This window comes from Mucilaginibacter ginsenosidivorans (assembly GCF_007971025.1).
GTDB lineage: Bacteria > Bacteroidota > Bacteroidia > Sphingobacteriales > Sphingobacteriaceae > Mucilaginibacter > Mucilaginibacter ginsenosidivorans.
In genome coordinates this window covers 519,045-634,387 of the sequence record NZ_CP042436.1, presented here as the reverse complement: position 1 = coordinate 634,387, position 115,343 = coordinate 519,045, and the positions used below count along the sequence as shown (strand labels likewise).

The following is a 115,343-nucleotide window of genomic DNA, read 5'->3' as shown; positions in this document are numbered from 1 at the left end:
TCGACCGGGAATGCCGGCAGGGCACAGACAAGCATACCCAGCGTTTATTGATCAGCAATATTGAATTACTGCTCAATTACTGCGACCGCTTTTATGACCGGCAGTTCTATACCCGCGCCAAAATCAATGCCGATGTCGTGCAGCGTTTTGAGCAGTTGCTTAAAGATTATTTCGCCCAGGATACGCTGATCGATACCGGGCTGCCCGAGGTAGGTTATTTTGCCGAAAGACTTCATCTTTCCAGCAATTACCTCGCCGACCTGCTGCAAAAGTTCACCGGGAAAACCACCATCGAACATATCCACCTGGCCATGATCGATAGAGCCAAGGACCTGCTTTGGGGTAGCGACGCCACCGTCAGCGAGATCGCTTACCGGCTGGGATTTGAACACCCTTCGCACTTTGCCCGGGTGTTCCGCGCTAAAACCGGACATTCGCCGAGCAATTACCGTCAGCTGAATTAATTTGATTGTATCAAAAAGTCGCGATCTGTCTTCCACCCAAATGCTTAACCCATCGAAAGCAAAGCTATCCGGTTGCCCGCCGCGTCGGTAAACGGTGCCATAAAGTCATTCTGGCCAATGGAAGTTTTTTCCATCACGATTTAGCCGCACCAAAACGTTTAAGGGGAAATTTAAATAATGGTCGATAAGAAGTGAGTAAATGGACGGGACTCGAGCCTATTCCGATAATGTATTTATTTTCAATATCTTACAAATTTGCAAATGTGGCAATTCCCGAATTTTCCACAATGAATTTGCAACTTTTTGATTCCAAATGACTTATGTTAAAAATACAATTTATTCGGTAGAAATCCAAGAATCGTAATAGCATTTGCCGAATGAGGTGAAGGGTATTGGTTTCCCCGGGGTCACGACAGGCCTCCGTATTGACCCGGTCAAACACATGGCTTGCTTTACCGGGATCCCAAGAGACAGTTAATACATACGCCTGTATGATAATGAGTAGCACTATCATTCTTTTCATTTTAAATAATTCGGCTAATCTTCATAAAAATCACATCATTTTGCCTGAGTGAAATATTTTCTTCAAGCCGTCCAGTGTTGTTCACAACCACAACCCTCGTACTAATCGGCTTTTCCGAATTCTGCTTTTTAAGTTCGCCTACCTGCTCTCGTGTCAGTTGTGAAGGCGAGCCCATTTTATAATAGGCAGTATAAATGTCATTTACGCCATATCCTGTTTTGTAAATGTCGACAGTGTACTTTCCGGGTTTGAGGCCCTTAATTTTGAAATTTACAGGTGGCAGTTCCTTTGATGGGAGATTTCTTTTGTAAAAAACATCGTTATGCACACTATCGCCGGGATGGTCGATAGTAAAATTCCACAGTAACGCTTGTACTCCGTTTTTATCCTTACAAATAATCGCGCTTGAATCGGCAGTTTTAAGTTCTGTTTTGCCAAGCTGATTGAGGTATTTGAAAGCATAGTATGCAGGCTTTTTAAGATCCTCGTAATTGACCAACCCAAAGCCGCCATGAAAGGGAGTACTTCTCGGCCCGGCTTCTTCAAATATATCGGTAAATGTCCAGTAAGACATTGAATTTATATAGGGGGCGGCCTGCTTTACGGTGTTTAAAATATATGCAGCTTCGTGATAGCTGTCGTGAATCGGGTCGGCAGGCGAATAGGAGGCGCTCCATTCAGTGTAATGCAATTCCAAATTCGACAAAGCGGAAGATCGTATAGTCTGCCTGGTTCCTTTCATGTGATTGGAAATGACGTTCCTGTCCCGATCGATTACGGTGCCGCCCTGGCCGTTGGCATCCAGGAAACCTTGTTTTACCCCATAATCGTGTGTGCTGATAAAATCAATAGGAGCTGAATTCTGCTGGCAAAAATTGATCATCTCAGGAACCCAGGCATTTCCCGCGGTAGCAGGTCCGCCAACCCTGAATTTTTTTGAGACGCTTTTTATAGCAATGGCCGTTTCGCGGTAGAGTTTGAAATAGTCCTGCTGATCCCCGGTAAAGAAACCACCTTTCAGGTTCGGCTCGTTCCAGATCTCAAAGTACCAGTTGGCCACCTCATCTTCACCATACCGTTGCACCCAATGCTTTACCATCGCTTTGATAAGATCATCCCATTTTTGATAATTGTTGGGTGGCGTAACATTTCCCCTCCACCAAAATATAGTGTTGCTCCCGCTGGCCAGCCAGCCTGGCATAAAGCCTACTTCGACGAACGGCTTCATTTTTATTCGCAGCAGGAAATCAAATAACTCATCTATATACTGCCAATTGTAAACAGGCTTCCCCTTATCTTCAAAATAAACGCCCATATCGTCCGACAGCAGACCATGGAAGCGGATATATCTGAACCCGCATTCATCATGTACCATTTTCAATTGTCTTTGCCAGTCGGCGCGCAGCCCTTCATTGGCACGTCCGGCACCTACACACAAATTGGAGCTTTGCGGAAGCGGCCCCTTTACGTCGTTCAAATCAACAGAGATTACCCTTTGCCTGCCGACGGTTTGAGCGGTCACAACATTAGTGAATGCCAGATAAAGGCATCCTGTAAGTAATAATATAGTTTTCATGTACTTACAAAGCTATCGCGACGGGGAACCACTAAATGTTACAGATGATTATGTTTATACAAACAATGTTAACTTCCGCTTATGCATTAGCATATTAATCTACTGTGGTCGGCTCCGTGTACATTAATTTATAAGCTAAGATTAACATTCATACCATAATCAGAAACATTCAATAATATAGCTTTCATTACCGTAATGGTAGCTTTGCCCGTACCACCAATATAAACGCGGCCGCATTAACGCGGTGTACTTTTGATTATATCAACCATTAACTTGTTCAATTGCTATTAGGTCAAAATGAAATCCTTTTACAAATTTATTATTGCCATAATTCTCACTGTTGCTGTCGCAGACGCTAACACGGCCGGTGCTCAGAACGCTTCTCGTCGCTCAATATCTTTCGATACCGGCTGGCGGTTTACAAAGGACAGTGTCACAAGCGCAGAAAAGCCTGCCTTCGACGACTGCAAATGGCGTATGTTGGATTTGCCGCATGACTGGAGCATTGAAGGGGAAATAAGCCCTAAAAATCCAACCGGGGGTGAAGGAGGGTACTTTCCTGCAGGTATTGGCTGGTACAGGAAATCATTCAAGGTTCCAGATGAATGGAAAGGCAAAAAAGTTTCCATATATTTTGAAGGAGTTTATATGAACTCAGAAGTTTTTATCAATGGAAAATCGCTTGGAATTTATCCCTATGGTTATTCATCGTTTAGCTATGATCTTTCCTCTTATTTAGATTTTAATGGGGAAAATGTAATAACGGTAAGGGTGGACAATTCGCAACAGGTGAATAGCCGGTGGTACAGTGGTTCCGGTATCTATCGCCATGTTCGAATGATAGTTACCGACGCTGTCCACGTTGCTCAGTGGGGTGTTGCCATCAATAACCCGGACGTAACTTCGAGAAAAGCAACTGTTCAAATTAAAACATCGATAAAAAATGAAACCGGTTCGCCTCAAAGGATTGTTCTTAGCACCCGGCTACTGGATGCAAACGCTAAAGATGCAGGGAGTAGCCAAATAAACGTCGAAGTGGCTGCTAATAGCCAGAAGGAAATAGAGCAAACTATAGCGATAACAGACCCGCAGCTATGGTCGCCGGAAACACCCCGGTTATACCAGGCACAAATACAATTATCCCAAAATAAAAACATCATTGATGAGACTAAAACAAACTTTGGGGTGCGTTCGATAAAATTTACGGCTGAAAAGGGCTTCCAGCTTAATGGAAAACAAATAAAGATCAACGGTGGGTGCATGCACCACGATAATGGATGCCTGGGCGCCGCGGCTTTTGACCGTGCGGAAGAACGTAAGGTGGAGTTACTTAAAAAAGCAGGATTTAACGCGGTGAGAACTTCACATAACCCACCCTCGGAGGCTTTTTTAAATGCCTGCGATAGATTGGGGTTATTAGTTATGGATGAAGCATTTGATTGTTGGAGAGCAGGGAAAAAGAAATATGATTATGCGCAGTATTTCGAACATTGGTGGAGGCGAGATTTAGATGCGATGATTTTACGTGATCGTAATCATCCTTCAATTATTATATGGAGTATTGGCAATGAAATAGTAGAGCGGGGAAGTTCGCAGGCTGTTGAAACTGCCAAAATGCTTGTGAATGCTGTCAGGCAAATAGATACATCGCGCCCGGTTACATCTGCTATCGTGCAAACCAACGAAGACGACTGGGCTAACCTTGACCCCTTGATGGCTGCGCATGACATTGGCGGTTATAATTATCATTTGTCGAGCGCCCCTTCGGACCATCAAAGAGTTCCTTCGCGGGTGATCGTTCAAACGGAGTCCTATCCTAAGGACGCTTTTATCAATTGGGAATTGGTTCAGAATCACAATTATATCATCGGAGATTTTGTTTGGACAGCTGCGGATTATCTTGGAGAATCGGGCATAGGCCGTTGGTACTATTCGGGTGACACACCAGGGGAGCATTGGGAGCATGACTTGTTTCCATGGCATGGCGCGTACTGCGGCGATATTGATCTAATAGGATGGAGAAAACCAATCTCGCATTATCGCAATTTGCTGTATAACGACTCCGAAAAGCTTTATATGGCCGTTCGTGAACCTAAACCGGATTCTTTAGATATTAAGACAACGTGGTGGGCGGTGTGGCCAACATGGGAAAGTTGGACATGGCCGGCAAGCATCGGTAAGAACATGCAGGTAGAAATTTATTCAAAGTATCCCAGGGTTAGACTTTATCTCAACGACAAATTCATTGACGAGAAGCCAACAACTAATAAGCAGGGGTATAAAGCTGAATTTGCGGTGCCTTATTCGCCGGGGCAGCTCAAAGCCGTAGGGGTGGATAATAATAAGGAAATTGAATCCACTATTTTGAAAACCTCCGGCAATCCTGCAAAAATCCAGCTAACCGCTGATCGAAAAGAGATAACAGCGGACGGGCAGGATTTGTCTTATGTTACTATTGAGATAACAGACAAGGATGGTCTATTTCAACCCAATGCTGCAAATCGCCTGCATTTTGACATTGACGGACCCGGTACAATTGCAGGAGTAGCAAATGCTGACATGACAGACACCGACTCTTATACAGGAAATACGCGTAAAGCATGGCACGGACGAGCCCTGGTTGTAATAAAAAGCACTCACAGTGCGGGTGATATTAAATTGACGGTTAGTTCAGATAGGTTATCGGCTGGAACTCTAAATATCAAAGCAACAGAATAAAATATATGAAACATCTTTTGTTAGTGCTGGGCCTTTTTTTGGGTCTCATGGGTTATGCGCAAGAAATTTTATCCCCTAATAAAAAAATTAAGGTAGTTGTTGAAATGCAGCCGGCAGGCCAAAAAGGGTTGGGCCAGGCTTGTTTTAAAGTGCTGTATAAAAGTAATGGAACTTATGTTGAAGCGCTGCCAGCTTCGCCATTAGGCATTGTAAGGGCCGACCAGGAATTTGTATCAAATCTCAAACTTGTTGAAGAGGGCAAGCCTGTCGCGGTTCACGACAAATATGAAATGCTCATTGGAAAGCGGAGACTTTGTGAAGATTTTGGCACCGAAAAAACATTTAGCTATCAAAATTCCTCAAAACAACCACTTAATATCACTTTCAGGGTTTATAATGATGGGATTGCGTTCAGGTACGCTTTCCCCAATCACTCTGATTCCAGTTTGTCAATTACAGATGAAGCAACAGGTTATATAATACCTCAGGGTACATCGAGATGGATGCAATCCTATGATAAATCTTACGAAAAGTTTTATGTGCTTAATACCGGTTCAAGCGAAGAAAAAAAAGCAGGTGAATGGGCATTCCCTGCTTTGTATAAGGTTAATGACCATCCGATATGGGTGCTAATTTCAGAGGCAGATATAACCCGGCAAAATTGTGCGGCCAGGCTTAGTTACAAGCAAGGCACAAATCTGTATAAGGTTACTTATCCCTCTGCAACGAAAAACTGGAATGGAGGAGCAGTTTCCAGTCTGCCATGGAAATCGCCATGGCATGTGATGATGGTTGGCGCATTAGCTGACCTGGTAGAAAGTACACTGGTTACCGACGTAAGTGAGCCCGCTACTTTTACTGACACGAAATGGATTGAGCCTGGAAGCGTGGCCTGGGTGTACTGGGCAAATAACCACGGCTCAAAGGACTATCAGAAGGTGGTAGAATACATCGACCTGGCAGCGAAAATGAAATGGCCCTATGTACTTATAGACTGGGAATGGGATGTAATGTCAAATGGCGGAACTGTAAAGGATGCAGTAAATTATGCCAGGAAAAAAGGCATCAAAGCGCTCTTATGGTACAATTCGGGTACCGATTGGCTCGATCCGACTCCTGCAGACAGGCTGTTAACACATGAGAAAAGGGAAAAGGAGTTTTCATGGCTGAATGATATTGGCGTATCGGGCATCAAGGTCGATTTTTTCGGAGGAGACCAGCAGGAGATGATGAAATATTATATGGATATCCTGGAAGACGCAGCAAAACATAAGCTGCTGGTAAATTTTCACGGAGCTACTATACCCCGCGGCTGGGCGCGTACTTACCCCAATTTGATGAGTACCGAAGCTGTATACGGTGCGGAGTGGTATAATAACGCCGGCATCTTAACTGACATGGCTGCTTCACATAACACGACCTTGCCGTTTACGCGGAATATAGTGGGTCCTATGGACTATACACCGGTAACTTTTTCCAATTCGCAGCACGAACATAAAACGTCCTTTGCCCACGAGCTGGCTTTGGCTGTGGTATTTGAATCCGGATTACAGCATTTTGCAGACAGGCCCTCTGCCTATTACGGTTTAGCTGACGCACCGCGTAAGTTTCTAATGGCATTTCCTACAACATGGGATGAAACAAAACTGATAGACGGCTATCCTGGCCAAATGGTTGTTATTGCTCGAAGAAAAGGCAAACTATGGTATGTTGCCGGGCTTAATGGGAAAGATATATTGCAAACACTCAATCTTAGTCTTTCCTTTTTAGGCAACTCAGATTATTCTTTCCAAATATTTAAAGATGGAGAAGATGCAAAGTCTGTTACAAGTGAAACCACTATTGTGAAGAAAACAGATATACTTCACATTCAATGCCCGCCCAGGGGCGGCTTTGCAGGAGTAATAAGCGAAAAATAAGTAGCAGGGTATTTTAAACTTGATGTGCGTTCCGGAACGGTATCTGGAACGCTTTTTTTGGGGGTTATTATCAGGCGATTAAGCTTATAAGCAGGTTATTTAACATTCGTAACCCTAATCTTAAACATTTGATATATCCGATTAAACTGCACGGAGGTAGTTTAGCAGCAATCAATTATAACGCTTAAATTCTTAATGAAAATAAAAGGGAACCTGAATTTCGGGATTCATTTGCTGCTGTTTATTGCTTTCGCGTCTTGTCACAAAAGAACAGCGTTGGCGGTTCACAGGTCGTCTATCTCTGCAGGTAAAGGTTATCCAAACTATAACGTTTTGCCTGCAAAGCCTGATACTGTTGGAATGAATAGTACTGCTGCCCAACTTGCAGCAAGAATGACTATAGGCTGGAATATCGGAAATACGCTGGAAGCGACAGGCGGTGAGACAGCCTGGGGAAACCCAAAAGTTACAGACGCCCTTATTAAAGAAATAAAAAAAAGCGGCTTTAATGCAGTACGGATACCCTGCTCGTGGGACCAATATGCAAATCAGTCTACCGCGAAAATAAAAGCTGCCTGGTTAAACCGCGTGAAGGAGGTAGTTAAATATTGTATTGATAATGACATGTACGTTATTCTCAATATCCATTGGGATGGCGGCTGGCTCGAGAATAACTGCACGCCTGAAAAAAAAGCAGCAGTGAATGCAAAACAAAAAGCATACTGGGAACAAATAGCTACTTACCTGCGCGATTTTGATGAGCATTTAATTTTTGCAAGCGCCAATGAGCCGGCGGTAGCCAGTCCTGTTCAAATGGATGTCCTGCTTTCATACCATCAAACATTTATCGATGCTGTTCGTTCGACTGGGGGTAAGAACGCGTATCGGACGCTGGTGATCCAGGGTCCGTCGACTGATTTTGATAAGACCCTGCACCTGATGACGAAAATGCCGGAAGACCAGGCCAAAAACAGGTTAATGTTAGAGGTACATTCCTATACACCATACCAATTTGCACTGATGACCCAGGATGAGAAATGGGGAAATCAATTTTATTATTGGGGACTTGGGTATCACTCGTCGGCTGATATTGCCCACAATGCTACCTGGGGCGAAGAATCTGAAATAGACCGGGCAGCTAAAGACATAAAAGCCAAATTTATTGATGAAGGAGTCCCTGTTATTATTGGAGAATTTGGAGCGATCAGACGTTCATCGCTGGTTGGAGATGCTTTAAATCGTCATTTGAACGCACGCGCCCATTATCTTAAGTATTTTGTAAAACAGGCTAAAGCAGATGGCTTAGTACCTTTTTATTGGGACGAAGGCCGTCTTGGCAATAACTCCTTCGGTGTTTTTAACAGGCAGACAAACACAGTATTTGATAAACAGGCCCTGGATTCGCTTATTTGTGGAACAAATTGATAACCGGGCCGGCAATTGATGGCACACGTTCAAAAGTTGCCGGTGATATTATCTACATTTATGTTTAAATTAGTTAATCATTAGGTTTTGAATGATTTGAGGTTAGTGTGATGTTTAGAAAATTTTCCCTAATTGTTTTCTATTGCTTTCTGGCTGTCGGCGTATTGTATGCACAGAATATCCATTACCAGTTTTCACGACTAAATATAGCAGATGGGCTTTCTAACAACGGTATTAACTGCTTTTATAAAGACAGTAAAGGCTTTATGTGGATCGGGACTGGGTCGGGCCTAAACCGGTATGATGGCTATACATTTAAGGTATTCAAACGCTCGAACGATACCACAGGGCTCAGCGATGATGATATAACCGGGATATTCGAAGGGCCGTCAGGAAAGCTTTGGATCGCAACAATGGCGGGGTTTAATGTTTATAACCCTGCAGAAGACCGGTTTGAACACGATGCCGAGAAGCAGCTAAACGATATAGGTATCCCTGACAAAAATGTCTGGGATATAAAAAAGGATAGATGGGGAAACTTTTGGTTCGTAGATGATTCTTATGGTATTTATAAATACAGGCCAGGGGGTCAAAAGGCTATACACCTGAGGCACAACGCAAAAGACAATAAATCTTTGTATTCGGATAAAATAACGGGCGTTGCTGAAAGTCCCGGAGGTAGCCTGTGGGTGGCTTACCAAAATGGTGTGCTTGATAATATAGATGAGAATACCTGTGTGGTTACTAACCGCGTATATGCCCTTAACAAGTTGCGCCCGAGGGGTAACGCCAATTACCATGTGTTTGCTGACCATGACGGTGATTTGTGGGTGTTCGAAGAGGGGAGCCCAAACGGTGTGTTTTATTACGATGTAAAAAAAGGGACTATAAAAAATATCACCAGCGCCTCGGCCGGCGGGCACCTGTCCTCGGACATTGTGATGGGAGTGTTACAGGATAATAAAAACCTTATTTGGATCGGTACTGACCATGGCGGAATAAACATTATCGACAAAAATAATTTTAAAGTACAAAGTCTTTTAACCCGGGAAGGCGATTCCAAAAGCCTGGCCCAAAACAGTATAACATGCCTTTATAAAGCGAGCGACGGCATTGTTTGGATCGGCACTTATAAGAAGGGCATAAGTTATTATCATCCCGATATTATTAAATTTCCACTGATTAAACATTTTGCTTCGGATCCCCGCAGCCTTCCTTACGATGATGTTAACCGGTTTGTGGAAGACGATCTTGGTAATTTATGGATCGGGACAAATGGTAGCGGATTGATTTACTATGATCGCAAAGCCGGCACTTATAAAAGCTTCGTCAACAATCCTGCTGACCCTAACAGCTTGTCGAATAACGTCGTTGTCAGCCTTTGCATAGACCATAAAAAAAGATTGTGGATTGGCACCTACTTTGGTGGCATGGACTGCTTTGACGGACACACGTTCAGGCATTTCAAGCATAATAGTTCGCCGGAATCAGTTGCAGATAACCGCATATCCGACATCATAGAAGATTCTTCCCACCATTTGTGGATTGGAACTATAGGCGGCGGCCTCGATTCGTTCGATCCCGAATCAGGCAGGTTCAAACATTATACAGCAGGCGGCGGGCTGACCATAAACTATATTTCAAAACTTGCAGAAGATAAGGCAGGCAATATATGGATAGGAACTGCTTATGGGCTAAACATTTTAACTCGCCAATCTAAGTTTATTTCCTACGTCCGGCTGGGTAACCCAACGAACGGAGTTGTAAACAATAATATTTCCGGGCTCATTGAAGATTCGCGCCATTTATTCTGGATTACAACGCGCGACGGTGTCAGTATCTTCAATCCCAAAACAAAAAAGTTCAGAAATCTGCATAAGAGCGACGGGTTGCCGGACAACAATACGCAGGATGTGCTGGAGGATAATCATGGCAACATGTGGATTAGTACAGCTAATGGCTTGTGCAATATTATTGTCTCCGGTGATGGCGACAACCTTAACCTGCGCTTTAAAAATTTTGATGAAGGCGATGGCTTGCAAGGGCGTGAATTTAACAGGTATTCTTCGATGAAAACAAGGCAGGGTGAACTCATTTTCGGAGGGGCAAACGGATTCAATTTATTTAACCCGGTTGATATCCGGGCTGGCTCCGGGCCCCAAGCCATCGTTTTGACCAATTTTTTGGTTTTCAACAGTCCTGTTCAGCCTAAACAAAGCCTCGATGGCTATGTAGTTCTGGAAAAATCAATACTTGATACAAAGTCGATAACACTCCGGCACGCCGAGAATATGTTTACCATTGAATTTGCAGCCTTGAACTTTGTAAACCCGGAAAAGGTAAGTTACCAATATAAACTGCAGGGTTTCGATAAGCAATGGATTGCTGCAGACAACAATTCGCGCAGGGCGACCTATACCAATCTCGATGCGGGCGACTATACCTTTAAGGTGAGGGCGATCATGCCTTTGGGCGTTCGCCCGGTTTCGGAAGCTACCCTCAGCATCCGTGTACTGCCGCCGTTTTATAAGTCGCCCGTTGCTTACCTGGTATATGTGCTGGTTATTTTTGGCGTGCTATATTTCATCAGGCGCAAGGGGATTGAAAAACTGAAGATGCGGTTCGCAATTGAAGAGGAAAGGAAAGAGGCCAAGCGGATACAGGAACTGGATATGATGAAGATCAAGTTCCTTACTAACGTGAGCCATGAATTCCGTACGCCGTTATCGCTAATTATGGCGCCGGTGGATAAAATGATCAGCCAGGCTTCCGACAAAGATCAAAGAACGCAAGCCGAACTCATTAAACGTAACGCAAAACGCCTGCTAAATCTTGTCAATCAATTGTTGGATTTCCGGAAAATGGAAGTAAATGAGTTACAGCTTAGCCCGCAGCCGGGGGACATAATCCAATTCATTAAAGATGCTTCTTATTCGTTTGCCGATCTTGCCGAAAAAAAGAATATCAGCTTCCTGTTTGATACAGATATTGATAGCCTCGTTACCAATTTTGACTACGATAAGATTGAACGAATCATCTTTAACCTGCTGTCTAATGCTTTCAAATTTACACCGCCGGGCGGCCATGTCAGCATATGCCTTACGGTAACCGCCGATCATGATGACCCTGAAAATAATTGGCTTGAAATTCGGATTATTGACACCGGAATAGGGATAGAAAAGGAGAAACATAATAAGATATTTGACTGCTTCTTCCAAAATGAAGTTCCAGACTCGCTGATCAACCAGGGCAGTGGAATCGGGCTGTCGATAACAAAAGAATTTGTTAATCTCCACCATGGCGAGATAACCGTAGAAAGCGAACCCGGGAATGGTAGTTGTTTTATTGTGAGCATACCTGTAAAATCAGAGGATTTGAGCTTGTCGGAGTTGATCACTGCGCCTGCTCCGGCTATCGAAACAGTTTCGGCAATAAAACGTGACAGCGGCACGTATCTTGAAAAAAATAAAAAATCACTTGTGTTGCTGGTGGAAGACAACGAGGATTTCAGATTCTACCTGAAAGAGAATCTGAAAGAGCATTTCCAGATTGTTGAAGCGGCCAACGGAAAGGACGGATGGCAAAAAGCGTTGGCCATTCATCCGGCATTAATAGTTAGCGATATCAGCATGCCCGAAATGAATGGTATCGATTTATGCAAAAAGCTAAAAAATGATTCGAGGACATCGCATATACCAGTGATATTGCTTACGGCACTTAGTGGTGAGGAAGACCAGGTAAAAGGCCTGGGATTTGGTGCTACCGACTACATGACCAAACCCTTCAATTTTGAGATATTGCTTTCGAAAATCAAAAACCTTTTGATTTTGCAGGACACATTTAAGCGTACCTATAAAAAGCAATTGGATGTTCAATTGGAAAACGTTGAGGTCGCATCCGAAGATGAGAAGCTTTTGAGAAATGTGGTTGATTATATAGAAAAAAACATGTCGAACGACCGTTTATCGGTTGAAGAATTGAGCCGCGAAATGGCCATGAGCCGGGTGTCGCTATACAAAAAACTATTGACCCTGACCGGGAAATCTCCTTTAGAATTTATCAGGTCGGTTAAAATGAAGCGGGCTGCACAACTACTAGCCAGTGGTCAAATGACGATTGCTATGGTCTCTTATGAAGTCGGTTTTAACTCGCCCACCTATTTTACAAGAACTTTTAAAGAAGAATTCAAATTACTACCGTCGGAATACATTGCGGAGATCCGCAAAAATGCATCCCCCGTAAGTGACCTGACTCACTGACCTGTAATAACTTACCCCAAACCAAAGCGGCTGGCGTTGAAAATATGTCCCCTTTTTCTGCCATGTTATCATTTATGCTATCAACCTTCGCTCTTTTGTGCTTATATTATCTTGGTATTTTATTTTAAGTAATTGATATTCAGATTGTTAAGACTTGATTAACATTTGTACGATTATCATTATCAACTCTGCGATTTCTTCTCCATCAGCTACAATAGCTTCATCTTTTGGAAACTAGGTTTCAATAGCCTGATGTTCAGTTGGCTAGTATACTGAATCCTGTACCCCATATAAACCAATAATTTTTATCTGATTTTTTAAGGCTCAGTGCCCCTTTTCATCGGGCATAATTTCTCAGAATACGCACCAAGTATCCAACGAAATTATGGCGTGATCGTCAAGAGCAATAATAGAAACTAAGATTAAACCAATAATTATGAAACCAATTTTTACTACCACCCTAATTAATTAAAAGATGAGACGACAATCAGCGCGAAAGATCAGATCCGGGTTCTGTCTCATAATCTTGACAATGTTTATTTGTTCTTCAGGTTATGCACAGACTCAACGTATTACCGGTAAGATAACTGCAGCGGACGACGGCCGCCCGGTACCAGGAGCAACTGTAAAAGTAAAAGGAACCCGGGTAGCCACAGTAAGTGACGTTAACGGCGACTATGCTATTAACGCAAAACCCACTGATGTGCTGCTGTTCAGTTTTCTGAGTTATGCGACGCAGGAAATACCTGTTAAAAACAATAATAGTATTAATGTAAAACTAGTTTTCACAAATACCAGCTTAAATGAGGTGGTAGTTACAGGTTACGCCAAAACAAAAAGAAAAGATGTTACAGGATCTATAAGTTCGATAAAGGGAGACGATCTGCGCCAGACGCTACCAACTACTTTTGATCAGGCTCTGCAAGGAAAAGTTGCAGGTGTTGTGGTGCAGCAAATATCGGGTCAGCCGGGTGGTGGAGTATCTATTCAAATACGTGGTATATCATCAATAACAGGTTCTAACTCGCCATTATATGTAATAGACGGCGTTATTATCCCTCCTGTCAGCGACCCTGGCAATGGCGGTAACCCGTTAAATGCTATCAATCCTGCTGATATAGAATCGATAGATGTTTTGAAAGATGCATCGGCGACCGCGATATATGGTTCGCAGGCCACCAATGGAGTTGTTGTGATCACTACAAAAAGAGGCAAGGCCGGCGCGCCAACAGTAAGCTACGATTTCTATGCCGGTGACCAGGAAATACCAAAGAAACTCCCTACTATGAACCTGCAGCAGTATGCTACCTTCATGGATGCCCGGGCGGTGGTTTGGGGCTTTGGTGCAAGGCCTGAGTTTGCCAATCCGCAATATTTAGGTGCGGGCACCGATTGGCAAAGTGAATTATTTCGAAGAGCGCCGATGAATAGCCACACTGTAACCGTAAGCGGTGGTGATGACAAAACCCAATATTTACTCGCGGGCTCTTATTTCGATCAGCAAGGGATAGCGCTTGGGTCTGATTTCAAAAGATACTCTGTTCGGCTAAACCTGGACAATAAAACCACTAAATGGCTAAAAGTGGGAACCAGCCTTCAATTGGCACACATTAATCAAAACCAAAATACTTCCGCTGATGGTATAATAAGCTCGGCGCTAAGCCTGACGCCCGATGTTCCCGTACGGAACCCGGATGGCTCGTGGGGCGGGGTGACAACCACAGATGGTTGGGTGCCGGGCATTGTAAATCCAGTGGCCATCGCCCAACTTTCAACAAACGTTGCAACGAGAAACCAAGCGTTCGGCAACGCCTATGCCGAAATTCAATTTACCAAAGACTTGTCATTCCGGACCGAAGTATCGGGTAATTTCGACTTTGGCACAGCGGATAATTTTACGCCCACCTACACTTTTGGCAAAGTTATTAATGGTGTCAATAGTGGCAGCTCAAATAGTTCGCAAAACATTTATACGGTATTGCGCAACTTTTTAACCTACAATCATTCTTTCAAAAAATTTAATCTGAATGTTTTAGCAGGGCATGAATCGCAGTCGAGCTGGTCCGAAAATGTTGGCGCCGGCCGAACAAATTTCCCTTCGAACAATGTACAGGCGATTAGTGCCGGCGATCCGACCTCGGCTACAAACTCAGGTAGTTATGGACCTGGTAGTTCATTGGAATCCTATTTCGGCCGTGTCAATTTTTCCTGGGCTGATAAATACCTGATCACTGGTAACATACGCGACGATGGTTCTTCAAGCTTTCCGGCAAATAATCGCTGGAGTATCACTTATTCAGGCGCATTTGCCTGGAAGATCAATAACGAAGCACTTCTAAGAAATGTAAAAGCTATCAATGAATTGAAATTAAGAATCGGGTACGGGCTTACCAACAACCAAAACATACCAGGCAATACTTATGTGACGCAGCTTACAACAGAGGCTAATGGTTTGTCGGGGATAGCGCAGTTCCAAAGCAATTTGCCTAACCCTAATGTGACCTGGGAAAAAACAGATTATTACGATGCCGGGCTTGATGGTACGTTTTTTAATGGACGCCTAAGTTTTTCGTTAGATGTTTATGACCGCGAGACAAAGGGACTTTTGTTAGCGGAACCGCTTCCGATGTATTCAGGTTCGTCCACCGGTTTTTCTCCAGGGTCCATGGCGGCACCTTATGCCAATGTAGGTTCTATGCGTAATACTGGGTTTGACCTGCAGATCAGTTCTACAAATATTGCCAGTAAGAATTTCACCTGGAAAAGTGGATTTACCATATCCCGAAACGTTAATAAAGTGCTCAGTTTAGGCAACGGGGGGGCCGATGCCAGCTTAACCCAAAAATCTTATACCAACAACGAAATCGTTGAAAAAACAGTGGTAGGCCAGCCCATCGGTGAATTCTATGGTTATATTTTCGATGGCGTGTTTGCAAAACCGCAGGATTTTCAAACACACGCATTACCTGTTGATCAATCCGGTAAACCATATCCAATTTCTTCCGCAGGCGGGGGTATCTGGTACGGCGACCGCATGTTTAAAGACTTGAACGGCGATGGTATTATCGATTCAAGGGACCAAACGTTTTTAGGTTCGCCGATCCCGAAATTTCAATATGGTATCAGCAACTCATTTTTCTACAAAAATTTTGATCTGAATATTTTCTTTAGCGGCGATTACGGCAATAAGATATTCAATCAGATGTCTATCCAGCAAACCAACCCGATAGCCAGCACCGCCTATTTTTCATCCACCTTAGGTTACGCGCGTTTAGGTCTAGTCGACCCCAATGGCTCGGCATCTGATATAAACAATGTGTATGTCATTAACCCAAAGACAACAATCTTCAGCCTGAGAAATGATGTCACCAACGATAACACTCGTTCATCTAACCTGTATATACAGGATGGTTCATTCCTGAAATGTAAGAACATCACCCTAGGTTATCACCTGCCGGAAAATATCTTATCAAAAATATACGTGCATTCAATCCGGGTATATGCTACAGTTACCAATGTATTTACCATAACAAAATATGTGGGTATGGACCCTGAAATTGGTTCTTGGAACCCACTTCAGGCAGGTTGGGACGGCGGTTACTATCCGCAGCCCCGGGTATACACGATTGGTGCAAACATCACCTTTAACAAATAAAACGATCACTAATTCAAAAGGATATTTATGAAACCGATCAATAAAATTGTGATTATTTTAGCATTTGGCGCGGCCATTGCCGGGTGCAAAAAAAGTTTCCTCGACCGTCCGTCGACATCACAAATCAGCTCTAATAATTTTTATCAAGCGCCTGCCGATTTACGGCTGGCTACCGCTAACCTGTATGGTGGCGCCCCATGGTGGCAATTTCAACAGCCATGGTTACTATTTGGCGATGGCTTGCCGGGAACTGCCTTTTACACATATTATGGCGATTTAATGCAGCTTTATACACGCACGATCACGGGGCAGAATGGCCTCGTGTCAAGCGGTTGGACAGGCCTGTATAATGTCATAGGGCAATGCAATATGGTTATCAACGCCATCAATAAACAATCGTCCGCTGCTATACCGGCCGTCAATAAAAATCAGGCCCTTGCGGAAGCAAGGTTTATTCGCGCAGTAGCTTATTATCATTTGGCGGTTTACTGGGGCGCCGTTCCCATTGTTGAGGATAACACGAAGTTGGTAAATGACCCCTTGCTTAATCGTAACACGGTTGCGGACGTTTATAAATTCATAACCAAAGACCTGACTTTTGCAGCGCAGAATCTCCCGGCTACAGATCAGCCTGGCCGGGTAACCACTTGGTCGGCACAAGGGATGCTGGGCAAAGTATATTTAACAATGGCGGGCCTGGGACAAAATGGATCACGCGATCAGGCATTGCTTGACAGCGCAAAAAAGTATGCAGGCAATGTGTGTAAAAATAGCGGATTAGAGTTGTTCCACAGTTATTATGATCTTTTCAAGACACAAAATAACGATAACCCGGAATCATTATTTGCCCTTCAATGGGCACCGGGTGTGGGTTATGGATTTGGCAACGTTTTACCGACTTATTATTCGCCCTCTGCCACGATAAATGCTCAAAAGAGCGGCGGATGGCAGACCTTACAGCCCACCTATGATTTGTACCAGATGTACGCTGAGAAGGACACGGTACGTCGTAAGGCCACTATTATGCTGACCGGAGATCATTATTCAGAATTGGATGCTGCGGATGGTGGCTATACTGCAACCGGAATATGTATGAAAAAGCACATTGTGGGCAATGAAAAAGATAACAACTCGCCAACAATGACGATTTGGTCTTCGCCTGAGCACTTTTCTATGCTGAGGCTGGCCGATGTATACCTGGTATATGCCGAAGCTATCCTGGGCAATAGTGCGACGACAACTGATGGCGATGCCCTGACGTACTTTAACAAGGTACGCGCCAGGGCGGGCGTCGATCCCGCTCCGATGCTGAGTGCTGACACTATTCTTCGGGAAAGACGAGTTGAATTGGCTTTTGAAGGACAATACTGGATTGACCTGGTAAGGCTTTCTTATTATCAGGCCGACAAAGCTGTCAATCTTCTTAATACGCAGAAGCGGTACACCTTTACTTATGATCCTAAAACGCGCATAGCCAAACGGGATACTACTACTGCGGTACCAACACTCCCGGCCACCATCAGTTCATTTACACTGCCAATTCCGGCAGCCGAAGTAACTACCGATCCAAAGTTGGCTCAGCCACCAGTTCCTTATTATAAGTAAAATATTTAGCAGATGTTCATCATGAAAAAGAAATTATTTATCCGCTTGTGTTTATTGCCGTTCCTCCTTGCGATGGCGGCTTTGATCCCTGCTTGTAAAAAGAACGCCGGCAGCGGTCTTGCCCCGGTTATTACAAGCGTAAGAATGTATAATCCGTCACCTAAGGATAGTCTTCTAAGTACCGGTAATCCTCAAACTGATCCTGCTTTGTCCGGAGGAACAGGAAAATACGTGGTTATAATTGGGCAGAACTTGCAAAATGCAACGCATATAGAATTCGATGGTGTAACGGCAAGTTTTAACCCGGCTTTATTTGCACCGAACAGTGCAGTAGTGCAAATACCCGCCATTATGTTTTCCTCCATCGATACCACTAAGCTTTATACCCTGAGCTATAGAACAACAGGAGGATCAACATCATTCTCGTTTAAATTGGGCCCGGCCGCCCCAACTATTACCGCTATTTCCAATGTATTCGCTAACCCGGGTGATTCTGTTCATATTTATGGGAGTAACTTAGTTTTAGTTCACGGTTTTTCGTACGGGGGAACTCCGATAACATCGTTTAAACCAAGCGCTGACGGAACTTCTATTGGCTTCCTTATGCCCGCGCAAACGCCCACCGACCAGGTGGTAGTAACAACAAAGACTGGTACGGTTAATTTTAAAATAGTGGCAACGCCAACTATAATTAGTATTTCCAATGAAAATGCTAATCCTGGGGACTCGGTTTATGTGTATGGCACTTATCTCAAGAACATCCAGTCTTTTTCTTTTGCGGGTACCGCAGTTAACTCGTTCACCTCATCCAATGACGGAAGCTCTGTTGGTTTGGTTTTACCTGCGCTTACACAAGGGGGCCCCGTGTCGGTTACTACAAAATTCGGTACAGCAACAACTGTGTACAATGTGAATGATATAGCGACAGGCTCGATATCAAACTGGGAATGGAGTGGAAATTTCAACTGGCAGTGGTGGGGTGGGGCCAACATTACCAGCGGTGACCCAAGTTCGGGATGGCCACCTTACAGCCCTGATTTTCCGGGCAATTCAAGCCTGTATATGGTATTAAAAACCGGCAGCCTGGCGAGTGGCGAAGGAAACACCTATTCCAATTATGCTATACTGATGAATGCAGCGCAATGGGTGCCGGTTGCCAATCTTGGTGATTCGCCGGCCAACTGGGCATTTAAATTTGAGGTAAGTGTTCCTCAATCCTGGAATGGCGGTACTATCGACATACAAGGCGGGTTTGGCAGTTATATATGCCGATGGGAGCCATGGCAAGTAACCGCCACTAAGACTACGGCGTACACTACAAAACGCTGGGTAACAGTAACTATTCCTTTGTCAGCGTTTAAAGCCACTGATCCTACGCTCGGCGACGGTGAAGGTGCTGCCATATCCAAAATTGCTGATCTGACGGGACCGACGGGCAATACTTCATGTACGGTATATATTCATAACTACGGCAAAACGGCCACGACTACGGGCTTTTATGCTGCTTTTGATAATCTTAGAGTTGTAAAAATTAAATAATTAAAGGCCCTCAGCGTAATGCTGTGGGCTTTTTGACCAAAATAATATGAAAAAAATGATAAAAAACACCGGGACGATATATAAAATCGCTGCGATTTTTTTCGTGGGTTTGGTTGCTGCTTCATGTAAAAAAACTGAATCAGCAACCCCGCGGCTCGAACTTGCCAATTTAACAGACACTATCCCCGAAAGCGGCGGAACAGTAGCTTTGAAATTTACCACCAATGCCGCATGGAAGGTTGATACGACGGGTATCGGATGGCTGCATTTAAGCCAAATATCGGGTAACAGCGGGGCTGCAACTATTAATTTAACAGCAACAGGAAATTCGTCCGGTGTAAGCCGTTCTGTGCTTTTGAACCTGAACTCAACTAACGGTCAAAGCAGGCGGATCACAGTGTTACAGGATGCAAATATTTATCCGTCGTACAATACATCGGCTCCGGCGCCAGATGCAGCCGGCATGTCGAGCACCGCTACGCAGCTGACATCAAATATCACAATGGGATATAATATTTATAACACCATGGAAGCTCCGAACGGAGAGACCGGATGGGGAAACCCGGTAATTACCCAGCAACTGATCGATTTAATAAAACAAAGCGGGATGAACGCAGTTCGAATCCCAATTCAGTATGACAATTCACATTTGATCAACCGGGCTACAGCACAGATAGATCCGGCCTGGCTTGACCGGGTAAAACAGGTAGTGCAATATTGCTTTAATGATAACATGTATGTGATGGTTAATATCCACTACGATGATGGCTGGCTGGATTGCACCGCCACAGGCGCGAAGCAGGATACCATTAATGCCAAGCAAAAAGCATTTTGGGAACAAATAGCCACTACATTGCGCGATTTTGACGAGCATTTGACGTTTGCCAGCGCCAACGAACCTAATGCTACCGATGTGCCAACGACAAGAACTTTGATGCGTTATCATCAAACATTTATAAATGCTGTGCGTAGCACCGGCGGAAAGAACAGTTATCGTTCTTTGATTATTCAGGCACCCTCTACATCACTCGACCTGGCTAACCAATACCTTAAGCCAGGTAACGAGTACAAGGTGGCTCAATTGCCAACTGATAAGGCGGCGAATAAAATGATAATCGAGTTTCATTATTATACTCCTCCCAACTTTTGTATATTATCTGCTGACGCGAGCTGGGGAAAAGAAGCCTATTTCTGGGGGGCCAACTTTCATACGACCAACCCGCTCTTTCTTGACCGCAACTCGACTTATAATGAAGAGCGTTATGTAGATTCTATATTCAAAACTGCCAAAGCGAACTTTATCTCAAAGGGAATACCAATGATTATGGGCGAATACGGTACTTCGTATCACGCTGACAAATTAACAGGATATCCGGCGGACTCCCTATTGTCAGTTAATTCCCAGATGCATTTCTATAGTTATGTGACCAAACAAGCAAAGGCAAATGGTGTGCTGCCGTTTATATGGGGCAGCGATGCCTTCAATCGCCAAAATAACACGGTCGAAAACCAACGAACATTGGATTCGCTGAAAAAAGGTGCAGGGCTTTAAACTTGCAATGTTATATAGCGAAAATTGCGTATACGCAAGCACCAATTTTAAAACAGCAGTTGATAATATCCAAATAATAAAGATCACAAATTAGTTGATTTAATGTGCCCGCGACGAGGTGAGATTCGGAGCGGGCTTGTTTGTGCGACCAGAATCAGGCCATGGACAAATTAGTACGATATAAAAAAAGCGTCTGCACACTTAAATATGCAGACGCTTTTTGTGTCTAAATTGTGCTTTAAAATGCCTTATGAAAAAATCTTTATCACATTAGCATAGGTCAATTCATCAGCGCCCCTTTCAGGGAGGGAAACCACCAGCCCATTTTCAGTTCTCTCGAAACTCAAAGACTGCCTGGTTGGCAACCATTCTATTTTTTGAATCTCCCTTCGAAAGTGTTCGCTGGTCTTCGCCAAACTTTTTATAACCAGCTTTCCATCTTCAGGCCAGCCCATTGCCGTTGCATAAACCACATCGCTTTTCATTGCGAAGCGAATATCCTGGTAGGTAAACTCTTTTCCCTTTCCTTCATTGAAACCTTGCTCGCTCAGTTTTGCGGCTTCTTCCTGCGCAGGGCCCTCACCAAACGCTTTCCATGGCCTGGTAGCATAAATGCTTTCGCTGTTTGCTTTCATCCACCGGCCGATCTCTTCAATAATCTTTCGCTCTTTTTCATCAATGGTGCCATCGCCGCGGACCGGGATGTTGAGCATAAGGTTCCCATTTTTGCTTACGATATCAACCAAGGTTTGAACTATTGTTTTTGCCGATTTGTACCCATCGCGTTCATATAATGCGCGGTCATAATGCCAGCCACCAATACAAGTGTCGGTTTGCCATGGCAGGGGTTGAATTTCGTTAGCTTGTCCTCTTTCAATATCCCAAACCATCGCTTTGCGCTGACTTTCGTTTAACTTTTTCCCATTAAGGACTACCCGCAAGTCCCCATGTTCCTTAATGCTCTTATTATAAAAATGAGCAGCAATGCGCAAACCTGCGTCACTAACCGGCCAAAGCGGGAGTTGACTATCATCGAAATAAACCACATCAGGGTTGTATTTGTTGATGAGCTCAATAGTGCGGTTATAAAACTTTTCTATGTAGGCGTTAGTGGGTGGATATACGCCATTGCCCCAATCCCATTGGTCACTGTTAAAGTTATCGTCTAAACTGCCCTGACTCAGCGGATGGTTTTGTGCATAAAGTCCCTGCGGATCTAATCCATCCCACCATTTCCCTTTCCCGTCTGCTTTTGAAAGTTTTCCATCGTAAGGAATGCCCTCATAAGGACCGGATTTATCAGAACGCTGCGCCACTTCATACCAGCGCCATGCATGTGACGCATGAACACTTACACCAAATGGAAGCCCATTGTTTCTTGCTGCCTTTGCCCAGCCGCCAATTAGGTCTTTCTTAGGGCCAACCTTGGTAGCATTCCATTGATTTTGATATTTACTATCATACAAATCAAAATTGTCGTGATGATTGGCAAGCGCCATAAAGTATTGTGCACCGGCGCTTTTATATAAACTCACTAATTCTTCCGGATCCCACTTTTCGGCTTTCCATTCATTGATCACATCCTTAAATCCAAACTTCGAGGGATGACCATATTTCTGGAGATGAATTTTATATTGCCATGAACCTTCCTGGTACATTCCTCTTGCGTACCAGTCACCGGCTTCAGGCTGGCATTGTGGCCCCCAATGCGCCCAGATACCAAACTTAGCATTGCGGAACCACTCCGGTGTTTGATATTTCTGCAAGGATTCCCACGTAGGTTCAAATGGGCCGGAAGCGATCGGTTCATTGAGAAGTTGTTCCTCAAAAATGTTATTGCCCATCGCACGTGATAACCATAGCGTGGGCAATGCCGCAGCCATTCCTTTAATCAAGTTTCTTCGTTTCATTTTTTTTAATTTATAAGAGCCGACAGAATATGGTCGGCGTGTAATTACAATTGAAAAATTTTGTTCATCAAAACCCACTTTTCTCCCTCTCTTGCCCAGGGTAACTGTAGCTGAAATTTCCACATCAGTTGTTCCCATTCCTGAACTTTTTGATTGGAGCTGTCCATGGCCGCCTTGTCTTCGAAACTAAAGCTGTCGTCAGTTTCCATGATCATGAACAACCGGTTACCAGTTCGATGAATTTCCATATGTTTGATCCCTGAATCGGTTATACTTTTAGTGATCTCGGGCCACGCATTTTCCTTTTTGTGCCAGTGCTCATATTCTGCAATTAATTCGGCATCATCTTTTAGGTCAACCGCCAGGCAGTATTTTTTCATTTGGTGATTTTTTGTTTAGTTAAATTTTAATACAGAGGTTGCTCAAGTTGTTTCCACCATTGCTTTTATTACTCTGGCGGCCGGGTTTAACCACCCCCCGAACTCATCTTTCACCTGGTCAAATAGGACGCGATGCGTTATGTATGTGGTTGGATCGACCAGTTTTTTCTTCATTGCGGAAATAACATGCTCAAAATCTTCCCTTGCTGCATTCCGGCTGCTCATGAGTGCTGCTTCGCGTTTGTGAAACTCCGGATGACTGAAACAAATCTCTCCTTTCTGCAATCCAATCAAAACATATCTCGCTCCATGCGCCATATATTGAAATGCATTGTTAATGGCTTTTAAATTTCCAGTCGCGTCAATTACTACCGTTGGCATTTCACCGTTTGTAATGGATTCCAATTGTTCTGTAACATTACCATCCAACGCATTAATGATGTGAGCCACTTTCAACTTTTCCCTGCAAAACCTTAAGCGGTCGTTGTTGGTGTCAACAGCGATCACTTTTCCCCCGGCAATCCGGACAAATTCCATTGTTCCCAGCCCGATAGGTCCTGCTCCAATCACTAAAACAAATTCATTTTTGGTTACGCCGGCTCTTCTTACGCCGTGCGCGCCGATGGCCAAAGGTTCGATCAATGCCAGTGCGTCAAAGCTTAGCCCTTCGCCATGAATTAAAGCGTACGATGGAACGGAAATATATTCGACCATTCCGCCATCCTGATGCACACCACACACTTTTATCTCCACGCACGCATTGGGTTTCCCTTTGCGACAGGCAATGCATTTGCCACAATTAAAATAAGGAATAAACGTTACCGCTTCTCCAATCTCAAAACCCGGGGCATCGTCAAATGCAACTAATTCGCCTGAAAGCTCGTGGCCTAAAATGCGCGGATATTCAAAATACGGTTGCGTCCCGTCGTACGCGTGCAAATCGGTTCCGCAAATTCCAATTCGCTTAATTTTTATGATGGCTTGTCCCGGTTGCAGTTGAGGTTTTTCCCCGGTTACATATTTAAACTCACCAGGAGTTATACAAACTAAAGTTTTCATCGTTGTTAGGTTAATCTTGCGTAGTGGTTTCGTGACGAAGCCAGGACACAAAATCCACTTCGATCAAATCATTGATTTTTAATTCCTGCCAAAATTCCAAAGGAATATTTGCGTTAAGCATACCCAGGTTGGATTGAACCCGAGCCGCGTTAGTCGTGTTTAAGGCTATGCTTTTTACCCCCGGAACGTTTAGCGCAAATTGAACACACGCTTCCGATGGTTTTACATTGAACTTATTGCATTTTTCAAAAAAATGGTCGCGCCATTTATACAAAGCATCATTTTGTGAAGAACCTCTTTCGATCAGCCGGTAATCATAATAATTGCTGCCAACAAGGAACCCCGATTGGAATACCGCGGAGTTAATTACATAGACACCGCTGGCCTCCATTTCGACAATAAAATCCAGCAGTTCTTTCGGATGGCTTTTAATGGTCATACTGTTGGCTATCATGATCCAATCCAATTGAATGTCTCCGGCAATCCGCCTGATGATCTTCCAGTCTTTGGCACCAAGGCCAATAGATTGCACTTCCCCATGTGCCTTTAAATCGTGCAAAGCATCATATGCTTCGAGAACGTCATTGTACAGTTTCTCTGCATGATGATGATCTTTGGCGTTGTTAATGTATTCATCGGGATCGTGTACGGAAACCATTTGAGGTATATATCCGCCAAGTAATTCATTGCCTTGTTCGAAACAATCGATAATCCCGTCATAACTTATGTTTTGAATGGCGTCGTGTTTTAAATTTTTCCAGACGCCGGGCTCGAAAGTTGGCTCTGCTGTTTTTAGTTCGGTGCGAAGCCAGCCCAACTTATTGCTGATAACAACTTTTTCCTGCGGAATATTTAATTTCCTGAGACATTCCCCAAGCGACTTCAATGCCAGGCCGGCGCCATATTTTCCTGCCGAATCAAATATCACTTTGCCATTTGAAAGGCGAACACACTCACTTACAATATTTAACTTTTCGTCTTCATCCAAAGCAACGAACAGGTTTCCCAAACCGCTAGTCCCGAATATAACAGGCGGAAGATTTAGTGGCTCTTTCTCCAATCCCTTTGATCCTGGCTTTTGATATCCTTCCATTTTCACTCTTGATTTTTAAAATATCATAATGTTGCACCAATTGCCGGTCCTTCTTCAAAAACAACTTCAGGAACGGTCTTATGTCCCTTCCATCCAAAGTATGCCACGATTGAAAAACAAAATAGCGGAACCAGGTAGCCTATTTGAATATCGCCGGTTGAATCGCTGATGATGCCAAATACCCTTGGCAGAATAGCACCGCCAACAATGGACATGATTAATAAACTGCTGCCGTATTCCGTATCGCCCCCAAGATCAGCAATGCCGAGGGCGAAAATGGTTGGAAACATCACCGACATAAAGAAACAGATCAGGATCACTGCATAAATCGTTATCATTCCATTAGCTCCAATTGCCACCATACATAATAAGATATTGATTGATGCATAAATTGTAAGCAGTTTGTTAGGCTTAATGTATCGCATGAGAAAAGTTCCGAAGAAACGGCCAATCAAAAAGGCAATACCGCAGGCGCCTAAATAATCTGCAGCCTTCATTTCGCTTAAGCCTGCTGACTTGCCGGCATATAGTACAAATAAGCTGAAAACACAAACTTGAGCACCCACATAGAAAAACTGTGCTATTACCGACCAGGTGAGATGTTTGTGCTTAAATGCATGCAAAATATTTTGGCTTTTTTCCTTTCCTGTTTCTTTATGCTGGATCGCAGGCAATTTGGTTAGCGTAAATGCTATTGCTATAACTAATAAAACAGTGCCCAAAATAAAATAAGGGGTCTTAACAGAAGAGGCTTCTGATGCTAATGCAACCTGCCTTGCTGCGGATGACATCGCATTTAGCTGTTGTTCAGTGTATCCTTGACCAAGAATGACTCTTGCGCCAATTACGGGCGCAAGCGCGGCCGCCAATCCATTGAACGATTGGGCAAGATTTAATCTTTGCGTACGTGTTTCGTGTGGTCCTAATGCTGCTGCATATGGATTGGCGGCTGTTTCGAGAAACCCTAGACCGCAGGCGATCACGAACAATGCGAAAAGAAAATATAGATATGACTGGGTATTGGCTGCCGGGATAAATAAAAATGCACCGATTGAAAAAAATATTAGGCCCGTTATGATGCCAATTTTGTAGCCGAATCTTTTCATTACGTAACCGGCAGGCAAAGCCATGAGGAAATAGGCAATGTAGACTGCAGAATCAACAAGGGTTGATTGTGTAGTCGTCAACGTAAACGATTTTTTTAAGTGTGGAATCAGGATAGGGTTCAGATTATTTGAAAAGCCCCATAAAAAAACAATGAGGTTACCAGCATAAATGCGAATCCGGTTTTTGAAACTTTGCTAATTGCTACATCTTTTGGAAGTGACGTATTCATATCGCATTCATTTAGGAAAATTGGTTGATAACAAATTTATTCTCCAACCTTGTGTTAATCGTTGCATTAAATAGACTTTCTTTTATACAAATCCGACTTTTTACCGAACTTGCAGTTCCAAAATATGAGCAGAAGATTATTGGGGCATAATTTTTCGTTGCTGCACGTTGATTATGTCAAACTGAATAAAAAGTGGAACTATGCCAATGTGATCAGTCCTTATTTCAGGATTTATTATATTGATGAAGGGGAGGGGTTTGTTTCGACCAAGCAGGAAAAGATTAAGCTGGAGCAAGGTTATTTGTATATTATTCCAAGCTTTACCTTATGCCATCTTTCCTGCAATGAATACCTGAGCCAGTATTTCCTACACTTTTTCGAAGAGTCGGCAGAGGGCGTTTCAATTTTTGAGAATAACAGAAAAGTAATAAAGGTTGCCGCAACTGAAACAGATATTACAAACTTCAAAACCGTATTGAATATAAATCCAGGCAGGGGCATCAACCGGTCCGACAATCCGGCAGTATATGAAAAGAATGCCTATTACAAAAGCTACCAGGAATTGAACAATATCGTTATTGATCCTGTTTATTTTGAAACCCAGGGCATAATTCTCCAGTTAATTTCCCGCTTTTTAAATTCTTATGGATTTAAGCACAAAAACCCTGATCCGGTCCCTTCTAAAATTTTAGATGCGGCCAGGTACATTCAATTAAACCTTAAAGAAAATTTGACAGTGAATTATTTAGCTGGACGGGCAAACCTGCACCAGGATTATTTTTCCAGATTGTTTTTTAAGCATACCGGACAAAGGCCATTGAATTATTTGCACGAAAAAAGGATCGAACGGGCGCAATATTTAATTGCAACTACGACGTTATCCTATATCGAGATCGCAGAAAAAACCGGGTTTGAAAACCTGCCGCATTTCTCAAAAATTTTCAAAAAAGTTACCAGTCTTACCCCGGGCGAGTATAAAAAATTGAATGGATTGATATAGGTTGAATATTAAATTAAAGAATAAGAATTATTCAGGATTTAAACTTTATGGGAAGACATTTTGGTTTAAATGCACAGCAAGTACAGTTACATCCGGGTCGGTTCCTTTGACATTCTTTAGAATAGTGGTTCCATCTGCCTGACTTTTAAATTGCACAGCATTCCCCTCTGATAAAGAATAAATTCCGACCACTTTTTGTCCTTTATTTAACGCCGGAAGCACAAATTCTTTTTCTTTGAATCCATTAAGAAGATAAACGTAAATGTACTTTCCTTTATACGCATAACCATATTGACCGTCTTTAGGGTCCCAGGGGCCACCTCTTGTGCCATAAACTGCCTCGCCAACTTTCGTTAACCACTTTCCTGTTTCACGCAAAACATGCTGCTCCGCCATCGAAATTTGTCCGTGCCTGTCCGGACCAACGTTGAGCAGTAAGCTCATATTCCGGATCACACAATCTGACAGCATTCTTTTTATTTGGGCCAAATTCATCACCAGGCTTGAGTCTGCCTGGCCAGGCGTATAGCCCCAACCGGGGCCTATAGACATACATTTCTCCCAAATTTCCTCAGTCCTGACGGGACCGGTGATTGGGTTGCCGCCTTCCTCAGATTTAAAGTCGCCATACCATCCGCTCCGTGGATTCACGATCACATCCGGCTGGTATTTCCTTACCATTCCCATTAAACCAAGCGGTTTTTGGGTTTTCCCATCGAAGTCCCGGATGTAAGGGTCTACGGGCCACTTATTGTCACTACTCTGGTATTTGCCCGATTCCCAGAAGTTTGCAGCATCTGCGTCGCTGCCTTGCTGATTGATCCAGCCACCATCCCAGAAAATGATATCGATCTTGCCGTAATTAGTAACAAGTTCCTTAACCTGTTCATACAGGTCTGCTTTCAATCGGCGGGCATTTTCTTTATGAGCCGGATCAGTGGTGTATCCAAATTTGTTTGGCTTGCAGTCGGTGCCGTCAATATCATAATAACCGGGGTATCGCCAGTTAATTAAAGTTTTATAGAGACCGACCCTTAAATCATATTTCCTGCATGATTTTACATACTCGGCAACAAAGTCACGATTGTGGGTCTGTTTGCTGGAAAAGGCATCCCGCGCTTTTGTGTTAAAAAGGGCATAACCATCATGATGCATGGTCACCATCATCATATACTTCATTCCTGCATCCCTGGCCAAAGATGCCCAGTCGTCTGCGTTAAATTTATCAGCGGCAAAGTAAACATCACCGCTTTCCGGATAGGCAAATTTCCGATATTCTTCCGGTAACATGCCTTTTCCTGCATTCCAATCTCCACCATTTTCCATATACCACTCTCCTTTACCAGGGCCTGCATACAATCCCCAATGGATGAACATGCCAAATTTTGCATCGAGTAGCCAGTCCATGGTTTTATTGGGCTGTTGGGTGAGGCCCATGTCTGTTTTGGGGTTCCTAATTTTTGGAGGGGATATTCCAGCTATTTTTTTGGGAATATAGGTCCCCATAAATTCCAGTTGCAGCCCATCCGCCCATGCGCTGTTTTTTCCGGCATTTTCCGGATTCTCTATTTCAATTGTTGCATTTTGCCGGCCGGCCCCGGTAAAAACGTCAACATTCACTTGCGTCCAGGCCGCCATAGCGCTGGCAACACTGGCGTCATGCGGGCCCAATCCATGGACGTTAAGCCGTACATCGCCCGAACCGCTTGCTGTTTTAAGCCAGGCAGTCAGTCTATAATGCGACAGTGGCTTTAGAGAGACTTGCTGCCGAATTAATGTCCCCGAACGTAACTCTATTGATTGCTTCCCTTCATAAGGGATTATAGCAGATAGAACGGGGCTATTTCCCACGCTTGTCCAGGGTTTTATCGTGGAAGCTTCGAAATCCGGATTTTTAATTTGACCAGACATTTGTTGACATAATCCGCTGCTGTAAACTGCAACAAATGATATGCTTACAAATAATTGTATGAATACAATGCTCTTTTTTTGTAGTAGGGTCATTAATTTAAATTTGGGCCTATGTAGTCAAGTCAGTTTTTAAACCATAACGTGCTAACAAAATTACGCGGAAGAGTGAGTGTTGAATGACACTAACGTTCACGTTTATAATTATAATGTAAAGCGCGCCTTATTTTAAGTTTCGAACCACTAGTCTAGTTAAAATTGGTCAATACAAAAATATTCCCACCTCCTTTTAAAATCATTGTGTTAAATAGACTTTATTTTATCTAAATCCGACTTTTTCGATCCTCAATTCCGTCACAACAGCCACGACCATCGGGCACTAATTTTTTCGTCATAAAGGTGAGCGTTATTAAAGGTACGATATACCACAAGTGCTGAGCAATAATTGCCATTCGATTGAAAATTAACTATTGTTTATAGTAAATTTACCTGTGGTTAATATTTAAACTATTAATATTATCAATGTAGACACTGCCTTTTTTTAACCCGGTATACCTTTGTTCCCGGAAATACCGGGAAGGAGTGACCTCCATTTAGGCCAAGGTCTGAGAAACATTTTGCGATTGGATGGAGTGGCAGCAACGGCGGCAACGTTGATTGTGGGATTATAGTGGCGGTAATAATCAAAAATGGAAGATTCAGCTTCCAGACAATGGTTACCATAAAATCATCAATGTAAACAGCGGGAAGGCTTTGGATCTTTATCAACTTTCATTAAATAACGGGGGATCATTATCTCCTTTTCAACTTACAAATGATTGATTTTTGAACCGCTTTTCCTTGTGAAAACCCCATGAATAACCTATCTTTATATCTTAAGATTTGCATTTAATCTGTATCAAAAAAGCGGTGAGTAATTCGGTGAGTACGTAATTTAGCCCGCTACAAAATATTGAAAGTCAGCGATTTGGGAATACAGTTCGATTCTCGTCGGGACCACTGAAAAGGGAAAGCCTTTGGATGAATGTCTAAAGGCTTTTCGTATTAGTAGGCACGCTTAATGCCTAAGATCAGCCATCTCATGCGGCTCCAAATCACCTTCATCAAAACCTTTTACGAACAGAAGGATGAAGGCCATATACGTTCCTGCAGGTTATAACTTATTGCATGTCAATACATAAATGATTTTTTGGCTGTCGCAAACGCACCCCAAAATTGTCAGTTATGCCCCTTTCTAAACCCAATTAAACCTGGTAACTCACCTATTATAATTAAACCCTAAAATAGATGAATATGCGAACCTTTTCCCTCTTTGTCTCATTGTTTATTGCCGTACAAAGCTACGCGCAAAATGCGACCCCCAGGCTGGAGAAAATGCCCACAGACCTGGAAACCGACTATGCGCTAAGTGCGCTGCCTCCGCAACTACGTCCCGGCGCTACGGTTTATTTGCTGGACCCCGCGAAAGGTTATTATATGTCCCGTAAAGGATTTAACGGTTTTATTTGCTTTGTTACACGAACAGCGTGGGAGTGGGCCGAATTCAGAAATGATATTTATACTGCTATTAGTTACGATGCGGAAGGCGCCCGCGCGATTTTCCCCGTTTACGAGGCGGCGGCGGCTATGCGGGCGTCCGGTAGATTTACTGCCCTTGAAGTTCGAAACATTATAATCGACAGGATTAAAAAAGGAATGTATAAAGCACCGTCGCGCCCCGGCATTTCATACATGCTGGCGCCGGTAATGCGTGTTTACCCCGCCACCCCCTCGGAGCATAAGGTGGTTACGATGCAGATGCCGCACTACATGTTTTATGCCCCTTATTTAACAAATAAAGATATAGGTAACATACCGGACGGCCAACAAGACGGCCCGGTTTTGATTAACCCGGAGGCAATGTTCCTGGGAGAAAGAAAAGCGCCGTACGGGTACATCATTGTTCGCGCGGGCGAAAAGGAAAAGGCAAAAATAGTTGCAAATAATAAAATGTTGCTTAAACGCCTTGCTGACTACAAACCATTTTTAAAATAAAAACAGGTATGTAATAGAAGCGCAAATCATCCATAAAAGAGTTTAAGCCATAGTTTAAGGAGCACCGAAAAGTCAAAAGCCTTTAGATGAAAGTCTGAAGGCTTTTTCGATTAGCCGCCTGCTTCTTGTAACCCCGGCGGTAATTTAACTACCTTTGTGCTCATGATATTTTTAACAACCTGGTCATTTCACAAAATATGAAGAAAATTTACCTGCCTCTATTACTGAGTCTTTTCTTATTCGCGTCGTGTAGCCCCCATTTAGTTACACAGGGGATAAAAGATAAAACCTCGAATTACATTGTCACAAACGATGGGAAACGCATTAATACATCATCTGTAAGTATACGTACTGGCTCGGTAACGGCAGACACGGGAGGGGTCACGCTTACCAATATAAGTGCAATAAAACAGGGTCAGGCTTATTATGGCGTTAAAGATGGCAACCTTTACGATGGCGTATATTACGGTAAATTAATGCTGTTAAGGCGTTATGCGGGCAGATCATACAACATGCAAACACACGCGTCGCATGCGGTCTACAATTATTATCTCCAAAAAGCAGATCAGCCTGAGATCATTGACTTAAACGGCAGGAACCTTATCGAAAGCGTGCGGGACAACCCCTTGGCGCTGCGAAAAGCAAGGGCATCGCGAATTTATGCGAACATCTCAATTATTAGTGCGGCGACAGCTATAACAGGCCTTTCGTGCGTATTTCTTCCTTATAGCAGCCCAATAAGAAAAACGGCAGTTACCGTGGGACTTTTTTCAATGCCAACGTTCCTGATAACGCTGCCTATTGCCTCTCATAAAAGATATAAGACAATTATTGTTTATAACCGCTGATGCAATAAAGTTTATATCCTGGTCTTAGTCATTTTTGTGCAGTAATATGTATAATTTTAATGCCTGAGTTCAGGCATGCTATGCAATTCCAAATAAACTTTATAAAAACCTGCTGGGGGCAAAAAGACCCTAACCTTTCGTTTATTAATGAACTGGAAAGAGATGGGTATTCCGGCGCGGAAGTAAATGTATGCTCAACAGGCAGCAAGGCTGGAGAAATAGCGCGGGCGCTTAAAGATGAAGGGCTCGTTTTTGTAGCGCAGCAATGGCTGCCGCCAAAGCTGGAAACGACGGATCAATATATTGACCAATTAAGATCGAACCTGGATGATATTGAAGCGCTGCGTCCGGCGTTTGTTAACTCACATACAGGAAAAGATTTTTTCAGTTTTGAAGATAATTGCCGCGTTATCGGTATTATAAACGAATTTTCTGTTCAGTCTGGTATACCTGTTTACCACGAGACCCACCGGGGGCGTTTTGCATTTCATGCAGACAGTTTATTGCCATACCTTGAAGTTTTTAAGGACCTTAAGCTAACCGCAGACTTTTCTCATTGGTGCGTCGTTTCTGAAAGCCTGCTACAGGATCAGCAGGAGATACTGGAAAAGATCATACGCCATGTAAAATATATCCACGCCCGTATCGGCCACGCCCAGGGCGCGCAAGTGAATAACCCTTCGGCACCTGAATGGAAAGGTCATTTGGATCAATTTTTTAGCTGGTGGGATGCGATCATTGATAAAAATAAAAAAGCCGGTGAGCCGGGAATTTTTATTTGTCCCGAATTTGGCCCGGTGCCTTACATGCCCGCTGAGCCTTTTACCCTTACACCAGTTGCAAGCCAGGACAAGGTTAATGACTGGATGCTAAGGCAATTAAGATCGCGGTACCTGCAATGATGTTCTTTAGCAGGTAGATATTACCTGTTTTTTAAAAAAACTTACCGTTTACTGTAAGGGTTTTTCTTTTTTCCGACTAACGTAAAAGCTATGGAAAAGAAATACACCCGCGTGGCACCGTTATTTTTAAGATTGATAATTGGGGCAGGAGCTATGCAGCACGGTTGGGCAAAACTTTCGCGGGGACCGGCCGGTTTTGAAAAACTACTGATCTATTTGAACATCCCATTTCACCATCTCGCCTCGCTGACGGTACCTTATATCGAGCTTTTATGTGGCCTGGCTATATTGCTGGGGGTATTTACCAGGTGGGTATCGATACCGCTTATTTGCACCATGCTGGTGGCTATGTTCACTATACATATACATTATGGATTTAGCTCGATCAAAACAATAGGTTTGACGGCCGATGGCCCCTTGTTCGGCCCCCCGGGTTACGAGGTAAACTTATTATACATTGCCGGTTTGATATCGCTGATGCTTACCGGCGCAGGTGTGATGTCCGTCGACGCCTACCGCAACAAAAAAACTACCTCCGACTGGTCGTTATGAAAATATCAATTGCCGCCGAAGCAGATCATGAAGAATTGGTCGCTATATGGGAGGCTTCCATAAGAGCTACCCATAGCTTTTTGCCCGAAGAAGAAATATTGTATTTCAAGCCGTTTGTACGGCAGTATTTCGACGCGGTGGATTTGTACCTGATCAGTCTGGATGACAGAATATCAGGCTTTTTGGGTGTAAGCGGCCAGGAAGTGCAAATGCTGTTCTTACACCCCGATGCCCGCGGGAAAGGTGCCGGTAGGTTATTGATGGAGTTTGCAATAAATAACTGCGGGGCAACGAAGGTAGAAGTTAACGAGCAAAACGAACAGGCGGTTGGTTTCTATAAGCATCTCGGTTTTAAAATTTTCGACAGATCAGACCTTGATTACCTTGGGAAGCCCTACCCAATATTGTCGATGGAACTGATTTAAGACCGGGATGCCTACATCCATTCCAGCTTCGATACATCAAAACCAAGCGCTGTTGCTTTGGCGAGGAAGCGGCCCTTAACATCCTCCGGCATGCTGTTTTCCCGTGAAATGATCCACAGGTAATCCAAACTATTGCCCGAAACCATGGCGTATTGGTACGTGGCATCAACATCCAGTACATTATAATCCAGGTAAATAGGCAGGTAGTAGGACACTTTTAGCTTGCCCCGGGTGTCCGGACCGATAAACTTCGCCCGGCCATCCGCTTCCACGGGCTTGTTTTTGTCGAAATTGTAAGCGCGGGTAACTACCTTGATGGTACCATCGTCATTCAGCGAATACTCCTCGGTCAGGTTTTTCAGGTTCTTTTCGATACGGTTGGGAAGCCGGGCAATTTCGTTCCAAAGCCCCATATACTTATGTTTGTCAAATGGCTGCACAATGGCGCCATTGGGTATCTTGCTTTTTGGCCACAGTGCATAGGCCAGCCCGGCTATTCCTACACCAGCTGCTGCCGCGATGATCCATTTTTCCTTCTTCATAATTATAATAAACGGTCAGAATCGTTTTTGTTTATAAACGCACAATTTTTACCCATCGCATTTATCGGAATATACTACGGCTATAAAATCAGGCCGATGGTTATAATAGATACAAAAATGGTAAAAATTACTTTGCCTTTTTAAAGCATCGTAAAGGGAATGCCCGATAATTGAAAGTAATGTTTCAGTTTATAAGTTTTGATCTTTATATTTGATTACCACTTATTAAAACCGTTGAAAACATGAAAAAGTATTTATTATCTGCCGCTGTTGTTCTTGCAATGTGCGCCACTTTCGGATTCAAGGTTGACGGTAGTCACCTGAAGGGTTACATTGACGATTCACACTGCGCTGGCAGCAAAACACCGATGTGCACACCGGCAACCCGTGTACATTGCGCACAGGAATGCATTAAGGGCGGGGCCTCGGCCGTACTGGTTGTGGGCGACAAAATTTACAAAATAGCCAACCAAAAAGCTGTTTTGAAGTATGCCGGCAAAAATGTAACTGTAGATGGCACCGTTACTGACGATACCATCCAGGTTACAAAGATCACTGAAACTAAGTCCTGAGCATTTATATTGCCCTTTCAAGATTTTAAGCCCCGGGTCGGACGACCTGGGGTTTTTGTTTACCATGACGTCGCTTTTCAGGAAAAACGAAAAAAGCAAAGGCGGACTCGCGCCCGCCTTTACTGAAATTTAATTTAGTAGGTATAGATTGCTATTATTGACTAGCCTTTATTTAAGTATCCACATAGTTCCGTTGATATCATCATTACCGGAGTACTGGCTTTGTAAAGCTGTGTTGTAATTTGTGGCATTGGCAGTGCGTTCGCTCGACGGATACTGGAAACGTATGGCTATACGCTGGCCGTTGCCGGTACCCGGGCCGGTTGTGAACGCCGGGACGCCAGTACGACGGTAAGTAAAGTAAGATTCCAATCCCGCATGACGGAAAAGCGCCAGGTACCTTTGCTGCAATATCTGGGTTAAACCCGTTGCACCGCCTGCATATTTAACCGAAGCCTGGTTATAATAAGTGGTCCAGTCCGTATTAATGGTGAAAGTGTCGTAATTACCTGTGTTGGTAACGTCGGTTGATCCCGGGCGATAAAAATAGGCAGTGAACGAACCCGTTGTTGGTATGCTGTACGAGGCCATAGATGCCTGTATGCCATTAACGTAGTGGGTTTCGGCATTGCCTGCTACCCAACCGCGGTTGATGCCTTCGGCGATATTAAACTCCTGTTCCGCATAACCGATCTGGATGCTTGGCTCGCCGGTGAAGGTTGAGTAATAGTACTTTCTGTTGATGAAAGAGTATAAACCAAGGCCTGCGTTGGCATACATAATACCCAAATCCAAACCCGGATCGGCACCGACAAAGGAATCAAAATCTGTTGCGCTTTGGTGCAGGTCGTCCACATAATGACGGGCAGGTTCAGCCGTTACATAAACCCGTGGGTCTTTTAAGGTAGTTAGAAGCTTAATATAGGTTTGCGACGAATTCTGTCTTGAACCGTTCTGTCCAAAGTTATTGGGGTTCATCGGGTAATAATTTGTCGGCGAAACAAAAGTGTATTGCAGGTTATCAGCTGCGCTTGCCATCAGCGGATATTTGGAAGGATTGGTTACGATGGCAGAAAATGCACCCGGAACGTTAAGGTCGCCGTCTGCCGCCTGCTTACTTAGTTCAAGTAATAGCCTTAAATGAAAAGCATTTACCGTTTTTTGCCATTTGGCCAGGTCGCCGTTAAAGAAAATGTCGCCGCCTACCGAGTTGCCACCGGCCGCTATCAGCGTGGTCAGATCGGTATTGGCGCTTTCGAGCCACGCCAGGCATTGGATCATTACTGCCTTTTGTGCATCGTATTTTGGCGTAAGATTTCCAAGGCCCTTTAATGCTTCGGTCATAGGTATATCGCCTTCCTCCAGGCTCATTTTGCTGAAGAAGTAAGCGCGGAAAAATTTTCCAAGGGCGCTGTAAGGGTTTACATCCGGCTGACCTGCAGCTACAGCCTGCTGCTCCATCAGGACCACATTTTTTAGCGTATTGTAATAATTATCGCCCGAACCAAAGTTGTAGGTATTGTTGCCATAGTAATTGTAGTTATAAATAAAATACTGGCAGTATATCTCGTTTGAGTTATCAGGGAAATCCACCATACTGTTTGCAATGCCATTGAAAAGCAATGAGGCGGGCACACTTTGCGGCACATTCGGGTTTTTGGTCAGGTCCTCGTAACTCTTTTTACAACTGCTTACCGTCAGCAAAATCAGCGCCGGCAGTAAGTACATTTTGAATATTTTTTTCATGATCATTATCCAATTAAAATTAGAATGAAGCTTTTAAGTTAACGCCATAGCTTCTTACCGTTGGCGATTGCAAACCGGTAAGTGTTGTGCGCGAATTTGCATACTGGTCAAGGTCCACATCTTTAAATTTCGGGTCCTTGTAGAAGTAAAGCAGGTTTCGCCCGTATACAGAAGCAGAGACTTTTGAGATGAATGTTCCCTGCAGCCATTTTTTAGGGAAGTCGAAAGCAACAGTTACCTCACGCAGTTTTGCATATGTTTTGCTCATCAGGTAGGCTTCGCTCACGTTATAATATTCGCTGGCATATTCCTGTACAAATGCAGGCGTTTGGTTAGCGCCATACTGCAGTGCGCCGTAATTTAAAACAGCCCCTGTTTTAGAGTCATAATTCGGCGCAACACCGTTCGATATCTGGACGCCCTGCCCTATGTAACTCCCTTTATAATTGGCATCGGGCTGCTGATTGTTGGCAGGGAAATGAAGCCAATCCTGGTACCGTGCCGCACCTAAAGCTCCTTCGGCTGTTAAAGCATTGGCCCCGCCGCGCATGGTTTTGTTAAATACATAATCCCGTGTTACACCACCAACCGAGCCGTCAAACTGGAAGCCTAAACTCCAGCTCTTATACCTCACATTATTATAAATGCTCCACGTATAGTTCGGGTCAAGGTGGCCCAGGTATTGTGGTACAGGGTTAACCAATGGTTCGCCGTTGCTGCCGTTGATGATCTTGCCATCGGGAGTACGTACAAAGGCGCTGCCGTAAAATTTGTCTACGCGGTCGCCTTTCTGGAAGAAGGTGTTATAGGTACTCTGGCCCGGAGGTAATTCAAGGTAAATTTCCTTATAGGTGGACCAGTTAACCAACACGTTCCAGGTAAAGCCACCCATATCTTTTATTGGTACGCCGCTTAGTGACAGCTCATAACCTGTTTTCTTTGTTTTTAGTGCATTAATGAATTCGTCGGTATAACCGGTTGCAGTTGAGATCGGATTATCCAAAATTCGCGGACCGTCGATATACTGGAAAGCAGTACCGCTCAATCCTAAACGGTTTTGCAGGAACTTGATATCGAAACCTTCTTCGTAGTTTACACGGGTCGAGGTTTTGATATTTTGCTCGAACAATGAGTTGGGGCCATAACCTGCGGTTTGATTATTGTAAGGCTTGCCTGTTGAGTAAGAGGAAAGCAGCGAGTAATCAGGACCGTTATAAGGCGAATTGTAAGTAGTGCCGTAGCCCAGCGGATTGTCAAACAACGATGGTCCCGTGCTGCCACCATAAGCAGTAATGGTACTGAACGGGGCAGGACCTATAGTTGAGCTTGTAGCATCGGAACGGATGTTAGCATACGAGAACCTGGCTTTCAGAAACGATATAAATTCCGGCAGTTTAACATAATCAGAGATCACAGTAGCTGCCGATACGCTTGGGTAATAGTAAGTAGCAACGTTTTGCAGTGCCGATGAGTGTTCCACACGGAAAGTACCTGATAGGGTCGCATACTTGCCAAACGATGCATCCAATGAACCGAATACGCTTAACTGTCGTTCGGCCGAGTTAAAGCTGGTAGCTTGTATCGGGTTTTTCGAGTTACTGAAAGCGTAAACTCCGGGTACGTTCAGGTAATCGGTAGATACCCAGCTCGAATTGTATTTAAAGCTGCGCAGGTTACCGCCCACCAAACCTGAAAGGTTCAGAAAGCTTTTAACAGTGTAGTCGTAGTTTAATGTCAACAAGGTGTTGTTTTCAAACAGGTCACGGCGGTCTTCGCGGTAGTCGCCCTGGTTGCCTTCGCGACCGTATGGATGTGCCGAGTAAGGCAGGTCCTCTGTACGCAAAAGATTGTAGGTGCTGATCTGGTTTTTCAGTGTTACGTTCAGGTGGTTATCGATCTTGTAGTTACCCGAGATATAACCGTAGGTATCATTTTTATAATGTCCGCGTGTCCAGATCTTAGTCAGGAACCAGGGGTTATGATAACGGGTATATTCTTCAAATACCTGTTGTGTGCCTACTTTACCCGGCTGCCATATACCTTTAATATCAGGTGCGTTTACGTCCCAGTCGGCGCCTGTCCATATAGCCATGTTATAGATGATACTATTCGGACCGTACTGAACATCCGGAAAGTCATCAGTGCTTTGCCTGTTAAAATCAACACTTGCCTCAAACTTCAGCCGCGAGGTGGGGTTGAACGATGCGTAAAAGTTAACGTTAGCAACATCCAGGTACTGGGATGGGATATAGCTGTTCTGGTGTTGTTGAGATACCGAAAAACGGGTAGTATAAGTATCGCCGTTAGCGGTTAATGCGATGTCGTTGTTGGTTTGAAAGCCGGTGCGAAGGAAGTTCGCGAGGTTATTTGCACCCCTGGCCGTCCATGGAGTGCCCTGGCGAACGCCATCAACTACCGGGCTATCGTACTGCGGGATAAGCTGACCGTTGAAGTATGGTCCCCAAACGTCGTAATCGCTGTCCACACCGCCCGGTGCACCGCCCCTGCCGTCAACAAACTGATAGTAGGTGTTTTCGCCCGGACCGAATTTGTTTTGGATCCGTGGAAACGCGAGAAACCCCTTATTGATCACGGTGCTGCTGTTAATGTCGACAGTTAAGCCCTTTTTATTGGCTGCGCCTTTTTTAGTTGTAATAAGGATAGCGCCGTATTGAGCCCGGCTGCCATAAAGTGCAGCCGCGGCGGGGCCTTTCAGCACTGTATAGGAGTCGATATCGTCCGGGCTAAGGTCGAACGTGTCCGAGTTGATGGGCAAACCATCAACTACATATAGCGAAACTGTGTTACCGCGTATAGTAACATTTGGCACGCCAAGCAGCTCTGATGTTGCGCCTACCGATAAACCGGCGACTTTACCTATCAGGCCGTTAACGGGATTTGGATCACGGGCGGTAGTCAGATCTTCGCCTTTAACGGTTTGTGTGGCATAACCCAGGCGCCGGGTCTCCTTTTTAACACCGAGGGCCGTTACCACCACTTCATTCAACGCTTTGGTATCGGCCACAAGTGTAATGTTGTAATTAACCTGGTCGCCCACGGTAACTTCCTGCGGTACATACCCAAGAAATTTGAACGAAAGCACCTGCCCTTTTTCAACGGTAAATAAAAAACGCCCGTTGAGGTCGGTTACAGTTCCCGATGTAGTGCCTTTAAGCGTTACGCTTACTCCGGGCAGCGGTTGTTTGTTTTCGTCGGTCACCGTACCGCCGATCTTGATTTGCCCGAACAGGAGAGCCGGGGACAGACATAATAACAATGCCGTTATTACTGTCCGTAAGTGAATGTAAAGCTGCTTCATTTGCTTAAACTAATTGATGAGAGAGGTTGGAATTTCATACAGCAATACTAAACTTAGTTTATTATTAGTAAACTAAGTTTGTATTAAGGAAAGCTTAAGCTTGCGTACAGCGGAAGTTAAGACGGGTGGATTTTGTAACCGCAGAGTTACAATCGACTTACAATTCGTTAATATTCAGGCAATAATAAGGGTCAGTTGTTTTTGTACAAATGACTTATTGCCAGTAGTTTAAGATGAGATATATCGGGGGTTGGTTTGTTAGTTTCCTTGGCCTTGTCGTCCCAGTACCTGAGGCGTATGAATAATTCGGCGTCGGGATTTTGCTCAAAATCGATAGCCTCCTGCTCGGTCATCCTGCCGCCCTGGAATTCGAGCGTGGCCTTGCTGGCGTCCGAAAGCTGGTTATAATATTCGGGGTATTTATAGGTAAGATATCTTTTAGCTACAACGTGACTTTGCACCATGGTTGCTATTCTTTCAGAGAAGCCTTTATTGCGCAGGTAATCGGCCCCAAGTTTTTCGTGGTCCATAGTACCAAATCCGTCCATACTTGCAGCTTCACCGTTGCTGGCGCACAGGTGACCTATATCGTGAAAAAATGCAGCTAATACTACTTCGTCTTCAAAACCTTCCTCTTCGGCAAGCACTGCTGCCTGCGACATATGTTCCAGCTGCGAAACAGGTTCGCCTATATAGTCTTCGTCGCCATGCTTTTCATATAAAGCGAAAACTTCATCCACTATGGGTTCGGGGTTAAATACTGGTTTTGTCATCGTAATAGCGCTTTAGACAAATTAAAGAATTAGATATTAGGAAATTATTAAATCATCGTAATGTATTCGCAATGTTTAATGCATTATTAAAACATAACATTGATTTAACGCAAGATGTTTAAATCTTAAATTTATTTGCTGTGTCGATTTTACCGGACGCAATTATATTTATAATTTGTAAGCACTAACGCGATACAACCAACGTTAAACCTTTCTATGGAAGATGACATACTGATACAGATCAGTAACCGCATAAAAGAACGCCGCCGCGATAAAAATATTACCGTCCAGGAACTTGCCAGCCTTGCCAACGTGAGCAAGGGCCTTATCTCGCAGATAGAAAATAGCCGCACCATACCATCGCTAATGGTGCTGATAGACATCATAAAAGCGCTTGAAATAGATCTTAACGAATTTTTCAAAGATATCCGCACCCCCGGTCAGCAGTCGCCTATACTGGTGATGCGGAAAGATGAGTACGAGTATTTTGAAAAGGAGCACACAACTGGTTTCAGCTACCGGCGCATACTGACAAAATTTGTAGATCATTCTACCATCGACGTCGTATTGCTCGAATTGGAACCAAATGCCACCCGCCCTTTGGTCGAGACGGACGCCTATGAATACAAGTACATCCTCTCGGGCGATATCGAGTACCGGTTCAACGATGAAAAGATAAAACTGCAACAGGGCGACTCCATGCTCTTCGACGGTCGTATCCCCCATACCCCTGTTAATGTAGGCGACGGGCCGGCCAGCATGCTGGTGGTTTATTTTTTTGAGGAGAAGAAGTAGTTGACCGGTTGATTAGGTTGGATTAAGTTGATTTGGTTATTTATTTCGACAACTAAAACTTAATCAACCGCTCACATAATCAACCCAATAAACTATCTTAACCAAACTTTAACATAAATTTGGTTTGATATTAATAAACTAAGTTTAGTATTGCTCAACAAAATACGACCCTCTATGTCCATTAAATTAGTTGTTTTTGATATAGCCGGCACAACGGTTAAGGATGATCATAATGTAAGCAAAGCATTCCAGGCTGCGCTGAAAAAGTATAATTACGAGATACCCCTTGAAATGATAAACCCATTAATGGGTTATGAAAAGAACCAGGCCATCACCCAAATGCTGCATCTGCACGAACCTGATGAGTCCAAAATAACGCCGGAACTGGTTAATGAGATACACCGCGAGTTTGTAAAGCAGATGATCTGGTTTTACCGGAATGAGCCGGGTATCGAACCTCTGCCTAATGTCGAGGAAACTTTTGCCGAATTGCATGATCAGGGTGTACTTGTTGGTGTTAATACCGGCTTTTCAAAGGATATTGCCGAAACGGTAGTGGACCGCCTGCAGTGGCGCGAGAAAGGGCTGATCGATTACCTGGTCGGTTCGGATGAAGTGGAATTGGGCCGTCCTCACCCGTTTATGATACAAAAAATGATGTATGAGGCAGGCATAACCGATCCGCTCGAAGTAGCCAAGGTTGGCGATACTGAAGTGGATATGCGCGAAGGGCTGAACGCCGGCTGCAAATATGTTATCGGGGTTACTACGGGGATATTCACCGGGGAAGAACTGGAGGAATACCAGCCAACCCATATCATCGACGATATTGCTGAAGTGATCGACATCATCAATCAATAACATTAATGGAAAAGCTGCGGGCAAAAGTGGCTCAATGGCCCTACGGACTGGTTTCGCTGATGGCGGCAATTTCGTCATTTGGGGCTTATACCTGTATGTACGCGTTTCGGAAGGCTTACGCCGCCGGCACTTTTTCGGGTATACAATACCTGCACGTCGATTACAAAGTATGGCTGGTCATCGCGCAGATCATCGGTTATACCATGAGCAAGTTTTACGGTATCAAATTTATATCCGAGTTAAAGCCCGGGCAGCGCGCCAAAAGCATTTTGTTGCTGATAGGCATTGCCTGGCTGGCATTGCTGCTTTTTGCTGTTGTACCCGCCCCTTACAATATTATATTCCTGTTCATCAACGGCTTTCCACTGGGGTTGATATGGGGCCTTGTTTTCGGGTATCTTGAGGGCCGCAAGTCGACAGAATTTATGGCAGCGGTGCTTTCTATTAGCCTGATATTTGCTTCAGGATTTGTTAAGACCGTGGCAAGGATGCTCATGAGCTCATTTCATATCAGCGAGTTTAACATGCCTTTTATAACAGGGGCATTGTTTGTCATCCCGCTCCTGTTGTTTGTATTCCTGCTCGAATTAATGCCACCGCCGACCGCCGAGGATATACGCCTGCGCACCAAGCGTCTGCCAATGGATGCTGCTGAGCGTAAAAGCTTCCTGCAGCGTTTTCTACCGGGCATTATCCTTACGCTTGTCATCTATGTATTGCTGACCATTATGCGCGATGTAAGGGACAATTTTGAAGTAGAGATATGGGCCGGCCTGGGCATTAAAGATAACACGATATACACCAAGATCGATACCATTATATCGGTAGCAGTATTGATCGCGATGAGTTTGCTCATACTCGTTCGCAAAAACCTGAAAGCGTTTGCGCTTATCCATGTCATGATCATCGCGGGTTGCGTGCTTATAGGTATCGGTACAGTGTTATTTGCCTTGGGGCTGATAGGCCCGATGGTTTGGATGACTCTGGCCGGTTTGGGGTTGTACATGGGTTATGTACCGTATAATGCTGTTTTTTTCGAGCGGCTTTTGGCCTCGTTTCATTATAAAGGTAATGTCGGCTTCCTCATTTATGTGGCCGATTCAATAGGTTACCTCGGCAGTATCAGTGTGCTGCTTGTAAAAGAACTTGGCCATCCGGGCGTTAGCTGGGGAGAGTTTTTCAGGGATAGCGTGCTGGCTGTTGCGGTAGTCGGCGGTATTTGCGCCACCTTATCATTAATGTATTTTCTCCGCACCGCACGCAAACAAGGCAGGGAATTGGAAGAACAAGAAATGACTATTTTACCGGTATGAAAAATTCGTCAGCAATAGTGATTGGTGCAGGTATCGTTGGCCTGGCAACCGCAAGGGCGCTGGCTTTGCGGGGTTACCGGGTAACCGTTTTTGAACGGAATGAAAGGGCGGTTGGTGCATCCATCCGTAATTTTGGTATGATATGGCCCATCGGCCAAGCTACCGGTCCGTTGTTTGAGCGGGCTATATTGTCGCGGAGTATCTGGAAAGAGGTCTGTACAGAAGCTGGTATCTGGCACGATGAGGTGGGTTCCATGCATCTGGCCTACGAGGATGATGAGTTGCAGGCGATACGCGAATATGTCGAGGTAAACGAAAAGTACCGCGATTGCGCTTTACTTACCCCGGCGCAGGCGCTCGAAAGATCGCAGGCCGTTAATCCGGACGGTCTCAAAGGCGCCCTTTGGAGCGGCGAGGAAATGATCGTCGAATCGAGGGTGGCTATAGGGCAGGTGGCACAATACCTTGCCGGTAAATATGATGTCGAATTTCATTGGAATACTGCCATCAGTAAAATTGAATACCCTAAAGTATTTTCAGGCGCATTAAGCTGGGAAGCAGATGAAATATTTGTTTGCAGCGGGGCCGATTTTGAAACACTCTACCCTGAATTATTTTTAGCGACCGACATTACCAAATGCAAACTGCAGATGATGCGCCTGGTTGCCCAGCCCGATGGATGGCGCATAGGTCCGGCGCTTTGCGGTGGGCTTTCCATGATACATTATCCTGGTTTTAAGGCCGCTGCTTCATTACCCCAATTACGGAAACGCTACGAGGAACAATACCCGGAATATCTTAAATGGGGTATTCATGTAATGGTTTCGCAAAACGGCGGCGGCGAACTGACCATCGGCGACTCGCACGAATACGGGCTGGTGCATGATCCATTCGATAAAGAATTTATCAACCGGATGATAACGGATTACTTACATACTTTTGCCAGCTTTAAGGACTGGCAGCTAATGCAATCGTGGCATGGCATCTATCCGAAAATGATGGACGGCCGCACCGAACTGATATTGGAACCTGAAGCAGGTGTTACTATAATCAATGGTATAGGAGGTAATGGCATGACATTGTCTTTCGGCTTATGCGAGGAATATATCGGCAGCAGGTAAACCATGTGCAGATGCGTAAACGTGCAAATGCATAATGCCAACTATTTACAAACCTTGCTAATCTGCACATCTGCATATTTGCACATTTGAAATTAACACTATGAGCGACTCAAGAAGAGATTTCCTAAAAAAGGCAGCCCTTTTAGCAGGCGCTGCGGGTGTGGCCAATTTGATACCGGCGTCGATCCAAAAAGCAATGGCGATAAACGCCCCGGTAGGCAGCACCTATATGGATGCCGAACATATTGTGATACTGATGCAGGAAAACCGTTCGTTCGACCATACCTACGGCACCCTAAAAGGCGTTCGTGGCTTTAACGATCCGCGCGCTATCAATCTTCCCAACGGCAACTTAGTTTGGCTCCAATCCAACGCGGAAGGAGAGACTTTTGCACCGTTTCATCTCGATATTAAAAATACCAAAGCTACCTGGATGAGCTCGCTTCCGCATTCGTGGCAAAACCAGGTTGACGCGCGGAATGATGGCAAATTTGACAAATGGCTGGAAGAGAAAAAGAACAGTATCAAAGAATATAGCCACATGCCTTTAACCCTGGGCCATCATAACCGTGAAGATATTCCTTTTTACTATGCGCTGGCCGATGCGTTTACCGTATGCGACCAGAATTTCTGTTCCTCGCTAACAGGTACCAATCCCAACAGGCTTTATTTCTGGACGGGTACGGTAAGGGAGGAGCAAAACGAACATTCGAAGGCCAATGTCTGGAACGAGGATATGGATTACGGTACGTTAAAATGGACCACTTTTCCTGAACGTTTGGAGGAATTGGGTATATCGTGGAAATGCTATCAGAATGAGGTAGCGATAGACGTTGGTTTTGATGGCGAGGAAGACCCCTGGTTATCTAATTTCCAGGATAATCCATTGGAGTTTTTCAAACAATATAATATCCATCTTCATCCAAAACATATTGAGGCAATAGGCAAAAGACTAAATCAGTTGCCAGCCCTGATAGATGAGCTACAAAAAAAGATAGACGCACTGCCTGCCGGTGATGCCCATATCGATCATCTCAAGCATCAGCAAAAGGACATGCAAAACTACCTGGATGCTGTAAAAAAGGAAAAGGAGATTCGCAAGCCCGGTGATTTCGACAAGTTGCCCAATCATGAGAAAAGCATTCATTTGAAGGCGTTCAGTACGAATATAAACGACCCCGACTATCATACATTGGCCACCTTAAAATACGACGATGAAGGGACTTCCCGCGAAGTACAGGTGCCAAAAGGCGATGTGCTGCACCAGTTCAGGGAGGATGTGAAGAATGGACACTTACCCACAGTCTCCTGGTTGACAGCCCCCGAACATTTCAGCGACCATCCGAGCTCGGCGTGGTACGGCGCATGGTACGTATCGGAAGCACTGGATATACTGACGCAAAACCCCGACGTATGGAAAAAGACCATCTTCATTCTTACTTACGATGAGAACGATGGTTATTTCGACCACGTGCCGCCATTTGTCGCCCCACATTCGCATAAAGAGGGTACCGGAAAAGTATCCAATGGCATGGACACCAGGGTTGAGTTTGTTACACTCGACCAGGAACAGGACCGCAAGGATTTTCCCATTCATTATGACCGTGAAAGTTCGATAGGCCTTGGGTTCCGTGTGCCTATGGTTATCGCGTCGCCATGGAGCAAAGGCGGCTTCGTTAATTCCGAAGTGTTCGACCACACATCAACACTACAGTTCCTGGAACATTTCTTGTCAAAAAAGACGGGAAAGAAAGTAGTTGAGCCGAATATCAGCGACTGGCGCAGGGTTGTTTGCGGCGATCTTACCTCGGTTTTCAGGCCCTACAATGGCGAACAGATAGCCAGCCCTGAATTTTTGAAAAGGGACGATGTTGTTGAAGGTATACACAAAGCGCAATTCAAAAAATTGCCCTCCGATTATAAGTTATTAACTAAAGACGAGATTTCGGGTATCAACAGGGCCCCTCACTCCGCACCTTATATGGCACAGCAGGAAAAAGGCATCAAGCCATCATGTGCCCTGGCGTACGAGCTTCATGCCGATGGAAAATTAAGCGCCGATAAGGGCTCGTTTGAAATAAAATTTACCGCAGGCAATAAGGTATTTGGTGAGAAAGCCATTGGCGCCCCATTTAATGTGTACGCGCCCGGCCGCTACCAAAAAAGAGACGGCAACGGCTTTGAAAATGTCCGCACCTGGTCGTATGGTTTAACTGCCGGAGATACCATTGCCGACAACTGGCCGCTGCATGAGTTCGAAGATAAAAACTATCACCTGCGCGTGTATGGTCCCAATGGTTTTTACCGCGGCTTCAGGGGGAATGCACAGGACCCGGATATAAACGTTGATTTTAATTACCAGGGTGGCCTTGCAGATAGTAAGAAGCTAACGGGCAATATAATATTGACCCTGGCTAATGCAAGTAAAAAACAGCAGACAATCGAAATAACCGACCACTCCTACAAAATAAATAATCACACTAAAACTCTGCCGGCGCCGGGAAAAACTACCCTGGTATTAGACCTCGCGAAAAGTTATGGTTGGTACGATTTCAGCGTAAAAATTGCTGGGTATGAAAATTTTGAAAAGCGATATGCAGGTCGTGTGGAGACAGGTAAAGCGAGTTACAGCGACCCTTTTATGGGCAGGATAATATAAGATTATCGTGTTCTCTGCCTTAGTACCCGTTGCCTAAAGTTTTCCCGACCGGCGATCAAATTATTTGATGGCCGGTCTTGTACTAATTGGGTAAAAGCCTTATTATCGTAAACTAATTCGTATACCAACCTTTCACAATGAACCTTAGAAAAATTATTACCCCTTTTGTATCCGTACTCTTCACTTTATTTATTGCTCTGAGCTGCTCGTCGCCCAAACCGGGAGTATATGCCAACGACCAGATACCGGCAGGAAAAAGAGCGGATCTGCATGAATTGAACACCCAGCTGTTTGACGGCCTTAAAGCAAACGACGCCAAAAGTTTGTCGCTTATCTTCTCACAGGACATGATAGAAAGGCATTATACCCTGAAACAGGTGGAAACCATCAGCAATCACATTAAAGAAGGAGCCTACACCCTGATGGATGAATATTACCTGGTGAATAAAAGAAAGGGGAATGATACCATTAAAGTGACTGGCAGAAATATCAATGACCACGACCTGGTAATTGACGCCGAAACGCCGGAGATGTACCTGGCGCTATTCGGCCAAAAATCGATCCCCAACCAATGGATGGTATCTGCTATTTACTGCAAGCTGAGCTATGGATGGAAAGTGGTATTAATGGATATAAACCCGTACACAAAAAATGGAAAAACGTCTCCTGAACTTTACGAACTGGCGAAAGATAAATATGCGAAACACTATTTGGTCGACGCGCTTAACCTGATGGAGCTTTCGCATGATTGTTCGGAACCTTTCCAGGGCTGGATCAATCCCGATGTGGCCGCCGGGAACAAATTCTACACCGGCCTGCTGAACGAAGCCAACGAAAAATACCGCCTTCCACTTGTAATTAAACAGGTACCGACACAGCCAAAAATATTCGAGATAGCTACGCAAACCACGCCGGAAGGGGTGTTCCCAATGATCTATTATTATTCAAAAGTGAAATTGAGCGATGCGGCCGGGATAAAAAAAGAAAATGAAGCGGTTAGGAAAGTCATAGGGACCATCGTGCCCGGAGTCGATAAGGACAAAAAATATATCTTTTACAGCGTATTTAACAAACACCCGAATTCGTATGAATCGGTTGACAGGTATGAGGTAACGGATACCTTAAAATAATGGATTATCCGGCGCTAAAAATTGCCGCTCGAACCACCTCCGCCAAAATCGCCTCCGCCGAATTTTACGCTGTTGTCGGCCGGGGCCGGTGTATGACTTGAAAAGCTTTCCGCAACCAGCAGCGATTCAACTTTGAGGCGATCCGCCATGTGTTCATCTTCAGGTGCAGCATAAGTAAACCCGTGTCTGGGCGTTTTAAGGTAGCGGATGATGCCGTATGCCAGGCCGAGTAACACTGCCCCGGCTATGGTAAGCATAATATCGGTAGGCAGGATGTGATAATAATTGCGGAACGTAAGTACAGCGGGAACGATCATTAACAAGCCGGTACGAAGCAGGATAATATTCTTTTTCCTGATCCCGAAACCAATATACACCAGCGGAATCCCGATGGTCCATGCCCAAAAGAAAGTGCCAAACGGAACATTGAATGGTTGGCCGTGCAGATTATCGCTTAAAGTTTTTATGATATAGTAATTGCCGGCAGCATACAGCGTTACCAGGCAAACTATTTGTGCTACTGTAAAACAGTTTTCATGATCAACAAATTTTGACATGCTTGTATAACTAAGCCAATATCCGCCGCCGGCGACGAGCATCATGATGAAAGGTGCGGTTGTTAAGCCCGATGCAATCAAACTGGTCCAGGTAAAAAAGATAAAGGCAAAAAGGCAAAAGGAGCATGCGGCAGCCATCAAAATATCAATAAACCGCAGACTTAGAATAAGGAACATTAAGAATGCAATTCCGCAAAGGGTTGCATAATTGGCGCGGTCGCCAAAGCCTGAGAACGCCATAAAAAGCCCTGCTAAAATCATGCAGGCTGATAAAAATAGTAGCGCATCATCAACACCCGAACGATAATGATGTTTGACATATACCATAAGCTCGAGGCCGACATAACTCACCATCCCTAAGAAGATCGGGAAAGCCGGGCTATCAAAGATATCTGCACTGGCGGCCATTAAGGAGATCAGTCCATACGCAAACAGCACCACAACGCAGGTGATAATAAAAAAACCAGCACGTGCAAGTGCACCCGGCGTGTAAAAGCCTGCCGGATACTGCTCCATGATAGCTTTTAATTCGCCCTCTGTAATACGGCCGGCTGCCTCATCTTTTTTCAGCATGTCTTTCAGCCGCAGGTTGGCCAGCCATTTTGTGTTATAGGCTATCATGCTGTTTTGATTTTTCTGTTGAGATTTATAAGCAGGAATATCAGGCCGATGCCCGAGCCGATAAAATATAGCGACAAAAGCGACATAGCACCCAGGTCGGCTGTTTGTATAAGTACACGAACTACAAGGCTGCTTACGGCGATATAACTATAGAGCACGGTCAGCAGAATAAAGTAAAACGATCTGTGTTTAAACGCGTCCTGATAGATAAAAAATGCAAAGCAAAACAGGCCCAGCATCCACGCGAACGAAATAGCCGACTGGTAATAATGGAAATAACCAGCCAGCATGATAATGAAACCAACGTGCACCCCATAATGCAGATAGCTGAATTTAAAATGCTTTTTGAAATTGAAATATTGCGTGGCATATGCGGCAGCAACCAATAGCATCCCCAGCATAAGGTAGGTGAAAATGATAGTTTCGCTGTCAAAATCGCTGTTAAGAAGCAGTTGTTTTGGTGTTACCGATACACCCATCCATACAGCAAGGTTGGCAATGGCAATGTTAAGTATACCCAAATGGTCAAAATAATAAGCGGTAAAGAACAGCACCAACATGGGTATCAAAGTTGCCAGCCCGTAATTCAGCCCGAATACTTTATATTCAAATTGCAGGTATCCTACAAAGATTAGGAAACTGGTGCAGGCCAGCAGCAATATGTAATCAAATGCGGTATTAGGCGATTTCACCTGCCCGGCACTGAAAGGCAGTTTGGTTTTAAAGCAGTAAGCAAAACATCCCGTACAGATGAGTGCTATCAGCATCAGCACAAACTGGTGCCCGATGGTATCAATGTTTTCGTAGATCAGCAACCCAAGACCACCGGTGAGCAGTAACACACCCAGGTAGAGGACGGACTTCAGTTCCCAATGCACGGAAAACAGCGGCTTTTCCCTGTCAGCACTTACTTTGGCGAACGATTCATCGCTCAGCAACCCCGCAGCATGTAACTCTTCATAAATTTCAGGCATCAGTAATTGTGGGTTGGTTTATCAATAATACTAAACCTAATTGATATCGCCACAATATTGTTACTTTTTAAAATTTTTCAAAAAGTTAGGATATGCAATATTTTTAGCGATATTAGTTAGCCGTTCCAACGCCTAAATTAAACTTCATGAAGAGCAAACCCAATTACTATATCGTAGCATTGATCCTGCTTACGTTTTTTGTGATATCGTTCATGACCAACGTGATCGGGCCGCTCTCGCCTGAATTCATAAAGGACTTCAAATTAAGCGATCTGCTGGCCGGGGTATTGCCATTTGCTTTTTTCATTGCATACGGCGTTATGTCTATCCCGACGAGCATGCTGGTGCAAAAATATAACGAGAAGAAAATAATGGTTGCGGCATTTATCGTCGCGTTCGTAGGTTCATTGCTTCTGGCGGCCCAGCCCAATTACCTGACAACGATATTATCCCTTTTTCTTATAGGCTGCGGTATGGCCATGCTGCAGGTAGTTATTAACCCTTTATTACGTGTTGCAGGAGGAGCGGAAAATTATGCTTTCACCTCTGTACTGGCGCAATTGATATTTGGGGGGGCGTCTTTTATTAGTCCGCTGGTTTACTCTTATATGGTGCTGAACCTGCAGCACAAAAGCGGGGGCATTGTATCGGTGTTGCAGCCGATGGTGCCTGCCGGTATGCCATGGATATCACTGTATTGGTTGTTCACTATTATCAGCCTGTTGATGTTCGTGATCATACTGGTCTCGAGGTTTCCCAAGGTTGAATTGCAAAGCGATGAAAAGGCCGGCCCATGGAAAACCCATGTCGACCTGTTCAAAAAGCCGGTGGTTATCGCTTATTTCATCGCTTTGTTCTGTTATGTTGGTACCGAACAGGGGGTATCGTACTGGATGTCGGAGTTTCTGCACCGCTACCACCAGATCGACCCGCAAACCAAAGGCGCGGACGCAGTGGCTTATTTTTGGGGCCTGATGATGATTGGCGGTATTTTAGGCCTCATTCTGCTCAAACTCATCGATAGCCGTAAACTGTTGGTCCTGTTTACCATACCGGCAATCATTTTGCTTTCGTTTGCCTTATTCGGAAGCGCTAAAATTTCATTATATGCCTTTCCTGCTATCGGTTTTTTCATGTCGGTAATGTACCCTATCATATTTTCGCTGGCGCTTAGTTCGGTTGATAAAGATCACGGGTCTTTCGCGGGGATACTGGTTACCGGTATCATCGGTGGTGCTGTAGTGCAGATATTGATAGGCGGGCTGGGCAACCTGGTGGGTTTGCGGGCAGGCATGATGTTCCTGTATATAACTTTTGGCTATATGCTGAGCATCGGTTTCTGGGCCAAACCACTGATCACTAATCAAACGGTGTTTGATAAAAAGGATAAAGCATAATGAGTACTAAAGTTATTGGGGTCGACCTGGGAGCAACAAACGTTCGTGGCGCGGTGGTAACCGGCGACAAATTATCAGCTATTATTTCGGCCCGGATACATAGCGAAGGCTCGGTTGATGATGTGCTGAATGATATTTACCAGGTGGTTGACCAACTGATGGCGGATGATATTGCGGCTATTGGCATTGGCGTGCCCAGCGTGGTTGACGTTGAACAGGGCATTGTTTACGATGTATTGTACATCCCGTCGTGGGTTGAGGTGCCTTTGAAAAAGCACATGGAGGCCCGTTATCATGTACCGGTTTTTGTAAATAACGATGCCAACTGTTTTGCCGTGGGCGAATACCATTTAGGCAAAGGCGGCGGGGTGGATTCCATGATCGGGCTGACGCTTGGCACGGGCCTGGGCGCAGGGGTTATTATCAATAAAAAACTGTTTGCCGGTTACAATTGCGGCGCGGGGGAGTTTGGGTTGCTGGATTACAAGGATAACATTCTTGAATATTATGCCAGCGGCTCTTTTTTTCAGAATGTATATGGGTTAGACGGGACACAAGTGTTTGCCGATGCCCAAAAAGGCGATAAGCGTGCCCTGGAACTGTACGCTGAACTGGGCACGCATATCGGTCATGCTGTAAAAATGGTGATCTATGCGCTCGACCCGCAGCTGATCATACTGGGCGGATCGGTGCGGCTGGCCTTCGATTATTTTCAAAAGACGATGTGGGACGAGATCAGGACGTGCGTTTATACTAAATCGGCAGAACGGATACGTGTGGAAGCATCGGAACTACAAAACAGCGGCATATTAGGCGCGGCGGCATTGTATTACGATGCGCAATAAATGAGAAAGTAAGCTATTAAAATCAACATATGAAAAGGTTCAGTTTGATGATAATGTTGTCATCACTATTCATTTACCAATCATTCGCCCAAACAACCGAGAGCTACTGGATGATATTGAAAGACGGCTGGCAAATGCAGTCGGTTACTAAAGATGCAAGTCCCGGCAGCGCTATATCACAGGCTAAATTTGTGCCGAAAGGTTGGTATAAGGTGAGCGTGCCTACGACCATTATAGCAGGACTGCTTGCCAATAAGGTATATGATTTCGACCCCTTCATGGGGATGAATTTTGAAAAACTGAAGGACCCGGCGCTTGATAAACCCTGGTGGTTCCGCAAGACTTTTGTGATGCCCCTTTCTGAAAAAGGGAAGGCGGTGATATTGAAACTGCACGGTATCAATTACAAGGCCAATGTGTGGCTCAATGGTACAAAGATCGCCGATTCGACCCAAACCATGGGGCCGTTCCGTGTCATCGAACTGGATGTTACCAAAAACATCAAAGCGGCAGGCAGCAATGTGCTTGCCCTGGAGATCAAAAGGCCGGTAAACCCGCAGCACAAAGGCGGCGACCTGGCAATAGATTATGCCGACTGGATACATTACCCGCCCGACTATAACGGAGGTATTGTGAACGACATCGAAATAAAGACCTTTGATAAAGTGGGTATCCAGTATCCGCTGGTAACAACCAACTTCGACCTGCCGTCGCTAGCAACGGCGCATTTAACAGTTGATGCGTTGGTTACCAACTATTCCAAAAATCCGCAGGATGTGGTTGTAAAGGGTAAGATCAATGCTGATATCACCTTCGAGAAAAAAGTGCACCTGGGCCCGAATGAAATAGCCAATGTGACCTTTACACCAACTGAATTTACACAGCTGAACATCGGCAACCCTAAAATATGGTGGCCCTGGCAGTACGGCAAACCCGAATTAAATCATATCGAGCTTTCCATTGCACACGGCAGCGCGGTGAGCAATACGATAGCTGAGAATTTTGGGATCAGGCAGATCACGTCGAAACTGATCGATGATAAATCGCGCGAGTTTATTGTGAACGGCAAGCCTATTATGCTGCGCGGTGCGGCCTGGTCGCCTGATATTTTCCAGCGGCGGTCGCCCGAAAGACAGGAACAGGAGCTTCGTTTGTACCGCGATATGAACATGAATATCGTACGCTCGGAGGGTAAACTGGAAGACGATCATTTTTATGCGTTATGCGATAAATACGGGCTGCTGGTGATGACCGGCTGGATGTGTTGCGGTGCGTGGCAATATCCGGAGAACTGGGACAAGGCAAAGCGTGTAGTAGCCATGCAATCGGACAGCAGCGTGATGTACTGGTTACGCAATAAACCAAGTATTATGGTATGGCTTAACGGCAGCGATATGCCTCCGCGCGACACCACGGTTGAACGCGACTACCTCAATATTGAAGCTGCGCTAAAATGGCCCAATCCGACCATATCCACGGCTAACGAAAGCAAATCAAAAGTGTCGGGCTTTAGCGGGGTTAAAATGGCCGGACCTTACGAGTGGGTTCCTCCAATTTATTGGGAAACGGATACCACCAGCAAATTTGGTGGCGGTACCTGGAGTTTTGCGACTGAAATATCGCCCGGCCCTTCAATACCGCCGTATGAGAGTTTGATCAAGTTTATTCCGAAGGATTCGTTGTGGTACAACAGCAAAACATGGGACTACCATTGCGGTACCATGACTTTCGGGAACACAAAAGTGTTTAACGAGGCGTTGGAAAATCGCTACGGCAAACCGCTAGACATTAAGCAGTACGTTGCCGAGGCGCAGGCGCAAAACTACGAGGCGCACCGCGCCATGATGGAAGGCTACGGGCTGCACAAATACAATACCGCAACAGGCGTTGTGCAATGGATGGGCAGCAATCCATGGCCAGGGTTGATTTGGCACACTTATGATTATTACCTTTATCCGGCCGGAACTTATTTCGGCATGAAAAAGTCGATGGAACCCTTGCATGTCATGTATTCCTATGCCGACAATGAGGTAGATGTTATTAACTCGCTGCTGACGAAATTCAGCGGGTTAAGAGCCGAGGCGACCATTTACGATCTGGACGGCAGCCAGAAATATATCAACTCTTCAGTAGTGGATGTTGATGCCGATGGTACAGCAAAGTGCTTTAAACTACCGGCTGCCGATGGCTTTTCGGACACCTATTTCCTGCGCCTGCAACTAACGGACGACAAGGGCGCAGTCCGCAGTATTAACTGGTACTGGTTGTCGAAAAAAGGCGATGTGCTGAACTGGAAAAAATCCAAATGGTACACTACGCCCGAAACTTCCTACACTGACTATACAAGCCTGCAGTCCCTTGGTAAAACCGGCCTGAAAGTATCCTATTACACCGATAAAAAGGCCGATAGCACTTATCATGCGGTAACCATCACCAACACGGGTAAAACGGTTGCTTTCCAGGTGCATTTAAGGGCTTTAAAAGGACAGCGCGGAGATGATATTTTGCCGGTGATCTTCAGCGATAATTATATCGAACTGGCGCCGGGCGAAAGCAGGGTCATCCGCGTAAGCTATGCTAATAAGGATGCTAAAGGAACCATGCCCTACTTATTGACTACGGCATGGAACCTTGACATAGGTTCGAGCCAGTCGGATAAGCAGGCCGGGTTTGCCGCTAATTAACAAAGCTGCCTGCATAAAAAATACGCCTGGAAAACAGGCGTATTTTTTATGGCGTCGTTTCATTGAGCCAGTAATTGCTCAAAGAAGCCGCCGATTTGGTTTACCCTGTCAACAAATTGTATCTCCAGTATCCAGTGCCGGGCATTCCCGTCTTTATCTGCCTGGAAAATGTCTGCATGGTTATCAGGATGAATGTCCAAACCCAGGTCGTCCGGGCCAAGCTGCTCGTGCGGGAAATGCCCGACAATATGCCCGCCGATCTCTCCGCCGTATTCCCAGCCGTATTTTTTTGCCAGTTCGTTCAAATAGCTAAAGTATTGCGCCCCGGTAAGGCTGCTCTGTTCATCGTACCAGGTTTTGGCTTCGTGCCAGGCTGCTTCCACATCCCTTTTCAATTTCAGCTTTAACGGGTCCAGGCCTATAACATAGGTTCTGCCCAGGTCCGCTTCCCATCCTTCGAATATCGGCCCAAAATCAAGGATCACAATGTCATCTTCCTGTATTATCCGGTCGGGCGGGTTCCCGCTATACGAATGCAGTGTATTGGCACCTGCCCTTACGATCTTTTTATGCCAGAATTTTTCTATCCCGAAATGGTTACGTGCGACCTCAACAACCTCGCCGGCCAGCTGCTTTTCTGATTTTCCAGGCGCGATTAACCCCAAACCCTCTACCACGTTGAATAATTGTTTTGCTTTTTGCTCGGCGGCTGCCAATTTTTGCTTTGCGTTATTCATGTTTTGCCTTTGCTGGTTAATTGATGTCTTTGCCGTTCTGCAGGTCCCTTATATTTCGTTCTACCTCCAGTTTATTGCCTCCTTTAGCCTGGGGTAAAGCCTTTTGCGCGTATTCAAGTGCTTTTTTATAATCGCCCATTGCCGAATAGCTACAGGCCATACCCAGGTTGGTGAAGAGATTATCCGGGAATTTTTGATAGTTCATTTTAAATACCGCGATCGCTTCCTTCGTCTGTTTTGCAGCCATTAAGCCGGAGGCATAAACGTACGCTTCAAACTGGTCGGCATAAGGGAGAGCTTTTTTCATGATCTCGGCCGCTTCTGCCTTTCGGCCCATGCTGTCGAGCACCGCAGCTTTAGTTTGCCAGGGTGTGAAACTTGTGCTTCCACCGAAGCGAAAACTTGTGGCGCTGTCGGCCCACATTAAACCTTCTTCGAGGTTGGTTTTATTGGCCGCGCAAAATGCCGCGGCCTGATTCCATCCCTGCCACAACGCCGGTAATGCCTTATCTCCGCGCAGCTCTTTCCTGAAGGATGCTATCTGCGTTTTTATAACATCCACATCTATTTTAAAGGGGATCATCAGCTTTTCCCACTGTAATTGCACGGTAGCGCCTGAAGCGGTCTGATCGGCAAATTCATATTTCAGATACTCGACACTTTTTTCGGTTTTTACAGGCTTTACATTTACGCGCAAAGCATCTTCAGCAGGGTCGTAAAAAAAATTGCCCCAGGAGGTGGAATTTTTCGAGAAGATCAGGACACATTCATTGGGGTCGTAAGCAATAAAAAAGCCGTACCTGCCTGCGGGCAGGTCGCGGCCCTCTATTTTAACGTCAGTTGTAAACTCAATGGTCGTGTTCTCATTTGCCCCGGCGCGCCAGGGTGCAGGTTTTTTGGCGCCATAGCCAAGTTCGGTAAAGCCTACCGGGATAAGTTCGCCCCAAATATGGCCCTCCCTTTTTTTAACACCCGGGCGGCTGTAATTAATCGTGACGTTGGTGATGCCAATGCCCTCGCTAACGGATGCCCTTTTATTGCCTCCGCGCGGGAGCGTGGTCAATTGTGCCTTAACTGTACCGGCGAAAGCCAGTTGAAAAGACAGTAACAGCAAACAGAATTTTAGTAAATTTTTGATCATAATATGTTTTGTTTTATAATGTCAGTTGTTACAACCGTAGCAAACTCGTTATTTAAACTTGCCAATGCGGTTTCGTGAATAAGTTCGGCTGAATAATTTTGTCCGTCGATACCCTTTTTATTGAATGTTGCGGTAGCGTCGGTAACCAGGAAAGTTTTGTAGCCCAGGTTCCCGGCCATGCGGGTAGTTGTCGAGATGCAGTGATCGGTAGTTAAGCCCACAATAACCAGGGTTGTAATTCCGGCTTTATCCAATTGCGCCTGCAAGTCGGTGCCTATAAAGGCGCTATTTACATTCTTTTTGATGACAGGCTCGCCGTCGATAGGGGCAACCAGCTCATTAAATTGATTGCCGGCATTAGTCTCGTGAAGTGGGGAAATGAGAGTAGTAGAGCAATGCTGCACATGAAAAATCGGAAGGCCGTTATCTCTCCAAATTGTCAGCAGTTCATGTGCCCGTGATTCAGCATCAGGATTATTTCTCTGCCCGCCCCAATAGGCAATGTCCTCGAATCCTTTCTGAATGTCGACCAGGATCAACGCCGGCCTGTCCGCTTTCACCATACTCATTTACAATCTTTATATCAGTTAATGTGCTTCAGCAAAAAAAAAGCGTTTAACTGATAAAATAAAATACTTAATTTTGATTAATTGATAACTTATTTTTATTGATGGATATTCAGCAGATCAAAAATTTCCTGGTTTTATGCGAGACGCTCAACTACCGCAAGGCCGCCGGGCAGATCAATATTGTGCAGCCGGCATTAAGCAGGCAAATACAACTGCTGGAAAATGAGATGGGCGCAACACTGTTTAATCGCAGCAAACGAACGGTTACCTTAACCGAGGCCGGCCTTTTTTTTCAGAAGGAGGCGGACAGGATATTGCAGGATCTGAACAAAACCATTGCCCGGGCCGCTCAAATAAACAATGGCGAAGCCGGCGAAATTAGGATAACCCATGCCAGTTCGGCAATGAACAGTGTGGTACCGCCCTTCCTGGTCCGGATGAAGCAAAGGTGGCCCAACCTGAAAACCATCGCGCAGGAAACATCAAACTTTGAGCAAATAGAAATGGTGCTGGCCCGCAATGCGGATATGGGAGTGGCTCCTAATATTATGCTACCGCCGGAAATGCGGTCGAAGGTATTGTACAGGGAAAACTATGTACTGATATTACCCGGCAACCATCCGTTGGCTAAAGAGAAAATTACCGACCTGTCGGTGCTGAAAGACGAGACCTTTATATTGCCGCAGGTTTCTACGGGTGTCGGTTATGTCGAGGCGATATTGCAGATATGCCAGGACTTCGGCTTTAAGCCCAATGTTGCGCACGAGTCGGCACACGCAATGGGTGTGCTGCGGCTGGTGGAAGCAGGCCTGGGCATTTCCATTGAGCCGGTATCGTCGGTAAGCGGCGCAGCAATGAATATTAAACTCATTGAATTAAAAAGCCTGCCTCAAAAAGCATCGATGGTACTTTTCTGGCTGCGCGAACGCGACGCGGAATTAAGCAGGTTTATTGAAATGTTTTGAACAGGTACGACCCCGGCTACATTAACTCCTTCATTAATTTATCAAAAGCTTCTTTTAATTCAGCCAGGTCGGTTTCGAGTTTAGTAATCCGCGCCTCCAGTTCGCCTGGTGAGCGTGACGGGGTGTTGTCAGAATAGCTTTCTTCGCTCCAGTTTGCCGTGCCGCCAAGCAGGTGGATGTACCTCGCTTCTTTTTGGCCAGGGCGGCGATCGAGCTGTTTGATGAATGGGTCATCGCCCGAGGCTAACTTGTCCAAGATCACCTGCACATCTTCTATCGATTCAAACTCATATAAGCGCCCTGAGTTGGTGTTCAACTCGCCGGGGGTTTGGGGCCCGCGCAATATAAGCAGGCAAATTATGGCTAATTCGGACGGGATAAGCGGATAGACGATGGCAAAATTATGTTTATACTTAACCACCCTGTCGGTCCCGCCGGTAGCGGTGGACACAAGGCCGCGCCGCTTCAGGGTATTCACTGCATTGATTACGGTTTCGTTGTCGTATTGCACCACCGGGTTGCGCGATGTTTTTTGGTTGCAGGCAGCTACCAGGCTATTGATCGTCATGGGATAATAATCGGGGGTGGTACGACTTTTTTCCATCATCGAACCAAGTACGCGCAGTTCGGCATCGTCCAGTTGCGGCGGTTTTTGTGTTGAATCCATGCGCTAAAGATAGAAACAGCGCTCGCTTTTTTGCAAACTAAAAAAGCACCGCCCACGGGGGCGATGCTTTGGCCACTGCACTTTATCAACTATCAATTATTCCTGGAAGAAGAAGTACGACTTTGCGCCGTCAACTTCGTAAACATGCATGCGTTTGGTAACCGAGCCGCTTTCTGTTTTTACTTCAACTTTATAGTCACCGTTATCAAGGGCGCTGATGTTATAGCCTTTTTCGGTAGGCAGGCCCTTTGATACAAGGTCTTTAAATATTACGTTATGTTCGTTGTCATAAAAAATAATGACCGATTTTTCAGCGGCTACTTTTACGCCGAAACCTTTGTCATTTTTTAGTGAAGTGAAGCTAACACCTGCGTCAGCTTTGGGTGCCTTTGGGGCTGCGAAAACACTGGTACCTATTCCTAATATCAGTGCTGCGATTGCGATTGTCTTTTTCATTTTTTTACCAATTTTATTGTAAAACCTAATTTGCTTTGTTATTTCAATGTCCAAAACAACAATAAGTATGGTTATTAAAAAAATGTATTAGACCACCACCCGAAAGGTATAGACGAACGCCCTTTTTTGCCAATTTTTAGCATGTAAGTGGTTAATAATTAATAAAATACATGCTTCGTAGAGTGTGAGGCGCTATTGATAGAGCCATTTTGGTAATTTGTCGATGAAAGTGCCCTTAAAACGACAAAAGCATCACCCCAAATGGAAGATGATGCTTTAAAAAAATGGCATACCCGCAACGCACGGTTACATGATATCGACGACCCTCCTGTTGCCGTTGTTGTAGATATAGAAATTTGTTTTGATATCGTGTCCCTTTGCGTATATCTCGACGCTGTATTTGCCATTATCCAATTCGCGCAGCATGTACTTTTTTTCTGCGAGTGTTCCCCTGGTAAGGCAATCTTTAAACACGGTATTGCCCGAATCGTCATTGATGATAACCATTGATTTTCCGGGGATAGCCTTGTCGACATGAATGGCAAATCCGCGGTTATGTTTAAGCGGGATAATGCTAACCTGGTTATAGGACATATCGTTCATTTTGTGATGTCGCGGTTTTGCGGTAGTAGTCAACGCAGTGGCTGCAGATAACAGCAACACAGCTGATAGCCTGAAGAATGTTTTCATAGCACTTAAGTTTTGTGCCAGGGCGCATTAACAATTCGTACCCTGGCGGTCCAATTCATATCGGTATAACAGCCGGTTTCCCATTGTGTTTCATTTTTCTTATGCTAACCTGTTCATTGTTAATAAGGTACGGGTGGTCTGCCCGCTTATCCCGGGCTCAAACTAAATTGAAAAAATCGTGGAAAATAGCCCCGAAATAGGTTAATTTGCAGGTATCATGTCGCTTTTCATCGCATCGCTAAATTCGGGCAGCAACGGCAACTGCTATTACATCGGTAACGATAAGGAAGCCATCCTGATCGATGCCGGGATATCCTGCCGCGAGACGGAAAGGCGCATGCAAAGGCTCGGCCTGTCCATGCAAAAGGTGAAGGCGATCTTTGTATCGCACGAGCATTCGGACCATATTAACGGTATTGCCGTCCTTTCCCGGAAATACAGGCTGCCGGTGTATATTACCCCGGCAACATTGCAAAGCAGCGGCCTGAGCCTTGAACGCGAATTAGTATTTTCTTTCAAGGCTTATGAGCCTGTTACCATAGGCAGTATCACTATTTCGGCATTCCCCAAGTTTCATGATGCGGCCCATGCACACAGTTTCAACATCACCTGTAGTCAGGTTACCGTTGGTGTGTTTACCGATATTGGCATGGCCTGCAAACATCTGACAGAGCATTTTGCCAAATGTCATGCGGCGTTCCTGGAAGCTAATTATGACGAGGATATGCTGGAAAGGGGACGTTACCCTTATCACTTAAAACGCCGTATCCGCGGCGGACTGGGGCATTTATCCAACACCCAGGCGCTGGAGGTTTTTCTTACCCATCGGCCGGCGTTCATGAGCCACTTGTTTTTGGCGCACTTATCAAAGGACAATAACGACCCCAACCTGGTGCATGAGCTTTTCAGCCGCCATGCGGGCGAAACAGAAATTATTGTAGCCTCAAGGTTTGTGGAAACGGCGGTTTATCATATCAGCGGTTCATTTGCCCCAACTGAGAAGCCGGTGAATATCATAGCTGAAAGAACGCAGGTGCAGTTTAGTTTGTTTTGAGAGGTTAGTGATTAGTTAACCAGTGATTAGGGCGGAAGAACTTTATAAAGGTATTGCAGGATTTACTCACAAATCTGTATAGCTATTTGAGGTCGAGTCAGATGGTTACTTTTTATGGTAACACATTTTAACGAGATTTTACAATAAATAACTTATAATCAATACATTAACTACTTAAGCGTTGGAGATTGTGTTAACCATGTTAACCTTGTTTTGACACCATCACCAATTGCATTCAATCTTAAACTTATCTTTATAAATACTTTCCCATTTATTTTTATCTTCATACAACCGTACCTGTACGATTGCTTACGAAGATGAAATTTAAGAAGATCCTGTTTAAAACGCTGAAAATTACGGGTATTACCATAGGTAGCATACTCCTGCTAATGTTTCTTTTGCCGGTGCTTTTCCCGAAAACTATCACGAAAAAGATAAAACAACTGGCCAATAACAGTATAAACGGGCAGCTTAACTTCTCGGGAACCAGTCTTTCGTTCTTCAAACGCTTCCCTGAACTAACCCTTACTCTGGAGGATTTTACGCTGAAGGGCAGCGCGCCTTTTCAGCAGGACACGCTTATCGCTGCCAAGGATATTTCATTTGCCGTCGACTTGACCTCGTTGCTGCAGTCAAAGATCAAGATAAGCAAAGTTTACCTGAGCAAGGCATTTATCAATATCGAGGTTGACAGCGCCGGGCACGGCAACTATAGTGTTTATAAAAGTCAGCCGCAGGCCGAGCAATCCAAAGCAGACACGGGCGCCGCTTCGCTTGGCATTGAGGAAATAGTGATAGAAAAGAGCCACCTCGTTTACGATGACGCTTCCATTCCGACGCAGATAGATGCCCGCAACTTTAACTACCGCGGCAGCGGCGATTTTACCAAAAATATTTTTGATCTGAAATCGCATGTAGAGATAGCCGAGGCTGACTTTACTTATGATAACAAGCAATATGTGGTTAACCGCACGGTGAATGCCGACCTGGTAACGAGCATCAATACAAAATCGCTTGCCTTTGCCTTCCAGAAGAACGACTTAATGATCAACAAGCTGCCGGTGAAGTTTGTCGGCCGGTTCGGGTTTATAAAGGATGGTTATGATATGGACTTCAAATTCACATCGCGCCAAACCAATTTAGGTGATATTTTCACAGCCCTGCCGCCTTCGTACGCCAAATGGGTAACCGGTACCGAGGTAAAAGGAACCGGCGAGGCCCAGGTTGAACTAACGGGCCAGTACATCGCCTCAAAAAACATCCACCCTGATTTTAGCTTTAGTATGAAGGCGCGAAACGGGTATATCTCCAACAATCATACGCCGTCGCCTGTGCAGGACCTTTACCTGGATATGGCAATGAAGGTACCCCACCTGAATCCTGACAGCATGTCGCTGAGTATCGATTCGCTGCATTTCAGGATTGATAAGGACTATTTTAACTCTAAATTCAGTGTGAACGGATTAAAATCGCCCCAAATATTTGCCCGTATAAATACGGAGGTCGACCTGGAAAAGTGGAACCGGGCATTCGGTGTCAAATCGGTGGACCTGAAGGGCCGCTACGCACTTCATTTACTGGCTGAAGGCAAATATGCTACAGGCTTGCAGAAACGCGGAATAAGGCATGTTGATACGGTGATAACCAGTATACCAAAATTCACGCTGAGATCATCCTTCAGGGATGGATACATCAAATATCCAACCGTTCCGGAAGCCATAAAAAACATAAGCTTCGATCTTGATGCGTCCTGCCCGGATAACGATGTGAAACACTTCACCATGCAGTTTGCCAATTTGAATGTGAACGCATTGAACAATTATTTAAAGGGTTATTTTAAACTGAGCAATGCCTCGGGGCTGGCCATGGATGGCGCCCTGCACTCTAAATTTAACCTGGACGAACTGAAGAAAATATATCCTGTAGAAGGAACCGACCTGCGCGGCGAATTAAGTTTCGATATGCAAACCAAGGGCCGCTATATTCCGAAACGAAAGATATTCCCGGTGATAAAGGCCGATATTAACCTGGTAAACGGTTACGTAAAAACAAAGTATTATCCTGATCCCATTAAGGATATGCAGATCAGCGCGAACATTACCGACAATACAGGCTCGCTCAGCGGGCTGAAGGTAAATATCAAGCCGGTTTCGCTGACTTTTGAGGGGCAGCCGTTCCTGCTGAAAGCTGACCTCAAGAACTTTGCCGACCTGCAATACAATATTCACTCGCAAGGTACGCTGGATATCGGCAAAATATACAAGGTGTTCGCGATAAAGGGATACGGCGTGAATGGGCTCATCACCACCAATTTTACTTTGAAGGGTAAGCAAAGCGATGCCACGGCCGGGCGTTACGACCAGTTGTTCAATAAAGGCACGATGAAGGTGAGGAACCTGGCATTAACTTCGGACCTGTTCCCGAAGCCGTTCGTCATCAAAACGGGTGTGTTTAGTTTCGTGCAGGACAAGATGAAATTTGACGCCTTTACCGCAAATTATGGCAACTCGGTTATTGTGCTGGATGGTGCATTATCCAATGTGATAGATTATGCCATGAAGCCCAACGCGCCTTTGACCGGTACTTTTAACTTAAAAAGCGGTCTTATACTTGCGGATGATTTTATGGCTTTTGCCGATGGCCCTCCACCCGCCGTTACTACAAACCCGCCGGCAAAAACAGCAGCCGCGGCGCCGACAGGCGTGGTGCTTGTACCATCCAACCTGAACCTGACTTTTACCGCCGACGTGAAGAAGGTGAAATACCAGGGCCTTGACATTAACGATGTAAAAGGTGAAATGGACATTAGCAACGGGCAGATAGTTTTGAAGCAGGCTGGTTTTACCATGATAGACGCCCCGGTGGTAATGGACGCCACTTATGGCAGCGTTACCCCGCAAAGGGCATATTTTGATTACCATATTAATGCTAAGGAGTTTGATATTAAAAAAGCTTACAACCAGGTAAAGCTGTTCCATGATATGGCAACGTCGGCATCATCGGCAGAGGGTATCGTTTCGCTTGACTATAAACTGAGCGGCAAGCTGAATAAAGACATGAAGCCTGTTTACCCCTCGCTTAAAGGCGGCGGCGTGCTTTCCATAAAAAAGGTGAAGATCAAAGGTTTCAGGCTTTTCGGCTCGGTAGCCAAGGAAACCGGCAAGGATAGCCTGGGCAAACCCGGGGATGTATCAAAGGTGGATATTAAAACGACCATCGCCAATAACATCATCACTATCGAACGTACCAAAATGCGCATCGCCGGGTTCAGGCCGAGGTTTGAAGGCCAGGTAAGTTTTAATGGCGACCTGAACCTGAAATTCAGGCTGGGACTGCCCCCTTTGGGCATTTTCGGCATACCCATGACGATAACCGGTACGCAGGCCAATCCCAAAGTGCACCTTGGACGTGGCAAAAAGGAGGATGAGCTGAAAGAGGAAGCGGACACGACCGAGTAATACTGAATTAAAAATTTGATAACGAAATAATATCGAACCCACACTGTCTAATACAGTACCTTCGGTTTATTTCTTTTTATCTTGATGATAACTACCGACAGGGGCGAAATTGTTAGATCACTGGATCCGGATAAAACCTGGGACATTATTATTACCGGTGGCGGAGCGACGGGCCTTGGGATAGCGCTCGATGCTGCCTCGAGGGGTTATCAAACCTTGCTGCTTGAGCAGGCCGACTTTGCCAAAGGGACTTCGAGCCGAAGCACCAAACTTGTACATGGCGGCGTACGCTACCTGGCGCAAGGCAATATCAGCCTTGTACGCGAGGCGCTGCGCGAACGGGGCCTGTTGCTCAAAAACGCGCCGCACCTGGTAAAGAACCTGCCGTTTATTATCCCGAATTATCGTTGGTGGGAAGGCATGTACTACAGCGTTGGTCTTGCTTTTTACGACCTGCTGGCAGGCAAACTAAGTTTTGGAAAAACCAGGCACATTTCGAAAAAAGAGACCCTTGAACGACTTCCGGGTATCGAACCTAAAGGGTTATATGGCGGTGTTGTTTATTACGACGGCCAGTTTGACGATTCCAGGCTGGCCATAAATCTTGCCCAAACCTGCCTTGAACAGGGCGCCGTGGTACTTAACTATTTTAAAGTAACAGGGCTTGAAAAGGGTGGGCACATGAAGCTTTCGGGGGTGGTAGCCAATGACCTTGAAACAGGGAAAATCTATCATCTGAAAGCAAAGGCGATCATTAACGCGACGGGCGTATTTGTGGATGACCTGCTGCAAATGGATTCGCCGGGTAAAAAGCCATTGGTGAGACCCAGCCAAGGTGTACACCTGGTCCTTAACCGGTCGTTTATGCCATCGGCTGATGCCCTAATGATCCCAAAAACGGATGATGGCCGCGTACTGTTTGCCGTACCATGGCATGATAAGCTGGTGATAGGAACCACCGATACACCGCTGGATGAACATAGCATTGAACCGGTTGCAAGGGAGCAGGAAATAGATTTTATATTGGCAAACACCGCCAGGTACCTGGAGCGACCGCCCGAACGAAAGGATGTGTTAAGCGTGTTTGCGGGCTTACGGCCCCTGGCGGCCCCGCAGGACGAATCATCCAAAACCAAAGAAATTTCGCGGGGGCACAGGATCGTGGTGTCGGCATCCGGCTTGATAACGATGACCGGCGGTAAGTGGACAACCTATCGGAAAATGGCCGAAGATACAGTTGACAAAGCTATGGAGATAGCGGGATTAAAGCCGGCATTATGCCGGACCAAAGAGCTGCCTATACATGGAAGCCGGCAAGGTACGGACTGGAACGATCACCTGTACGTATATGGAAGCGATAGGAAATCACTATTGGCACTTGCCAATGAAAACAAAGTATGGGGCGAAAAACTGCACCCGCGTTACGAATACCTGCAGGCTGAAGTGATATGGGCGGTGCGGCATGAAATGGCCCGGACGGTGGAAGATGTATTGGCGCGAAGGGTAAGGCTTTTGTTCCTGGACGCAGATGCGGCCATAGAGGCGGCGCCGCTGACAGCCAGGTTGATGGCGGCAGAATCAGGCAGGGATAGCCAATGGCAGGAAAGCCAGGTTGCATCATTCAAAAAACTGGCGCAAGCGTATTTGTTGCACTGACGCGTGGATTGTACTGAAAATATTAGGTAGCTTTATAAACCAATTATTCTTTTAAACCTGTAATGGAACAATATATTTTGGCCCTCGACCAGGGTACCACAAGTTCGCGCGCAATAGTTTTTGATCATAATGGGCAGATCAGGTCGGTGGCCCAGAAAGAATTTACACAGATATTCCCGCAGCCGGGTTGGGTTGAACATGATCCCAACGAAATCTGGTCGAGCCAGGCTGGCGTAGCCGCAGAGGCTACCGTGAAAATGGGGATCAATGGTACCAATATCAAGGCTATCGGTATTACCAATCAGCGGGAAACTACTATTGTTTGGGACAGGGCCACCGGCGAACCAATTTATAACGCTATCGTTTGGCAGGACAGGCGCACGGCGGGTTTTTGCGACCAGCTGAAACAGGACGGCCATGCCACGCTGGTGCAATCCAAAACTGGTTTGGTTATTGACGCTTATTTCTCGGGGTCAAAAGTCAGGTGGATATTGGATAATGTAAAAGGTGCACGGGCAAAAGCAGAGGCTGGCAAGCTCGCTTTTGGAACGGTCGACAGCTGGCTGGTTTGGAAATTTACACGCGGCAAAGTTCACGCTACCGATGTAACCAATGCCAGCCGTACGATGCTCTTTAACATACAAACGCTGGAATGGGATGACGAGCTATTGCAATTATTGGACATCCCCAAAAATATGCTGCCCGAGGTGAAACAAAGCAGCGAGATATACGGAGAAACCACCACTACCATCTTTGCATCTAAAATACCCATCGCCGGCATAGCGGGCGACCAGCACGCCGCACTTTTCGGGCAAATGTGTATTGATAACGGCATGGTGAAAAACACCTACGGAACGGGCTGCTTTATGCTGATGAACATTGGCGAAAAGTTCATCGCATCAAAAAATAACCTGTTGACTACCATCGCTTGGAAAATAAACGGTACGACACATTACGCTTTTGAAGGCAGTATATTTATTGGTGGCGCAGTGGTACAATGGCTGCGCGATGGATTGGGTGTTATCAAAACCTCGGCGGAAGTAGAGCAGCTTGCCTTAAGTGTACCTGATATCGGCGGTGTTTATTTTGTGCCAGCTTTTGCCGGATTGGGAGCCCCTTACTGGGACCCTGAAGCGCGCGGAACAATTGTCGGACTAACACGTGGCACAACCGCAGGGCATATAGCAAGGGCCGCTTTACAATCTATCGCTTATCAAACCATGGACGTGCTTAAAGCAATGGAAGCCGACGCCGGTTTACCGATCAGCGAACTACGGGTGGATGGGGGTGCGACGGGTAATAACTTACTGATGCAGTTCCAGGCAAATTTGCTGGGGTGCAAAGTCATCAGGCCAAATGTAGTGGAAACTACTGCGCTTGGCGCGGCCTATTTAGCGGGACTGGCGGTCGGATACTGGAAAAGTGTGGATGAGATCAAAGAACTATGGCAGGCTGAAAGGATCTTTGAACCGGTTGCCCATTCGACTGAAACACAGCAGGGCATCGCAGGGTGGAAAAAGGCTGTGCGTGCTGCACAGGCATGGAGTGTTGAGTAGAGCCAGGATTCAGGACAGGCAAAAAATCTTGAATCCTGCTTCTCAAAAAATATCAACTTAAAAACCTAAGATATAATGTCACCATTTTTAGCTGAATTTATTGGAACTATGCTGCTCATCCTGCTGGGTGATGGCGTGGTAGCCAATGTACTTTTAAAAGATACCAAAGGCAACAATAGTGGTTGGATAGTGATTACTACCGCGTGGGGGCTTGCGGTTTTTGTCGGCATAACCGTAGCGGGGCCCTATAGCGGCGCACATTTAAACCCGGCCGTTACCATCGGTCTGGCAATAGCCGGTAAATTTTTGTGGTCGAATGTACTTTCATATATCATCGCACAAATGCTGGGCGCTATGTGCGGCGCATTGCTGGTATGGGTGATGTATTACGATCATTTTAAGCGGACCAATGAGCCGGGATCCGTTCTCGCGGTTTTTTGTACAGGTCCTGCCGTACGCAACTATGTGTCAAACATTGCCAGTGAGATCATCGGGGCGTTTGTGCTGGTTTTTGTTGTTTTTTATGTAACAGGCGCTGAAATTAAACCTACTAAAGTGCCGATTGGCCTCGGCTCTGTCGGTGCGCTGCCGGTCGCTCTTTTAGTGTGGGTTATCGGCCTTTCCCTGGGCGGAACCACCGGCTACGCCATCAACCCTGCACGCGACCTTGGCCCTCGTATTATGCATGCCCTGCTGCCCATCAAAAGTAAGGGGACAAGCGACTGGGGCTATGCCTGGATACCAATACTTGGTCCGGTGATTGGCGGGGCAATTGCAGCGCTTATCTACCTGCAATTAAGCTGAACAGGGGGTCTATAAAGCCATATTGCTACACCGTAAGAACACTGTTTTTGCTGCGTAAAACTACGTATTGTTTAAAGGCACACAGTAAGCCGATTTTCAAAAACAAAGCTGAATATCAGCAGTTTGAATATTTTTTACTTAAAGTCAAAGCCTTGCCAGGGCTTATAGTGCTTGTTGGTTAAGTAACCAATTAATTCTAATTTTAGTAAAATAAACCCTCAACTCACTCATTTTAAATCATGGAAACAAAAACAAGGACCCCTATAACCGGTAAGGAAGGGGCGGAAATTGACATTGCGTTAGCGGCAGAATGGACGAAGAACCATCGCGACCGTTATCCGCATAATTCCATTTCGCAATTTTTCGGCAGCGAAATACTTAATCGCCTTTTGCAGCAGCCAGGTTGCCTGGGCATACGTATTTATTATGGCAACGGCCAAAGATTGAATGGCTGGCAGAAGTTCATTTTCGGGATAGCAAATTTTTTAAAGAAATATATAGCCGGGGCTATCGGCGATGATCATTTTATACTGGTTGGCGCAAACGCGCAGGGTATGGATCTTTTGCCCGCGAACGGAAAAGTTGAAGTAGCCGAAGGCGCTGCTCAGCCGCATACGTTCAAAGCGATGGCAACATCCGATGGTTCGACAGGGGCTACCGGATTTGTTGCTGAGCAGGCGCATCCATGCCCGGGTTCGGCTAATTGCCCGCAAAACGTGCTGACCGGAAGTTGAATACCTTATCTTTATGTCCAAAGAACAGATATTTGATTACATTTCTTCAGCGTCAGGATTGCTGCCGCTTATCGCATTGATCTATAATTACAGGCACCTCGATAAGATCGCCAAAATTATAGGTCTTTTTTTGATCGTGTCGGCTATATCCGACTTGACGCAATGGTTATTACCTTGGTGGCACATAAACAACATATTGGCGATAAACATATTTGTGATCCTCAATATCATGTTCTTCGGTGTAATTTATTATAAAGCGTTTTTCAGCAAAGAGTTTAAAATACTCACAGTTGCACTTTGTGTACCGGCATTTATTATCGCTGTATATTTTGCAAGAAATCTTTTTGCCTATCCGACGGAATCGAATACGGCTTCGAGCATAGTATTTATTATATTGTCGTTGTTTTATTTTTACCAGTTGCTGACCCGGCAGGAGTTTGTCCATATCGAGAAACAGGGACTTTTTTGGTTCAATGCAGCTGTACTGTTTTATTTTTCTATCAACATTTTTCTGTTTATGCTTATAGCAAGGATACCTGCCGATGAGCGGCCGCCTTACTATATGATCAATAATATCACCAATATAATAGCTAACTTGTTATATACAACCGGATTACTTTGCCAGCCCCAGAAAATAGCATAATACCAGTATTAATTATTGGCACACTGGTAGTCGTGGTACTGATTACCGGTTTGTTTTTTTTCGTGATCGTTTACCAGCGGAAAATGATCAAAAACCAGGTTGCCCTGAGGCGGCTGGAGGACGAACGTCAGCAGGAATTGCTTAAAGCTGTTATCGAGGCGCAGGAAACTGAACGAAAAAGGCTGGCCGAGGATTTGCACGATAGTGTAGGGCAGGTGCTTTCGGCCATAAAACTGAAACTGCATAAGCTGGATAAGCTGAACGAGGGTCAAAACGCCATGCTGGCGGATACACGCAAACTTACCGATGAATGCATACAGGAGATACGGAACATTATCCATAACGTGTTGCCCCCTGTACTGACGGATTTTGGATTGATCGATGCGCTGCAGGCCTTGTGCGTGAAAATGAACGACAATACCCCCATACAGGTGGCATTTACGAGAAAGCTTGGTGACGAGCGCTTCGGATCGGAAATAGAGCTGACACTTTATCGTATAGCACAGGAGCTTTTTGGGAATGCGGTAAAACACTCGGAGGCTTCAACTATACATGTTGATCTTGCAAAAAACGGCAATACACTTGTAATGAGCTTTCGCGATAATGGTAAAGGGTTCAATATTGAAACGGTGAAGCATGGGTTTGGCATAAAGAACCTTCGCAGCAGGGTTCAGCTGATCAACGGGAAGATCGATATTTATTCGAAACCGCTTAGTGGAACGATCACGACAATAAATATTCCGCTCCCGCGGCGATAAACTTATAATTAATAAATTTATTCTATATTTATCCTGTCAATGAAGCCGATAAATCTTGCAATAGCCGACGATCACAAAATTTTCAGGAATGGTTTAAAAGCCACCCTGGAGGACTGCGCCGATTTTAATTTGGTCATAGAAGCATCAAACGGGAAGGAACTGATAGGACAGCTTGCTACCCGTACCCCCGATGTGATATTGATGGACATTAAAATGCCCGAAATGGACGGCATGCAAACTACCGCTCACATTCACCAGAATTTTAAGGATATCAAAGTACTGGCCTTATCCATGCATAACGAGGACAAGTATATAGTTGACATGATGAAGGCCGGCGCATCGGGTTATTTGTTGAAGAATGCAGAGCCCGAGGAGATCATCGAAGCAATTTCTACGGTTTATAATAAAGGATTCTACTTTAACGAGCACCTTTCTGTAACGCTGATCAAACAACTGGTGGGGCCGGGCCAGGCCGACGCTGGGCAGCAAAGTATCGAACTGAACGACAGGGAAATAGAAGTGCTGAAATTGGTTTGCCAGGAATATTCCAACCAGGAAATTGCCGATAAGATATTCCTTAGCGTGCGTACGGTAGAGGGTTACAGGGCGCGGTTATTTGAAAAAACAGGCTCAAAAAACCTTGTTGGCCTGGTTATATTTGCCATTAAACGCGGCATCATAAGCGTTTAACATCCCGGTTTTTCTCATTTGCATTTTGCAATTTGCATTTCTCCCATAGCTTTGCACTATGGAAACTATTACCTGGCATGATTTTGAGAAGGTCGAACTTCGCGCCGGCACCATACTCGAAGTAGCTGATTTTCCCGAAGCAAATAAGCCGGCTTATAAAGTGAAGGCCGACTTTGGGCCATTTGGCATCAAATGGTCGAGTGCACAGATAACGAAACACTACACGAAAGAAGAGCTGATTGGCCGGCAGATCGTCGGGGTCATCAATTTTCCAAAAAAGCAGATCGCCACTTTTATGTCGGAGTTTCTGATCACCGGTTTTGCCGATGATAATGGCGATATTGTGCTGACGTCTGTAGAACAAAAGGTGCCGAACGGCAGTAAATTAATGTAATGCGCTATTATACTTTCGGCGATGAGCCGGCCATATCACCCGATGATTTCTTCATGACCGAGGCGCTGAAGGAAGCCAAACTTGCCCTGGAAGAGGATGAGATACCGATAGGTGCCGTTGTGGTTTGCAAAGGAAAGATCATAGGCCGGGGCCATAACCTTACCGAACGGTTGAACGATGTATCCGCACATGCCGAAATGCAGGCTTTGACAGCTGCGGCTAATTTCCTTGGCGGCAAATACCTGAAAGACTGCACGCTTTATGTTACCCTTGAACCCTGCGTAATGTGCGCCGGCGCCTCGTACTGGTTCCAGCTGCAGAAGATCGTTTTCGGGGCTTATGATACGCGGATGGGTTTTGGCCGGCTTAACCAAAAGATCACACATCCCAAAACCCTTATCACCGGCGGGATAAAGGAAAATGAATGCGCAGAATTAGTGCGGAGTTTTTTCAGGGGTAAGCGGAAGGGCAAATAGTTCATAGCAAATAAGATGCTCGCCATGATCCGGGAGCCATCAATCATACGCTAACACAAAATTGACATTTAATAGAACAAAAGTCACCCTCATAACTTTATATTTGTAGGATACGATTCACAACCTTTAAAAATAGTTCATTATGGCATTTACACTACCTGCATTGGCCTACGCTACCGATGCTCTGGAACCTCACATCGACAAAATGACGATGGAGATTCACCACGGAAAACACCACCAGGCTTACGTTACCAATTTAAACAAGGCGCTCGAAGGTAAACCTGAGGCGGACAGCAATATCGAAGATATTATCAAAAATATTTCGAAGTTCCCTATGGGGGTGCGTAATAATGGCGGCGGACACTATAACCACACCATGTTCTGGACCCTGCTTTCGCCAAGCGGCGGCGGAGAGCCATCCGGCAAACTTGCTGAAGCAATAACCGGTACTTTCGGTTCATTTGCCGACTTTAAAACAAAGATGTCTGAAGCAGGCGCAACCCGTTTCGGATCCGGCTGGGCATGGCTGATCGTTACTGCTGATAAAAAATTAGCGGTTACTTCGACCCCTAACCAGGACAACCCTTTGATGGATATTGCCGAAGTAAAAGGTACGCCTATTTTAGGTATCGACGTGTGGGAACATGCTTACTACCTGAAATACCAGAACCGCCGCCCGGATTACCTGGCCGCTATCTGGAACGTGATCAACTGGAACCATGTTGCCGAGCTATATGCAAAAGCAACAGCTTAATAAGTAAAATAGAAGATTTGAACGGCGGGGTATCTCGCCGTTTTTTGTTTAAGATATATCCCTTTTGTTATGCTGAACGCAGTGAAGCATCTGTTAAGGAAGTATTTTGTGTCCGAAAAATAAGCCCATTATTAGATTCTTCGCTACGCTCAGAACGACAATTTTGAAAAATGTTCTTGCATGAAAGCCATCGTATTAGAAGCCGCAGATAAGCCGCTGGTATTAAAAGAAGTTGAAAAGCCTGCCATGGGCGCTGATGAAGTTTTGGTGCAGATCAAAGCCGCGGCGCTTAACCGGCGGGATTACTGGATAACTATAGGTAAATACGCTGGAATAAAGTATCCGTCGATATTAGGCTCGGACGGGGCAGGTATCGTATCAGAAGTTGGGGACAATGCCAATAAGCAATGGCTTAATAAAGAAGTGATCATTAATCCTTGCCATAACTGGGGCCCCAATGCCGGATACCAGAACCGGGATTTTAGCATATTGGGTTTGCCGGAAAATGGCACCCTGGCCGAATATGTAAAAGTTAAAGCCGAATACCTTTACCTGAAACCGGCGCACCTGAGCTGGGAACAGGCTGCGGCACTACCCCTTGCCGGCTTGACGACGTTCCGCGCTTTATTTACGAAAGGTAAAGCAAAAAAGGGCGATAAGGTACTTATAACCGGGGTAGGTGGCGGTACCGGTACATTCACGCTGCAATGGGCTGTTGCGGCCGGGTGCCGGGTGTTTGTAACATCCGGCTCGGGTGATAAAATTGAAATGGCGAAGCAAATGGGTGCTTCTGCAGGCGTAAATTACAAAGCGCAGGATTGGGCCGAACAATTAAAGCTGATGGCGGGTGGGTTTGACGTGATCATAGACAGCGCGCTGGGCGATGGTTTCGATAAATTGCTCGATCTGGCCAACCCCGGCTGCCGTATCGTTTTCTTTGGTGGAACGGCCGGGAACATCCCTCCGTTGAACGGGCGCAAGATATTCTGGAAGCAACTACAGATATTGGGGACTACCATGGGTTCGCCGGATGATTTTAAGGCGATGGTAGATTTTGTGAACGAACATCAAATAGTCCCGGTCGTGGATGAGGTGTTCCTATTGGCCGATGCTGATAAGGCAGTCCGGAAAATGGAGCACTCGACCCAGTTCGGCAAGATCGTGCTTAAAACCTGGTCGTGATGCTTCAGCTGCGAATTGAGGCTATTAAATGGGAATTACCCGATGCTGCGACATTCTTTTTAAAGGAGACTTCCGGTAAGAGAGTTACATACCAGGCGGGCCAGTTTTTAACCCTGGTGTTTACCCATCGGGATGTGGAGATACGGCGGTCGTATTCACTAAGCTCGTCTCCTGAAGATACTCTGCTTGCCATCACGGTGAAGCGTCAAACCAACGGCGAGATATCTCGGTTTATGCTGACTAAACTGAAGGTTGGCAACATTTTGAATGCAGTTGAACCTGCGGGACGTTTTACCGTAAATGACTACCGGTCTGAAAAAGACATCTTCTTTTTTGCAGGAGGAAGCGGTATCACGCCGGTTTTCTCGCAGATCAAACACATCATGCGGCATCCGGGCAACAGTAAGCTTATACTCGTTTACAGCAGTGCAACCGGCTCGGTTTTATTTAAGGATGAATTGGATCATCTTGCCGAAGATCATCCGGAAAGGTTACAAATCCATTATTTTATCAGCAGCAAAGGCAAAAGGCTAAACAATTTACTGGTTGAACAATTAGTAAAGCAAAACAGCTATTTCAATATTGATAAGGCAGAGTTTTATATCTGCGGCCCCTTCACCTTTATGCGTATGGTACGGCTGACGTTACTGTATACCGGCATCGATCCGAACAGTATCCGCAAGGAGAACTTTGTGATCGAAACGGTGCCTGTTGCCGGCAACTTGGTTAATTACCCGCCGGGCAATGTTAAAATACATTTCAAAGGCGAAATTCATGATATAGCCGTGGGCGAAAATCAATCGATATTACAGGCGGCACTTCAGAACAAACTAGCCATTCCATATAGCTGCCGTGTGGGCGCCTGCTCGGCATGTTCGGCCATCTGTAAAAGCGGTAAGGTGCTGATGTCGGCTAATGAGGTGCTGACAGACGAGGATATAGCAAGGGGCTGGGTGTTGACCTGTACCGGCCACCCGGTAGGCGATGATGTGGTGATAGTCTATACCGGGCCGCCAGAAACCTGTTAAAACGTTATATCTCCATCACTTCCTTTTTCTTCCTGCTTTTCATCCTTTTGGGTACAAACTCGAGTATCTCTGTTTTCAAAGCCTCTATCATGCGGCGCTTCAGAAAGTTCTTTTGTATCACAATGCTTACCTCGCGGGCAGGCTCAGGTGTTTTAAAATAGCGTACCTTATCCAGTTGTTTTTCGGTCAATTCGGCCAGCGCAAGTTCGGGCAGTATTGTCGCGCCGTTGTTCTGGTCTACCATCCGTTTGAGTGTTTCAACACTTCCGGTATTGTATTCAAAATGAAGAAAACTCTTGGTCGATCGCCGGCGCTGGCATATGTTCAGCACCTGTTCGCGCATGCAATGACCCTCGTTCAATACCCAAATTTCCTCCATATCAATATCTTCCGGCACTATACTTTTCTTTTTGGAAAGCTTGCTGTGTTTGGATACGTAAGCAACGAAGTTTTCATAAAAAACAGGTATTTCGGTAAGCGTACTTTCATGCAGCGGTGTCGAAAGGATGCCGCAATCCAGTGTGCCCAGCTTCAATTGCTGTATGATCTCTTCGGTTGTCTGCTCCCATACAATAAGCTTTACCTGGGGATACTTTTGAATGAAGCTCGAAATGATCTTTGGTAAAATATAGGGTGATACTGTGGGTATGATGCCCACTTTTAGCTCGCCGGATAGCTCTTTCTGCCTGTCGGTAATGATCTCTTTGATCTTTTCACTTTCGGCGAGCATGATCCTGGCCTGGTCGATGATCTCGATGCCAATTTCGGTAGGCGTGACAGGCTGCTTGCTGCGGTCGAATATCTTTACGCCAAGGGTATCCTCCAGCTTTTGCACCTGCATGCTAAGTGTAGGTTGTGTAACAAAACACTTTTCGGCAGCCATAACAAAGCTTCGGTAGGTATCAACGGCGACAATATATTCAAGCTGGGTAATGGTCATATAGAGCAAATCTAATTAAAATCTAATTAATTATCGATTTTTTCTATGTGATAAATCGCACCGGTTTTGTGAATAGTCAATGGTGAGTAGTAATAACAAAAGACCCCAATAGTATCAAACTATCGGGGTCTTTTGTTATTACGGAAAACAGGCTATTTATTGACCATTCACTATTGACTATTCACCACTCACTATTCCACCGTCACCGATTTAGCCAGGTTCCGGGGTTGATCGACATTACATCCCCGCATTACAGCGATGTGATAGGCCAGTAACTGTAATGGTATGGTGGCCAGTAATGGCACGAATGCTTCGGCTGTTTGCGGTATTTCGATGACATAGTCTGCCATCGCCCTTACGTCGGTATCGCCTTCGGTAACGATAGCGATCACGTGCCCTTTGCGTGCCTTAACTTCCTGGATGTTGCTGATCACCTTCTCGTACGACGAATGTTTGGTAGCGATAAATACAACAGGCATCTCGTCATCGATCAGTGCGATGGGCCCGTGTTTCATTTCGGCGGCCGGGTAACCTTCCGCATGTATGTAGGATATTTCCTTCAGTTTTAATGCGCCTTCCAGCGCCACGGGGAACGAGCTTCCACGGCCCAGGAACAGGCAGTTGGTCGAGTCCTTAAATCGGGCGGCGATCTTTTTAACATGATCGTTGGATTTAAGCGCGATCTCAACCAGGTTAGGTATTTCGTTAAGCTCGGTAAGGTATTCAACCAGTTTGCTTTGGGTGATGGTACCCCGTTGCTGCGCAATATAGAAGGCCATCAGGGTAAGCACAGTGACCTGGGCGGTGAAAGCCTTGGTGGAGGCGACGCCAATTTCAGGTCCGGCGTGCGTATAGACACCCGCATGGGTTGTACGCGGGATAGAGGCCCCAACTACGTTGCAAATGCCGAATATGGTTGCGCCTTTTTCTTTTGCCAATTCTATAGCTGCCATGGTATCGGCGGTTTCGCCTGATTGGGAAATGGCTATAACCAAGTCCTTTTCAGTAATTATCGGGTTGCGGTATCTGAATTCAGAAGCGTATTCCACCTCAACCGATACGCGGGCATACTCCTCTATCAAATATTCGCCAACCAGCCCCGCGTGCCACGAGGTTCCGCAGGCCACTATGATAATGCGGTCGATATTTTTGAGCTTTTCAGTATATTCCTTTATGCCGCCTAATTGTACGAGGCCCTGCTGCGGATATATCCTCCCGCGCATGCAGTCGCGGACGGAGCGGGGCTGTTCATATATCTCCTTCAGCATAAAATGATCGTAGCCGCCTTTTTCAAGCATCTCCAGCTTCAGGTCCAGTTCATGTACATAGGGTGTTTGTACTGTATTATCAATATTCTTGATCAGCAGGTCCTCGCGACGTATGTAGGCGATCTCGTTATCATTCAGGTAGATCACATTCTTGGTATACTCCACGATCGGCGTAGCATCCGAAGCGATGAAATATTCCCCTTCGCCTACTCCGATCACCATCGGGCTACCCTTGCGGGCGGCTATCAGCTGATCCGGCTCATCGGCGCTCATGATAACGATCGCGTATGCACCGATCACTTTATTCAGGGCTATCCGCACGGCCTCACGCAGGTCAAGACCGGTTTCCTTTTGAATATCTTCCACCAGGTGTATCAGAACTTCAGTATCGGTATCGCTCAGGAAAACATGGCCCTTTGCAAGTAAAGTTTCCTTGATCACCGCATAATTTTCGATAATGCCGTTATGGATAATGGTGAGCCTGCGGTTGCCAGATGAATGCGGGTGCGAATTGCGGTCGCTGGGGGCGCCGTGCGTGGCCCAGCGCGTATGGCCCATACCGATGGAGCCTTTTGTGTTCAAGCCATCGGTAAAGTGCTCCAGGTCGCTCACTTTCCCGGCCTTTTTATAAACTTTAAGATCTTTATCAATAAGCGCCACGCCTGCGCTGTCGTATCCCCGATATTCTAAACGATGTAAACCCTTGATAACTATAGGATAAGCATCCCTGTAACCAATATAACCTACAATGCCGCACATAAATAGAAGTTTTTAAATTTAAAAAGTACAAAAATAACCGCCTGCCCCGTAAAAGCAATAGGAGCGGCAAATTATAATCCAAATAAACAGAAACGGCCCTGTCTCAGGGCCGTTTATCAGTTATTTATTTTGGTGTAAGTAATGTTGAGTTTTATCCGGTAAGGAGAATTCTTATCTGTGCCGACGGCTACAGTGCGGCCGCCGGTTTGTGGTGCCGGGGCTATATCCACAGTTTGCGTATTGGTGGTATCAACCGGAGCGATATAAGTACCGTAATCAACAGTTTTACCATCCATCAGGTCCTGTATGTAGGCTGTAACGGTAAAATGGTAGTTTTTTAATGATGGACTATAATATCCTCCAAAAACCGCTGCGCCAGCTGAGCGAGCATCATTCGGGCTGGCGTCAGGCAATTCGGCCAGGGTGTGGGCTATGTCATACCTGTACATGGTCAGTTTAGGCTGCGCATTATAAGGTATATTGCTGCCCGGTACCGGCGTAATAACCAGTTCGGCTTTATTGATAACTATCCTGGCCCCAACAGTTCTAATAATGCTCTTCAAATAGGGAAAACTTATCTTGGCTTTCAAACCTGCCAGCCCCTGGAAATAGATCACATCCCTTGACCCGCCGGTTGTATTTGCAAGCTCGGTAGTTACCGCCGCGGAAGGCGTCCTTTTTATCTGTACGGCATGAACGGACGATAGCGGCAACGACACAGTTGCTGTGTCAACTGTTGTGCCGTTGTTGGCGCGGTAGTATACATTAAGCGAATCCCTGAGGCCAAACATAAATGTTCCGCCGGGGCCGGTGGTACCCGATTTATCGAGCGTAAGATAGAGACCCTTAACATTGTTAAGGAAAACAGTGTTAGAACTAAGCTGGGCGCTGCTAGCGTTAAACAGGATGGTGTTGATAAAATTCCTGTCAATAGGTATCCTTAACTGCGGAGCCACGCGTTTCAGCGTATCCGGCGCGCCGGTTATAATATCATATATCTTAATGCTATCGTGTGTACGGGCGTAAAAGCTACGGGTTCCAATAATTGTGTTATTGTAATTCCAGCTTTTTGTGTTAAAATATGTTTGAATAAGCGGCCGCTCAGCTAACTGATACACATTGACCTTATACTTTGATGTAAGCGAGTCACCATAAAACCCATCGGCATATTTTAGAACAAGGACAGCCGAATCAACCGTTACAGTGCCTGTAGGTAGCGAATAAGCGTTCTGATTCGGGAGATTAAGCGCTACGGCAATGTTTGCCTCGGAAGTGCCAAGCACCGGGTCTTGGAAATAGCCCAGGGCGCTTTTGGTCAAACCAGATGTAACCACAGAATCCTCGGGCACCGTGTTCACCACAATTGTCGCAGTGTCGATCATTGTACTGTTCAACTGGGTCGAAGATGTCACCCCAAGGCCTATAGTACTCTCGTTCCTGCAGCTATTTAAAATAAAAAGACTTATTAACAAGGTCAATAAGTCTAATCTAAGAAATTTCATATCCGATCTCAATACTTATGCAACATGTACCAATTCTTCGTTGGTAATTTCGTCGTAAAAATTGTAATAATTTTCGAAATCAGAAGTGGAATCAAACTCTAAAACCGATTTATGGCTGTTTTTAACATTATTTAACACTTCATCGTCAATGTTTTCGCTGCCCAAAACTATTCCGTCGGAATAGTGGATAGCGCCAGCATGAAGCGCTGAAGCCGTGCCTGGTTTATAAACTTCGGTGTGCGTTTCGGTCATATCGGTCATAACCGCCTTGTTAGCAAAATCAGGATTTAGCTTACCGGCAAAATCATTGTCGTACACCGAATAGACAACTTTTGAGTTTTTGAAGGTAGGATCGTCCTTATAAGTAGTTTTCAGATAAGCCGGTACCAGCGAGCTCATCCAGCCGTGGCAGTGGATCACATCAGGGGCCCAGCCCAATTTTTTAACAGTTTCTAATGCACCCTTGCAGAAGAAGATCATCCTTTCATCATTGTCAGCATAAAATTTCCCGTCCTTATCATTAAACACATGCTTGCGCTGAAAGTATTCCTCGTTGTCGAGGAAATAAACCTGCATGCGCGCGGCCGGGATCGAGGCTACCTTAATGATCAAAGGATTGTCATTATCATTAATGATGATGTTCATACCCGATAAACGGATCACTTCATGTAACCTGTTCCTGCGCTCATTGATGTTTCCGAAACGCGGCATCAGTATACGGATCTCGTAACCTTTGTCCTGCATTGCCTGGGGCAATTGGCGCGTGATTTCAGAAATTTTTGTGAGTTCGAGGAAAGGGGACATTTCGTGTGTAATGAACAGAAGCTTAGATTTACCCATCTCTAGTCAGTTATTAAAATTATGTAAAGAAGTCAAAAAAATTGAGTCTGCAAATATAAGCATTATCTTATGAATTACCAACGTATTATGCAAGTTAGTTTTGGTTATATTTAATCAATTACACAACTTTGCCCCATTTTTATAACTTTTTACGTAGTTGAACACATACACAAGCAGGAAAGGCCTTAGCGAATACCTCGGCGGGTTGCGCGGCGGCAATAAAACCATTGGTTTTGTGCCCACAATGGGCGCTTTGCACCAGGGGCACCTTTCGCTGATTGCTATTGCACAACAGCTTTGCGACGTGGTTGTTTGCAGTATTTTTGTAAACCCCACACAGTTTAACGATCCCAAAGACCTGGAGAAATATCCCCGCCCTATACAGTCGGATATAGAAAAACTGGAGCAGGCGGGGTGTGATATTTTGTTCAACCCGGAGGTAAATGAAATGTATGCCGGGAATGAGCAATGGCATTTGGACCTGGGCGAACTGGAGCATTTACTGGAAGGTAAGTTCAGACCGGGGCACTACCAGGGGGTTACGCAGGTGGTGTATAAGCTATTTGATATTTTGAAGCCCCATCTGGCATTTTTTGGCCAGAAGGACTACCAGCAGTTCCTGGTTATACAAAAAATGGTGGATATGCTGAGCCTGCCCGTCAAGCTGGTGATGTGCCCTATATTACGCGAACCGGATGGGCTTGCTATGAGCTCGCGGAACATCCATTTATCAGCCGAAGACCGGCAGCAAGCGCTGATACTTTCCAAAACGTTAAAATGGCTGAAGGAAAGCTTTAACCCTGGAGGCATTGACGCTTTACAAAAAGAAGGCGCTGCTATGATAAGTGCTGAACCCGGTATAAATCTGGAATATCTTGAGATAGTTGATGGTAAAAGCCTGCACCCGGCAACTGCTGATAGCCACCCCGTAGTGGCATTAGTAGCCGCTAAAGTTGGCGCGACGAGGCTGATAGACAATATAATTGTTAGTGATTAGTCGGCTTGCGATTGGTGGTCAGGCCATTTATGCCACAGGTCGCCAACGATCTGCTGTCACGCCAATGCAACTAATCTCCGATCACTAATCACTGATTAACTAAATTACTACCTTTGCATCATGATTATAGAGGTATTGAAATCCAAGATACATCGGGCCAGGGTTACCCAGGCCGAGCTGAACTATGTGGGCAGCATTACGATAGACGAGGATTTGATTGAGGCTGCGAATATCATCCCCAACGAGAAGGTCCAGATCGTAAATAACAACAACGGCGCACGGTTTGAGACCTACGTGATAAGGGGCGAACGCGGCAGCGGTACTGTATGCCTGAACGGGGCCACGGCCCGCCTGGCGCAGGTTGGCGATATCGTTATTATTATGTCGTACGCGCATATGGAGATGGAAGAGGCTCGCAATTACAAACCCTTGCTGGTATTTCCTGATTCTGATAATAAACTAATTAAGTAAATTAGTGCGCTTAAAGGCACTGGTTTACTACAATGAGAATAATCCTTATCGCATTCCTGATAATGATCACCGGGTTTTGTTCGGCCCAGGTGAAGATGAATGTGTATTTCCTGAAAAATGACGGGCGCTATGTGTCGACCAGGGACAGTGCCGATTATATTCGTGCGGTAACTGAACCCGATTCGGGATCGACACTTTACAATGTTGCGGAATTTTATCTTAACAACAAAAGGAAAGCGCTTGGCAAATCATCAACAATTGATCCGCCTCATTTCGAGGGCCTGAAGTTGGAATTTTTCAAATCGGGTATAAAAAAGAGGGTTTTGAATTATAGGAACATGACTGTCGTTGACGACGAATTTCAATTTTTTCCGAGCGGCAAACCCTACCTGGTATTGAAGCACCAGGCGACATCAGACAGGGAATCGCGCGCATTTGAGGATTACCTGATTGAAGCCTGCTACGATTCGACCGGAGTGGCGTTGGCAACCGATGGCAGCGGTACTTTTAAACTGTACGACGATACTGCTTTTAAAACAGTAATTGAAACGGGTTCGTTAAAGAATGGGAGACGGGATGGTGTCTGTACCGGGGTGGATGACAAAGGGAAATCCCATTTTGAAGAAAAGTATGAGAATGGCATGCTGATAAGCGGGACTTTCAGCAATGAAAAAGGTGAGGTGAATACTTATACAATAGCAAGATCGATAGCCCCGGCATACCCCGGAGGGTTAAACGTTTTTTACAAATATCTTTCAAAAAAGATACGCTATCCCGATTACGAGCGTGAGCATAATGTCCAGGGGACTATCCTGATGTCGTTTACGGTAGAAAAAGACGGCAAAGTAACCGGGATCAAATTAATAAACACGGTCAGCCCCAACATAGACGCCGAGGCGCTCAGGGTGATGAAAGCGTCCCCGCCGTGGGTGCCTGGAATCCGATATGGCAGACCTGTCCGGGTTCGTTATCAAATTCCAATTGGTTTTTCCCTGTCGGACTAATTAAGTCAATTCGTTTTAGGGTTTGGATAAGCGCTAAGGTCCAGTATCACGTGCAGGCTCACGTCCCTGTTGAAAGCTTTACGAACTGTATAAACCATCCGTACCTTTATATTAGGTTCGCGAACAAGCTGATCAAGGAATTTCGAATTGTCTATATCAAGCGTGATCTCGTTCCCTGCGTTAGCCGTGATATCCTTACGCTGAGCCACCTGCATTTCGTCAGTGCCGTCATCCTTCGACAAGAATATTTTTACCATCGAAAGATTACCTATGTTGTAATCAGTAGGGTCGTCTGACCGTAGTTTGGCCGATATCACGCGTACCAGGGTTATCCTGTCGGCATTGTTACCGCTTTTGCTGAAATTCTGGTCGAAACTGTTGGCAATATTGACAGCTGAATATTCGTTGCCCGGTTGTGCGGATGATACTACTGTAAGCGAGCTGGTATAGGGAAAAGACGATTTGATAATGGATTGGTACATGGCGCATCCGCCAACCAAAATTGCAAGGGAAACAACTGGTATTAAATATCTTCTCATCATTCCGGGTATTAAACTGCCCTTAAGCAGTATGGTAAATATAAAAAATCTGTATTTACATTGCTATGATTTAACTCACAAATGGCAGGAATTAAATTTTAAAAAAATCCATCCCTAAGTGCTTCATAAATCCTATCTTTGCATCCCGACGCTGAAGTCGGGTTTTTCGCTTTCAGCGCATAGATAAATCGTTCATAGTTAATGGATCATAGCGCATAACCCACCCGGGTATACCATGAATCATCAACCATGAACCATAAGCTTCAAAAAAGACTATGCCCAAAGACACCTCCATCAAATCCGTTTTAATTATTGGTTCTGGTCCCATTATTATTGGCCAGGCATGTGAGTTCGATTATTCAGGTTCGCAGGCGGCCCTTTCGCTAAAAGAGGAAGGTATCGAAGTATCCATCATCAACAGCAACCCTGCTACTATTATGACGGATAAAGTTATTGCCGACCATGTGTACCTGTGGCCGTTAAACTGTGATAGTATCGAGAAAATACTGCAGGTACGACACATTGACGCGGTATTGCCAACAATGGGCGGCCAAACAGCTCTGAACCTTTGCAAAGAGGCGGAGGAACGCGGTATTTGGGAAAAATACAATGTAAAAGTTGTCGGAGTCGACACTGCTGCGATAGAAAAGACAGAGAACCGGGAGGCGTTCCGCCAATTAATGGTGGATATAGGCATAGGTGTGGCCAGCTCAAAGATCGCCAACTCGTTTTTGGAAGGCAAAGAAGCCGCGCAGGAAATAGGCTTCCCCCTGGTAATCAGGCCGAGCTATACACTGGGCGGTACCGGCGGCGGTTTTGTGCATAAGAAAGAAGAATTTGACGCTGCGTTGAGCCGCGGCCTGCAGGCATCGCCAACACACGAAGTGTTAGTGGAGCAGGCGGTAATAGGCTGGAAAGAATTTGAGCTTGAATTGCTGCGCGACAGCAGGGATAATGTGATCATTATTTGTGCCATCGAAAACTTTGACCCGATGGGTATCCACACCGGCGACTCGATAACCGTGGCCCCGCCAATGACCCTGAGCGACCGATGCTACCAGGATATGCGCAACCAGGCCATTAAAATGATGCGCGCTATAGGCAATTTTGCCGGCGGGTGTAATGTTCAGTTTGCCGTTAACCCTGCTGATGAGGCTATAATTGCAATCGAGATCAACCCGCGTGTGTCGCGGTCATCTGCCCTGGCGTCAAAAGCTACTGGATACCCAATTGCTAAAATTGCTGCTAAACTTGCTATAGGTTATAACCTTGATGAAATAGAAAACCAGATCACCAAAACCACCTCGGCTTATTTTGAACCGACTTTGGACTATGTGATAGTAAAGATACCGCGGTGGAATTTTGACAAATTCAAAGGCGCCAATAAATACCTTGGCCTGCAGATGAAATCGGTAGGAGAGGTAATGGGCATAGGCCGCAGCTTTATTGAAGCTTTGCAGAAAGCCTGCCAGAGCCTGGAGATAGGGCGCGCCGGTTTAGGCGCCGACGGACGCCAGAGCCGCAACCTGGAGGAGATCATGCACAGCCTGGAGAACCCGAGCTGGGACAGGCTCTTCCATATTTATGATGCCCTGAGCCTGGGCGTGCCGATAGAATCGGTACGGAAGGCAACCAAGATTGACCGCTGGTTTTTGAACCAGGTGCAGGAGATCGTCAACCTCGAAATAGAATTAAGACGCTACTCCTTAATCAATATACCAACCGAGTTCTTCTTCACCCTGAAACAAAAAGGATTTTCGGATGCGCAGATAGCACATATCTTAACCAATGTAACCGAAGAAGAAGTTTACCAGCGTCGTGTGGGCCTGGGCATTCGCCGGGTTTATAAGATGGTGGATACCTGTGCTGCCGAGTTCCCTGCTAAAACGCCATATTATTACTCCACCTACGAAGGCGAGAACGAATCCAAAGTATCGGACAAAAAGAAAATAATTGTATTGGGATCGGGCCCCAACCGTATCGGGCAGGGTATCGAATTCGATTATAGCTGCGTGCATGGTTTGCTGGCCGCCAAAGAATCGGGCTACGAAGCCATCATGATCAACTGTAACCCAGAGACAGTGTCAACAGATTTTAACATGGCCGATAAGCTATACTTCGAGCCTGTTTTCTGGGAGCATGTGCGCGAGATCATCGAGATGGAAAAGCCCGAAGGCGTTATCGTTCAGTTGGGTGGCCAAACGGCTTTGAAAATGGCCGAGAAACTACACGAGCACGGTATTAAGATCATCGGCACATCTTTCGACAATATGGATATTGCCGAGGACAGGGGGCGTTTCTCCGACCTGTTAAAGGACCTGGATATCCCTTACCCCAAATATGGCGTAGCCGAAAATGCAGAAGAAGCAATAGAAGTGGCGCACAAAGTGGGCTACCCGGTACTGGTGCGGCCAAGTTACGTACTGGGCGGCCAGGGAATGAGCATCGTAATAAACGACGAGGACCTGGAAAAAGCGGTAGTCGGGCTGTTGAAGAATTTGCCGGGCAACCGTGTGCTGATCGACCACTTCCTCGATCGCGCAGAAGAAGCGGAATCGGATTCCATCCACGATGGCGAGGATGTGCATATCATTGGCCTGATGGAACACATTGAGCCTGCAGGTATACATTCGGGCGACTCGAGCGCGGTGTTGCCGCCGTTCAACTTATCAGAAAATGTTATCCGCCAGATGGAACAGCATACTGAAAAGATCGCACGTGCGTTAAATGTACGTGGCCTGCTGAATATTCAGTTTGCCATTAAGGATGAAAAGGTATATGTGATAGAGGCTAACCCGCGCGCATCACGCACGGTGCCCTTCATCGCAAAAGCTTACGATGTGCCTTATATCAATATAGCGGCGAAGATTATGCTGGGTGTGAATAAATTGAAAGACTTTACCATAGAACGGAAATTAAAGGGCTTTGCCATCAAAGAACCGGTATTCTCGTTCGATAAGTTCCCCGAAGTAAATAAGGAGCTGGGCCCCGAAATGAAATCGACGGGCGAAGCTATCCGCTTTATACCAGACCTGGAGGACCCTTACTTCAGGCACCTGTATAAAGAGAAATCAATGTACCTGAGTAAATAATTTAAACATTGGCATAGAAAGTGTCGTATTACAGGCACTAAGTGTAGCATGGATAAGGAATTTTTTAATTTTAAAAACGCCGACCCCGAGTATCTTGAAGGCGTTCTATTGAAGATCCAAAGATCATTTAATATTGAGTTTGATAACGAAGGTTTGAAGAATGTGAAGACATTCGGCGGCCTTTGCGATTTGATAGTCAGCAAAATCAACCAGGGTCATGCTGATAATTGCACAACACAGCACTCGTTTTACCAATTGCGGAATTCGATCTCAGCTATAACTCATATAGATAAGTGCAGCATAACGCCTCATACCAGGTTGTCAAAGTTATTCCCACGCGAAACCCGTTTGCAGGTGATCGCTGAGATAGAGCAGGACCTGGGTTTCGACACCAAAATACTAAAGCCAAAACAATGGGTGATAACGCTGTTCTCGCTCTTGTTACTGGCATCCGTCGCCGGGCTATTTTATAACTGGCAGATAGCTGCAGCAGGAATTCTGGCATCGCTTGCAGGGTTAAAACTGGCGGGGAAATTTGGGAAAGAAATTCACCTGAAAACCGTAGGCGATATGGCAAACAAGATATGCCGGGAAAGCCGCCACGCATGTACGATAAATAAAAATGAAGTTGAGCAGAAAGTACGCGAGCTTTTAGAAAAAGACCTTCGGCTTCAACCGGTCGTTCTGCAAAGGCATTAATTCTCAATCAGGAATTAATCCACCATCATTCCCTTAACTTCAAAGGTGAGCCGGCGTTTCGGGGCGGTTTTTACGTCGTGCTGTTTTTTGCCCTTTACCGTATCGCCGGCAAAGTGTTGCAGGTCGTCAGCTATAAATAGTTTTTGAGCTATAACGTCCATTACCACGGTTTTACCGGCAAGTGAAGCCGGTATTTTTACGCCGGCGGTGGAAAAATGAGAGACTATGGTTTTCCCCTTTCCGCCATCTATAATAAATTTCCCGTTTTTAACAGCCAGCACCTTGCCGCGCACGGCCACGCTGATACGTGTCTTTTGAGCCATAAAGCCCTCCACCCTGCTTGCGGGTACCACACCCGTAGTATCGGGTTTGGCGCCGTAAATGGTGCCATGTGCAGGCGCTTTATGATCCTGGGCGAATGCAGAAACAGAAAATAGTAAAGCAAGTAATAAACTGAATGTTTTCATCGTATAGTTATCTGTAAACAACAACGGATATTTTTTATGGTTTTACCTTAATTGGCTTATTGTTAATATTTGTTAAATGGGTTTATTAAGTAACTTTTTTAAACTACTATTGAAATCTGTTAATAATTAGGCCGTTTTGGTTAAGTTTGCGGGAAATTCGCGAAGGTCGCCAAAGCAATCAGGCTTAAGCGCAGTGCATTACAAAAGAAAATTTATTAAATGAAAAAACCCCTACTATCGCTTATACTTTTTATCTCCTTCGCGGCATTCTTGAGCAGCGGATGTAAGAAAAAATCAACTACGGATACCAGTGCGCCTACATTGACCACCCAGGATGTTATACTGGATGTCACGGCAACCTCGGCACAAAGCGGCGGTACCATTTCGTCTATCGGCGGGGCGGCACTTAGCGCCAACGGCGTTTGCTACAGTTCCACGAACCATACTCCAACTATTGCAGATACCAAAACCAGCGAGGCTTTAATATACACCAGTTATTCATTTACAAGCAACCTTACCGGCCTTACACCCGGCACCACCTACTACGTACGCGCATATGCAACAAATTTGTATGGTACAGCCTACGGCGCGGTAGTAAGTTTTACCACCAGTACTACCATATCGGCTGTATCGGGTACCGTAACAACTTTCGCCGGCGATGGAACAGGGGGTTACCTGGACGGAAACGGCACCGGGGCCGAATTCAGCAACCCGCAGGGGCTTGCTATGGACGCCGCGGGTAATATTTATATATCGGATTCTTTCAATAACCGTATCCGCAAAATTGCCGCCGATGGAACGGTTACCACCATTGCAGGCAACGGGACCGCCGGGTATGTTGACAGTGCCGATGGAGCCAGCGCCGAGTTTTACGCCCCGGCTGGTTTAACCGTGGACGGGCAGGGCAATATTTATGTGGCCGACTACGGCAACAATGTGATACGCAAAATAACCGCTGACGGGGCGGTAAGCACTTATGCAGGCAACGGCACTGCCGCGTATGTGGATGGCGCGGCTATTAATGTAGCGGCATTTAGCGGACCGAGCGGCGTGGCGCTTGACGGGCAGGGAAACCTGTATGTTGCCGACCGCAATAATAATATGATACGCAAGATAACAGCTGCTGGGGTAGTGAGCCGCGTTGCGGGTATCACTACCGCGGGCTATGTTAATACAACGGTTGATGTTTCTAACAGCGTTTATGGTGCGTTCAAAAAGCCTGTAGGGGTTGTTCTTGATGCCCAGGGTAATATCTACGTTGCCGACGGCGGTAACAGCGCCATTAGGCAGATAACGCCGGCGGGAGTTATAACTACCATAGCCGGTGGCCCGGGCCAATCGGCATTGATAGGCGATGCTGCGGCGCTATGTATCGACGGTGCCGGGAATTTATTTATCTCGGACGCTGCTGGCCGCATTATCGAACTGACAGCGGCGCGGACGCTGTATTACCTTGCAGGTGCCTCGGCGGTGTTTGGTTATGCCGATGGATCGGGAACCGATGCGAAGTTCAATGCGCCGCGGGGAATTGCCGTAAATACCGCAGGCGACATTTATGTGGCCGATCAGAATAATAACCGGATACGTAAGGTGGTAATTGTTGTAAGCGATTAAGGATAAAAGAGTCCGGTCAGCCAAATAATGCGCTGAAGACCTCCTCAATACTGCCTACAGTTTTAACGGCAATATTGTAGCGCGTCAAATCGATGCGCTTTTTATTTTGTCCGCCCGATTCCAGGTTGTATTTCGAAATAAATATCTGCTCGAAGCCAAGCTTTTGGGCCTCGGCAATACGCTGTTCGATACGGTTCACCGCTCGTACCTCGCCCGATAAGCCGATCTCGCCCGCAAAGCAAGTTTTGAAGGGGATAGGGATATCCTCGTGCGACGAGATGATAGCCGCGGCCAGGCCGAGGTCGATGGCAGGGTCCTCCACACTGATACCGCCTGTGATATTCAAAAAGACGTCCTTACCCCCCAATTTGAAGCCGCAACGCTTTTCGAGCACAGCTAGCAACATGTTCATGCGCTTGGTATCAAAGCCCGTAGCGGTACGCTGAGGGGTGCCATAGGCTGACGTACTAACCAATGCCTGCGTTTCTATCAGCATCGGCCGCATTCCTTCCAGCGTAGCCGAAATGGTGATGCCGCTCAATGGCTCGTCGCGCTGCGAGAGCAATATCTCTGATGGGTTGGATACTTCGCGCAGGCCTTCGCCCAGCATTTCATAAATACCCAGTTCGGATGCCGAACCGAAACGGTTTTTCACAGCGCGCAGGATACGGTAAACATGGTGCCTGTCGCCCTCGAATTGCAGAACGGTATCTACCATGTGCTCCAGTATTTTTGGTCCGGCTATCATGCCGTCCTTCGTGATGTGCCCGATCAGGAATACCGGCGTGCCCGATTCTTTGGCAAAACGAAGCAATTCGGCGGTACATTCCCGTACCTGCGACACGCTCCCGGGTGTCGATTCGATATGGGAAGAATACAGCGTCTGTATCGAATCGATAACCACCATATCAGGTTCCAGTTGTTCTATCTGCTTGAATATATTTTGGGTAGATGTTTCGGTTAATATATAACATTCTGATCCTATTTCGAATTTCGAATTTTCAATTTCGGATTTGACGTTATCGACTTCTGACTTCCGACTTCTGACTTCTGACTGCACCAATCGTTCCGCCCGCATTTTGATCTGCCGCTCACTTTCTTCGCCCGACACATAAAGCACTTTCATGGATGGCATATTCAGCGCCAGTTGCAGCATCAGGGTCGATTTACCGATGCCCGGTTCGCCGCCTATCAATACCAACGAACCGGCTACAATACCGCCACCCAGTACGCGGTTAAACTCGTTGTCGGGCGTGAGTATCCGCTGATCTTCGTCAAAACTGATATCGGATACCTGTATGGGTTTATTGGCACGCTGCATGGAAGTGGAAGGTGTTTTCCAATTGGGGATGGATTTGTTTTCCTTCTCAATTATTTCTTCGGCAAAGGTGTTCCAGTGCTGGCACGACGGGCATTTACCCAGCCATTTAGGCGATTCGAAGCCACAGCTCTGGCAGAAATAAGCAACTTTAGTTTTGGCCAATGTTCTAATGCGTAAATGTGCAGATATGCAAATGTGCAGATTAATTTTAAAATAGCGATTAATATTTACTAATATTTTTAGTAATATTGTTTGGTCGTTCAATCATAAAAAAAATGGAATTTAAAATAAACGCAGTCAAAAGATTAGAGTTTGATTCCGTATTATGTGATATACTGAATCAAATCAACACGATAGAAAACCTGGTAAACTACGAATATCGGGACGAAGCATTAACGGTTGTTGTAAATGACAATCTGGTAAGAAAGATGAATCCGGACCAGTTAAGCTTGTTGCTGAAGGTGAAATAATGTTTTACTAACTTAGGCTAAACGCCATCAGGGTTAAACGCCGGTAGAAATATAAAATTGAAATAATTCGTGCCGTAGGTACGAAACGAGAGCTGCATACCTACGGCATGCTATTGAATCTGGTATAATTTTCTACCGGCATTTTGCACCGATGGTGCAGATGGCGAATCCAAAATGTGTTTAAAAACAGATGTGCAGATACCCTCCCGAGCATATGCAAATCTGAAATCTGCACATTCGAAATTTACAGCTTGATCTCTTCGTCCTTACTCGAGAAGAAATGGAACTCGGTTATCTGGTAGGCGGGATTGCTTTTTACCTTGATCCACTGGCCGTACTTGAAATACCATTTCCACTGACGGTTGAACAGACCCTGTTTGATATATGCCTCAATGTACGGGTGCACGCAAAGCGTAATGCTTTTTTCGTTCTGTTCAACCAGGATATAGTTGAAGTTGTTCTCGATATCGTCAAGCAACAAGATGGTAGGGCGAATTGAACCGGTTCCGTTACAGGTTGGGCAAACTTCGCTGGTGACGATATTCATCTCAGGACGAACACGCTGGCGGGTTATTTGCACCAAACCGAATTTACTTGGCGGCAGAATGGTGTGTTTGGCCCTGTCGTGCGACATTTCGGTGCGCAGGAAATCGAACAGGTCCTTACGGTTGGTCGGTTTGTGCATGTCGATAAAGTCGATCACCACGATACCGCCCATATCGCGCAGTCTTAGTTGGCGGGCTATTTCTTTAGCAGCCTCTTTATTTACCTGGAAGGCATTTTCTTCCTGGTTCTCCTTATTGGCGGTACGGTTGCCGCTATTTACGTCGATAACGTGCAGAGCCTCGGTATGTTCGATAACCAGGTAAGCGCCACCGGCCAGGTTAACCGTTTTTCCGAAAGCTCCCTTGATCTGTTTATCTACACCGTAGTGCTCAAAAATGGGCTCCTTATGCTTATGCAGGCGTACTATATTTTCCAAATCAGGTGATATTTGGTGCACATACGAGCGTATTTCCTCGTAAATGGCATTGTCGTTCACATAAATATGCTGAAAATCGGGGTTAAGGATGTCGCGCAGTAATGTCGAAGTACGGTCTATCTCGCCCAAAGCTTTTTTTGCAGGCTCGATGGAAGGCAGGCGGGTAATGAAAGTTTCCCATTTCGAGATCAAGTCCAGCAGATCTGACTGCATTTCGGATACGCCCTTGCCTTCAGAAACGGTGCGGATGATAACCCCGAAATGCTTCGGCTTGATGCTTTCGACTATCTTGCGAAGGCGGGTACGCTCCGTATTGCTTTTTATCTTTTTAGAGATGGATATGGTTTCCGAAAACGGCACAAGCACCACGTAGCGCCCGGCTATGGAAAGATCGGAACTTAAACGCGGTCCTTTGGTCGAGATCGGCTCCTTGGCTATCTGTACCGGAACAAGCTGGCCTTTGGTGAACACCTCGGATATTTTCCCCGATTTACTGATGTCCTGTTCCAGCTTAAAGTTATCGAGCAGTTTGGACTGATAACCGCCACTGCGCACCTGCTTGGTCAGCTTTAACAGGCTTTGTACCTGCGGGCCCAGATCAAGATAGTGCAAAAAGGCATCCTTCTCGTAGCCGACATCCACAAAGGCCGCATTTAACCCTGGCATGATCTTTTTGATCCGGCCGAGGTAAATATCGCCAACAGTGTAATTATTAGTTACCTGTTCTTTGTGAAGCTCTACAAGTTGTTTGTCCTGTAATAACGCAATGGTAGCCCCGTTCGGGGTCGAATCGATAATTAATTCTTTTATCAACTGCTACTCCATTTCTAAAGCGGCCAAAATCAGCCGCTTATTAAGTGGTAAAACAATACAAGGTACTTTTACTGCCTTAGCAGTAAAAGGTTACCCGGGCAACTTATTTCTTCTTGTGCCTGTTTTTTCTTAAACGTTTTTTACGTTTATGAGTAGCCATTTTGTGTCTTTTACGTTTTTTACCGCTTGGCATAGTAATAATTTTTTAAATGTGAATTTTAATTTTTTAGTTCCTTTATATACTGTTCGATCTTTTGACCAATAACCGGGTCGGGGATCATTTGCTTACATTTTTCATAAGCTTCAATGGCTTCCTTTTTCATCCCAAGCTGCTTGTAGCTTTCCGCAAGGAAAAAGTAAGGTTCCACTATGTTGTCTTTTGGCGATGCATTCGCTATCGCTGTTTTAAACCGGGTTACAGCCTTGTCAAACTGCCGCGACTGTACCGCAAACTGGCCAAGGTTTAAATTGGCCTTATAATTACCAGGGTCCTTTTTTACCACATCAAGCAGTATCATGATACCCTTTGGCGGACCACCTGTTGCGTCCATCATTCCTGCCAGGGCCTGGTTGGCATACGCTACACCAAGGCCGGTCTCGGCGTCCAGGTTATCCGGTCTCATCTTTGTAGCATTTTCAAACGCTTCAATGGCATTTGCTATAAAAGCAGGCTGCACCGTGGTATCCTGGGTTAGTTTGCTGGCATCGTTAAAGCGGTTGCCTGCGTTTACCCAATCGTCAAATTTATTCTCGCTCCTTGCTACCTCCAGGTAATAAAAGGCCGAAGGGGCGGGCTGATTGTCATCATCCCATTGTTTAGCCAATTTTTTCTGAAGGTCTAGCTTATCGGCGTCTGACGAAGCGTTTTTCAGTTGCCCTTCCAGGTCGTTTATCGTTGCAGCCAGGGCGGCCCCGATAGCCGCTTTTCCCTGCTCTGATACCTGTTCAACCGTTACTTTTGGTACCGGAGGGCGTGAACCGGCCGCCACACCCCGCTCAGGTTTGGCAGCGTCGTGTTTTATCAACCCTTTTACGGGCTGCAAATACAAATAAGCCGTGATAATAACAACTGCTACTATAACGACTATTTGCTTCAGGTTCATGCTTTAATGATTACTTTGCAGCTTTTTTGTTACCTGATTTTACCTTGTCAACAAAGGTTTTTGCAGGCTTAAAGCTTGGAACGAAATGTTCAGGAATAATTATAGCCGTATTTTTTGAAATATTGCGGGCGGTCTTTTTTGCCCTCTTTTTTACTACGAAGCTGCCGAAGCCCCTAACGTACACATTCTCGCCACTTACCATCGACGATTTAACAACTTTGAAGAATGCCTCTACAGTTTCTTGAACGTCAACTTTCTCGATACCTGTTTTCGATGAGATCTCAGCTATAATTTCTGCCTTAGTCATATCAGATTTTCTTTATTAATTTTTGTAAATACTTAACTGTTTTGGGGTTGCAAAAGTATTGGTTTATAACCAAAGATTGAAATAATTAACGGATTTTTTTTGCCCTGACCGCATTTTAAACGTAAACGTTACATTTTTGGTACAATTCGCTGCCATCCAATTACATTTGAGGGATGGATTTTTCTGCCGAACTGGTTCAATGGTACCAAAAAAATAAACGCGCTTTACCCTGGCGCGATACTGCAAACGCCTATGTGATATGGCTTTCCGAAATTATTTTACAACAGACCCGCGTGGAGCAGGGCATGCCCTATTTTTATCGTTTCCTGGAAAAATATCCGGATGTAATATCTTTCGCAGCGGCACACGAAGATGAGATACTAAAGCTATGGCAGGGGCTCGGCTACTATTCGCGGGGGAGGAATATGCTCAAAACAGCCCGGCAGGTTGTTGGGCAGTATGGAGGTGAATTCCCGGTGGCCTATACCGAGCTGATCAAACTAAAAGGTATAGGCGGTTATACCGCCGCCGCTATATCCTCCTTTTCCTCGGACGAGCCGAGGGCCGTTGTAGACGGTAACGTTTACCGCGTACTGGCGCGATACTTTGGCATTGAGGAACCCATCAACTCGAACAAGGGAAAGAAGCTTTTCCAGCAGGTGGCCGACGAAGTTTTGGATAAAGACCATGCCGGTTTGCATAACCAGGCCGTAATGGAGTTTGGGGCGATGCTTTGCAAGCCGAAAAACCCGGATTGCGCCGTTTGTCCGCTGCGAAATGGATGTTATGCCTTGCAGCATAATAAAGTGTCGATCCTGCCTCAAAAATTGAAGACAGTGAAAATACGCGAGCGTTTCTTCAATTATTTTTTAATAACCGACGGCGATACTTTACTGATGAACAAGCGGGGCGAGGAAGACATTTGGGCAAACATGTACGACCTGCCGCTGATAGAGACCGCCGGTTATCTGACACCGCAGGAAATTATGAATATGCCGGCAACGGCAGCGGCTTTTGGTAAAAATATTGTTATGGTCGGTGCGTCCAGACCGAAGAAACACATACTGACCCATCAGCATATTCATGCCCAGTTTATTCAAATAGAACCCGCAGGGGGAGAAATAAAATATCAGTCGGGGTGGCTCCGTACCGGAATAAAAAACTTAAAAAACATGGCTATGCCAAAAATCATTTTTTTATTTCTAAATAATTTTTTTAATTTGTAAATTAATTTTTATATTAATTTACAACATGTCCGGAATAAACAAGGTGATCCTGATCGGTCACTTAGGAAAAGACCCTGAACTGAGATATTTAGAAGGCGGCGTATCAGTAACCAGTTTCCCATTAGCAACTTCAGAAACATTTAACAAAGACGGCCAGAAGGTTGAACAAACCGAATGGCATAACATTGTGATGTGGCGCGGCCTTGCCGAGCTGGCCACCAAATACCTCCAAAAGGGTAAATTGGTGTATATTGAAGGAAAGCTTAGGACACGTTCGTTCGAAGACAAAGAAGGCGTTAAAAAATATACAACCGAAGTTGTGGCCGAGAACTTTACCATGCTTGGACGTAAAAGCGATTTTGAGCAGGAAGGGCCACCGCGCCAAGCCGGGAAAAGCCAGCCTGATAAAGATGTCAGCGGCTCCATTGCTTCGGCAGATGATCTTCCTTTTTAAAAGGGAACCCAAACCATATCCAATGAAAAAGCCCCTTCCGGGGCCTTTTCTATACATTATTCGATATTTCGTCAACTTATCTTCCTCCCGGGGGGCAATGCTCCTTCAGGTATTGCGTAAACAGTGTGTGCAGGTGCAGGGTTGTACCCGGCCCTTCAAATATCCCGTGCGTGCGGTTAGGGTACGACATCAGCTGGAATTGCCGGTTGTATTTTACCAGTTCGTTGATCAGTAACTCCGCGTTACGATAATGCACATTATCGTCTCCCGTTCCGTGGATGTATAGCAAATTCCCGCGCAGGTTTTTGGCGTAGGTTACCGGGGAGCCTTTGATAAATGGTTCGCGGCCCGCTTCGTCTGTCGGCACGCCCATATAACGTTCCTGGTAAATGTTGTCGTATGATAATTGCCAACCCACCGCTGCCACGGCAATACCGGTTTTATAAATATCCGGGTATTGGAAAAGCAGGTTAAGGGTCGTTGAGCCGCCGCCGCTCCAGCCATGTACCGCAATCCGGGAAGAATCAACAAATGGCCATTTTAATATTTCCTTTGCGCCCATGGCCTGGTCGCGAATGTTGATGATGCCAATATTTTTATAGATCGCCTTGCGCCAGGCAGCGCCTTTAGGGGCCGGGGCACCACGGCCTTCAATGGCCATGTAAATATACCCGTCATCGGTCATATTGCCAACGTACAAGCCGTTACGGCCAACACCGTAGCGGTCGACAACCGTTTGCCCGGCAGGTTCTGCGTAAACCGTGAATACTACCGGGTATTTTTTGGTCGAATCGAAGTTGGTCGGTTTTACCATCCAGCCGTCCATTTCGATCCCGTCCTCAGTTTTTACTTTAAAGAATACCGGTTTGTTTTTGGCGTCGGTGTTCAAATGAGGTACAGTGCCGCTAATGTGTTTGTTATCCGGCAGGCTAACCACCTCGTTTTGGTATGGGGTATAGCTGTTAGAGAAAATATGCATCGCTATCTTACCGTTTGGCGATATGGTATAGCTATGCGTACCCGGCAACCCGGCAGGGGTAACCATTTCGGGTTTTTTGCTCGAACCGTTCAGCTTTACCCTGTAAAGATAGGCCTGGGTGGCATTTTCGGGCGAAGCAGTGAAATACACAAAACCGTCCTTTTCGTCAACACAGTTCAGGCTGATCATATCATAGTCGCCTTTGGTGATCAGGCTTTCCTTACCCTCAGTGGTAATGCGGTAGATATGACGCCAGCCGTCTTTTTCACTAACCCAGATAAACGATTTTCCGTCTTTCAGCCAATCCCAGCCAACGGGGTTGCCCCCGTTCCAGCGTGATTTCCCGTCTATCCAGGCTTTATCGGTTTCTGTATGTATCAGATGCGTAGTGCCGTTCGAAACGTTTCCAACGAAGATCCGGCTTTCATTCTGCGCGCGGTTCAGCTGCTCCAGGATGATCTCGTTGGAATTGGTGGTCCATTCCATACGCGGGATGTAATGCTGCACATTGTCGCCCGGAACATCGATCCATTTGGTTGATGCGGAGCTGATATCCACCACACCCACCTTAGCCGAACTTGGGTCCTCGCCCGCCACCGGGTATTCAACCGGTACGGTGAAGGGATAGATAGAATCTGTTGTGTTCAGCATCAGGTAATTTTTGATCTTACGGGCATCTATCTGCCAGTAGGCTATCAGCCTGCTGTCGGGCGACCAGCGAAAGCCGTCGCGGCAATCAAATTCTTCCTCGTAGGCCCAGTCGAATGTGCCGTTGATCAACCGCGATGTGCCGTCGGTAGTCAGGGGTTTAATACTGCCTGATGCGAGATCCTCGACGTAAAGATTATGCTCGCTTACATAGGCAGCTTTGCTGCCATCGGGCGAAATTTTGGCAAACATCAATGATGATTCGGGCTTGCCGATGCCTAACTGTTTCAGTGTTTTGGCGTTGATGTCGTACACCCAATAATCGCCGCGGGTATTATAGCGCCATACCCGTTTAGTGTTGGTGAAGATCAATACTTTGCTGCCGTCGTCGGTAAAACTAAAGCCGCTTACGGTAAGTGCCGGCTTCCCTGCCGGGGTAAGCATCTCTTTGGTAATGACTGTCGTTTTTTTGGCCGAATCGCGGGTATCAAACTCATCGATGCCGCCGTCGCGGCCGGCCCGATAATACTGGTAACCGTCTTTGGCCCAGTTGATGCCGCCCCGCTGGGCTCTTGCTTCGCCGCCAAAAAACAGCAACATGGCAAGCGCCACGAAAGCCGCTCCGGGATAATAAAACCTGGTTTTCATTTAATTTGATTTAATAGTTCAGTTAATTTGAGAATAATTTTTCGGTTAAATTAGTAATTTAACACGCCGCAAATTAATCATCTGTTATGAAAAAACTATGGATCCTGCTCGCAGGTATTATTATCGTTACATCAGCCGCCAGTGCACAGCATGCCGACCGCAGTAAGTTCATCAGCGATAGCCTGGATACTTATATCAACAAAGCGCTTACCAACTGGCGGATACCAGGTGCGGCTATTTGCATAGTTAAAGACGGCAAAGTGATAAAAATGAAGGGCTATGGCATTAAGGAGCTTGGCCTGAACAACAGGGTGGACGAAAATACGCTGTTCATGATCGGCAGCAATACCAAGGCGTTTACAGCAACTGCCCTGGCCATGCTACAAGTACAGGGAAAACTTTCGCTGGATGATAAGGTGAATAAATACCTGCCGCAGTGGAAACTGGATAACCAGTTTGCAAGCCAGGAGGCCGTCATCCGCGACCTGCTGTGCCACCGCATAGGCTTTCGCACTTTCCAGGGTGATTTTACATTTTACAACACCGACCTTACACGCGAGCAGGTGATGGAAAAAATGAGCCATGTGAAAGCTATTTATCCCTTCCGCACAACCTGGGGGTATACCAATTCGGCTTTTTTAACTGCCGGCCAGATCATACCCGTGGTTACTGGTAAACCCTGGGAAACTTATTTAAGGGAAAACATATTCGCGCCGCTGGGCATGGGCAATACGGTTGCGCTCAGCGCCGATATCATGCGATCGATAAACCGCACGGTACCGCATACGCTGGTTAACGGGCAGTTAAAGGCAATATCCTATGCGCAGATAGATGGCCTGGCACCGGCGGGTGCCATCAGTTCGTCAGTAAACGATATGAGCAAATGGGTAATGGCGCTGCTGAACAACGGCAAGGTTGGGCCGCGCCAGGTGATACCCGCCGCAGCGATAGAGGCGACGCGCCAGCCGCAGGACGTGGTAGGTACCACAACCAATCCCGACGGTAGCTCAAGCTACCTGCTGTATGGACTGGGTTGGGCGCTGCAGTACTACAACAACCATAAAGTGGTAATGCATACCGGCGGCGTAAATGGGTATCTTACCTCTGTTACGCTATTACCTAATGATCAGCTGGGAATTGTGATATTGACGAATACCGATCAGAACGAATTTTTTGAGGCGCTGAAATGGGACATTATGGATGCTTACCTAAATAAGCCCTTCAGCGATTACAGCAGCAAGTACCTGTCTTATTTCAAGGCACAGCAGGCTGATGAACAGAAGAAGGATAAAATGTTGCGCGATACGGTACTGATGAACAGGCTGCCTCAACTGCCCGCCGTACAATACACCGGGAAATATGAGAACGACCTGTACGGCAGTATGACCGTGACCCAAGGCGCCAACAACGACCTGGAGATGCGTTTTGAACATCACCCTAAAATGTACGCTAAACTACAGCCGCTTGGCGGCAACCGCTTTTATGTCACCTTTTCCGACCCGGTATTGGGCAAGGCAGTGTTCCCGTTCACGGTCGAAAATGGTAAAGTTGCCAGCGTGCGGGTTAAAGTGGCTGATTTCGTAGAGTACGACCCGTATGATTTTAAGAAAGTGCAATAGGAAAAGCTAAAAGCATAAAGACTAAAGCAGAAAGCTCTGAAACATGGCATTGCTTTCAGCTTTATGCTTTCGGCTTTTTGCTCAAAGCAGGTTTGTTCATCACAAAATAAAAAAAAACGCCGCCGATAGCATATAGCAATGCGTCCACCCAATCCCCGGTATAAGTTTTGGAGAATGCAGGAAGCAATACTTCAAATACCAGGCTAACATAAATGACGATGAATGTGACCTTCCAGGCGGAAAGGACGTAGTAGTTACTGCGTATAACCGCACCGCGCATGAACCACAGGCTCAGATTGGCAATAACGGGTACGGCGAAAAAATCATCGACATAGCCGTTTATCCACGGAACAGGATGAGCCAGCCTGCGGAATGAATATACGATAACCCAAATAACACAACCTGCAACGAACCACGGATTAAGCAGTGTCCTCATTTAACCGGCAATAATGCCAAGTATCAGGATAACCCCGGTTACACAAGCATAAAAAGCTATCTCCGAATAAAACACGATCCAGCCAAAAGCATTCAGGAAGCCCTTTACTTCGCGCATAAAAGGACCGTCGGAAGGCTTAATGGCAAAGTAGTCTGCTTTACGCGGATTTTCTTTTTTTATCCTGACTTCGGCCTCACGCGAGAAACGATGAGGTTCAAGGTATCCTCCGCAGCCCGCACACTTATCATCATGACGACCATGACTGGTGGTCCATTCCCCGCAATGCGGGCACTTGATTTCGCTAACCCCGCTCATAAAAATAAATAATTGGTGTATATCAAATTTACGATAAAAAAACCTGATAAGTTCAAAAAATACAGGGCATTTTTTTTCAGAAAGGTTTAGCCTGCCAGCAAGCTTATGATGAGTAAAACGATGGTAATAAAGGTAAACAATGCCAGCTGCACATAATAAACTCCCCAGCGAAATGAATTGAACATGGATTTGAACCATCTTTTTTCGGGGCTGTCGGTAGGTTTTGGGGCAAAATAATCATCGTCCTTTTTCAGTTCGCGGGTGATCCTTTTCTCAACTTCCAGCGAGAAACGGCGCGTCTCCAGGAACTCGCCGCAACTGATGCAGCGGTCGTCGATATGACCCTGCCACATGGTCCATTCCCCGCAATGCGGACACCTGATCTCGCTTACCTGGCTCATACGGCAAAATTACGAATTGTGAATGGTGAATAGTGAGTAGTGAATACAAGGAAATCACTTTTAATATTTATAGCGATTATCAGGAGGCTCGTATCGAACTTATTTATACTATAAACAGGCGGCTCCAATGGAGTTGTGTCATAACAGCCAAATAGTTCCGGAGGGACTACCTGTTTATAGCACAAAAATAAAACATTTATAGGCTCCATAGGAGCCTCCTGCTTTGAAAGCGATTTCCCTGTCAGTGAACGGCAAAGTTAGACAGGGGATAAAAAAAATCAGCCGGAGTTTTTAGCTCCGGCTGACCTGAAATTTAACCAATCCAAACAAACAATAGAAGTAACTTTAACTGACAATATAAATTTACTGGCAGTTTAAGTTTTATTCAATATAAATCTATTAACATATTAACATCCAGTGATATTTGTGCGTGGATTCAGTCCTTCACCGTCTTACGGAGCTTCATCATCCTGAAAAAAAGAGCCGTTGTCAGCCCAAGCAACAGCACAAAGCCGGCGCCTGAACAGATCATTTTCCACGAGATATCGCTGTTGAGAGATTTGATAAATATCGAAAACGAAAACAGCGCCAAGGCCAGGTTTAGCCAGAAAATAAATTGTACCTGTTTCAATTGTTGTTTTTGCTCTGTTTGTTCCATGTCGCAAAAGTAAGAAAAGTCTACAGATAGTCGATCAGGGCCGATTTCAGGATGCCGATAAGCTCCGGGTCGTTAAACGGGTAATCATCTTCAATGTCCAAAACGATGATTTTTTTGCCGGCCAAGCCAAAACGTTCTGCGACCATTTCCTTATGCCGGCGCTCCATGAAAAATATCACATCGGCCCAATCAATCAATTTCTGGCTGACACGGATACGCGCCTTATCGCTTGTTCCGGCGGAACGTGCTTTATGAACAGGATGGTTTTTAAACAAAAGTTCGGCCGTCGGGCTGCGCCATTGGTTTTTGCTGCAGATAAAGAGGAGATTGGGCAAAGGGAAATATTAATGTGAATTATTTTCAAGAGCATTTTTCAACGGATTCATTTTTTTCCATGCTTCGGTTGTCAAAATGATCAATTGATTTCTTTTACAATCCCAAATGGACGTGTAATTTTTTGACATGACGACACATTGATTCCAGGTTGTGAATTTTTCATATAACATCAGCGTGCAAATGTCGGTTGATGTGATAAATTGATCATATTTTGGCAGGTGCGTATGCATCGAAGCCAGTTGGATCTGCGTTTGTTTTGACGTATCGTTGCTGAACCTGGCAGGGATCAATCCCTTGTGTAATTTTTTGACTGAAGTTACATTGTTGTTGTCATCAAAATCGACCCGGTAATCATTCCCAAAAAGCACTACGCCGGTCGCGTCGGTTCCGGTCAGAACATATACTTTTTTTACGCCGTTTCGGATAAGCGGAACGGGGTTCAGCTCGGTGTTGCTATACGTTTTAAAAAGTGTGTCCTTGTTGATCCTGGCTATCGCGTTTTGCCTGATCGTGTATAGTTCCTTTTCGGGATTTGAAAAATCCCTGTTCGCCGTGTCTAATTTATACTCCTTTGGATCAAAGCCATAGCCGAATGTGATCGTCGATAAAATTTTTGGCTCGGGCCCTTTTGAAAAGAAGACGTTAACCAAAGCTTCGCCCGTATCGTATGAAATATATCCGCCGGCAATTGCTCTTCTTGCCTGGCATTTTTCTGTAAAAATATCAGTTCCGTACCAGGACGCCCATTCGGATTTGTAAAGGGCTACGCCCTCGCTTTTTATACTATCTGCAATTTTCCCAAGGTCCTTCTCCTGTCCAAATGCACCCAATAATGAAAGTATTGCGAATAGCGATAAAATAATTTTTTTCATTGCTGTGCGAAGAGTGAAAGAAACGAAGCTGATCTCTACAAGTAAAGATAAGTTTTATGGCTTACAACTGAAAAATTACATTCCCTTCCTCGACACCCACACCTGGCTTTTAATTAGCCATTTATCGTTCACCAGCCTGAAGACAAAGGTGAATGCGCCGTCTTCCTCGAAGGACTGGTCCTTGATCTCGCCAACATAGCTGACAGGCACGATCACATACACGCTTTCTTCCGATTGCAGGTAAACGCTGATGCGGCCCATGCGGCCTTTCAGCTTTTTGATCCTAAGATCTTTGCAGGTTTTTTCAACGGTATTTACCCATTGCACGCCTGCAGTAGGACCGTTCCATGAGAACGGCGGCTCCTCATCGGCCACAAGGGCATTGGGGGTATAAAAATCGGAAATAGCTTTTACATCGAATGTGCCCGACGCATTGATAACCGTATTGATGATGCCGATAACGATTTTCCGGGTTGCGGCCGAATCTACAGCGTTATGAGCCGCAGTTGTTTTAATACCGGCATACCCCGCTTGTGAAAAAACCAGCGCAGCGAACGGAACAGAGAATAAAACAGTCAGAAAACGTTTCATGCCAGCAGCGGGATAAATATAACTAATTTTTTAATTTTTCATATCCATGTAATCCAACGTCAGGTTGCACAAAGTTTTCACTCCCAGCGGAAAAGCGCTTTCATCTATAAAAAAATCAGGCGTATGGTTTGGCGCCACAGTTTTTGGGTCGGCGCCTTTGGGCATGCCACCCAGGAACACAAACAATCCCGGCACTTTTTCCTGGTAAAAGCTAAAGTCCTCGCCGCCTGTAACCGCCGGTCCCGCCACAGCATTTGATGGCCCTGCGGTACGCTGTAGGGTTGGCAGCATTTTAGCGGTCAGCGCCGGGTCGTTATAGGTTACCGGGTAGTGTACGCTAAAAGGTATCGCAACGTCGGCTACCGCGCCATTGGCTTCAGCTGTTTTGGTAGCAATTTGTTTTACACGTTCTATCAAAAGCTTTTCGTCGGCCGTGCTAAGCGCGCGTAGCGTACCCACCATTTCCACTTTTTCGGGGATAATATTGTGGCGTGTGCCGCCGTTGATAGCGCCAATGGTAACTACGGCAGGGTTCTCCGTAATATTGACATTCCGGCTGACGATAGTTTGCAGGTTATTGATGATCTGTGCCGAAACTACGATGGGGTCTGTGCTGAACCAGGGATAAGCGCCATGAGCCGATTTACCCTTCACGATGATCTTCATGTCATTCACGCTGGCCATTACGCCGCCCGGGCGGTAAGTAAGTGTGCCAACGGGAATGTAAGAAAATATATGAAGACCAAAAATGACATCGACTTTCGGGTTTTCCAATACCCCTTCCTTCACCATTTCTTCGCCGCCGCCGGTTTCCCCTGCCGGCACACCTTCTTCAGCCGGCTGAAAAATAAATTTTACCGTGCCGTGCAACTGGCTCTTCATGGAGGTTAATATTTCGGCGACAGTCATCAGCATAGCCATATGTGAGTCGTGCCCGCAGGCGTGCATTACGCCAACTTCCTGGCCGTTATAGGTCGACCTTACTTTTGATGCGAAAGGGACAGGTGTACGTTCGGTTACCGGCAAAGCATCCATATCGGCACGCAGGGCAATTACCGGTCCGGGTTTACCGCCCCTAAGTATACCGACAACCCCAGTTTTTGCAATGCCTGTTTTTACCTCGAGCCCCAGCGACTGCAAATATTTTGCGATAATACCAGAAGTGCGTACTTCCTGGTTGCCTAATTCAGGATGCTCGTGAAAGTCGCGCCGCCAGGCTACGGTTTGCTTAAAAAGCGAATCGGCTTTTTTGGCGGCAATGGCTTCCAGGTCATTAGTTTGGGCTGATGCCTGCAGAGCCACGATCGAAACTATAAGAACGCAAAGTTTTTTCATCCGGAGCGATTTTTCACCGAATATAAAAAAATAAAGGGCGATCATATGGATCGCCCTTTTGTAATATTCAATTTTCTTTATGTTATCAGTTATTGTAACCCAGCAGGTCGATAGTAAATACCAGCACCGAATTTTTCGGGATAGCGCCAGCAGTGGCATTACCATAACCTAATGCCGAGGGAACGATCAGCAACAACCTGCCACCGGTATTGATGTGCGGCACACCGATCTGCCAGCCTCTTATAACGTTTGTTAGGGGTGTAACCAGGGCGTTTTCGGTATCAACAACGGTACCGTTGAGGAGCTTACCCGTTGAGTTGACCGTAATGGTTGAGCTAAGTGTGGGGTAATTGCCTGTGCCCGGAGTGATGACTTTGTAATAAAGTCCTGAGGCATCTTTAGTTGCGCCTGTAATGTTGTTAGTTGTCAGGTACGCCTGTATCTCGCCATCGTCGGCAATAGCTTGTTTGGCAGGATCAAAGCTGTCGCTTTTTTTACAGGCCGAGAAAGTTAGAATAAGTAAACAGAATACGGGTATTAATTTCTTCATTGGATGTTTTTTGTGAATTTATAACTCGATTTTCAGTAGAAAATTATATACGAATAATGCGCTCAATGTTTCTTCTTTCTGATTACGGTTAAAACGGGCAGATAATTACACCGTTGCCTTAATTTTCAATTTGATGACCTGGAAACTTAGGGCCATCGCTGATAGACTTCTTTTCTGTGGAGAAATCTAATAAAGATCAACTCTTGTTCCGAAGTAAACCTTAATCCGATCCGATAATTACCTGATCTGATTCTATATAGGTCTTTATATCCTGATAGTTTTTTTAGATTATTTATAGAAGAGAGGATTTCTGATTCCTGAATAAGATTTATAGTTTCGACAATTGCAGTTTTGATTTTTACGTCATTGATCTTACTGACATCCTTTTGAAAGCTTTTGTCGATCTTGACGATCATTTTATTGATTTCAAAAAATCAGCTGCATTAATCAATTCTCCGGTTTCACCTTCTTTTATTGCTTTGGCCATTCCGAAGTCCTCCAAGTCATCTTTGGTTAAAAATTTGGCATTTATACCCATCTTTTCAGCTATAGTAATTAAAAGCTGAATATCTTTTTTCGATTTTCCAGATATGATCGCAGATTCCATATTACAAAGATAGTAACAATTTACAGGGTCGTCTTAATTTTCAGCTCTTTCATCTGGTCCTCGTGGATGGTTGACGGCGTATCGATCATCACATCGCGGCCCGAGTTGTTTTTCGGGAAGGCGATAACATCGCGGATCGAATCCAGCCCGGCGAAGATGGAACACAGGCGGTCGAACCCGAAAGCGATGCCACCATGCGGCGGTGCGCCGAACTCGAATGCATCCATCAAAAAGCCGAATTGTTTCTGGGCCTCTTCCTTGCTAAAACCAAGATGTTTGAACATCAAAGCCTGCAGGTCTCGGTCGTGGATACGGATGGAGCCGCCGCCTATTTCGGTGCCGTTGATCACCAAATCGTACGCATTGGCGCGGACATTGCCCGGGGCGCTGTCCAGCAGAGCAATATCTTCCGGTTTTGGCGACGTAAACGGGTGGTGCATGGCGTGGTAACGGCCAGATTCTTCTTCCCACTCCAGCAAAGGAAAATCGAGCACCCAAAGCGGTGCGAAGGTATCTTTATTGCGCAAACCTAAGCGACCGCCCATTTCCAGTCGAAGTTCATTCAGTTGCTTGCGAACCTTATCGGCCGGGCCGGCTAATACCAGCATCAGGTCGCCGGGTTCAGCGTTGAAGGCAGCCGCCCAGTTGGTCAGTTCATCCTCATTATAAAATTTATCGACTGACGATTTTAAGGTGCCGTCGGTATTGTAACGGCAATAGATCATGCCGCCGGCGCCAATTTGTGGGCGTTTAAGCCAGTCGGTCAGTTCGTCAATTTGTTTGCGGGTGTATTCAGCGCAGCCTTTGGCGTTGATACCGACAACCAGTTCGGCATTATCGAACAAGCCGAAACCTTTGCCCTGTACCACATCGTTCAGTTCAACAAACTCCATCCCGAAACGGATATCTGGTTTGTCGGAACCATACAAACGCATCGCGTCGGCATATTGCATACGGGGGAATTTCTCAAATTCGATACCCTTAACGGTTTTGAACAAGTGACGCGTTAACCCCTCGAAAATATGCAGGATATCCTCCTGGGTGATGAAGGCCATCTCGCAGTCTATCTGCGTAAACTCAGGCTGGCGGTCGGCGCGCAGGTCCTCATCGCGAAAACATTTCACTATCTGGAAGTAACGGTCGAAACCGCTTACCATCAGCAATTGCTTAAAGGTTTGCGGCGACTGCGGCAGGGCGTAAAACTCGCCCGGGTTCATCCGGCTTGGCACCACGAAATCGCGTGCGCCTTCCGGGGTCGACTTGATCAGCACCGGGGTTTCCACCTCGATAAAGCCGAGCCCATCCAAATATTTGCGCACTTCCTGCGCCATTTTGTGACGGAGGACAAGGTTGTTGCGTATCGGGTTACGGCGCAAATCTAAATAACGGTATTTGGCGCGCAGTTCCTCGCCGCCATCGGTCTCATCCTCTATCTGGAACGGCGGGGTTTTGGCGGTATTTAATATCTCCAGCGAATCGACAGCGATCTCGATCTCGCCCGTTGGTATCCTGTTGTTTTTGCTGGTACGTTCTATTACGGTACCACTTACTTTTATCACAAATTCACGACCCAGTTCGCGGCTTTTCTCACGTAAGGTTGCGTCCGAATCGGTATTGAACACCAGTTGGGTTAAACCATAGCGGTCGCGCACGTCAATGAAGGTCATCCCGCCCAGGTCGCGCGATTTTTGCACCCATCCGCATAAAGTAACGTATTTACCTAAATGGCTGATATTTAATTCGCCGCAGGTATGTGTCCGTGAATGTGTTTGTAACATAGCTATATGGTATAAAAGTTTGCAAAAGTACTGTTTTGAGGGGAAAGGTGAAAGGTATTTTACGGGGAAAGGAAAAAGGATAAACCTGCCTGCCGGCAGGCAGGGGCGAAAGATTGAGCCGTTAAAGATTAAATTCGAAATTGAACATTTGAAATTCGAAATGTAATACTATATTAGGTCGCCGAATGAAAAGATATCTGACCCTGACAGTCCTTTTGTTTTTATGTGTGGCTTTTGCCGCTACGGCCCATTCACGTAAAATGCGGCATTCATACAAGGTTAGGGTAAAGCCACCTGTATTCCACCTCAATGGCGCTACAGATACCATATCATCTTATGATCTTATGTACTTCGCGCAGTCGTTAATCGGGATACCTTATCGTGAGGCTTCCTCCGATCCGTTACGGGGTTTCGATTGTTCGGGCTTTGTGAGTTATGTGTTCAAAAGCTTTAACGCCGATGTGCCGCGTTCTTCGGGCGATTATGCAAACATAGGCCGGGAGATCAGTATCGAAGACGCACGCCAGGGCGATATCATCCTTTTTAAAGGAACAAAAAGCTATCATCCGCACTCCATAGGGCATGTGGCGATAGTGTACAGCAATGAAGGCGGCAAGCTTACCTTTATCCATTCAACTTCGGGCAAGGAGAACGGCGTTACCATTACTGCAATGGAGGGTACCTATAAACGCCGTTTTGTGAAAGTGGTACGCCTGCTAAGGCAAAACGATATTTTCCAGGCCCAGGCGAACTGATATTCTGTGATTTTATTTATTTAAAAATTTAGGCCATCAGGAGGCACCTCCGGAGCCACTGTCCTCTTTTATTTTATGCTATAAACAGGCGACTCCGTTGGAGTCAGTGATTGGAACGACAATAAGTTCCGTAGGAACAACCTGTTTATAGAATAAAAAATAGTTTTTTGTGGCTCCATAGGAGCCGCCTGTTTTAAAGTGATCTCCCCGCAAGACCACCAGTTCCCCGGTGTATTGGACTTACTCGTCTCGATAGCTATCGGAATTCGGACTTAAATCCTATATTTGCTCCATAATTCTCAAGGGGTGCCTTGCTTTGAGCGATCAAACTGAAAGACAGGCTGAGATCAAACCCATTGTTTAAGTACAAAGTCTTGAGTCGAAAGTCTTATAGTCCTAATTAAGGACTGATGACTAATGACCACTGACCAATGACTTCAACAGACACCTGATCCGGGTAATGCCGGCGTAGGGAGAGGTAAAAAGTTAAGTGTACTGCGCATTCAACCCTGGTGTGCAGATGGTTTAACAAATTTTATTAATTCACATTTTGAAAAATTTATTTGCGGCATTCATCGCCCTGCTGTTGCCTGTCCTGGCAGCGGCCCAGCTTTCCGTTTCAGGGAAAGTTACCGATCAGCAAACCGGCGCAGCTTTGCCGGGAGCGAACATCACCATCAATCCAAGCATTAACGCGGTTACCGATGCTGATGGTAATTACCGGCTCAGCGTTTCCAAAGGCAGTGCCTATCAGTTTAAGGTCAGCTATCTCGGCTATCAATCCATCGAAAGAAGTGTTTTATTGAAGAGTGACACGACCATTAATTTCCAATTGGTCCCGGCCAGCATTATGACCGAGGAGGTTACCGTGAGCGCCACCCGTGCTTTCAACAACTCGCCAACAGCTTTTACCAATCTGACAAAGAAAGACATCGACAAAAATAATTCGGGCCGGGGCTTTGAATATTTGCTGGAACAAACGCCATCGACTGTAGTAACATCGAACGCAGGGGCCGGTGTGGGTTACACCAGCATCCGCATCCGGGGTTCGGACGCAACACGCACCAATGTAACCGTGAACGGTATACCGCTGAACGATGCCGAGGACCAGGGTGTGTACTTTGTCGACCTGCCCGACCTGGCTTCATCTGTGGATAATATACAGCTGCAGCGCGGCGTGGGCACGTCAACCAATGGAGCCGGGGCTTTTGGCGCCAGCATCAATATCCAAACCACCACCAGGCGCGATACCGCTTATGCCGAACTGAACAATTCTGTAGGATCATACGGTACCATAAAAAATACGGTTAACCTGGGTACGGGCCTGCTTGGCGGTCACTTTAGCGTTGACGGGCGTTTGTCTAGGATGAACTCTGACGGTTATATCGACAGGGCATTTTCGCATTTGAAATCGTTCTTTTTAAGCGGTGCGTATTATGGTAAAAGCAGCGTGCTGCGCTTGAATGTGTTTTCGGGTTACGAGCAAACTTACCAGGCCTGGGACGGCGTGCCCGAGGACAGCGTGAAAAGCGGTAACCGGCGATATAATGAACTGGGCTACATCAATTCGAGCAATAGCTACTATAAAAACCAGACCGATAACTACACGCAGAACTATTACCAACTGCTTTACGATCAGCAGATCAGCACCAAATTGTCCTTCAGCGGGGCCCTGCATTATACCAAAGGCTCGGGCTACTACGAGGAATATAAAAATGAACAGTCGTTAACCGATTACGGTATCACGCCGGTTATTATTGGTGGCACCACTGTTGATGAAACTGACCTGGTGCGGCGCCTTTGGCTGGATAATGATTTTTACGGCCTTACGTATAACTTCAACTACAGGGCAAGCAACAACCTTGGTTTAACGCTCGGCGGCGCTTACAACGAATACAAGGGCAGGCACTACAACAATATCGAGTGGACGCAGGAAAGTACTAATATTCTGCCGGATTACGAATATTCGCGTAATAACGCAAGGAAAACAGACTTTAACACTTTTGCCCGGGCGGAATATAAGCTCGGCGATGTATTATTGTACGGCGATCTGCAATACCGCCATATCTATTACTCATTTTTAGGGTTCGATCAAAACCTTAACAATGTGCAGCAGGCAGTGGAATTGAATTTTTTCAACCCGAAAGCGGGCATAACATATAACCTTAACGACCATAGCAACGTGTATGCATCCATAGCCGTGGGTAACCACGAGCCGAACCGTAGCGATTTTGTCAATTCATCGCCGCAAAGCAGGCCAAAGCCGGAAAACCTGAAAGATCTTGAACTTGGCTACCGTTTCGGTCAGCCGGGTTTCAGCGTTAATGTGAACGGGTTTTATATGCTGTACAAAAACCAGCTAGTGCTAACCGGTGCGCTTGACGACGTGGGTGAGGCGATACGAACCAATATTAAGGACAGCTACCGTACGGGCGTGGAGGTAAGCGCGCGCGTAAAAATTGCCGAACCTTTGAGCTGGTATGCTACTGCTACATTAAGCACGAACAAGCTGAAGAATTTCAAACAGTTTTTGCAGAACTATGACACCGGTGGCGTGGACGAAACCGACTACCAAAAAACCAACATTGCTTACTCACCGGGCTTTACCGGGTCAAGCACGATCAGTTATCATCCCATTAAAAATGCGGAGATCGCTTTTGTAACCAAGTACGTGGGACGCCAGTATTTGGACAATACGTCGACTTTAAGCCGGTCGCTGGATGCTTACCTGGTGAACGATCTTCGGCTTAATTATACCTTCCGGATAAGAGGTATAAAAGAGATAGGAGCAGGCTTGCTGGTGAATAACATTTTCAGCAAAAAATACCAGTCGGACGGCGCGACGTACCCGGATATAGAGGGCGGCACAGTGGTTAATTATAATTATTACTTCCCGCAGGCGCCGGCGAATTTTTTGGTATCGCTGAATGTGAAGTTTTAGAAGAACTTGTCGTTTAGTTGGCTCAACCTGGTTCAAAGTGATACCGATTGAGCCAACAAAATGACCCTACATCAACCCAGGCCGACACCGCAGTTAAATTTCCTGCTTATCTTTGCCACCATGCCTGTAGAGATATACCACCCGTTTCAAAATTTCAACTTCAGTAATCGAAACTGTTTCCTTAGTGGGAAACCTTTGAGTTCGGAAGAAGAAAAGATACAGGTGTTCCCTGCCTGGCTGATGAGTAGCCATAACCTGGCCGACCAATCTTTCAAGATGCTGGATGAGAGCATTTCGACCTATAAGGACCTGAAATTACCTTGTTCAGCAATGATCAACGAGCAATACCTGGACCCGCTGGAGACAGAAGTTGCGGCGGCAGCAGCGTTGGGTTATGAGGGTATGAAGAGCCTGGCTGAGCTGAAACTTTTTCAATGGGCGGGTAAGATACTTTATGGCATTGTGTTTAATGAAATACAGGCCGGTATCAAACAACAACACGCCAGCGGGCAGGAATTTAACATTTCGCAATCGCTCATTCATAAATTCAGCAACCTGCACCTGATGCTGCAAAGCATTTATCTGCCGATAGTTTTTGAGGATTTTAAGCCTTTCAGCCTGTTCCTTTTTAAGGTGAACAATGAAAGCAATGAATTCGTGTATCGCGACGAGATAAACACACTTACCTTTTCGATGCGGATGAAGGATTTCGGGCTAATCATTTGCCTGCAGGATAATGACGCCAACCGGAATTATCACCGGGAGATTTTAGAGAAAATAAACGGGCAAACACTTCATCCTATCCAGTTCGAAGAATTTAACGCCCGGGTTTTTTATTCGGCCTACCTGTTCAACCGCCTGCCTGAATATAATATTTTGCCTGTGGGCGATGAGACTTATATTGAAGCCATGCCCCTGCGCAGCATGAGCAGCAAGCCTACTTTCGATTTTTGGCAGAATAAGGTTTACGGGCAGGTGCTTGAAAATTTCTGGAAAAAGTGGGGTTTCCTGCTGTTCGAGATCATTAAAAACCCGGAAAGCCCCATGAGCTTTTTGCTGGATGCCGACGGCAATTTTATCAGTGCAACAGCGATTGAACTTTCAAGGTGATTTGATGTACAAAATCAACGGCTACATGTGGCCTCATTACAATGGTTATCATAATGCCACTGATCGCCCCGAAAAGGTGTGCGTCGTGATTGATGTTGCCCAATTGACGTTTGGAAGCATACGAACAGTAATACAGGTATAGTGCGCCGAATATTACCGCCGGGATATCAATACCGGGGAGAAACACAAAACCCATTCCGGCCAGTGGGTCGAACAAAATATAGCTGAATATCACAGCGCTGATAGCGCCTGAAGCGCCCAGGCTGCGGTAATTGTAACTGTCTTTATAACGCACTACCGTAGGCAGGTCGCTTAACACCAGGCTAAGCCCGTATAATAGGCCGAATTGCCAATGCCCCAAAATTCCTTCAAGCGTAAAAGCAAAAAAGTAAAAGCTGAACATGTTGAAGAACAGGTGCATCAGGTCGGCATGGATAAAGCCGCTGGTGATGAGCGTATGCAGGTTTTTGCCATGATACACCGAGGCCGGGTGCAGGATAAAATTCTCATACACCCAATCGCTGGAAAAGGCAATAAAGCTAACGGCTACGGTAACAGCAAATATAACGCACGCCACCGGTGCTATATGTAGTAACTGGGTTGGATCCATTTATTGTAAGTCGAGTTTTGTGCCGGTCAGCAGCCGGCCAACCGGGTACCGAAGATAGGTTTTTTCGAAATAAGGCGAGTTACGGTAAACAAAGTTTAGTTGCGCCCGTGCGCTGTTGGCTAATTGTGGGTTTTTTGCCTTCTCATCATCCAGTTTTTTACGCAGTTCCGGGTCTTTTTTCAGCAGGGCGGCGGCATCATCTTCAAATACGTAATCCGAATAGCCTTCCTTTTCTCCCAACACGGAATCGAAGAAATTCCAGGCAAAAAATGAATCGACGCCC

General features: G+C 45.6%; 98 protein-coding genes (2 of these 98 cut by a window edge). 54 read left to right on the top strand and 44 right to left on the bottom strand.

The window, feature by feature from the left end; translation table 11 throughout:
* A protein-coding gene (locus FRZ54_RS02915) for a helix-turn-helix domain-containing protein (protein WP_147030156.1) crosses the window boundary here: on the top strand, window positions 1–464 show its 3' portion. It extends 448 nt beyond the left edge of the window; only the last 464 of its 912 coding nucleotides appear in the window; the start codon falls outside the window, past its left edge; its stop codon occupies window positions 462–464.
* 524 nt (window positions 465–988) lie between these two features.
* Here FRZ54_RS02915 and FRZ54_RS02910 read toward each other — a convergent pair.
* Entirely contained in the window at window positions 989–2,563 is a 1,575-nt protein-coding gene (locus FRZ54_RS02910; protein ID WP_147030155.1) for a GH39 family glycosyl hydrolase, read from the bottom strand.
* A gap of 297 nt (window positions 2,564–2,860) precedes the next feature.
* Here FRZ54_RS02910 and FRZ54_RS02905 point away from each other — a divergent pair, with 297 nt between their 5' ends.
* The 8 genes from FRZ54_RS02905 to FRZ54_RS02870 all read left to right on the top strand — a co-directional run bounded on the left by FRZ54_RS02905 (window position 2,861) and on the right by FRZ54_RS02870 (window position 21,235).
* Window positions 2,861–5,281 carry a glycoside hydrolase family 2 TIM barrel-domain containing protein gene (locus tag FRZ54_RS02905; protein ID WP_147030154.1) on the top strand — a complete coding sequence of 807 codons (2,421 nt, stop codon included), beginning with the start codon at window positions 2,861–2,863 and terminating at the stop codon, window positions 5,279–5,281.
* 5 nt (window positions 5,282–5,286) lie between these two features.
* A complete protein-coding gene (locus FRZ54_RS02900) occupies window positions 5,287–7,200 on the top strand; it encodes a glycoside hydrolase family 97 protein (protein WP_147030153.1) in 1,914 nt (637 codons plus the stop codon).
* Window positions 7,201–7,395: 195 nt separating this feature from the next.
* Complete coding sequence (locus tag FRZ54_RS02895; protein ID WP_187359730.1) at window positions 7,396–8,625, top strand: glycoside hydrolase family 5 protein; 1,230 nt, start codon at window positions 7,396–7,398, stop codon at window positions 8,623–8,625.
* Between the two features lie 110 nt (window positions 8,626–8,735).
* On the top strand, window positions 8,736–12,884 hold the full coding sequence (locus tag FRZ54_RS02890) for a hybrid sensor histidine kinase/response regulator transcription factor (RefSeq protein ID WP_147030152.1): 4,149 nt from the start codon (window positions 8,736–8,738) through the stop codon (window positions 12,882–12,884).
* 532 nt (window positions 12,885–13,416) lie between these two features.
* On the top strand, window positions 13,417–16,539 hold the full coding sequence (locus tag FRZ54_RS02885) for a SusC/RagA family TonB-linked outer membrane protein (RefSeq protein WP_228462607.1): 3,123 nt from the start codon (window positions 13,417–13,419) through the stop codon (window positions 16,537–16,539).
* Between the two features lie 27 nt (window positions 16,540–16,566).
* Window positions 16,567–18,144 carry a RagB/SusD family nutrient uptake outer membrane protein gene (locus FRZ54_RS02880; protein ID WP_147030150.1) on the top strand — a complete coding sequence of 526 codons (1,578 nt, stop codon included), beginning with the start codon at window positions 16,567–16,569 and terminating at the stop codon, window positions 18,142–18,144.
* A 21-nt stretch (window positions 18,145–18,165) separates the two neighbouring features.
* The gene (locus FRZ54_RS02875) at window positions 18,166–19,683 is read left to right on the top strand and encodes a glycan-binding surface protein (protein ID WP_147030149.1); all 1,518 of its coding nucleotides are present in this window, start codon (window positions 18,166–18,168) and stop codon (window positions 19,681–19,683) included.
* 46 nt (window positions 19,684–19,729) lie between these two features.
* Window positions 19,730–21,235, top strand: a complete 1,506-nt coding sequence (locus tag FRZ54_RS02870; protein ID WP_147030148.1) for a cellulase family glycosylhydrolase — start codon at window positions 19,730–19,732, stop codon at window positions 21,233–21,235.
* 248 nt (window positions 21,236–21,483) lie between these two features.
* Here the strand turns inward: FRZ54_RS02870 and FRZ54_RS02865 are convergent, their stop codons facing one another.
* Genes FRZ54_RS02865 through fucP form a run of 5 tightly spaced genes read right to left on the bottom strand, consistent with a single transcriptional unit; the run spans window position 21,484 to window position 26,891 of the window.
* Entirely contained in the window at window positions 21,484–23,145 is a 1,662-nt protein-coding gene (locus FRZ54_RS02865; protein WP_147030147.1) for an alpha-L-fucosidase, read from the bottom strand.
* Between the two features lie 44 nt (window positions 23,146–23,189).
* Window positions 23,190–23,525, bottom strand: coding sequence for an L-rhamnose mutarotase (locus tag FRZ54_RS02860; protein ID WP_147030146.1), 336 nt, complete (start codon window positions 23,523–23,525; stop codon window positions 23,190–23,192).
* 42 nt (window positions 23,526–23,567) lie between these two features.
* Complete coding sequence (locus tag FRZ54_RS02855; protein WP_147030145.1) at window positions 23,568–24,584, bottom strand: zinc-binding alcohol dehydrogenase family protein; 1,017 nt, start codon at window positions 24,582–24,584, stop codon at window positions 23,568–23,570.
* A gap of 10 nt (window positions 24,585–24,594) precedes the next feature.
* Entirely contained in the window at window positions 24,595–25,677 is a 1,083-nt protein-coding gene (locus FRZ54_RS02850; RefSeq protein WP_147030144.1) for an aldo/keto reductase, read from the bottom strand.
* 23 nt (window positions 25,678–25,700) lie between these two features.
* Window positions 25,701–26,891: an L-fucose:H+ symporter permease gene (fucP, locus tag FRZ54_RS02845; protein ID WP_262712289.1), complete on the bottom strand. Its 1,191-nt coding sequence runs from the start codon at window positions 26,889–26,891 to the stop codon at window positions 25,701–25,703.
* Window positions 26,892–27,137: 246 nt separating this feature from the next.
* Between fucP and FRZ54_RS02840 the strand changes: the two genes are divergently transcribed.
* The gene (locus FRZ54_RS02840) at window positions 27,138–28,013 is read left to right on the top strand and encodes a helix-turn-helix domain-containing protein (RefSeq protein ID WP_147030142.1); all 876 of its coding nucleotides are present in this window, start codon (window positions 27,138–27,140) and stop codon (window positions 28,011–28,013) included.
* Window positions 28,014–28,058: 45 nt separating this feature from the next.
* Here the strand turns inward: FRZ54_RS02840 and FRZ54_RS02835 are convergent, their stop codons facing one another.
* Complete coding sequence (locus FRZ54_RS02835) at window positions 28,059–30,017, bottom strand: alpha-L-fucosidase (protein WP_147030141.1); 1,959 nt, start codon at window positions 30,015–30,017, stop codon at window positions 28,059–28,061.
* Window positions 30,018–30,578: 561 nt separating this feature from the next.
* On the opposite strand from FRZ54_RS02835, the gene FRZ54_RS24930 reads away from it, so the two are divergent.
* From FRZ54_RS24930 to FRZ54_RS02805, 6 genes are all read left to right on the top strand, one after another.
* Window positions 30,579–30,743: an RICIN domain-containing protein gene (locus FRZ54_RS24930; RefSeq protein WP_147030140.1), complete on the top strand. Its 165-nt coding sequence runs from the start codon at window positions 30,579–30,581 to the stop codon at window positions 30,741–30,743.
* A gap of 471 nt (window positions 30,744–31,214) precedes the next feature.
* Entirely contained in the window at window positions 31,215–31,955 is a 741-nt protein-coding gene (locus FRZ54_RS02825) for a hypothetical protein (protein ID WP_147030139.1), read from the top strand.
* 197 nt (window positions 31,956–32,152) lie between these two features.
* Window positions 32,153–32,803, top strand: a complete 651-nt coding sequence (locus tag FRZ54_RS02820; RefSeq protein WP_147030138.1) for a hypothetical protein — start codon at window positions 32,153–32,155, stop codon at window positions 32,801–32,803.
* Window positions 32,804–32,883: 80 nt separating this feature from the next.
* Window positions 32,884–33,705, top strand: a complete 822-nt coding sequence (locus FRZ54_RS02815) for a sugar phosphate isomerase/epimerase family protein (RefSeq protein ID WP_147030137.1) — start codon at window positions 32,884–32,886, stop codon at window positions 33,703–33,705.
* 90 nt (window positions 33,706–33,795) lie between these two features.
* A complete protein-coding gene (locus FRZ54_RS02810; RefSeq protein WP_147030136.1) occupies window positions 33,796–34,257 on the top strand; it encodes a DoxX family protein in 462 nt (153 codons plus the stop codon).
* Complete coding sequence (locus tag FRZ54_RS02805; RefSeq protein ID WP_147030135.1) at window positions 34,254–34,682, top strand: GNAT family N-acetyltransferase; 429 nt, start codon at window positions 34,254–34,256, stop codon at window positions 34,680–34,682. Before FRZ54_RS02810 ends, FRZ54_RS02805 begins: the two co-directional genes overlap by 4 nt.
* Before the next feature lie 11 nt (window positions 34,683–34,693).
* Here the strand turns inward: FRZ54_RS02805 and FRZ54_RS02800 are convergent, their stop codons facing one another.
* Window positions 34,694–35,224 (bottom strand): lipocalin family protein, encoded by a 531-nt coding sequence (locus FRZ54_RS02800; protein WP_147030134.1) that lies wholly within the window; start codon window positions 35,222–35,224, stop codon window positions 34,694–34,696.
* Window positions 35,225–35,466: 242 nt separating this feature from the next.
* Between FRZ54_RS02800 and FRZ54_RS02795 the strand changes: the two genes are divergently transcribed.
* A complete protein-coding gene (locus tag FRZ54_RS02795; RefSeq protein ID WP_147030133.1) occupies window positions 35,467–35,796 on the top strand; it encodes a hypothetical protein in 330 nt (109 codons plus the stop codon).
* A gap of 168 nt (window positions 35,797–35,964) precedes the next feature.
* On the opposite strand, the gene FRZ54_RS02790 is transcribed toward FRZ54_RS02795, so the two are convergent.
* The 3 genes from FRZ54_RS02790 to FRZ54_RS02780 all read right to left on the bottom strand — a co-directional run bounded on the left by FRZ54_RS02790 (window position 35,965) and on the right by FRZ54_RS02780 (window position 41,634).
* Entirely contained in the window at window positions 35,965–37,542 is a 1,578-nt protein-coding gene (locus FRZ54_RS02790) for a SusD/RagB family nutrient-binding outer membrane lipoprotein (protein ID WP_147030132.1), read from the bottom strand.
* Between the two features lie 19 nt (window positions 37,543–37,561).
* On the bottom strand, window positions 37,562–40,861 hold the full coding sequence (locus FRZ54_RS02785; protein WP_147030131.1) for a SusC/RagA family TonB-linked outer membrane protein: 3,300 nt from the start codon (window positions 40,859–40,861) through the stop codon (window positions 37,562–37,564).
* A gap of 191 nt (window positions 40,862–41,052) precedes the next feature.
* On the bottom strand, window positions 41,053–41,634 hold the full coding sequence (locus FRZ54_RS02780) for a phosphonate degradation HD-domain oxygenase (protein ID WP_147030130.1): 582 nt from the start codon (window positions 41,632–41,634) through the stop codon (window positions 41,053–41,055).
* A gap of 216 nt (window positions 41,635–41,850) precedes the next feature.
* On the opposite strand from FRZ54_RS02780, the gene FRZ54_RS02775 reads away from it, so the two are divergent.
* From FRZ54_RS02775 to FRZ54_RS02750, 6 genes are all read left to right on the top strand, one after another.
* On the top strand, window positions 41,851–42,429 hold the full coding sequence (locus FRZ54_RS02775; RefSeq protein ID WP_147030129.1) for a helix-turn-helix domain-containing protein: 579 nt from the start codon (window positions 41,851–41,853) through the stop codon (window positions 42,427–42,429).
* A 174-nt stretch (window positions 42,430–42,603) separates the two neighbouring features.
* Window positions 42,604–43,290 (top strand): HAD hydrolase-like protein, encoded by a 687-nt coding sequence (locus tag FRZ54_RS02770; RefSeq protein ID WP_147030128.1) that lies wholly within the window; start codon window positions 42,604–42,606, stop codon window positions 43,288–43,290.
* Between the two features lie 5 nt (window positions 43,291–43,295).
* Entirely contained in the window at window positions 43,296–44,603 is a 1,308-nt protein-coding gene (locus FRZ54_RS02765; protein WP_147030127.1) for a DUF5690 family protein, read from the top strand.
* A complete protein-coding gene (locus tag FRZ54_RS02760; protein WP_147030126.1) occupies window positions 44,600–45,724 on the top strand; it encodes a TIGR03364 family FAD-dependent oxidoreductase in 1,125 nt (374 codons plus the stop codon). The genes FRZ54_RS02765 and FRZ54_RS02760 overlap by 4 nt, the downstream gene beginning before the upstream one ends.
* Window positions 45,725–45,824: 100 nt before the next feature.
* Complete coding sequence (locus tag FRZ54_RS02755) at window positions 45,825–48,383, top strand: phosphocholine-specific phospholipase C (protein WP_147030125.1); 2,559 nt, start codon at window positions 45,825–45,827, stop codon at window positions 48,381–48,383.
* 137 nt (window positions 48,384–48,520) lie between these two features.
* Window positions 48,521–49,513 carry a hypothetical protein gene (locus tag FRZ54_RS02750; protein WP_147030124.1) on the top strand — a complete coding sequence of 331 codons (993 nt, stop codon included), beginning with the start codon at window positions 48,521–48,523 and terminating at the stop codon, window positions 49,511–49,513.
* Window positions 49,514–49,527: 14 nt separating this feature from the next.
* On the opposite strand, the gene FRZ54_RS02745 is transcribed toward FRZ54_RS02750, so the two are convergent.
* Complete coding sequence (locus tag FRZ54_RS02745) at window positions 49,528–50,691, bottom strand: hypothetical protein (RefSeq protein WP_147030123.1); 1,164 nt, start codon at window positions 50,689–50,691, stop codon at window positions 49,528–49,530.
* A complete protein-coding gene (locus FRZ54_RS02740; RefSeq protein ID WP_228462606.1) occupies window positions 50,688–51,665 on the bottom strand; it encodes a DUF2157 domain-containing protein in 978 nt (325 codons plus the stop codon). The genes FRZ54_RS02745 and FRZ54_RS02740 overlap by 4 nt, the downstream gene beginning before the upstream one ends.
* Before the next feature lie 146 nt (window positions 51,666–51,811).
* Here FRZ54_RS02740 and FRZ54_RS02735 point away from each other — a divergent pair, with 146 nt between their 5' ends.
* From FRZ54_RS02735 to FRZ54_RS02725, 3 genes are read left to right on the top strand one after another with little or no spacing between them, the layout of a single operon-like run.
* Entirely contained in the window at window positions 51,812–53,062 is a 1,251-nt protein-coding gene (locus FRZ54_RS02735; protein ID WP_147030121.1) for an MFS transporter, read from the top strand.
* Window positions 53,062–53,907 (top strand): ROK family protein, encoded by an 846-nt coding sequence (locus FRZ54_RS02730; protein WP_147030120.1) that lies wholly within the window; start codon window positions 53,062–53,064, stop codon window positions 53,905–53,907. Before FRZ54_RS02735 ends, FRZ54_RS02730 begins: the two co-directional genes overlap by 1 nt.
* A gap of 29 nt (window positions 53,908–53,936) precedes the next feature.
* A complete protein-coding gene (locus FRZ54_RS02725) occupies window positions 53,937–56,591 on the top strand; it encodes a glycoside hydrolase family 2 protein (RefSeq protein ID WP_147030119.1) in 2,655 nt (884 codons plus the stop codon).
* Between the two features lie 59 nt (window positions 56,592–56,650).
* Here FRZ54_RS02725 and FRZ54_RS02720 read toward each other — a convergent pair whose 3' ends face one another.
* From FRZ54_RS02720 to FRZ54_RS02710, 3 genes are read right to left on the bottom strand one after another with little or no spacing between them, the layout of a single operon-like run.
* Window positions 56,651–57,328 carry a M24 family metallopeptidase gene (locus FRZ54_RS02720; protein ID WP_147030118.1) on the bottom strand — a complete coding sequence of 226 codons (678 nt, stop codon included), beginning with the start codon at window positions 57,326–57,328 and terminating at the stop codon, window positions 56,651–56,653.
* Between the two features lie 16 nt (window positions 57,329–57,344).
* Window positions 57,345–58,469 (bottom strand): DUF2911 domain-containing protein, encoded by a 1,125-nt coding sequence (locus tag FRZ54_RS02715; protein ID WP_147030117.1) that lies wholly within the window; start codon window positions 58,467–58,469, stop codon window positions 57,345–57,347.
* Window positions 58,466–59,038 carry a cysteine hydrolase family protein gene (locus FRZ54_RS02710; protein WP_147030116.1) on the bottom strand — a complete coding sequence of 191 codons (573 nt, stop codon included), beginning with the start codon at window positions 59,036–59,038 and terminating at the stop codon, window positions 58,466–58,468. The genes FRZ54_RS02715 and FRZ54_RS02710 overlap by 4 nt, the downstream gene beginning before the upstream one ends.
* A gap of 101 nt (window positions 59,039–59,139) precedes the next feature.
* On the opposite strand from FRZ54_RS02710, the gene FRZ54_RS02705 reads away from it, so the two are divergent.
* Window positions 59,140–60,003, top strand: coding sequence for a LysR family transcriptional regulator (locus FRZ54_RS02705; RefSeq protein ID WP_147030115.1), 864 nt, complete (start codon window positions 59,140–59,142; stop codon window positions 60,001–60,003).
* Between the two features lie 16 nt (window positions 60,004–60,019).
* Here FRZ54_RS02705 and FRZ54_RS02700 read toward each other — a convergent pair whose 3' ends face one another.
* From FRZ54_RS02700 to FRZ54_RS02690, 3 genes are all read right to left on the bottom strand, one after another.
* Complete coding sequence (locus tag FRZ54_RS02700; protein WP_147030114.1) at window positions 60,020–60,670, bottom strand: YceH family protein; 651 nt, start codon at window positions 60,668–60,670, stop codon at window positions 60,020–60,022.
* 96 nt (window positions 60,671–60,766) lie between these two features.
* Complete coding sequence (locus FRZ54_RS02695; RefSeq protein ID WP_147030113.1) at window positions 60,767–61,126, bottom strand: hypothetical protein; 360 nt, start codon at window positions 61,124–61,126, stop codon at window positions 60,767–60,769.
* A 306-nt stretch (window positions 61,127–61,432) separates the two neighbouring features.
* Window positions 61,433–61,816 (bottom strand): hypothetical protein, encoded by a 384-nt coding sequence (locus tag FRZ54_RS02690; RefSeq protein ID WP_147030112.1) that lies wholly within the window; start codon window positions 61,814–61,816, stop codon window positions 61,433–61,435.
* 217 nt (window positions 61,817–62,033) lie between these two features.
* Here FRZ54_RS02690 and FRZ54_RS02685 point away from each other — a divergent pair, with 217 nt between their 5' ends.
* The 14 genes from FRZ54_RS02685 to FRZ54_RS02620 all read left to right on the top strand — a co-directional run bounded on the left by FRZ54_RS02685 (window position 62,034) and on the right by FRZ54_RS02620 (window position 77,003).
* Entirely contained in the window at window positions 62,034–62,870 is an 837-nt protein-coding gene (locus FRZ54_RS02685) for an MBL fold metallo-hydrolase (RefSeq protein ID WP_147030111.1), read from the top strand.
* Window positions 62,871–63,187: 317 nt separating this feature from the next.
* Window positions 63,188–66,328, top strand: a complete 3,141-nt coding sequence (locus tag FRZ54_RS02680; protein WP_147030110.1) for an AsmA family protein — start codon at window positions 63,188–63,190, stop codon at window positions 66,326–66,328.
* Between the two features lie 84 nt (window positions 66,329–66,412).
* Complete coding sequence (locus FRZ54_RS02675; RefSeq protein ID WP_147034401.1) at window positions 66,413–67,984, top strand: glycerol-3-phosphate dehydrogenase/oxidase; 1,572 nt, start codon at window positions 66,413–66,415, stop codon at window positions 67,982–67,984.
* A 62-nt stretch (window positions 67,985–68,046) separates the two neighbouring features.
* Window positions 68,047–69,540, top strand: a complete 1,494-nt coding sequence (gene glpK, locus FRZ54_RS02670) for a glycerol kinase GlpK (protein ID WP_147030109.1) — start codon at window positions 68,047–68,049, stop codon at window positions 69,538–69,540.
* A 75-nt stretch (window positions 69,541–69,615) separates the two neighbouring features.
* Window positions 69,616–70,344 carry an MIP/aquaporin family protein gene (locus FRZ54_RS02665; RefSeq protein WP_147030108.1) on the top strand — a complete coding sequence of 243 codons (729 nt, stop codon included), beginning with the start codon at window positions 69,616–69,618 and terminating at the stop codon, window positions 70,342–70,344.
* 239 nt (window positions 70,345–70,583) lie between these two features.
* Complete coding sequence (locus FRZ54_RS02660; protein ID WP_147030107.1) at window positions 70,584–71,078, top strand: hypothetical protein; 495 nt, start codon at window positions 70,584–70,586, stop codon at window positions 71,076–71,078.
* A 13-nt stretch (window positions 71,079–71,091) separates the two neighbouring features.
* Entirely contained in the window at window positions 71,092–71,721 is a 630-nt protein-coding gene (locus FRZ54_RS02655) for a hypothetical protein (protein WP_147030106.1), read from the top strand.
* A gap of 32 nt (window positions 71,722–71,753) precedes the next feature.
* Complete coding sequence (locus tag FRZ54_RS02650) at window positions 71,754–72,479, top strand: sensor histidine kinase (RefSeq protein ID WP_147030105.1); 726 nt, start codon at window positions 71,754–71,756, stop codon at window positions 72,477–72,479.
* 39 nt (window positions 72,480–72,518) lie between these two features.
* Window positions 72,519–73,169 (top strand): response regulator transcription factor, encoded by a 651-nt coding sequence (locus FRZ54_RS02645; RefSeq protein WP_147030104.1) that lies wholly within the window; start codon window positions 72,519–72,521, stop codon window positions 73,167–73,169.
* Between the two features lie 58 nt (window positions 73,170–73,227).
* A complete protein-coding gene (locus FRZ54_RS02640) occupies window positions 73,228–73,563 on the top strand; it encodes a tRNA-binding protein (RefSeq protein ID WP_147030103.1) in 336 nt (111 codons plus the stop codon).
* Window positions 73,563–74,039 (top strand): nucleoside deaminase, encoded by a 477-nt coding sequence (locus FRZ54_RS02635; RefSeq protein ID WP_147030102.1) that lies wholly within the window; start codon window positions 73,563–73,565, stop codon window positions 74,037–74,039. The genes FRZ54_RS02640 and FRZ54_RS02635 overlap by 1 nt, the downstream gene beginning before the upstream one ends.
* A 142-nt stretch (window positions 74,040–74,181) precedes the next feature.
* Complete coding sequence (locus FRZ54_RS02630; RefSeq protein ID WP_147030101.1) at window positions 74,182–74,793, top strand: superoxide dismutase; 612 nt, start codon at window positions 74,182–74,184, stop codon at window positions 74,791–74,793.
* Between the two features lie 180 nt (window positions 74,794–74,973).
* Entirely contained in the window at window positions 74,974–75,975 is a 1,002-nt protein-coding gene (locus tag FRZ54_RS02625; protein ID WP_147030100.1) for a zinc-binding dehydrogenase, read from the top strand.
* Entirely contained in the window at window positions 75,975–77,003 is a 1,029-nt protein-coding gene (locus FRZ54_RS02620) for a ferredoxin--NADP reductase (RefSeq protein WP_147030099.1), read from the top strand. The genes FRZ54_RS02625 and FRZ54_RS02620 overlap by 1 nt, the downstream gene beginning before the upstream one ends.
* Window positions 77,004–77,007: 4 nt before the next feature.
* Here the strand turns inward: FRZ54_RS02620 and FRZ54_RS02615 are convergent, their stop codons facing one another.
* The 4 genes from FRZ54_RS02615 to FRZ54_RS02600 all read right to left on the bottom strand — a co-directional run bounded on the left by FRZ54_RS02615 (window position 77,008) and on the right by FRZ54_RS02600 (window position 82,312).
* Complete coding sequence (locus tag FRZ54_RS02615) at window positions 77,008–77,943, bottom strand: hydrogen peroxide-inducible genes activator (RefSeq protein ID WP_147030098.1); 936 nt, start codon at window positions 77,941–77,943, stop codon at window positions 77,008–77,010.
* Between the two features lie 191 nt (window positions 77,944–78,134).
* Complete coding sequence (gene glmS, locus FRZ54_RS02610) at window positions 78,135–79,970, bottom strand: glutamine--fructose-6-phosphate transaminase (isomerizing) (RefSeq protein ID WP_147030097.1); 1,836 nt, start codon at window positions 79,968–79,970, stop codon at window positions 78,135–78,137.
* Between the two features lie 116 nt (window positions 79,971–80,086).
* Entirely contained in the window at window positions 80,087–81,472 is a 1,386-nt protein-coding gene (locus tag FRZ54_RS02605) for a DUF4270 family protein (RefSeq protein WP_147030096.1), read from the bottom strand.
* Between the two features lie 15 nt (window positions 81,473–81,487).
* Window positions 81,488–82,312, bottom strand: a complete 825-nt coding sequence (locus tag FRZ54_RS02600) for a glycogen/starch synthase (protein ID WP_147030095.1) — start codon at window positions 82,310–82,312, stop codon at window positions 81,488–81,490.
* A 157-nt stretch (window positions 82,313–82,469) separates the two neighbouring features.
* On the opposite strand from FRZ54_RS02600, the gene panC reads away from it, so the two are divergent.
* The 3 genes from panC (at window position 82,470) to FRZ54_RS02585 (ending at window position 84,784) form a co-directional block, all read left to right on the top strand.
* Window positions 82,470–83,309 carry a pantoate--beta-alanine ligase gene (gene panC, locus FRZ54_RS02595; RefSeq protein WP_147030094.1) on the top strand — a complete coding sequence of 280 codons (840 nt, stop codon included), beginning with the start codon at window positions 82,470–82,472 and terminating at the stop codon, window positions 83,307–83,309.
* A gap of 120 nt (window positions 83,310–83,429) precedes the next feature.
* On the top strand, window positions 83,430–83,780 hold the full coding sequence (gene panD, locus FRZ54_RS02590; RefSeq protein WP_147030093.1) for an aspartate 1-decarboxylase: 351 nt from the start codon (window positions 83,430–83,432) through the stop codon (window positions 83,778–83,780).
* Window positions 83,781–83,812: 32 nt separating this feature from the next.
* Window positions 83,813–84,784, top strand: a complete 972-nt coding sequence (locus FRZ54_RS02585; protein WP_147030092.1) for an energy transducer TonB — start codon at window positions 83,813–83,815, stop codon at window positions 84,782–84,784.
* A 5-nt stretch (window positions 84,785–84,789) separates the two neighbouring features.
* Here the strand turns inward: FRZ54_RS02585 and FRZ54_RS02580 are convergent, their stop codons facing one another.
* Window positions 84,790–85,326, bottom strand: coding sequence for a hypothetical protein (locus tag FRZ54_RS02580; protein WP_147030091.1), 537 nt, complete (start codon window positions 85,324–85,326; stop codon window positions 84,790–84,792).
* Window positions 85,327–85,598: 272 nt separating this feature from the next.
* On the opposite strand from FRZ54_RS02580, the gene carB reads away from it, so the two are divergent.
* Together carB and FRZ54_RS02570 are read left to right on the top strand one after the other, a co-directional pair.
* Window positions 85,599–88,415, top strand: coding sequence for a carbamoyl-phosphate synthase large subunit (gene carB / locus FRZ54_RS02575; RefSeq protein ID WP_147030090.1), 2,817 nt, complete (start codon window positions 85,599–85,601; stop codon window positions 88,413–88,415).
* 48 nt (window positions 88,416–88,463) lie between these two features.
* Window positions 88,464–89,114, top strand: a complete 651-nt coding sequence (locus FRZ54_RS02570) for a hypothetical protein (protein ID WP_147030089.1) — start codon at window positions 88,464–88,466, stop codon at window positions 89,112–89,114.
* A 14-nt stretch (window positions 89,115–89,128) separates the two neighbouring features.
* On the opposite strand, the gene FRZ54_RS02565 is transcribed toward FRZ54_RS02570, so the two are convergent.
* The gene (locus FRZ54_RS02565; protein WP_147030088.1) at window positions 89,129–89,581 is read right to left on the bottom strand and encodes a DUF4920 domain-containing protein; all 453 of its coding nucleotides are present in this window, start codon (window positions 89,579–89,581) and stop codon (window positions 89,129–89,131) included.
* Between the two features lie 219 nt (window positions 89,582–89,800).
* Here FRZ54_RS02565 and FRZ54_RS02560 point away from each other — a divergent pair, with 219 nt between their 5' ends.
* A complete protein-coding gene (locus FRZ54_RS02560; protein WP_147030087.1) occupies window positions 89,801–91,195 on the top strand; it encodes a hypothetical protein in 1,395 nt (464 codons plus the stop codon).
* Window positions 91,196–91,211: 16 nt separating this feature from the next.
* Here the strand turns inward: FRZ54_RS02560 and radA are convergent, their stop codons facing one another.
* A complete protein-coding gene (radA, locus tag FRZ54_RS02555) occupies window positions 91,212–92,678 on the bottom strand; it encodes a DNA repair protein RadA (RefSeq protein ID WP_147030086.1) in 1,467 nt (488 codons plus the stop codon).
* Between the two features lie 113 nt (window positions 92,679–92,791).
* Between radA and FRZ54_RS02550 the strand changes: the two genes are divergently transcribed.
* Entirely contained in the window at window positions 92,792–92,986 is a 195-nt protein-coding gene (locus FRZ54_RS02550) for a hypothetical protein (protein WP_147030085.1), read from the top strand.
* A gap of 244 nt (window positions 92,987–93,230) precedes the next feature.
* Here the strand turns inward: FRZ54_RS02550 and FRZ54_RS02545 are convergent, their stop codons facing one another.
* The 3 genes from FRZ54_RS02545 to FRZ54_RS02535 all read right to left on the bottom strand — a co-directional run bounded on the left by FRZ54_RS02545 (window position 93,231) and on the right by FRZ54_RS02535 (window position 96,191).
* Complete coding sequence (locus tag FRZ54_RS02545) at window positions 93,231–94,781, bottom strand: Rne/Rng family ribonuclease (protein ID WP_147030084.1); 1,551 nt, start codon at window positions 94,779–94,781, stop codon at window positions 93,231–93,233.
* A gap of 218 nt (window positions 94,782–94,999) precedes the next feature.
* Complete coding sequence (locus FRZ54_RS02540) at window positions 95,000–95,884, bottom strand: tetratricopeptide repeat protein (protein WP_147030083.1); 885 nt, start codon at window positions 95,882–95,884, stop codon at window positions 95,000–95,002.
* Between the two features lie 10 nt (window positions 95,885–95,894).
* Window positions 95,895–96,191: an HU family DNA-binding protein gene (locus FRZ54_RS02535; protein WP_147030082.1), complete on the bottom strand. Its 297-nt coding sequence runs from the start codon at window positions 96,189–96,191 to the stop codon at window positions 95,895–95,897.
* 173 nt (window positions 96,192–96,364) lie between these two features.
* Here FRZ54_RS02535 and mutY point away from each other — a divergent pair, with 173 nt between their 5' ends.
* Both mutY and FRZ54_RS02525 read left to right on the top strand, forming a co-directional pair.
* Window positions 96,365–97,417, top strand: coding sequence for an A/G-specific adenine glycosylase (mutY, locus tag FRZ54_RS02530; RefSeq protein WP_147030081.1), 1,053 nt, complete (start codon window positions 96,365–96,367; stop codon window positions 97,415–97,417).
* 25 nt (window positions 97,418–97,442) lie between these two features.
* Window positions 97,443–97,871 (top strand): single-stranded DNA-binding protein, encoded by a 429-nt coding sequence (locus FRZ54_RS02525; RefSeq protein ID WP_147030080.1) that lies wholly within the window; start codon window positions 97,443–97,445, stop codon window positions 97,869–97,871.
* Between the two features lie 76 nt (window positions 97,872–97,947).
* On the opposite strand, the gene FRZ54_RS02520 is transcribed toward FRZ54_RS02525, so the two are convergent.
* A complete protein-coding gene (locus tag FRZ54_RS02520) occupies window positions 97,948–100,146 on the bottom strand; it encodes a S9 family peptidase (protein WP_147030079.1) in 2,199 nt (732 codons plus the stop codon).
* Between the two features lie 86 nt (window positions 100,147–100,232).
* Between FRZ54_RS02520 and FRZ54_RS02515 the strand changes: the two genes are divergently transcribed.
* Window positions 100,233–101,765, top strand: coding sequence for a serine hydrolase (locus FRZ54_RS02515; protein WP_147030078.1), 1,533 nt, complete (start codon window positions 100,233–100,235; stop codon window positions 101,763–101,765).
* Between the two features lie 61 nt (window positions 101,766–101,826).
* Here FRZ54_RS02515 and FRZ54_RS02510 read toward each other — a convergent pair whose 3' ends face one another.
* From FRZ54_RS02510 to aspS, 12 genes are all read right to left on the bottom strand, one after another.
* The gene (locus tag FRZ54_RS02510) at window positions 101,827–102,201 is read right to left on the bottom strand and encodes a hypothetical protein (protein ID WP_147030077.1); all 375 of its coding nucleotides are present in this window, start codon (window positions 102,199–102,201) and stop codon (window positions 101,827–101,829) included.
* The gene (locus FRZ54_RS02505; protein ID WP_147030076.1) at window positions 102,202–102,516 is read right to left on the bottom strand and encodes a hypothetical protein; all 315 of its coding nucleotides are present in this window, start codon (window positions 102,514–102,516) and stop codon (window positions 102,202–102,204) included.
* An 86-nt stretch (window positions 102,517–102,602) separates the two neighbouring features.
* Window positions 102,603–102,917: a hypothetical protein gene (locus tag FRZ54_RS02500; protein WP_147030075.1), complete on the bottom strand. Its 315-nt coding sequence runs from the start codon at window positions 102,915–102,917 to the stop codon at window positions 102,603–102,605.
* Window positions 102,918–103,353: 436 nt separating this feature from the next.
* Window positions 103,354–103,575, bottom strand: a complete 222-nt coding sequence (locus tag FRZ54_RS02495) for a hypothetical protein (RefSeq protein ID WP_147030074.1) — start codon at window positions 103,573–103,575, stop codon at window positions 103,354–103,356.
* A 20-nt stretch (window positions 103,576–103,595) separates the two neighbouring features.
* A complete protein-coding gene (locus FRZ54_RS02490) occupies window positions 103,596–103,910 on the bottom strand; it encodes a low molecular weight protein tyrosine phosphatase family protein (RefSeq protein ID WP_147030073.1) in 315 nt (104 codons plus the stop codon).
* A gap of 9 nt (window positions 103,911–103,919) precedes the next feature.
* A complete protein-coding gene (locus tag FRZ54_RS02485) occupies window positions 103,920–104,783 on the bottom strand; it encodes a hypothetical protein (RefSeq protein ID WP_147030072.1) in 864 nt (287 codons plus the stop codon).
* 75 nt (window positions 104,784–104,858) lie between these two features.
* Window positions 104,859–105,374, bottom strand: coding sequence for a hypothetical protein (locus FRZ54_RS02480; RefSeq protein ID WP_147030071.1), 516 nt, complete (start codon window positions 105,372–105,374; stop codon window positions 104,859–104,861).
* 30 nt (window positions 105,375–105,404) lie between these two features.
* Window positions 105,405–106,709 carry an amidohydrolase gene (locus FRZ54_RS02475; protein WP_147030070.1) on the bottom strand — a complete coding sequence of 435 codons (1,305 nt, stop codon included), beginning with the start codon at window positions 106,707–106,709 and terminating at the stop codon, window positions 105,405–105,407.
* Between the two features lie 85 nt (window positions 106,710–106,794).
* Window positions 106,795–107,259 (bottom strand): FKBP-type peptidyl-prolyl cis-trans isomerase, encoded by a 465-nt coding sequence (locus FRZ54_RS02470; RefSeq protein ID WP_147030069.1) that lies wholly within the window; start codon window positions 107,257–107,259, stop codon window positions 106,795–106,797.
* Between the two features lie 146 nt (window positions 107,260–107,405).
* The gene (locus tag FRZ54_RS24925; protein ID WP_147030068.1) at window positions 107,406–107,675 is read right to left on the bottom strand and encodes a type II toxin-antitoxin system RelE family toxin; all 270 of its coding nucleotides are present in this window, start codon (window positions 107,673–107,675) and stop codon (window positions 107,406–107,408) included.
* Window positions 107,672–107,866, bottom strand: a complete 195-nt coding sequence (locus tag FRZ54_RS02460) for a hypothetical protein (protein ID WP_147030067.1) — start codon at window positions 107,864–107,866, stop codon at window positions 107,672–107,674. The genes FRZ54_RS24925 and FRZ54_RS02460 overlap by 4 nt, the downstream gene beginning before the upstream one ends.
* Window positions 107,867–107,886: 20 nt before the next feature.
* Complete coding sequence (gene aspS, locus FRZ54_RS02455) at window positions 107,887–109,644, bottom strand: aspartate--tRNA ligase (protein WP_147030066.1); 1,758 nt, start codon at window positions 109,642–109,644, stop codon at window positions 107,887–107,889.
* 185 nt (window positions 109,645–109,829) lie between these two features.
* Here aspS and FRZ54_RS02450 point away from each other — a divergent pair, with 185 nt between their 5' ends.
* The 3 genes from FRZ54_RS02450 (at window position 109,830) to FRZ54_RS02440 (ending at window position 114,450) form a co-directional block, all read left to right on the top strand.
* Window positions 109,830–110,399, top strand: a complete 570-nt coding sequence (locus FRZ54_RS02450; RefSeq protein WP_147030065.1) for a C40 family peptidase — start codon at window positions 109,830–109,832, stop codon at window positions 110,397–110,399.
* Between the two features lie 550 nt (window positions 110,400–110,949).
* Window positions 110,950–113,340: a TonB-dependent receptor gene (locus FRZ54_RS02445; protein WP_147030064.1), complete on the top strand. Its 2,391-nt coding sequence runs from the start codon at window positions 110,950–110,952 to the stop codon at window positions 113,338–113,340.
* A gap of 60 nt (window positions 113,341–113,400) precedes the next feature.
* The gene (locus tag FRZ54_RS02440; protein ID WP_317131600.1) at window positions 113,401–114,450 is read left to right on the top strand and encodes a hypothetical protein; all 1,050 of its coding nucleotides are present in this window, start codon (window positions 113,401–113,403) and stop codon (window positions 114,448–114,450) included.
* Here the strand turns inward: FRZ54_RS02440 and FRZ54_RS02435 are convergent.
* Together FRZ54_RS02435 and FRZ54_RS02430 are read right to left on the bottom strand one after the other, a co-directional pair.
* Window positions 114,419–115,060 (bottom strand): rhomboid family intramembrane serine protease, encoded by a 642-nt coding sequence (locus FRZ54_RS02435; protein ID WP_147030063.1) that lies wholly within the window; start codon window positions 115,058–115,060, stop codon window positions 114,419–114,421. The genes FRZ54_RS02440 and FRZ54_RS02435 overlap by 32 nt on opposite strands.
* Window positions 115,061–115,343 carry the 3' portion of a M14 family zinc carboxypeptidase gene (locus FRZ54_RS02430; protein WP_147030062.1) on the bottom strand. 1,460 nt of this gene lie beyond the right edge of the window, so only the last 283 of its 1,743 coding nucleotides appear in the window; its start codon lies off the right edge, out of view; it ends in the stop codon at window positions 115,061–115,063.

Excerpts from the sequence above, each read along its gene's own strand:
- FRZ54_RS02680 (WP_147030110.1), top strand. The coding sequence starts at position 63,188 with ATGAAATTTAAGAAGATCCTGTTTAAAACGCTGAAAATTACGGGTATT.
- FRZ54_RS02750 (WP_147030124.1), top strand. The coding sequence starts at position 48,521 with ATGAACCTTAGAAAAATTATTACCCCTTTTGTATCCGTACTCTTCACT.
- FRZ54_RS02485 (WP_147030072.1), bottom strand. The coding sequence starts at position 104,783 with ATGAAAAAAATTATTTTATCGCTATTCGCAATACTTTCATTATTGGGT.
- panD (WP_147030093.1), top strand. The coding sequence starts at position 83,430 with ATGATTATAGAGGTATTGAAATCCAAGATACATCGGGCCAGGGTTACC.
- FRZ54_RS02720 (WP_147030118.1), bottom strand. The coding sequence starts at position 57,328 with ATGAATAACGCAAAGCAAAAATTGGCAGCCGCCGAGCAAAAAGCAAAA.
- FRZ54_RS02495 (WP_147030074.1), bottom strand. The coding sequence starts at position 103,575 with ATGGAACAAACAGAGCAAAAACAACAATTGAAACAGGTACAATTTATT.
- FRZ54_RS02740 (WP_228462606.1), bottom strand. The coding sequence starts at position 51,665 with ATGCCTGAAATTTATGAAGAGTTACATGCTGCGGGGTTGCTGAGCGAT.
- glmS (WP_147030097.1), bottom strand. The coding sequence starts at position 79,970 with ATGTGCGGCATTGTAGGTTATATTGGTTACAGGGATGCTTATCCTATA.
- FRZ54_RS02580 (WP_147030091.1), bottom strand. The coding sequence starts at position 85,326 with ATGATGAGAAGATATTTAATACCAGTTGTTTCCCTTGCAATTTTGGTT.
- FRZ54_RS02500 (WP_147030075.1), bottom strand. The coding sequence starts at position 102,917 with ATGAGCCAGGTAAGCGAGATCAGGTGTCCGCATTGCGGGGAATGGACC.
- FRZ54_RS02855 (WP_147030145.1), bottom strand. The coding sequence starts at position 24,584 with ATGAAAACTTTAGTTTGTATAACTCCTGGTGAGTTTAAATATGTAACC.
- FRZ54_RS02715 (WP_147030117.1), bottom strand. The coding sequence starts at position 58,469 with ATGATCAAAAATTTACTAAAATTCTGTTTGCTGTTACTGTCTTTTCAA.
- FRZ54_RS02440 (WP_317131600.1), top strand. The coding sequence starts at position 113,401 with ATGACCCTACATCAACCCAGGCCGACACCGCAGTTAAATTTCCTGCTT.
- FRZ54_RS02765 (WP_147030127.1), top strand. The coding sequence starts at position 43,296 with ATGGAAAAGCTGCGGGCAAAAGTGGCTCAATGGCCCTACGGACTGGTT.
- FRZ54_RS02510 (WP_147030077.1), bottom strand. The coding sequence starts at position 102,201 with ATGAGGACACTGCTTAATCCGTGGTTCGTTGCAGGTTGTGTTATTTGG.
- carB (WP_147030090.1), top strand. The coding sequence starts at position 85,599 with ATGCCCAAAGACACCTCCATCAAATCCGTTTTAATTATTGGTTCTGGT.
- FRZ54_RS02810 (WP_147030136.1), top strand. The coding sequence starts at position 33,796 with ATGGAAAAGAAATACACCCGCGTGGCACCGTTATTTTTAAGATTGATA.
- FRZ54_RS02780 (WP_147030130.1), bottom strand. The coding sequence starts at position 41,634 with ATGACAAAACCAGTATTTAACCCCGAACCCATAGTGGATGAAGTTTTC.
- FRZ54_RS02905 (WP_147030154.1), top strand. The coding sequence starts at position 2,861 with ATGAAATCCTTTTACAAATTTATTATTGCCATAATTCTCACTGTTGCT.
- FRZ54_RS02685 (WP_147030111.1), top strand. The coding sequence starts at position 62,034 with ATGTCGCTTTTCATCGCATCGCTAAATTCGGGCAGCAACGGCAACTGC.
- FRZ54_RS02695 (WP_147030113.1), bottom strand. The coding sequence starts at position 61,126 with ATGAAAAAGACAATCGCAATCGCAGCACTGATATTAGGAATAGGTACC.
- FRZ54_RS02690 (WP_147030112.1), bottom strand. The coding sequence starts at position 61,816 with ATGAAAACATTCTTCAGGCTATCAGCTGTGTTGCTGTTATCTGCAGCC.
- FRZ54_RS02910 (WP_147030155.1), bottom strand. The coding sequence starts at position 2,563 with ATGAAAACTATATTATTACTTACAGGATGCCTTTATCTGGCATTCACT.
- FRZ54_RS02605 (WP_147030096.1), bottom strand. The coding sequence starts at position 81,472 with ATGAAATTTCTTAGATTAGACTTATTGACCTTGTTAATAAGTCTTTTT.
- FRZ54_RS02870 (WP_147030148.1), top strand. The coding sequence starts at position 19,730 with ATGAAAAAAATGATAAAAAACACCGGGACGATATATAAAATCGCTGCG.
- FRZ54_RS02865 (WP_147030147.1), bottom strand. The coding sequence starts at position 23,145 with ATGAAACGAAGAAACTTGATTAAAGGAATGGCTGCGGCATTGCCCACG.
- FRZ54_RS02755 (WP_147030125.1), top strand. The coding sequence starts at position 45,825 with ATGAGCGACTCAAGAAGAGATTTCCTAAAAAAGGCAGCCCTTTTAGCA.
- FRZ54_RS02535 (WP_147030082.1), bottom strand. The coding sequence starts at position 96,191 with ATGACTAAGGCAGAAATTATAGCTGAGATCTCATCGAAAACAGGTATC.
- FRZ54_RS02450 (WP_147030065.1), top strand. The coding sequence starts at position 109,830 with ATGAAAAGATATCTGACCCTGACAGTCCTTTTGTTTTTATGTGTGGCT.
- FRZ54_RS02565 (WP_147030088.1), bottom strand. The coding sequence starts at position 89,581 with ATGAAAACATTCAGTTTATTACTTGCTTTACTATTTTCTGTTTCTGCA.
- FRZ54_RS02895 (WP_187359730.1), top strand. The coding sequence starts at position 7,396 with ATGAAAATAAAAGGGAACCTGAATTTCGGGATTCATTTGCTGCTGTTT.
- FRZ54_RS02585 (WP_147030092.1), top strand. The coding sequence starts at position 83,813 with ATGAGAATAATCCTTATCGCATTCCTGATAATGATCACCGGGTTTTGT.
- FRZ54_RS02665 (WP_147030108.1), top strand. The coding sequence starts at position 69,616 with ATGTCACCATTTTTAGCTGAATTTATTGGAACTATGCTGCTCATCCTG.
- FRZ54_RS02785 (WP_147030131.1), bottom strand. The coding sequence starts at position 40,861 with ATGAAGCAGCTTTACATTCACTTACGGACAGTAATAACGGCATTGTTA.
- FRZ54_RS02790 (WP_147030132.1), bottom strand. The coding sequence starts at position 37,542 with ATGAAAAAAATATTCAAAATGTACTTACTGCCGGCGCTGATTTTGCTG.
- FRZ54_RS02460 (WP_147030067.1), bottom strand. The coding sequence starts at position 107,866 with ATGGAATCTGCGATCATATCTGGAAAATCGAAAAAAGATATTCAGCTT.
- FRZ54_RS02660 (WP_147030107.1), top strand. The coding sequence starts at position 70,584 with ATGGAAACAAAAACAAGGACCCCTATAACCGGTAAGGAAGGGGCGGAA.
- FRZ54_RS02850 (WP_147030144.1), bottom strand. The coding sequence starts at position 25,677 with ATGGAAGGATATCAAAAGCCAGGATCAAAGGGATTGGAGAAAGAGCCA.
- FRZ54_RS02550 (WP_147030085.1), top strand. The coding sequence starts at position 92,792 with ATGGAATTTAAAATAAACGCAGTCAAAAGATTAGAGTTTGATTCCGTA.
- FRZ54_RS02725 (WP_147030119.1), top strand. The coding sequence starts at position 53,937 with ATGAAAAGGTTCAGTTTGATGATAATGTTGTCATCACTATTCATTTAC.
- FRZ54_RS02890 (WP_147030152.1), top strand. The coding sequence starts at position 8,736 with ATGTTTAGAAAATTTTCCCTAATTGTTTTCTATTGCTTTCTGGCTGTC.
- FRZ54_RS02775 (WP_147030129.1), top strand. The coding sequence starts at position 41,851 with ATGGAAGATGACATACTGATACAGATCAGTAACCGCATAAAAGAACGC.
- FRZ54_RS02515 (WP_147030078.1), top strand. The coding sequence starts at position 100,233 with ATGAAAAAACTATGGATCCTGCTCGCAGGTATTATTATCGTTACATCA.
- FRZ54_RS02880 (WP_147030150.1), top strand. The coding sequence starts at position 16,567 with ATGAAACCGATCAATAAAATTGTGATTATTTTAGCATTTGGCGCGGCC.
- FRZ54_RS24925 (WP_147030068.1), bottom strand. The coding sequence starts at position 107,675 with ATGATCGTCAAGATCGACAAAAGCTTTCAAAAGGATGTCAGTAAGATC.
- FRZ54_RS02735 (WP_147030121.1), top strand. The coding sequence starts at position 51,812 with ATGAAGAGCAAACCCAATTACTATATCGTAGCATTGATCCTGCTTACG.
- FRZ54_RS02540 (WP_147030083.1), bottom strand. The coding sequence starts at position 95,884 with ATGAACCTGAAGCAAATAGTCGTTATAGTAGCAGTTGTTATTATCACG.
- FRZ54_RS02475 (WP_147030070.1), bottom strand. The coding sequence starts at position 106,709 with ATGAAAAAACTTTGCGTTCTTATAGTTTCGATCGTGGCTCTGCAGGCA.
- FRZ54_RS02560 (WP_147030087.1), top strand. The coding sequence starts at position 89,801 with ATGAAAAAACCCCTACTATCGCTTATACTTTTTATCTCCTTCGCGGCA.
- aspS (WP_147030066.1), bottom strand. The coding sequence starts at position 109,644 with ATGTTACAAACACATTCACGGACACATACCTGCGGCGAATTAAATATC.
- FRZ54_RS02525 (WP_147030080.1), top strand. The coding sequence starts at position 97,443 with ATGTCCGGAATAAACAAGGTGATCCTGATCGGTCACTTAGGAAAAGAC.
- FRZ54_RS02635 (WP_147030102.1), top strand. The coding sequence starts at position 73,563 with ATGCGCTATTATACTTTCGGCGATGAGCCGGCCATATCACCCGATGAT.
- FRZ54_RS02825 (WP_147030139.1), top strand. The coding sequence starts at position 31,215 with ATGCGAACCTTTTCCCTCTTTGTCTCATTGTTTATTGCCGTACAAAGC.
- FRZ54_RS02620 (WP_147030099.1), top strand. The coding sequence starts at position 75,975 with ATGCTTCAGCTGCGAATTGAGGCTATTAAATGGGAATTACCCGATGCT.
- FRZ54_RS02435 (WP_147030063.1), bottom strand. The coding sequence starts at position 115,060 with ATGGATCCAACCCAGTTACTACATATAGCACCGGTGGCGTGCGTTATA.
- FRZ54_RS02835 (WP_147030141.1), bottom strand. The coding sequence starts at position 30,017 with ATGACCCTACTACAAAAAAAGAGCATTGTATTCATACAATTATTTGTA.
- FRZ54_RS02710 (WP_147030116.1), bottom strand. The coding sequence starts at position 59,038 with ATGAGTATGGTGAAAGCGGACAGGCCGGCGTTGATCCTGGTCGACATT.
- FRZ54_RS02800 (WP_147030134.1), bottom strand. The coding sequence starts at position 35,224 with ATGAAGAAGGAAAAATGGATCATCGCGGCAGCAGCTGGTGTAGGAATA.
- glpK (WP_147030109.1), top strand. The coding sequence starts at position 68,047 with ATGGAACAATATATTTTGGCCCTCGACCAGGGTACCACAAGTTCGCGC.
- FRZ54_RS02640 (WP_147030103.1), top strand. The coding sequence starts at position 73,228 with ATGGAAACTATTACCTGGCATGATTTTGAGAAGGTCGAACTTCGCGCC.
- mutY (WP_147030081.1), top strand. The coding sequence starts at position 96,365 with ATGGATTTTTCTGCCGAACTGGTTCAATGGTACCAAAAAAATAAACGC.
- FRZ54_RS02520 (WP_147030079.1), bottom strand. The coding sequence starts at position 100,146 with ATGAAAACCAGGTTTTATTATCCCGGAGCGGCTTTCGTGGCGCTTGCC.
- FRZ54_RS02815 (WP_147030137.1), top strand. The coding sequence starts at position 32,884 with ATGCAATTCCAAATAAACTTTATAAAAACCTGCTGGGGGCAAAAAGAC.
- FRZ54_RS02615 (WP_147030098.1), bottom strand. The coding sequence starts at position 77,943 with ATGACCATTACCCAGCTTGAATATATTGTCGCCGTTGATACCTACCGA.
- FRZ54_RS02900 (WP_147030153.1), top strand. The coding sequence starts at position 5,287 with ATGAAACATCTTTTGTTAGTGCTGGGCCTTTTTTTGGGTCTCATGGGT.
- FRZ54_RS02795 (WP_147030133.1), top strand. The coding sequence starts at position 35,467 with ATGAAAAAGTATTTATTATCTGCCGCTGTTGTTCTTGCAATGTGCGCC.
- FRZ54_RS02745 (WP_147030123.1), bottom strand. The coding sequence starts at position 50,691 with ATGATAGCCTATAACACAAAATGGCTGGCCAACCTGCGGCTGAAAGAC.
- FRZ54_RS02480 (WP_147030071.1), bottom strand. The coding sequence starts at position 105,374 with ATGAAACGTTTTCTGACTGTTTTATTCTCTGTTCCGTTCGCTGCGCTG.
- FRZ54_RS02885 (WP_228462607.1), top strand. The coding sequence starts at position 13,417 with ATGTTTATTTGTTCTTCAGGTTATGCACAGACTCAACGTATTACCGGT.
- FRZ54_RS02645 (WP_147030104.1), top strand. The coding sequence starts at position 72,519 with ATGAAGCCGATAAATCTTGCAATAGCCGACGATCACAAAATTTTCAGG.
- FRZ54_RS02840 (WP_147030142.1), top strand. The coding sequence starts at position 27,138 with ATGAGCAGAAGATTATTGGGGCATAATTTTTCGTTGCTGCACGTTGAT.
- FRZ54_RS02875 (WP_147030149.1), top strand. The coding sequence starts at position 18,166 with ATGAAAAAGAAATTATTTATCCGCTTGTGTTTATTGCCGTTCCTCCTT.
- FRZ54_RS02625 (WP_147030100.1), top strand. The coding sequence starts at position 74,974 with ATGAAAGCCATCGTATTAGAAGCCGCAGATAAGCCGCTGGTATTAAAA.
- FRZ54_RS02630 (WP_147030101.1), top strand. The coding sequence starts at position 74,182 with ATGGCATTTACACTACCTGCATTGGCCTACGCTACCGATGCTCTGGAA.
- FRZ54_RS02505 (WP_147030076.1), bottom strand. The coding sequence starts at position 102,516 with ATGAGCGGGGTTAGCGAAATCAAGTGCCCGCATTGCGGGGAATGGACC.
- FRZ54_RS02705 (WP_147030115.1), top strand. The coding sequence starts at position 59,140 with ATGGATATTCAGCAGATCAAAAATTTCCTGGTTTTATGCGAGACGCTC.
- FRZ54_RS02675 (WP_147034401.1), top strand. The coding sequence starts at position 66,413 with ATGATAACTACCGACAGGGGCGAAATTGTTAGATCACTGGATCCGGAT.
- FRZ54_RS02655 (WP_147030106.1), top strand. The coding sequence starts at position 71,092 with ATGTCCAAAGAACAGATATTTGATTACATTTCTTCAGCGTCAGGATTG.
- FRZ54_RS02805 (WP_147030135.1), top strand. The coding sequence starts at position 34,254 with ATGAAAATATCAATTGCCGCCGAAGCAGATCATGAAGAATTGGTCGCT.
- FRZ54_RS02820 (WP_147030138.1), top strand. The coding sequence starts at position 32,153 with ATGAAGAAAATTTACCTGCCTCTATTACTGAGTCTTTTCTTATTCGCG.
- FRZ54_RS02730 (WP_147030120.1), top strand. The coding sequence starts at position 53,062 with ATGAGTACTAAAGTTATTGGGGTCGACCTGGGAGCAACAAACGTTCGT.
- FRZ54_RS02860 (WP_147030146.1), bottom strand. The coding sequence starts at position 23,525 with ATGAAAAAATACTGCCTGGCGGTTGACCTAAAAGATGATGCCGAATTA.
- FRZ54_RS02470 (WP_147030069.1), bottom strand. The coding sequence starts at position 107,259 with ATGAAGAAATTAATACCCGTATTCTGTTTACTTATTCTAACTTTCTCG.
- FRZ54_RS02770 (WP_147030128.1), top strand. The coding sequence starts at position 42,604 with ATGTCCATTAAATTAGTTGTTTTTGATATAGCCGGCACAACGGTTAAG.
- FRZ54_RS02700 (WP_147030114.1), bottom strand. The coding sequence starts at position 60,670 with ATGGATTCAACACAAAAACCGCCGCAACTGGACGATGCCGAACTGCGC.
- FRZ54_RS02570 (WP_147030089.1), top strand. The coding sequence starts at position 88,464 with ATGGATAAGGAATTTTTTAATTTTAAAAACGCCGACCCCGAGTATCTT.
- FRZ54_RS02600 (WP_147030095.1), bottom strand. The coding sequence starts at position 82,312 with ATGGGTAAATCTAAGCTTCTGTTCATTACACACGAAATGTCCCCTTTC.
- FRZ54_RS02760 (WP_147030126.1), top strand. The coding sequence starts at position 44,600 with ATGAAAAATTCGTCAGCAATAGTGATTGGTGCAGGTATCGTTGGCCTG.